The organism is Mesorhizobium sp. HAY1-8B (assembly GCF_056868045.1).
The window spans coordinates 2726315-2841657 of sequence record NZ_CP200321.1 but is presented as its reverse complement, the minus strand read 5'-3'; the positions used below and the strand labels follow the sequence as shown (position 1 = coordinate 2841657).

The following is a 115343-nucleotide window of genomic DNA, read 5'->3' as shown; positions in this document are numbered from 1 at the left end:
CCGAACGATGTGGCGGGAGCGGCGCTGTTTCTTGCCAGCGACATGGCAAGCTACGTCACCGGCATCAACCTGATGGTCGACGGCGGCTGGATGGCGGGCTGACGGATGCAGGCTGCTCGCCAGGCGACCAGTTGGGTTTTGATCATTGCCTGATGAACGGGCCCCTATAGGTCTGGCCGGCGAGCGCATAGGTTCCGGCCAGGGTCCCGTCAGGCATCATCGTCAGACTGATGTCCGCGCCATTCGGCAGGCGCCCGAGCTTCAATGCGCTCCCGACAATTCTTCCTTCACCGGCGGCCTCGCCCGGATTGTTGTCGCCCAGATTGCCCCAGGCAAAAGTGACCGTCACCTTGCCGTTTGCAGAAATCGTCTGCACGGCGACTTTGGCTTCATACGCGCCCTCCAATCGCCCAGCCCACATGCCCGAAAAAGCGGCGTACTTTGTTGGAATGCCCCTCGCAGGGGGAGTGATCGTCACGGATGGATCCATGATTGCCGAACTCGCGGAGGCCGCGGCGGAGCTCGAGACCGGCTGAGCAGGAGTGCCAGCAGGATCCGGCGCAGGTTCGAGAGCGGTGGGTTGCGGCCCTGCGGGAGCGGATTGGCATGCGACGAGAGCAAGTGCCATGAAGCCCAGCATCATGTTCCGCATCGAATTCTCCACATCGTTTCGCGGATTGTCGGCGGGTCGCAGACCCGCCGAATTGCACGTCATTCTACGCCACCGCCCTGTCCAAAGCGTATAGCGTTCTACATCAAAGACGCCGTCAACAACCGAGCTTCTGATTTCATCACCGAATTTCCACTGTTCGGAAGTCCTCTTTTTTCACGGACTATCTCCATGGACCAGCCGCCATTGGCAGGTTCGCCAGAAATTTCTGGCTTGGCTGTTCCCTCCAGTGTTGAAGAGTGAAGCTCAGCACGACCTTTGCCATAAGACCGTTACGGCTGAGCATCAGCCACGGCGTGAGGGTGGCGAAAACGTGATCTTGCAAATCCGGCAATCTCAGCTCCGGAGAATAGCTTTCCTTGACGGGAGCCAGGAAGCCACCAATGTACCGGGCGATCTCACCTGCAGGGTATTTTGCTTATGACAGCCGCGATCCATGACATTCCGTTCCGCCGCGCCGACGGCTCAACCACAAGCCTGGGCGAATATGCCGACAAGGTCTTGCTGATCGTCAACGTCGCCTCCAAATGCGGCTTCACCAAACAGTATGACGGACTGGAGGCGCTTTATCGCTCGTATCGCGACCAGGGCCTTGTGGTGCTCGGCTTTCCGGCCAATGACTTTGCCGGGCAGGAACCGGGCACAGATGCCGAAATCCAGGAATTCTGCCGGTTGACCTATGGTGTCGAATTCCCGGTGTTCGCCAAGATCGCGGTGACGGGACCGCGAAAGCATCCGCTCTATCAAGCGTTGATCGAGGCGCGGCCACAGGCTGTCTTCAAGCCGGACAGCACGCTGGTGGGCCGGCTGGCCGGAAGAGGTGCCGCGCCCGCGGCCGGCGAAGTGAGCTGGAATTTCGAGAAGTTTCTGGTCGACCGCAAGGGGGTCGTCGTCGCCCGCTTCGGTTCCGACACGGAGCCGCAGGACGAGGCGATCGTCGGCGCTGTCCGCAAGCTCCTGGCGGTTTGAGGCAAGAAGCGAAGCTCCCAACACAGATTAAATTTGCGGCAACATCCGGCTTCCGCGGAGAAGCCGCCCGCATAACCGAGGACCAAGCCATGGATCTGCAACTGAACGGCAAACGCGCCCTGATCACAGGCGGCAGCAAGGGAATTGGCCGTGCCATCGCCCGGCAATTGGCCCTGGAAGGCGTGGACCTTGTCATCGCCGCCCGCAACGCTGCCGATCTGGGCATCGCCGAGCGCGAACTGGCCGCGGAAACCGGGCGCAAGATCGTTGGGCTAGGCGTCGACACACAGGACGACAGCTCGGTCAAAGCGCTGGTGGCAGGGACGATCGCGGCGCTCGGCGGCCTCGACATCCTGGTCAACGCCGCAGCCAAGCCGGGCGGGCAGACACCACCGCCCAAGCTGGCCGAGATCACGGACGACCTGTTCTGGGATGACGTGGACGTCAAGGTGATGGGCTATCTGCGTACGGCGCGTGAGGCCGCTCCTCATATGGCTGCCGCCGGCTGGGGCCGGATCATCAACGTAAGCGGGCTCGCTGCCCGGCAGACAGGCTCGATCATCGGCTCGATCCGCAATGTTGCCGTCTCTGCCCTGACCAAGAATCTCGCCGACGAACTGGGCCCGAAGGGGATCAACGTGACGGTGGTCCATCCTGGCCTGACCCGCACGGAAAAGACCACGCCGCTGGTCGCCGCCCGCGCGGCTTCGGCAGGCGTTTCGCCTGAGGAGATCGAACGGCGACTTGCCGCCAATGTCACGATCGGCCGCCTCGTCGATATGGCCGAAGTCGCTGACGTCGTCACATTCCTCGCCTCGCCGCGAAGCGTCGCCATCAACGGCGATGCGATCGCCTGCGGCGGCGGGGTCATCGGGCCGATACATTACTAGAGCAAAATCCAGGAAAAGCGCGAAACGGTTTTCCGCCTAGACGCGCACATCGCCCAGCACCCTGATCTCCGACGAAATGGACAGGCCGCCTTCGATCTCTTCCTCGTTGGAAAACCCGTCGAAATTGGCGAGCGAGCCAAAAGAGAGGCCGGAAAGCCCTTCGACGTATTTGACGCTGCGCTGGTAGGTTTTGTAGGCGCCGAACGCCGCCTCCAGCTCACCGAGCTCCCTTTCCTGCTCAACCACGTAGGCCGTCGATGACGGGCGGCCGTCATCGGAGATGAACGACACCACTTTCCAGAAAGCTTTCGGAATGAGCGCATCTCGGTAGCGAAGATCAGTGCCGCCGAAGACGGGGCCGGTGAATACAGAACACCGCTCGGCCCAGGCCCGCGCATTCTGCAGGATGTAGTTCTCTATTCCGAGCCAGGTCTTCTGATTGACGATGTCCATCTGCGGCGCACAGTTCGTGAAGTGAAACGTGTCCGCATTGGCGACGAGGGCGTTGGCGCCCCAATTGGGATCCTCGCGCCTGACGAGGTGTCCTCTGTCGAGGCGATTGCCGGCATAGAGGTCCTCACCGAGCTGCGCTTCGGCCGGCAGGCGCCCGTCCAGCGCCCATCTGTTGTCCTCGCGCCCAATCGAAATGGAGCGGGCGCCCTCGATATTGACGGCGGTGAACATGGCCATGCGCCGCGACGCGCACATGACGACGGAAAAGTTGCAATAGTCGAGCCGGCCGCCGGCATCGCCGCCAACCGGCGTTATGTCGCGGGATCGCTGGCCGGTCGGCTTGGGCAGGTCGATCGGGAATCTGGTCAGGAAAGTCCGATCGAAACCGGTACGGCCAGCAAAGGATTGAGGCGGCGACGTGCGCGGCCGTGCCGCGCGCTCGGCCATGGCACCCTCACTGCGAATGTGCGTTTCGAGAGCTGCCCCGGCCCCCGGCCCGCGCAGCCGCCGCATATCGCGAAGCTGCGGTCGCCGGTCCATCCTTACGGTCGCAAGTTCAGTCACGGACATGAGTTTCTCCAATCGAAAAAGCCGAGGACATCACCCGGCGTTGAAAAAATTTCCAAAGGCCTTCAGGTCGAGCAGTTGCGCATCGTCGTCGACGGCATGGCGAATGCTGGCCAGATCGTGGGCGAGGTTCTGCCGCGGCGTCTGCCCGCCAAAGTGCACGCGGCCTGTGCCATAAGGATGTATCGGTTCTTCATCGCCGCACTCCTCCCCTACCCGTCGCTTTAATCTGGGAGGAACACCGTGAACTCAGCGTGAAACCAGCCTCAGGCGGAGCCCAAACCCTCAGACGAGGAGAGGCATCAGCCGCGCAAAATCGCGGCGTCCGTAAGTTGCCTGCCAACCCCGCTGTTGAGGTAACATCCAGAGCCGCTCACACCCTGGCCGCGGCTTGAAGTGCGCGAGACCGACGCAGATCGCCTTGACCACGGGGACCTCGAATGCGGGCCGCTGCAAGTCCGCGAACCATACATTGCCGCCGCTGGCGGTGTTTATCTCTTCCATCAGTGGCGACAGCATCCCTGCTTGACCTGTCTGCGTTGCCGAGCCGGGATCGGAGCCGCTCAAAAAGCCCATTGTGTCGAGATTAGCGTGCTCCAGCCAGGCCGCGACGCGACGGTCCGCGGCAGACATCGGCGCATCGCCTTTTGTTGCGACCCGCATCTCATGGGCGTCGAACGCCAACTCGGTCTGGATCATCTTCGAGGAACGCGGCCTTGGCCGCCGCCTGCAAATCGAAGGCCGCCGCAAATCCGACCGCCACGCGCCGGCCGTCCCCGTCGCACGATATCGCGGCTGCCACATGCGCGCTGTGAAAGGTTGAAATGTCGAGGAACCAGACACGCCGACCGGTTTCGATGGCGTGCTCCTTCAGGGCCGCTGCCAGGGAAGCATCGTCCAGGGTGGGAGCAAAGCGCCGACGCCGGCAGCCTCGCCACCACCATATGCCGGTTGCATCGCGCTCAACGAGCTCGAGCACGGCGCGCGACATAGCGGCGTCGATCGTGCTTCCGGCGGCGCAGCCATTGGAATCGGCGTTCAGGCTGTTGTCTCCATGGACGGCTTCGCCAAAGCCACCGAAGCAAAGAAATGTGGGGCACATCGCGGTGCGCGAGCCCGCGAAGTCGCGCACGCGGGTCAGCCGGTCCGGATTGCGCAGTTGCCGTGGCGGGGGTATCGCATCCCAGCCATCCCACATGCGGTTGAAACGGCTGCGCTGCTGTATCTGACGCCTGGAAAAACCGAGTACCGCTTCGGCCGGGATGATATCGCTGGCCTGGTCGGCCGCTACAAGCGTGCTCTCGTCCAAGGCCTGATACATCCAACTGCCGATTTCCACGGCTTCGCCAAGGCATCCCAACAAGGCCTGTGACCGGCTGTATCCCTTTCCGCTTACAGTCACCTGGCGGATACCGCCGCCCCACGGCAGACCGAGGTTCGCCGCGGCCAGAATGCCGCCCGGTATCTCGAAGAGATCGACAATCAGGCCATGATCGGCGGCGAAGCTGTACAGACGCAGGCGATCTGAAGCCTCGACATCCGTTTCCGGCCGAAGCTCCAATCCCGCGAACCGAATATCCCGCCTTGTCGTATCGGGCACCTTGTCGAGCACCGCGTTCGAAGAACCGACAGCGGAATGCGGCTGTGCGCAAAGTGCTTCCCAATGACTTTTTTCTAGCCGCATTCCTCGATCTTCGCTTAACGTTCGCCCGGTTCTGGTATTAGATGATCGAAGGGCGTTTGGGCCGATCATGTCAGTAACCATGATCCACAGGCAAAGAGAAAGGGGCTCTTCCAGGAAAAGCCTCGAGATCAAACTCGTCGGCAATTTCGAGATACGCAGCCTCGACAAGGTTTATGCTCTCGACAAACGCAAGGCCGGCGCGATCCTGGCCTATCTCATTTTGTCCGAACAGACGCGCGAAACACGCGGGCGTTTGTCCGCGCTGCTGTGGAGCGACAGCGATGAAGAACACGCACGTGCCTCACTGAGGCAATCCATCCGCGATCTGAAGCAGATCGAACTCAAGACGGGGGTGCAGTTTCTGGTCCTCGACAAGCTCTCCGTCGGGATCGACCCCAATGTCCTGCGCACGGATCTCGCCACTCTGCGCCATGCGCTCAGGGCCCGGGACTTCCCGACTGTCGACGGTATCCTGGCGCGAAGCGACAGATCACTTTGTATCGGGCTTCAGGATTGCGATCCGGTATTCGACAACTGGATTGGGATGATTTCGACCCAGTGGTCGGATGGTCTGACCCATCAACTGTCGAAATCGCTCAACGAGGCGAATTCGAGCCTGGCGGAACGCAAGGCGATCGCCGGCTGCATCTTGCGCCTCGATCCTTTCCATGAATCGGCGGTCGTCAGCATGCTGGGGGCGCTGCATCGGGAAGGCGGCTATGCGAGGGCTCGCGTTTTCTTCGAACGCTATGTCAATGACCTGAGATCGGAACTCGATCTCGCTCCGCCACGCGAAATCATCCAGCGACTGGAGCGATTCAAGGCAGCGGCCCAGGATGGGGCGGATGCGCAGCCGCAAGCCGCCCTCGACCCTGCGGCGCCGCGGCAGCTCGTCGAAAGGCCGACGATCGTGCTCGTCACGGAAAAACACAGGAGCGCCGACGCACACATTCAGTTCGCTCTGGTCAGTGAACTGTCCGCCACCCTCTCGCGGTTCAGGCATTGGACCGCGATCCACACCGAGCTTGATCGCGACACGATGCGATCGGGGTCTGTCGAAACGCTTCGTGCCGCCGTCGGGGAAACCGCCGACCTTGCCGTGATCATAACCGCGTCCGATGACGAGGACGAGCCGCATTTCGATATTTCATGCCGGACGATCGCAACGGGCGTGTTGCAGTTCTCCACCACCGCGCCTCGAGAACCGGCGGCATGGAGACCCGTGTTCAATGAAATCTGCGCGCGGGTTGCTTCACGCCTCCAGTTGGTGATTTCCACCACGCGCCTCCATCGCATAGACGAACAGTCGCCAAACTACATCTCCGCCTATGACAATTGGCTCGACGGACAGCGGCTTTCGACGTTATGGCGCAAAGACACCGACGCCGTCGCGATCGCGCGTTACGAAGAAGCCATTCGGCAGGACCCTAGCCTGGCTTGCGCCTATTCGAGCCTGGCCGTGATCCTGAATTCGCGGTGGATCGTGCTGCCAGGCTATCCAGTCGAAAGCGCCGACCTCGACCGCGCATTCGACCTCGCCAAGAAGGCGGTCGCGCTCGATCCGCTCGATCACCGCAACCAGGTCAACCTGGCCTGGAGCCACCTCCTGGCGCGGCGCTGGGAACTGGCGGAATTTCATTTCGGACTGGCGCACGACCTCAACGCCGCCAATCCGGCAACCCTTATCGCCTATTCGCTTTTCAGTGCGTTCATCGGAAACCATCAGCGAGCGGTCGAGCTGTCGCGACGGTCGTTCGAGCTCAACCCGCTGCATGAGCCGCACTACCACGGTTACCATGCGACCGTTGCATTCCTGGCGGGCGACCTGCAGGGCTGCATCGAGGCTGTCGAGAAAAGCGACGGCCTGTTTCCCGATATCCGAGGCTGGTCGGCTGCCGCCCATGCCTTCATGGGCGATGACGCGAAAGCCGCCACCGATTTCAGAATATTTCTGAAGGGTATCACGACCGCATGGCACAATGGCGAGCGCCCGACCCGGCGTAGTGCGATCGACTGGTTCAAGAACGTCTTCCCGATCCGCCTGGATGCCGATCGCGCGAGACTGAGCGAAGGCATCGACCGCGCCTCACGGCTGGCATGACGCGGCCGAAGCCGGGCGCATCCTATCTGCAGCGCGACATAACATAGTCGCCAAGCCGGCAACGGTAGCCCCGAAGCCGGTTTGCCTTCTTCTCCTCGACCGTCGAGCCTGCGTTGGGGTCGAATTTGTAGTGAGCCGGGAAAGGATAGTCCTCTCCGGGGCCGACCTCGGGCGCGATCGTCCGCACGGTCTCCTCGACGTCCCCGGTGAAAGGAAAGGCAATGTTGACGACGTTCTCTTCATCGAAATGCGCGATGATCTCGATCTCGTCCCAGGTCTTGCCGCGCGGGTTCATGAACCCTTTGAGCAGGTCTTTCTTCTCGTCCTGTGTGCCGTTCCTGAATATCTCCATGGTGGCGGGATCCTTTATGGCTTCTCGAATAAAGGCTCCCAACGCTTCGAACTGCACATTCTCGAATTTGGCCATGACCCCTCTCCATTTCTTCAGGTTGCGACGTTGCCGGTTCTTCGATAGGCCCGCCCCGGCATGTCCAGGTTAGCGTACCGCTGGAAGTATTCGTAGAGCTCGTCGTCTGAAACCAACCTGTCGTCGGCCAACCCCAACAGCCCCGCCAGATTGCCGGGTTCGGCCGATGGTTGGGACAGCGGCATCTGGATTTCGCTGTCCCCGGCATTGAACAGTGCAGCGGCGACGGTGGCCGCGACGATGAACGAGCCGGTCGGCCCCAGCCGGTTGCCGTCATCGCCGAGCACGGCGGCTTCCTGCAAGATGTAATAGGACAGAGGTGTTTCGGTCAGGAACTGCGGATGGGCCAGCAGCGTCTTCTCAAGCACGCCAGCCTGGAAGCTGTAGCGTTTCCTGCAGCTTTGCGTGGGCAGCATGGCAGCGCCGGAAAGTACAGGCACATCCGCGGAAAGCGCCGCGGCGACGGCCTCGGCAATCGTCTGGCCTGATGCGATGCCGAGATCGTAACAGCGCCAACAATCCATGAAGGCGATGGACCGAGGTGCTCCGTCGAAGTCGGCGGCGTGCTGTACCACCGCCATCTCGTAGTTGAGAAACGGACTGATACGGCGTGCCTTCAGTGCCTTTGCAGCATCGTCCGATTCGATGAAACGGCTCCAGTCAACGGCCCAATTCACGCGGACTGGAACGTCACCGTTCGGGCGCTGGCTCGAAAATGCCAGGATCTCGCGCAAGGTGCCGGCTTCCTCTTCGAATGCCTTGTTGAGGGCGTAGCGGTCGCGGACCATCGAATGCGCAAACCGCGAGGCGCCAAATGTGAATTCCATCGGCAGGTCCGCCAGCGGCCTCAATGATGCGACGCCGGGTCCGCGAAACTCCTCGCCATCGAAGAAGTGCGCCCAGACTGCCGGGGTCAGAATTCGCCTGAGATAGTCGTTCACGACGACTCGGCGATAGACACCGGTCAGGTAAAGCCGCGCCTGATCGAAGGCGTTCTGCGGCGGCAAAGCGCGGCGCGCCATTAGCAAATCGACGAGACGGTTGTGCACCTGCATCAACGAACATTGCAGCTGGGAGAGAATGAGATTGTCGTCGTTCCTGGGGTCGCCGATCAGCGGACGGTAAGGCGCCTTTCGTCCGCACACGCTCAGAAAACCGCTGGAGGCGTCGACGCGCGGGACGTCTCGCGCCCTTTCGACCACACCATCGACGGGAAGTTTGACCTGCTTGTCGCTCACCCCGGGCAGGCCGATCGGAAATCGACAAAGGGTGGTGTCGCTTTCCGATGCGGAGTCATAGAGGTGCGAGTCCACAACCGGGCCTCGTCCATAAAGGCCCGACAGATCGAGACTGCCCGAGACGGCATTCCTCAAGGTGCGCCCGGCACGATCGCTCGGCATTCCAAATATGCGGCTAAAGACGATGTCGTGAAAAGCGAATTGGCCGAAATAGGTATAAGCTGCGGGATTGTCGCTGAGGTCGGGAGAATCGATGGGACCGAGCATGCAGTTCGAGATGTCGGCGAGCGCCGCTTGGGTTCTCTCCGTCGCGGAGCCATCTTCTCCAGCCGGCATGAGGCTTATCGGCTTTTCGGCGAGATCGGGAAACAGGAGCCGGTGCCGAAGAGCGTCGCCCGCGCCCGCACCCGCGGCTTCGACGGTGGGACCTCCAGCAGGCCTCGCCCTCGCGTTGAGCGCGCGGCGATGATTTACCAGGGTTTCATATGCCACATACTCGCCGTGTCTCATCGCCACCCCTTTTCGTCAAAGACTATTCCATTCGCACGCGGTCGGCGATACCAGCCGGTCATATCTTGCGCCCGGCCAAACGGCCCAGCCCGAGGGCGGGACGGATTATGTTGGGAGGCCCAAAATCCGCCCCGCCGCCAGCCCCCCGGCCGACTTGAGATGCATAGTTGAAGCCTACCGATCACCCGGTGCAAAAAGTCCGGACATCAATAGGTGCAAGTTTGCCCATCGGGGTCGCGCCGGCAATCGTCGACGACACGGATTCCTTGCCGGGAGGCGATATGACGAGCTGGCGAAAATGGTTCCAGTCGAAGTCCACACCTGGATCCGTCCCGCGGGCCGGATCGAGCGCGGCATGCGAAACGATGGTCTTGAGGTTCGGGTACTTCGCCCAGCAATAGCGCACAATTCTCGCCGTCACTTCGACCTGCCAGCTTGAGAATGGGTCCGCGACCTGGGTTTTGACGACTTCAATGCCAAGGCTCCAGTGGTTGACGCGCTTGGCGCCGCCATTGACCCGCGGATGGCTCTTGTCGTCTCCCACATGCCAGGCCGCCCGCGATTCCGGCGCACACGCCCAGACAATGTTTCCGTGCTGGCTTTCGTTCTCATCGGGAACCAGCCAGTGGAAGCTGCCGGTGCCGGCCTGCATCACCGACATTGCCCTTGCCGAGCTGCCGCCGGCAGTCGCATGAATGACCACCGCCTTGATGCCGGGGATCGGATCGAAAATCCGCAACGACGTCGAGCCCGCCCAGTAATCTTGGACGCCGGGATATAGCACCTCTGGGATCGCAAATGGCGCCGGCCTGCCCGCGGTCGGCAGATCGAACAGGTAGGTCTTCGGATCTGGCATCGCTTGCTCCTGCAAAGCTCGCGTTTGACGATCCGGGTATCGCAACGTTGGCGTGAAACGAGCGTGAACCATGCCCTGCCGCCCCGAGGCATCCCCGGCCATCAAGAGAGTTCCGTCGATCAGGACCGCCCGATCGGTCCGATTCTCAAGAGAATCCAGCACGTTCTGGGGGATGATTGCCAGGATATCCCATACCCCAAGCGGCTGCGCCCGTGGCAAGCCTTGCTTGATCGATGTTCGCCCGAAGCTACTCGAAGGAATAGGTGAAACCTTCCTTGGAGGCGCCAACGGTGACCTTTGTCATCTTTTCGCCCGCGAGCGACCGGTTGAGCACGCCGCGGCTGAGTTCCGGCAGCAGCGTGTTGGTCAGGATGGCATCGATCATCCGTCCGCCGGATTCGATCTCGGTGCAGCGGGCCTTGACCAGATCCATGACACCGTCGCCGATCACCAGTTCCGCATCGTTGGTCGTGCGCAGCCGGCGAGCGATCTTGGCAAACTGGTGACGGGTGATGGCTTCGATCATCCCGTCCGAGAGCGGGTAATAGGGAATGGTCACCACCCGGCCGAGGAAGGCGGCGGGAAAGACCTTCAGCAGCGGGCTGCGCAAGGCGATGTCCAGATCGTCAAGTCCGGCCCGTATCGTGCCGTTCCCGGTCCGCTCCATGATGACCTCCGAGCCGACATTGGAGGTGAGCAGGATCAGCGTGTTCTTGAAATCGATCCGGCGCCCCTCGCTGTCGTCCATCATGCCCTTGTCGAAGACCTGGAAGAAGATCTCGTGCACGTCGGGATGCGCCTTCTCGACCTCGTCGAGCAGGATCACCGAATAGGGTTTTCTGCGCACCGCTTCGGTCAGGATGCCGCCCTTGCCATAGCCGACATAACCGGGCGGCGCGCCTTTGAGCGTCGAGACCGTATGCGCCTCCTGGAATTCGGACATGTTGATCGAGATCAGGTTCTGCTCGCCTCCGTAGAGCGTCTCGGCCAGTGCCAATGCGGTTTCGGTCTTGCCGACGCCAGAGGGGCCGCAGAGCAGGAACACACCGACCGGCTTTTCCGGCGCGCCGAGCCCGGCGCGGCTGGTCTGCACGCGTTTGGCGATCATCTCCATGGCGTGATCCTGGCCGACGACCCGCTCCGAAAGCGTGGTGGCGAGCTTGAGCGCCTTTTCGGTCTGGCTGGACAGCATCCGTCCGGTCGGAATACCGGTCCAGTCCTGGACCACGGCCGCCACCGCATTGCGGTCGACGGATGGCAGGATCAGCGGTGTCTCGCCCTGCGCCTCGGCCAGTTCGGCCATCAGTTCGCGCAGCCGGGCAAGATCGGCGGCAGGATCAGGTGGATCGGCAGCGGCCGGTGTTTCCACGTCGGTCTTGGCAGCCTTGGCTTTGGCCGCCTTGGTCTTCGTCGGTTCAGTCTTGGGTGGCTCAGTCGTGGGCACCTTGGTCTTTTCTGCGTCCGCCGCTGCCGTTTCGGTATCGGCCTCAGCGGGCGCCGCCGCATCAAGCGGCACGCCCTCGCCGCGCAGCCTTGCGCGCAACTCGAGGATTTCGGCAACCAGCGCCTTTTCGCGCTCCCAGCGCCCCTCGGCGGCGGCCAGCGTGGTCTCGGTTTCGGCGAGCCCGGCGTCAACCCGCGCCTGCCGGTCAGTCACCTCGATGCCGATCGCTGCCTCGCGGCCGATAATGCCGCGCTCGACCTCCAGCGCCTGGCGGCGGCGCATGATGTCTTCGACCTCCGCCGGCGTGGCGTGCTGCGATATGGCGACACGGGCGCAAGCGGTGTCGAGAAGGCTCACCGCCTTGTCAGGCAGTTGCCGTGCCGGGATGTAGCGATGCGACAGGCCGACCGCCGCCTCGATCGCCTCGTCGAGGATCTGCACCTTGTGGTGCTGCTCCAGGACGCCGGCCACGCCGCGCAACATCAGAACGGCCACCGCCTCCGACGGTTCGTCGATCTTCACCACCTGGAAACGGCGGGTCAGTGCCGGGTCCTTCTCGATGTGCTGCTTGTATTCGGCCCAGGTCGTTGCCGCGATGGTGCGAAGTTCGCCCCGCGCCAACGCCGGTTTCAGGAGATTGGCCGCATCGCCGGTTCCGGCAGCCCCCCCGGCGCCGATCAAGGTGTGGGCTTCGTCAATGAACAGGATAACCGGCGTTTCGGACGATTGAACCTCGTCGATGACGGCCTTCAGCCGTTTTTCGAATTCGCCCTTCACGCTGGCGCCCGCCTGCATCAGCCCGACGTCGAGCATGCGCACGCTGACATTCTGCAGGGTGGGCGGCACGTCGCCCTGGGCGATACGCAAGGCAAAGCCCTCGACGACGGCGGTCTTGCCGACCCCGGCCTCGCCGGTCAGGATCGGGTTGTTCTGCCGGCGCCGCATCAGGATGTCGACGATCTGCCGGATCTCCGGGTCGCGGCCGACGACCGGATCGATCTTGCCGTCGCGGGCGCGCTGCGTCAGGTCGGTGGCATATTTCGCCAGCGCCGAATCCCCGCCCGGAGTCCGCTTCGGCGCCTCCGGGGCGGAGACGGTGGTCGAAGCGCCGGCTTCGAGTGAGCCCTCCACGACATCGGCGAACCGCGCGATGACCGTGTCGGCGTCGATCTTGTCGAACTCGCCGCTGATCTTCGACAGCAGGCCTTCCAGCACCGGCGTCTTCAGGCAGGCAAGCAGAATATGTGCGCTGCGGACTTCCTCGACGCCGAACTCGAGCGTTGCCAGGTTCCAGGCTTCCTGGATGGCATGGAAGATGTGGTCGGAGAATTCCTCGATCGATGTCGCGCCATAAGGCAGCTTGTCGACGGCGCGGGTCATCTCGGCCGTGAGCCGGCTCGCATCCACACCCGCATCGGCGATGATCATTTGCACGTCCGAGCGGTCGGACAGCACAAGTTGCTCGATGAAATGGACGAGTTCGACATAGGGATTGCCGCGCAGTTTAGCGGTGTCGGCAGCTGCCTTGAAGGCGCGGACACCCACAGGATTGAGCTTGCCGACCAGTTCCTTGCGTTTGAAAGTCTGCGATGACCGGCGCTGTTCCATCGAACCTGCTCCTGCAGTCTGCCAGCCGATAAACTGCCACATAAGACGTCACTTGACAAAGCGGGTAATGGACCGATGTCCCGGTGCCCGGTTTAGCCGACTCCTTTCCATTTGTGGAAAGTCCCGCATCGCCGACTGCAAACAGCCACGGCACTGGACGCCTCTCCGCAACGCGGTTCGCATGCATCCAAGGCAACCAAGCCGTGGATTTCGGCGCTCATGAGGCGACCGCGTTTAGCTTATGTTAATTTTTGAGCGCTCGTTGAATTGTGGTAAAGTGCAACCGTGTGATAACGTTGCGTCACGTATGGCTTGAGGCTGGTCGCTGGGGGTTTGTGTGATTGATGTCGCACTCTGGCTTAGTCCGCTCGACGGTGGAAATCCGTCAGGGGAAGACTTGCGCAACGACCCGGCTTTTCACGAGCTGGAGCGTCTGACCGAACCCGAGATCAAGGTCGTCCACGACGGCAACAACAAGCCCACGTCGCAAAGCACCATTCCGGTCGACTGGTCCGGCGTGCTGGCGAAGGCGGGGGAATTGCGTGCGCATGGCCGGGACCTGCGGCTGCTGGTCATCGTCACGCGCGCGCTGGCCAATGAAGAGGGGCTGGCCGGGCTCGCGCAGGGGCTGACCCTTATTGCCCAGACCTTCGACCAGCATTGGGAAACCATGCATCCGGCACTGCGGCCCAACGCTTCGCCTCGCGATGCCGCCTTGCGCCGCATCAACGCGCTGCTCGACCTCCAGAACAGTCAGGACGGGTTGTTGGCGAACCTGCGGCAGATGATTTTCTTTGCGCCGCGCTCGATCGGGCCGATCAGCGGACGCGACCTGGAACAAAGCGCGCTCGATGACCGTGTCATGCTCCAGGAAGCCGCCTCCGGCTTGAATACGGCGGAAAAGGCGGCACTGGTCAGCGCGCACGGACAATTGTTGAACCGGGTGCGTGCCGGATGTGCGGCACAGATGGATCAGGCCGGTGCGGAGATGGTCTCGCTGGTCGCCGATGCCCAGGCTGCGATCGCAGCCCTTGACGCCGTCGAGACCGCGCTCGGCGCCCGCCTCGAGGGCGGCGGGGCTCAGGTTCCGGAATTAAAACGGTTTCTGCAGCGTTTGCTGACGACCCTCGAACGGAACGCCGCAGCGGGTGCCGCGGCCAATGGCGCGGCCAAGCCGCCCACTCCGGCAGAACCGGGAACGCCTGCTCGAAACGGTCATGGAGCCGAGACTATGGCAAGTGCGGCAAGCTACACGGAGACCAGCACGGGGCTTCCTGACCGGATCTCCTCGCGCGAGGACGTGGTCAAATGCCTCGACCTGGTCGTCGCCTTCTATGACCGCACCGAACCGTCGAGCCCGATACCGCATCTGGCGCGGCGCGTGCGCCGCATGGTGCACATGGATTTCGTTGAACTGATGGAAGATCTCGCCCCGTCTGGGTTGAAGGAATTCCGGCTCCTTGCCGGCGTTCCCGATGTCAAGAAGACGGCTCAGAAGGATGAAAGGTAACAGCACATGCCAGCCGAAAGCAAAGCGAAGGTCATCGAACGAAATCGCGCGCCGCGGGTGCAGATCGCCTACGATGTGGAAACCTACGGTAGCCCGACGACGATCGAATTGCCATTTGTCATGGCCGTGATGGCCGACCTTTCCGGCGCTTCGCAGACCAAGGAAGCGTCGAAATCGGTGCTGGACCGAGCCTTCGTGGAGACCGACGCGAACCGCTTCCCCAAATTCATGGAGGCGCTCGGGCCCCGCGTCAAAGCCCGGGTGAAGAACACGCTGCCGCAGGCCGAAGGCCAGGAGCGCGACGAGGAACTGGCGCTCGATCTCACCTTCACCAAGATGGGCGATTTCGCTCCAGACAAGATTGCCGAGCAGGTGCCGCAACTGGCCGAGATCCTGAAGATGCGTCGCCAGCTCGAGGAACTGCTTGGCTTCATGGACGGCCGCGTCGACGCCGAAAAACGCATCGCGCAGCTTCTGAACAACGAGCCGCTTCTTGGCAAGATCGCCAGCCAGGCACTGGCCGACGACGACAAGGCAGGGGAGTAGACCATGGCCGAACAGCAAAAGACCGCCGCCGTCACCGCCGAGGCCGAAGCCATAAACCTCGACGAATTCAGCGGGCTCCTCGAGAAGGACTTCAAGGTCAAGAAGGATGACAGCGAGAAGTTGCAGCAGCTCGTGCGCAATCTCGCGCTCGCAGCACAGTCGCGTTCCGACACCACGACCATCTCGTCCAATGCGATCAAGTCGATCAAGTCGCTGATCGCGGGCATCGACAAGATGCTGACGACACAGGTCAACGAGATCCTGCACGCACCGGAAGTGCGCGAGATGGAGGGCACATGGCGCGGCCTCTGGTATCTCGTCAACAACACCGAGACGGATCAGAAGCTGAAGATCCGGGTGATGAACATCTCCAAGGAACAGCTGGCCGACACGCTTGAAGATTATGAAGGCCAGATGTGGGACCAGAGCCCGATCTTCAAGAAAGTCTACACGGACGAGTACTCGATGCTGGGCGGCGAGCCGATCGGCTGTGTGATCGGCGCCTACGAATTCTCCAACCACCCGCGCGATGTCGGCCTGCTGCGCAATATTTCCGGCATCTGCGCCTCGGCGCACACGCCGTTTATCGCCGCCGCCTCGCCACGCCTGTTCCGCATGGACAGCTGGCAGGAACTGCCGAATCCGCAAGACCTGCAGCAGATCGTCTCCAACCCCGCCTATGCCTCGTGGCAGTCGCTGCGTGAGAGCGAGGACGCCCGCTATATCGGCCTGACCATGCCGCGCGTCCTGGCCAGGTTGCCCTATGGCACCGATACCGTTCCGGTGAAAGGCTTTACCTTCGAGGAAGAGGTGCAAGGCGATCACAACAAATATGTCTGGATGAACGCCGCCTTCCCGATGGGCGTGAACATCAACCGCAGCCACAAGCTTTTCGGCTGGGGCACGCAGATCCGCGGCGTCGAGAATGGTGGCACGGTGCTCAACCTGCCGGTGCACAGCTTCCCGACCGACGACGGCTCGATCGCGATGAAATGTCCGACCGAAGTCGCCATCGACGACCGGCGCGAGGCCGAACTGGCCAAGCTCGGCCTGATGCCGATCCTGCACCGGAAGAACACCGATCTCGCGGCCTTCATTGGCGCCCATTCGCTGCAGGACGACGAAACACGCGCCGGCCGGCTGGTCGACCCCGATGCCCAGTCGAACGAACGGCTGAGCGCCAACCTGCCCTATCTCTTCCCGGTCTCGCGCTTCGCGCACTACCTCAAGGCGATTGCGCGAGACAAGGTCGGCTCGTTCAAGGAACGCTCCGACATGCAGATCTGGCTGACCGAGTGGATCAACCGCTACGTGCTGGCCAACCCTGCCTTCGCCGACGACAAGGCGCGCGCCAAGCGCCCGCTGGCGGCGGCCGAAGTCCAGGTGGACAGCGTGGAGGGGCGGCCGGGCTACTACAACGCCCGCTTCTACCTGCGCCCGCATTACCAGTTGGAAGGCATCAACGCCTCGCTGCGGCTGGTGTCGGAACTGCCGTCCGTGAAGACCTGATTTGCAGCAACCAGACCTTGTTTTGTTTGAAAGCGGTGGAGAAAGACAATGCCAGTCAAGATCGATGGTTTTCTGAAGGTTCCCGATATCAAGGGCCCAAGCACCCGCGACGGCCACTCGGACGAGATCGAAATCCATGGCGTCGATTACAAGATGGTCGCACCCTATGATCCGAATTCGCTCTCACGCCGTGGCCGCGTGTCCATGGGCATGATCAAGTTCACCAAACACTACGACAAGTCCTCGCCCTACCTGGCAAAGGCACTGTTCGAGAACAAGGCGCTCGATGAAGTGGTGTTCTCCGCACGGCGGACCATCGATGGCGAGACCAAGGACTACCTGGTCGTCACGCTCACCGACGCCTCGATCATGGAATACGACATGTCGCAGGCCGAGGATGAGGAAGACCTGATCCAGGAAGAGGTCAGCTTCGCCTACAAGAAGATCAAGTTCGTCTATGACGGCAATGATGAAGCCGAAATGGATGTCTATGTCGGCAAGTGAGGTTCGGCGGCCCGGCGCGGGCAAGCAGCAGATAGCGGGCAGCTTGCGGGCAAAAAGCGAGGCCGTCCAGCCATCGCTATGGGATCGTCTTGTCAACGACCTGCCGGGCCTGACCTCGGAGATAGACGGACTGCGCCGTGTCCTGCTGGACGAGCTTGGCGCGGACCGTCTCGACGCCTTCGTTGCCGGAAGTGCGCGGACCATCGACGCCGATGCGGAACTGACGCCCGACCAGAAACGGCGTCTGCATCGCCTGGCTTTCCAGACCCAGCACCGCGCCGAGATCGAAAGCCGTGGCGTGGTGGTATCGGCCCGCGTGCTCAGGGAGGCGGTGCGGCGCGACATCGAGGCTCTGTTCAACACCGAGCGTTTCGAGGCCACGCCGCTGCTTTCCGACCTGGAGAATGAGCAAGTGGCGGACAATCCGCCGTCGCTCGCCGATTTTCCGGAGGTCCGTCGAAGCGTGGTCAATTACGGCGTGCCCTCCTTCTCGGGCCGGTCCTCCCGCGACTTCGACCGCGACGTGCTGGCGCGCGAAATCCGCTCGGTGCTCGCCACCTTCGAGCCCCGCCTCAAGGAAAGCGCGACAAAGGTTACCGTCACCCTTGGCGACAAGACCGTGGGCCTGAAGATCGAGATCGATGCTGTGCTGATCATGACGCCCACACCGGAACGCATGCGCCTGCGCACCACCATCAATCTCGACAACGGCTTGGCGCGGACCGAAATTAGGGACGCCTGAGATGGATCGGGTTTTCGTCGAGTATTACGAGGAGGAACTGACCCATATCCGCGGCCTCGCGGCGGAATTCGCCGACATGCACCCGGCGGTGGCGCGCAACCTCTCGCTCGATACGGTGCCCTGCCCGGATCCTTATGTCGAACGGCTGCTGGACGGCGTCGCCTTCCTCGCCGCGCGCACCCGGCTGAAAGTCGACGCCGAGCGCTCGCGATTTTCGCGCAGCGTGCTCGACGTCCTCTATCCAGATCTGGTCACGCCGGCGCCGGCAACGGCTATGGCCGTGCTGAAACCTGGCCAGCAGGTGCAGACCATGCCCGCCGGCCACGTCGTCAAGCGCAACACGCGGCTGGTCTCCAGCCTGCAACCCGGCTTGTCGACGCGCTGCACTTTCTCCACCGCGCAGGACATGACGCTGTGGCCGATAGCGATCACTTCGGTCAGCTATTTTCAGGATCGCAGCGCGCTGGCCGCGGCCGGCATAGGACCGATCGGCGGTACCGGCGGCGAGGCGGCGCTGCGCCTGGCGCTGACGCGGACCGGAAAAGGCAAACTCGACGAATTGGCGCTCGACCAGCTTGACCTCTATTTTGCCGGACGCACCAAGGCGCCGCTTCTGTTCGACGCGATCTTCGGCGCCTGCGTGGCTGTTGGCGCGCGACCGGAAGGCAAGACCAACCGGCTGTCGCCCTTGCCGGCACCCGAAATGGTCGGCATCAGCGACGACGAGGCCTTGATGCCGCGCACCCGCCCGACATTCGAAGGGTACCGCCTGCTGCGCGAATACTTCGTCATGCCGGAGCGCTTTCACTATGTGCGGGTCCTGGGACTGCAGACCGTGGTGCGCAAATGCGAGGCCGGCCTGGAGATCATCTTCCTGTTCCGGCGCCCGGTGCCCGAACTCGCCGACCTAACGCCGGCGGATTTCGAACTTTTCGCGACGCCGATCATCAATTTGTTCGAGCGTGAGTGCAACGTCGTCGAGCTCGATCAACGCAAGACGCGGCAGGTGCTGCACGCCGACCGCACGCGGGCGCGCGACTTCGAGATTTATCGTGTCCTGCGGGTCGAGGATGCCGACAGTGAAGGCAGCGACGCCGAGATACCGGAGCTGTTTAGCCTCGGGCAGAACCGCAGCAGTGGCTGGGTCTATTCGACGGAACGGCGCCCACGCCGGGCGACGGAAGATGAGCGCAGCGACGGCCTGACCCGCACCTCTTATACCGGGGACGATGTTTTCCTGGCGGTGTCGCGGCCGCTTGGCAGTCCCGCGAACCGCCCGTTGAAGCGGCTCGACATCTTAGCGCTTTGCACCAACCGCGATCTGCCGATCCTCGATGACAATCCGACCTTGACACTGGAGGCCGGTGACCCGGTCGAATCCGTTCGGCTGCTCGGTGCGTTGCGCCCGCCACAGCCGGCCATCGCCGCGGCACTGCCCTCCGGGGCCGATGGCGAATCCCGGGCCGACGATCTCGCCTGGCGGCTGGTGGCGCAGCTCGCACTCAATTTCTTGAGCCTCGCCAAGGAAGGCCGCGGAGTCGATCCGCTGCATGCGCTGCTTGATCTTTATGCCGACCGGGGTGACCCGGGCCTTGCCCGCAACGTGCATTCGATCGTGCGCATAGACTCGCGGCCGGTGGTCGAACGGCTGCAGATCGATGGACCGATGTGCTTCGGGCGCGGCACTGAAGTGACGCTGCATGTCGATCAGTCGGTGCTGGCGGGGCAGAGCACCTTGCTGCTTTCGGCCTTGCTGGCGCGGCTGTTTGCCCGTCATGCCGGAATAAACGGCTTCGTGCGAACTCGCACGCGGCTGCTGCAGAAGCAGGAGGATGTGCCATGGCCGATGACGCCCGGCAATCGCTACCTGATCTAGACAAGACACCTGATCTGGACAGGACACCTGATCTGGACAGGACTGGCCCGGACCGGGCCGAAGGTCTGTCCGAAGCGTTCGACTTTTTCGAATTGCTGCGCCGTCTTGAACAGCGCAGCGGTCTGTTCGGCCATTCCGGACGGCCCGACCGCGAGCCCGCAAGGCTCGGCCAGCATGTGCGGCTGGCCTTTTCCGCGCGGGACCTGGTTCAATTCCGCGAAGCCAATGACAAGATGCCGGCCCGGGTCACGGTTGCAAATCTAGGCCTGTTGGGCCCCGAGGGCCCAATGCCATTGCATCTGACGCGCTGGGTGCTCGACCGCCTGTCGCAGCGCTGGTTCGCCGGCGCCGACGCACAGCAGACCAGCGACACGACCTTCGTGGACTTCGTCAACATCCTTCAGCACCGCATGATTGCCCTCTACTACCGGGCCTGGGCGGATGCGCATCCCGCTGTCCAGGTCGAGCGCGCGGTCGGTGGCCGCGTTCGCGCCATGCTTGAAGCGATGGCAGGGATCGGGCTTCCCGGCACCCAAAATCCTGATCTCGACACCGTCAAGCTTCGCCAGGCCGCGGCGCTCGCCAACCAGGTCGACGGCCCGGAAAGGCTGACGCTGTTCCTGGCGGAAGCGTTCAAGGTACCGGTTCAAATCAAGGAGTTCATCGCCGCCTGGATAACCATCCCAACCGGGCTCCAGACCCGCCTCGCAAAAGCCTATGCGGGACTCGGCCGGGGGGCGACCATCGGTCCGCGCGTTTTCAACCGCCAAAGTAGGATCGAACTGCGTGTCGGCCCTCTCGGTCTTGAGGAATTCAAGGCATTCCTGCCGGGAGGGCCGCGCCTCAAACTGTTCAAGCAGGCCGTTCGCGACATGGTCGGGGAAACGCTCGACGTTGACCTGCGCATCGTGCTGGCGCGTGAAGCCGTGCCGCCGCCTTGTATCGGAACGGTCCAGCTCGGCCGGACCGCCTGGCTTGCGCGGCCCACCGAAAGGGGGGATGCTGACGATCTGCGGCTGCGGACAATTGTCGGATGGCGGCCGGAAATGGCGGGGGGCGCGGCATGAGCCTGCTGCTGACGCTGGAGCAAGGGCCACGCACCCAGGCGGTACGGCAGACCCGGCTGGACGAAGGCGAGCTGGTGATCGGCCGCAGCGCCGACGCAGGCTGGCAGATCAACGATCCCGACATGTTCGTTTCCCGCGCCCATTGCAGGATCACGGGCGGGCGAGACGGCTATTTCGTCACCGACACGTCGAGCAGCGGGCTGTACATAAATGACTCCGACAGCCCGCTCGGTGCCGGCCAGTCGACGCGCCTTCAAAGCGGGATGCGGCTGAGACTTGGCGACTATGTCGTCCATGTCGACCTGCAGACGCCAACCGCCCAGGCACAAGCGGCCAGCCAGCCGGTTCCCGAACGCCTGCCGCCGGCATCGCGGGCGCCGCTAAGCATCGGCAGTGACGACTTCTTTTCCGCCAAGGTCGAGGAAGAGCCGCGACGGCCACGTCCGGTCGACCTGCCCAACCCGTTCGAGCAGCCGGTTGCGGGCGCGTTCGAGCGTGCCGCCTCCAGCCAGCGCAGCTCGCCTGCTTTCGATGACCCGTTCAGCCTCGATCCGGTTTCGACGCCTGTGTCCACGGGCGTTGGCCCTCATCCCGAAACTGGCCCGCCAAGCTTCGCGGACCCGTTCAGCCTCGACCCGGTGCCTCCCCTTAACGGGTCCACCGAACCTTCCGCCGGAAAGCCATCCGACTTCAAGGACGACTTTGGCTTCGGACCAGCCGCGGCGCCCAGTTCGACAAACGGCGCCGGCTCGAACGGACAGCGCATCGTCCCACGACCGCAATCCGCCAATCCTTGGGATCTGCCTGTGCAGGCAGCAGACGCCCCGCCTCCAGCGCGCACTGGTGCTGCCGCCAAACCCGCCCGCATGCCGGCAGCGGCACAGCTGGGCGACATGGCGCTTCGCTCCGCATTCCTGCGCGGCATGGGCGTCGAGGAAGCCGATTTCCCCGGGCGTGACAGCATCGCGGAAATGGAGAAATTTGGCCGTGAATACCGGCTGATGATGGAAGGCCTGATGCAGCTTCTGCGCAAGCGGGCCGAGGAAAAGGGCAACGCCCGCGTCGCCCAGACCATGGTCGGGGCTTCCGAAGTCAATCCGCTCAAGTTCCTGCCGACGGTCGACGACGCCATCGTCACGCTTATCGCCGAGCGCAGCCCCGGCTTTCTCGCCGGCGACGCGGCCATCGCCGACGCGATTCGCGATCTCGCGCAACATCACGTGCGCGCCTGGCGCGGCGTGCAGGCCGCCTTGCGCCGGATGGTCGACCGTTTTGATCCTGCAGTGATCGAGGAAGAGCTGAAATCGAATTCGGCGATCGGCACCCTGTTTTCGGGCGGGCGCGGCGCCAGGCTGTGGGAGCTCTACCAGAAACGCCATCGTGAAATCGCCGAGAGCGCGGAGAAAAGCTTCCTTGGCGAAATCGGCGCTGATTTCCGGGACGCATATGAGGAGGAGTGAGACATGATTGACCGACGCGAATTTATCGTTGCCCTGGGCGCGACCGGCCTGCTTACGGCTTGCCAGAGCGGTCCGCCAAAACCTTCGGTGATCACCGTTAACGTGTCCGGCGGGGCCGGCATGAACCCGGGACCAGGCGGCGGCGACCGGCCGGTGACTGTCCTCGTGATGCGGCTGCGCAGCGCCGGCAAATTCAATTCCGCCGACTACTTTGCCTTGCAGGGCGATGCCGGTACGGCGCTGGCAGGCGATCTTATCGGATCCGACCAGATTGCCGTCGGGCCGGGAAAATCCGCGTCCAAAACCATCACCGTCGAGCCGGATGCCACGGCGCTGGGCTTCGTTGCGCTGATCCGCGAGCCTACAGGCAGGAACTGGCGGACGACCAAGTCGGTGTCGCCGGGATCCAAATTCACGATCAATGTCACGCTTGGCAGCGGCGGTATTTCCGCCTAGCGGCCAAGGCAAGGAGAGCTCAATGCAGAGAGCAGCGGCATGAGCGATGCAAACAGGGTGCTGTGGTCCGAAGGGCTTTTCCTGCGGACCCAGCATTTCCAGCAGCAGGATCGTTTCTTCGAGGCGACGGTGCGCGGCGCGTTGCAGGCCGGGCAGTTGCATACGTTCGGCTTTCAACAGCTGACGCTGGATCAGGCGTTGCTCGACGCCGGCCAGGTCGCCATCCTGTCGGCACGGGGCATCTTCCCGGACGGGACACCTTTCGCCATTCCCGAGATGATGGACGCGCCGCGGCCGCTGCCGGTCACCTCCGATACGGCTGCGGGACCGGTGCTGGTCGCCTTGCCGCTGGAGCCGCCCGGCGGTGTCGGCTTCGATCCGGCACACGCCGCCGCCTCGGGAGCGCGCTATCACGGGCGGATCGTCTCGGTGCGCGACGCCGTCCAGGGCGGCTCAGACCCTGAAGAAATCGAAATCGCCCGGCCACAGGCGATGCTGCTGGCACCCGGCAAGTCGGTCGGTGGTTACACGGCCTTGCCGATCGCCGACCTCAAGGGGGTTCGAGCCGATGGCGGCGTCTCGCTGGACGAGACCTTCCTGCCGCCGACACTGGTGACCGGCGCGGTGGCCTGGTATCGCCAATTGCTGCTGGAAGTCGTCACGGGCCTCGACCAGATCGCCGAGGCGCATGGCAAGATGGTGATGGGCGGACCGGGGCGCAGCGTCGAAGACCTGCTGATGCTCAACCTCGCCAATGCGGCGCGGCCGCGACTGGCCCACATGCTGGCGCAGGATGTCTTCCATCCGGCCGAGCTTTACCTGGAGCTTGCCGGCCTCGCCGGTTCGATGGCGACCTACGGATCGAGCGCGCGGCGGCTGGGCGAATTGCCGGCTTACGATCACATGGCACCCGGGCCCGCCTATATGGCGCTCGCGGATGCGCTGCGCTCGCTCATCCTCAGCCTGCGCTACATCGAGCCGAAATCGCGGGCGCTGCCGGTCATGCGGCATTCGACCAATGTCTGGAAAATCCGCATCGACAATCCGAAGCTGCTGATCGCCAGCCGCATCGTCATCCGGGTCGGTTCAGAGTTGTCGGAAGACGCGCTGCGCAAGATCTTCGTCAACCAGGCGACTGTCGGTTCGGCCGACCAATTCGAGGGCCTGTGGAAATCGCGCCTGCCCGGCATTCCGCTGAAACCGCTTCACTCCCAGCCGCGCGAGATCCCTTACGACGGCGATCGGCTATGCCTTGAACTGGACCAGAAAAGCGAGCACTGGGCGTCGCTGCTCGATGCACCCGGCTTCGTCATCGGCGTTTCGGGCGTGTTGCCAAGCGAGCCGCAGGTGGACTGCTATTCGGTGAACAGGTGAGATGATGAGCCGCGATGATCCTTTCGGACTGTCGGAGGATCGCGAACGAACCCGCATACGGCTGACCGGCGCGCCGATGCCGCGGCCGATGGCGCCGCTCTTGCCGGGCACGGCGGTCAAGAGGTCGCGCACGCATCCGAACGCGCTTGTCAACGCGTTCGCGCCCTTGCTCGAATTCGCGCCCGAGCTTGAAAGCGCGCTGGCGCCGGAGAACCCGGAAGCGCTGCGCACCCGTCTGCTCGAAGAACTGGTTCGGGCACGCGACACGGCGATGGCTACGGGATCCTCGCTGGAGCGGGCCGACCAGGCAGCCTGGGTGGTGGCGGCGTTGCTCGACGATCTCGCCCTGAACACGCCGTGGGGCGGGGCCAGCGCCTGGCCGCGGCAGCCGCTCGTGGTCATGCTGCGCGGCGATGTCGATGCCGGCACGCAGTTCTTCACGCGTCTCGACGAACTGGAACGCCATCCCAACCGCGATCGCGAATTGCTGGAGCTGCAATATGACTGCATGGCGCTCGGCTTCCGCGGCAAATATCGCGTGCCCGGCCGGTCGGGCGACCGCTCGCTCAACGCCGTTCGCGTGGCCGCGGCACGCTTCCTGCGCGACGCCGACGCCGAAGGCGCACCCCTGTCGCCAAACTGGAAGGGCGTGATCGCCTCCGACGAGCCGCAGCGCTTCATCGTTCCGATCTGGGTCATGGCGCTCGGTGCGGCGGTTGTCGCCGCGGCCGTCCATATCGGGCTGTCGATGGGGCTGAGCAGTCAGGCGGTCGAGCTTTCAGCTCTTGTTCGGGCCCTGCCGCCGCCTGAACGCGGCGATATCAGCCGGACCTCGCCCAAGGTCGACGCCCCGCCGCCGGAGAAAGTGGATTTCGCGCTCTTGCCGGAATTCCAGGCCGGCGCGCCGGCCGGCCTCAAATCCGCACTCAGCGGCACCGAGAGCGTTTCGCTGGCCAAGCTGATCATCCAGGCCTCCAACCCCGAACTGTTCCAATCGTCGCGGCCGCAACTGAGCGACGGCTTCGAGCCGCTGATCGCTTCGATCGCCAAGGTGATCCTCGCCAATCAGGAGCTGATCGGGAACATCACGGTGATCGGTCATACGGACGGCGTGCCCCTGCAAAAGACCAATCCGCTGTCGACCAACCAGCGCCTGTCGGAGGCGCGCGCCCAGACGATCGCCGACATGCTGGTCCAGAACGGCGTGCCGCAGGACCGCGTCCGCTCCGAGGGCCGCGCCGCAACGGATCCGGTGGCCAGCGACAGCACGCGCGAAGGGCGAGCCTTGAATCGCCGCGTCGAGGTGCTCGTCGAAAAGAGGCTGTGAGATGTTCATCCTGCGCTTCCTCTGGGCGGTCCTGACATCGCGCTGGCTATGGACGCTGATCGGCATCACGCTGCTTTCCCTGGTCATCTGGGTGTTCGGCCCGATCGTCAGGGTCGGTCCCTATTCGCCTTTCGATTCCGACAATGTGCGCATTGCCATGATCGCGGGTCTGATCATCCTGTGGCTGATCTGGCTGATTATCGCGCAGCGCCGCGCCATCCGCGCCAACCGCCTGTTCGTCGCCGAGATCGCCGCGCCGGTTGCGGAGAAGCCGCTCGGCCCCGGCGAAGAGAATGTCGCCGCCGTAGGCGCCAAGTTCGCCGAGGTGATGGCGGAACTGAAACGCCGCAAGCTCGGCGGGCGCAAGTTCCTGCGCGAGATGCCTTGGTATGTGATCGTCGGGCCGCCAGCCACCGGCAAGACCACGGCCCTCAGGCAGTCCGGACTGAATTTCCCGATCGACCTCACGGACGATCTGCAAGGGGTCGGCGGTACGCGCAACTGCGACTGGTTCTTTTCCGAGAATGCCGTTCTGATCGACACCGCCGGCCGCTATGTCCAACAGGAAAGCCAGCCCGATGTCGACGCGGCGGAATGGCTGGGCTTCCTCGACCTTCTGAAGAAGCATCGCGGCCGCCGCGCGCTCAACGGCGTGATCGTCGCGCTTTCGATCGACGTGCTTTCAGAGGGCGATGAAGCCATCAAGGCACACGGCCGCAAGATCCGCCGGCGGCTGGCCGAACTCAACGACCGGCTCGAAATCCGCCTTCCGGTCTATCTGATGCTGACCAAGGCCGATCTGATCAAGGGTTTCGAGGCTTTCTTCGGCGGCCTGTCCACCGCCTCGCGCGAACAGGTCTGGGGAACGACCTTCGCGCTGGATGCGCGCGTCGATGCCAAGACCATCGAGCGGGAAATTTCAATACTGGCGACGGAACTCGAGCGGCGGCTGGTGCCGCGCCTGGAGGACGAGGACAAACTCGCCGCCCGCGCCGAGATCTTCAGGTTTCCAGCCCAGCTGTCCAGCCTGTCCGAACCGATCCAGGTTCTGGTCGAGGCGATGTTCGGCGAAAGCCGCTATGAAGAGGCGGCCTGGCTGCGCGGCCTCTATCTGACATCGGCGACGCAGGAAGGGGCGCCCATCGACCGGCTGACCGCAGCGCTGTCGTCGTCCTTCGGCCTGCCGCCACGGCGGGCCCTGCCCGCGCCAAGGGTCGAGAAACGCAGCTTCTTCCTGAAGAACCTGCTCACCGAAGTCATCTTCAAAGAGGCCGGCCTCGGCACGTTCGATCCGCTGGCGCAACGCCGCCGCGCCTGGATCTGGCGCGGTGCGGCGGCCGCGTGTGCCGCGGTCGCCTTGTTGGCCGCCGGGCTGTTCACCTGGTCCTATTTCGACAACCGCAACGCGATCACGGCGCAGGCAAGTCAGTTCGAGGCACTGCAGACACCGCTGACCTCCATTGCCGCAAACCCGGCATCGGTGCAGCAGCCGGCGATCGACGGCGCGCTCGAGGCGATGGACGCGGTCGCGAACGCCAGGACCCCACCGCCGGGAGCGCCCCAGGACCTGCTGGGGCCATCGGCCTCTGCCGAACTGGTGCGGGCGCAGACCGATACTTACGACCACGCCCTGCGCAACGTGCTCGAGCCAAGGATGGTGGCGCTGCTCGAGGCGACCATGTGGCGACAGATCCGCGATCCGGATTTCATGCTCGGCGCGCTCAAGACCTATCGCATGATGACCGGCCTGTCGCAGATGGACCCCGATTTCGCGCAGAACTGGTGGGTCAACAGCCTGCCGGAATTCGCGGCCGCGGCACCCTTCCCGACCGCCGATGCCGAAGAGCATCAGCTTGCCGCCATCCGCCGCATGGCGGTCGATGAAAGCTATGTCGCGCCTGACCAGGCGCTGGTCGCCGAAGCGCTGAAAACGGTGTGCACGATCTCGTTGCCAGCGCGTGCCTACAAGCAGTTGCTGGTCGATCCGGAGGTGGCCGGGCTCAAGGAGTGGATCCCGGCCAATTTTGCCGGCCCCAATGGCGGCAAGGTGTTTGCCCGGCGTTCCGACAAGACACTTCGCGTCGGCATTGCCGGAGCCTTCACCTATGCCGGCTTCCACGACGCCATTCTCGACCGCATCGACGATGTCGCCGCCCAGGCAGCGCTCGACCGCGCGGTTTTTGCCGGTGGCTGCTCGGAAAATTCCGAGACCTCGGTCTCGGCGCTGTCCGAGGATATTCTGAAGCTCTACTATGACGACTACATCGCGCAATGGGACAGCTTCCTGCGAGACATGCGGCTCGCCCCATTGACCGATCTCAATGTCGCCAGTGAGAATCTGAAGGATCTGTCGAGTGCCGATTCAGCCCTGAAACGTCTGCTGACGGCGGTCGTGCAGGAGACGGAACTGACGCGCTCCGACGAGGCGCCCTCCGACAACAAGGCGGCGGCGAAGGGCGCCTCCAAACTGCTCGGCAAGCTGGGAAAACTCGGCAAGCTGGCGACATCAGGTGCGAAACTGCTGCCGCGCGCCGGGTCGGCCACCGAGGTGGACCTGACCGGCAATCTGGTGGCCGAACATTTCAAGCCGCTGAAGAGCACCATTGCCGAGGTCGACGGCCAGCCGCCGGCGCTCGATGCCGCAGTTGTCGCGCTGACCGCGCTGTCGAATGTGCTACAGACGGTCAGCGCCAACCCCAATCCGCAGGATGCCATCAAGAAACAGGGCGGCCTTGCCGAACTGACGGGCGCGGTCGCCAGGCAGGCGCAGATCCTGCCCGACCCGATCAACGCCTGGCTCGGCGGCATTGCCGGTGACACCAGCAATCTGACGCAGAAGGCGGTCACTTCGGAGCTCAACGCCATCTGGCGCGCCGACATACTGCCGTTCTGCCAGGCGGCGCTGAACGACCGCTATCCGTTCAGCGCCGACAGCGCCGTGGACGTCAATGTGCGCGATTTCGCCCGCCTGTTCGGACCGGCCGGGCTGATCGACGGTTTCATCAACGACCACCTGATCAACTATGTCGACACCACCAGCCAGCCGTGGAAATGGCGCGCCGATTTCGGCCTCGATCCTTCGGCGCTGGCGGCGTTCGAGCAGGCCAGGCACATCCGTGACGATCTCTTTCCCGGAGGCACCGGGCCGGTGATGAGCTTCACGCTCGAACCGAAGGACCTGTCTCCCAACGTCACGCGCGTGACGCTCAACCTCGATGGCCAGACGCTGGTCTACTTCAACAACGCGACGCGGCCGCAACCGATGACATGGCCCGGCAAGGACGGCACCGGGGTCATTTCGCTCGCCTTCCAGCCGATCGACGGTTCGCCCGAAATCATGCTCAACGAGACCGGTAGCTGGGCGTGGCTGAGGCTGCTGCGCAACGGCCGTTTCGCCGGCACGTCGCTGTCCGATGTCTACAGCCTGCGCCTGGGCACGAAGGGAATGTGGGCCGATTTCGAACTCAAGGCCGCCAGCGTCGAGAACCCCTACAATCTGCAGATGTTCAAGAAATTCTCATGTCCGCCGCAGATATGACCTTGCCCGGCTTTTACGGCAAAATGCCCGCCACCGGCGATTTCGTGACGCGCCGGTTGTCGGGCGACTTTGTTCGCGGCTGGGACCGCTGGCTGGCACAGCATCTCGTGCCGCTGTTCGGCTCGGAATTTTGGCCGAGCACAAGCGCGCTGCGTTTTCTGGCTGGCCCGGCTTCCTTCGGCGCCTCGGCGGGCATCATCGTGCAAAGCGCCGACAGGGTGGGCAGGAAGTTCCCTCTGAGCGTTGTTGCGCAGCTTGCCGAAGCGCCCATTCAACTGGCTGCCGCCGAGGCGTGGTTTTCCGGCATCGAAGCGGCGGCCATCACCGCCCAGAACGGCGAGTTGACGCCGGACGAACTGGATACCGCGCTGGCCGGACTGCCAGTGCCATCCGTCGAGCCGGGCGACGAGATCATCAGCGGCATGGTGATGTGGACGGCCCGTTCGGACATTTTCGACATCGATCCGCAATCGCCACAGGCGGTTCTGGAGCAGATCCTCGCCGCCAGTTGGGAGACCAGCTGATGGACGAGGCGCCTTGGGCGGTGGCGCTGCCACGCGCGGCCGGGTGCCGCCACCCGGGACCGGTTGAAAGAGCGCGTTGATGTGGCTGTTGTCGAACCAGACGCCATTCGCCGTAGAGCGCAACTGGACACGCGACGAACGCGGCCATGAGGTCTGGCTCGTGGCGATCAAAGGCTCATTCGAGATCGATCCTGACGGCAAACAGACGCTGCTGAAAGACCAGACCCCGGTCACCAAGGCTCCGCTTCACGGCGCGGATCCAAACGAATTGCTGGACGAGAGCGATTTCAATATCGAAAAGAGACATACCGATGTGCTGATCGAGGGGCATGTTTACGCACCGGGCGGCCAGCCGAGCCTCGAAACCATCGCTCGTGTCAAGGTTGGTGATCTGGACAAGACCGTCAGGGTCAGCGGCGACCGTATCTTCGTGCCCGGCCCGGTTTCGGTTCGCATGAGCCGTCCGCAACCCTTTGTCCAGATGCCGATCAGCTGGCGCCGAACCTATGGTGGCATCGACATGGAGGCCTCGACGCCGGACTGGGATCAGCGCAATCCACTCGGCACTGGCTTTGCGGTGAACCCGCAAAGACTGGTCGGCAAGACCGCACCGAACTTTGAATATCCCGACGCACCCTATCGCGATCATCGAAGCGGCAAGCCGGCAGCTTTCGGTCCAGTGGCCCGGCATTGGCAGCCACGGGCAAGGCACGCCGGCACCTATGGCGAGGAGTGGAAGAAAACGCGGGACCCGCTTTTGCCGCATGATTTCAGCCGCCTGTATTATCAATGCGCCCCTGAAGACCAGCAGACCAAACTGCCGCTCGTCGGCTACGAGGACGTGCGTCTCGGCAACGTCACGGCTGACGGCTTCTGGCGGTTCCTGCTGCCGCGCGTGACGTTCGTGATCACCACCGAGTTTTACGGCAGGCCGGACCGAAGGCATGACGAGGCGTCGATCCACACACTGCGCATCAAACCCGATTTGCGGCAGTTCTCGATCACCTGGATGTCAATCCTGCCGGTCCCCTATGACGAGGAGCATTTGAAAAACACGACGGTGCGGCTGAAGAGGCGGATCGGTGTGTCACCGACAATCGCGGCCACCGGAGTGTGGTCGGCGGAGGATTCGTGATGGCGGAGGGCGCGGTCATCGTGGTGGTCGGCGTTGGCGCGCGCACGCCTCTCGGCTTCGACGCCGCGTCGAGCGCGGCAGCGGTGCGAGCCGGCCTTTCGTCCATCCAGGATCACCCTTTCATGGTCGACCGGTTCGGGGAATTGATGAAGGTAACGCGCGACACCGGGATCGATGTCACGCTCAAAGGTCCGGACCGTGCCGTTGAAATCGCAGTCTCGCCGGCGCTGGATGCGCTGCGGCCCTTGCTGGCGAGCACGCCGTCGATCGAGGTTTCGCTCATACTCTCCACCGGCGAACCCCGCCCGGGTCAACCGGAAGGCTTCGCAGCTGAAGTGAACTCCAAGCTGCGCAGGCGGCTTTCACAGCACGTCATGCTGGAGGGCGGGGGCTCGACCGCGGGCGGGCATGCCGGCGGTTTGCTGGCGATTTACCACGGGTGCAAGTTGCTGCGCGAAGGCAAGGCCAAGTTGTGCCTCGCCGGAGGGGTCGACACCTATCTCGAACCCGAAACGCTTGAATGGCTCGACGAGAACGGACAGCTGCATTCGGAAGGGAACATCTACGGATTCTGCCCTGGCGAAGCGGCGGGATTCTGCCTGTTGACCACATTGGCGACGGCGCGCGCGCTTGGTTTGCAATCACTACTCGAGGTTGTCGCGACGTCGGCCGCGGGTGAAGAAAACAGGATCAAGACGGAAACCGTGGTGCTTGGCGAGGGCTTGGGAGCGGCATTCCGGAATCTGTTCGAGGATGCGCCGGCAGACCCCGTCGATCGCATCATCTGCGACATGAACGGGGAACGTTACCGCGGAAACGAATATGGCTTCGCGGTGATCCGCAATCCCGGCCGCTTCCGAGACGCCGCTGATTTCGAAACCCCGGCCGACTGCTGGGGCGATGTAGGCGCGGCATCCGGGCCGCTTTACGTCAGCCTCGTCGCCGAGGCGCAAGCGCGTAACTACCAGAAAGGCCCGCTGTCGCTGATCTGGGCGAGTTCCGAGAACGGCTCGCGCGCAGCCGCCCTGCTCGGTTCACCGGGCGTCCGGCCGAGTTCCGGTGCCGACGGCCCCCGGCCTACTGCACGGTAGGCAAGGTCAGCCATTTCGAATCGGCCGAGAAGCGGTGAAGCCACTCGTCGGCGGATTCGGGGTTGGATATGAAACCGTCGCCGACCAGCGGGCCGACGCCGTTGAGGACAAAACCGTCCATCACTTTGGCCATTTGCTGATAGGCAAGCACCTTCCTGGCTAGCCGGTTTCTATCGAGCGAGTCGGGCTCGGCCGCCAACATGAACACCGTTCCGAACCGTTGCTCGAATATGGCGATATCGGCGTCCGCACGAAGGTCCTTGATGCGGGCAGCCACGCCGGCGTCGTCCTTGAAGGGCGCGCCCAACAGGTTGAGCCAACATGGTGATTTCAGTTCGCTTCGCATCCGGAACGGAATGAGGTCGAGCATGTCGATATCGACGCCCCAGAACCGTCGGGCCTTGGCGTAGATTTCGGTGAAGGCCTCGTCCTTTTTGTCCCTCGCGAAGGCGAAGACAGGCCCGCCATGCCCTGAATAGATATCTATTCGATCCGCCAGGGTGCGCAGAAGACGCGTCAATTGCTCGACGGGAAAATCCAACGGAAAGAGAAAACGGACATACCAGGCCAACCCCAGCGATCGTCGCTTCATCGCCTCGATGTTGAGGCTGAATGTTCCCCGATCATCGTCGATCTCACAACCGTCCCAAAGCTGGGCCTCCAGGCCCCTGCCCTCGCGGATCCGCTTCCTTGCCGCTTCGAAGAACCGATAGTTCGATCGGCCGGCGCTTCGCGCCGATTGCGTCAGAACCGGATCCGCGACCGCTGACCAGAAGGGCAATTCCGCTATCTTGAACAGCTTGATGCGGCTCTTCGGGCACACAGCCTCATATACATCCAGAATCCAGTCGAAATCGTCGACCGTCAATCGTTTCGGGTAGATCACAACCTCAAGCAGGATCTTGTTGAGTGGTGCATCGTCGACCACTCTCGATCGCAAGAGCGCTGCGGGAAATCCCGGCAAGGATTTTCCTGGATCACTGTTCGTCGGCATCGCTGCGGTCCGCACCTTCGCGCTCCACTTCGATGGAGTGCCTCAATGATTTCAGGAATTCGATAAGGTATTCGTCAAAATCAGCGTATTCGCGCGTCAGCTTTCCGTCCTCATACTCCTTGAACGTCGCCTTGCCGTCCGAACCCTCCTGCGGCGGCCACATGAACAGGTAGTTGTTGGTGTCCTCGCCCAGCACAACGGCGACGGCGTCGTCGGCCGGGTTCTCGTCACCAAAGTCCTCGAACACTTCCCAGACCATCTCGAGCGTGTCCTCGAACCATTCCTCGTTGCTTCCTCTCGTCCCCAGGATCGCGGCGTCGCCGTCGAAGTCGGTCCAGCCGTCATGCATCAAGAGGAACTCGCGATAGGACGGCTCGATGGGGAACCCGCATTTCTTCTCGAAGCGTGCGATGTCCTTTTCCGTTGCCGGCTTCGACGGCGGATCGGTCATGTCCTCATCCAGAGTCAGCATGTCGAGCTCCCGCTTGGCCTCCAAAAGCTGGGCCACAAGATCCGTGCGCTCCCGATCGTTCAGCATGGCAGCTCCATCAGCAGCAGTCCCCGCGAACGCCCGTATGTCGGTTTGGACCGCTCGTTTTCAGATCGCTCATCGCACCACCGATCCATTTGTTCGGCCGGCGTGACATCCAACGAAGATTGGATCCCCGGGTAGGATGGCCGTTGTGCTGGATTTCCTGGACGTGATCCGGGCTGAACAGCCTGTATTTTGGCCGCGTGCTCTCGGCCTTCTCCTTGAGCTTCTTCTGACAGTCCGGGGAAACGTCGTGGAACCCCATGTCCTCGGGCTTTCCTTCCCCGCCCGGCCCCTTGCCCAGCCTGGCGTAGCGCTTGATCGACTTGCAGACGTTGTTGCCGGAATTTCTCGTTCCGTCGCCATCCGGCCCGTATCTCTTGCCGGCCTGCTTGACCTCGGTGAACTCCGAACTCTTTCTGCCCTTGAGCGCGGCATCGTACGCCTTGATCTTGGCGCATATCTCTTCCAGCTCGCACTCGTCGTATTTCTTGCGCGGCTTTCCGGATTTCGTTTTTCCCTTCGGCGCATCTTCGCACAGGATCACCAAAACCGTGCCTTCGGTCTTGCTCCGGGGATCCACATTGCCCCCAAGATCCACCGTATTCTTGTCGTTGTGAAACTTCTTGTCCGTGTGTCGGCAGGCGTTCTGACCGTCCATTTTCACGTCGAAAGAGTAGGTGATCCAGTCCGTCGCCTTCATGTTGACGTTGGATTTTACGCCGCCAACGGTGCCGGGTTCATCACCATTGCTTCGGCTGTAGTGGGATCCCTTGATGGCAATCATCTTGCCCTTTGCGAACACCGTCGTCGTTCCATCGGAGAGCGATGATTGTTCCGCGATATTGGGGTAGGGAAGCGGGACAGGCCCGCCGGGGCTTGGCGTCTTGCAGACATCCGGGATTGTCGCCATAGAGAGGCCGACCGTGCCCTTGTAGGTCAGGCCAAGGTTGTTGACGGAGATGTGTGACGGCATCGCCTTACAGCCCCTTTGCCCAATCCTTCACCCGGTCCGCTACTGGCAGGTAGGGTGGGTTGTCCTCGAAATACGTCGCGAAGGCGTCGCCGAGCACTTCCGGCTCGACGGAAAACAAGCTGTCCTCCAGCCGCGCCTCGGGAAACAATTCTAAAAACGCCGCCCCCGCGGGCACCGCCAGCGCCGGTGTGCGCATCTGGTGGATGAGCCAGTGCAGGAGGGTGCGGTCGCCGAGCATACCCGCGCCCCGCACGGCCAAGGGCGCGGTTTCCGGCGTCTTGAGCAATCCACCCATCCAGCCGCGCACATCCTTGTCCGGCTCGGCCTTGACCACCGCGCGCAAGGCCATCATCGCATCGGGACCACCACTGACCGCCACCTTCCGCAATTCAGGGCTGGCCAGATCCCCTGAGCCAAGTTCGGTCAGCGCCCAGGCGGCCCAGAACCGCGACTTCTCGTCGGCATTATTCAAGGCGGCTCTCAGTTCCTCCACAAGGTCCGCACGTTTCAGCTTTCCGGCGAGATGCAGGCTGGTGGCGCGAACCCGTGCATCCGGATCGCGGACCAGTCGAACCAGCATCTGCCTGGGATCGACATTGTGCCCAAGGCAGGCGGATACGCCGAGAAATCGCTTGAACGCATCCGGCGCTCCGATCCAGTCCCGCACCAAGGGGGCGATCGTTGTCGGCTCGTGCCAGGCCAGCGCACCGATCAGCCCGCGAGCGTCGTCGCTACCTTGACGGCCGAACTCGACGGCCTCGGCAACACGGCGACCATCGGTCTGCTCGATCCCCATCCATCCGTAGAGGAACAGTTCGCCCTTTTCAGGGAAGTCCTCATAAGCCCGCACGATATATGGCCAGGCGGACGGACCCGCGATGCGCAAACCATCAAGGTTGGCCTCCAGACGCCTGTCGACACCGGCGACCACATCGACATCGGGCGGGTCGCTCTCCATCAACGTGTCGCGCTGCGCCCAGAAGAACGCGGCCTGCTCGGCATGTTGCCGAACAATATCCCGCACTATTCGCCGCTCCGGCGCACCTTCCGCTTTCGGTTTGCCCTGTGCCGCCAACATCAGTTGAGATCGATCGATCCGCCCCGGATACGATTGGCGGCGCTGGCCTGGCTGGTGACATAGGTGCCGCGAATGGTGATGCGGCCGTCTTTTTCCATCAGGATCGCCGCCTCGCCGCAGCGCAACTCGATACGCTCCTTGCCCATAATTCGCACGGTCTCGCCGTCGCGAATGATCTGCGGCGAGGCCGCGTTGCGGGCCGGCTCGACTACCCGCCCGACAATCAAGGGACGACCCGGATTGCCATCCTGAAACAGCAATGCGACTTCGGCACCGATCATATCGGAGCTGAGTTCGGTCAGGCTGCGGGCCGGGATGGCTGTCTCTTCTGGATTGCCGGGGAAGACGACAAGCGGCGCACCTTCGCCGAACCCCAGGAAAATCCCGATCACGACCCCTTCGATACGCTCACGTGTTTCGACCATCGTCACATCCTCAGTTTTCACTGATCTTCGAACCCTTCATCACAATGTCGCTGGAAGCCTTGATGGTGATCTTGCCGGACCCGTTCACCGAAATATCCTTGCCCTCGATGCCAATCGACCCGTCCTTCTTCATCATGATCTTGGCCGAACCGCATTTGATCAGGATCTCGTCACCGGCGTCGATCACCAGCTTCTTGCCGACCTTGATGGAGCTGTTCTCGCCGACATTGATCGAACTGCCTTTCGCAACACCCAAGGAATGGGCGCCGCCGACGGTCGTGGAATCGTCGGCCGCGATGCTGGCGCTACGCGCCGCGCCCACGTTGAACGTCTGGGCGCTGCCGATAGTCACGCTCTGATCGGCGCCGACATTGACGCTTTGCGCGGCCGCGATGTTCCAGCTGTCGGCTGCCCCGATGTCGTGGCTTTGCGCTGACCCCACGGTGACCGACCGTGTCGCGCCGATCGTATTGGCTTGCGGGCCACCGACGGTTCGTGTTTCGGATGCCGCCACCGAATCGACCCGGGCCGCGCCGACGCTCACCGTCTGGACGATGGCGACGGTCTGCGTGTGATTGGCGCCGATCGTTTCGGTGGAGTTCGAACCGATGCTGATCGTCTCATTCGCCCCGACCGTCAGCGAGCGGTTCTTGCCCACCGTCTCGGTGTCGTTGTTGCCGATATTCGTGGTCTGGTCGACGCCGACCTTGACAGTCTTGTTGTTGCCAACGTCCTCGTCGAGGTTGTGGCCGACGGAATGCTTGGCGTCGTGGTCGATGCGGTCGGACTGGTCGTGCTGGACGAGCTTGGTACGGTCGTGCTTGATCAGAAGGTTGTGGTCCTTCTGCGCCTGGAAGTTGACCAGCTCGGAGCCGGCCTTGTCCTCGAACATCAGCTCGTTGTAGCCGCCGCCGCCTTTCGAGGAGTTGGATTTCCAGCCCGACTGCGTTGCATTGCCCGGCAAGCCATAGGGCGGCATCTGCGAGGCATTGTAGACCCTGCCGGTGATGATCGGCAGGTCAGGGTCGCCTTCGAGGAAGTCGACGATCACCTCCTGGCCGATGCGCGGTATCTGGATGAAGCCCCAGCCGCTGCCGGCCCAGGTCTGCGAGACACGCACGAAGCAGGAACTGTTTTCGTTCTTCTTGCCCAGGCGGTCCCAGTGGAACTGCACCTTCACCCGGGCATATTTGTCGGTGAATATCTCCTCGCCTGAAGGGCCGACCACCGTCGCCGTCTGCGGCCCGCGCATGATCGGCCGCGCCGTGATCCGCGGCGCGCGATAGGGCAAGGCAGTCGGCGCGACACCCAGCACAATCTTGTAATTCTCGCTGTGGGCTTCGTTCTGGGTCCTGTAGCCCGGATCGAACAACCTGTATTCGGCGCTGACAACCAGATATTCCTGGTTCTGGTCATCGCGCGGAAAGCTTTCCAGCTTGAACGTACAGCCGGAATGGAGGCCCCGCACGGTTCCAACGGCGGTGATGCGCTGATGCGCGGCCTGAAGTTCCTCGCGCCGGATGCCGGCCAAGGTGTCGCCGCGCCCCACATCGAGATGCGCCCCAGGCTGGCGATAATTCTCGCCGGAGGCTTCCTTGTGGCTGAACGGCTGGGCGGACTTCGCCATCAGATCGGCGCCAGGCTTCTTGAAATCATAGTCGGTGTGGGCATAGGCGCCGGGCCTCACCGAACTGCCCGGAATCCATTCGGTGATGTATTCGACGTCGCGCCGCGAACCCTGTCCTTCGAAATTGTACGGTATCTTCTCGTAGCCCGGCGCCGGCTTCAGCTTGCTCATCGCGTCGCACAGAACGAGCGTGTGCTTGCCCTCGTCATGCTCGAAGAAATAGAAGATGCCTTCGTGCTCGAGCAGGCGTTGCACGAAATCGAGATCGCTCTCGTCGTACTGTACGCAGTATTCACGCGACGGGTACGACCCTTGCAGCCGCTTCTCGAATTTCGCCGTCCCGTATTTCGAGAAGATCTTTTCGACGATCTCGACAGCGGTCATGTTTTGAAAGATCCGGCAATCGGTCGCATTGCCGAGGAACCAGAGCCACGGCCTGACGACCGCTTCGTAATAGGCCAGCCGGTCTTCGATGCGGGTCAGGCGAAACTCCGACACCAGGCCGCTGAACCACCGTTTCGGATCGGATTCACCTTCGACCGAAACCATTCCCCCCAGCATCTTCAGCGGATCGATGTCGGAGCTGGGGCTGACGAACCCGACCGTATAGGCAAAGCAACGGCTGATCTCGTCGCGCCCGACAAGATGCGTGAAGGTCAACAGCTCGGCGCCAACGGGTGTCTGTACAACCGTGGCACGTTCGTTCGGCATGGGTCGTGCCCCTCCTGGACGCGGCCGCCGACGCGGTGGATTTGAAGTCCCATCTGCTGAGGAACCTTTTAAGACCCACCGCACCAGGCCATGTTGAGCCTACCACATATTGTCCTGCCAACCAAAGAGGACACACAGCGTCAAAACCTTGCCCTGTCGATGCATCGGCTCGAAACACTGCTGTCCTGTTGTATGTGCAAACTGCTAGAATGTGGAGTATCGGTCAGTGTTCGACGGCGACCCTGGATGTACATCAGTTTGCAAATCAACAATGTCGACGCCTTGCCTGCGGGCATCTCGACCGGCTACGCGGCGCGGGATCGCAGCTTCGAAATCGGGCGCGATGCTTGCGACTGGACCTTGTCGGACCCCGACAAGTTCATCTCCGGCCGGCATTGCGAGGTCCGCTACGAGACAGGCGCATTCTGGCTGCACGACGTCTCGCGCAACGGAACCTACATCAACGGATCAAACCAGCGCATGACCGGCCCGCATCGGATGGCCAACGGCGACCGGATGCTGATTGGCCGCTATGTCATCTTCGTGTCGATCGACGAGGAGCGCGCAGCGACAGGTCATCCCAACCGCGGCTCGACGCAGCGAGAAATGCCGGCCGCGACAAATCGGTCGCTGGAATTCGGAGATGGACCCTTCTTCGATCCCGCGGAGCAACGGTCCGGTCAGCGGGTTAGGGCTCCGGCATTCTCGTCGCAACCCTCGCCGCTTCCCTCGACGCGAGACGAGGTGCTGCGAGAAATCGCGATCGCGGCCGGTATCTCGCCGGAATTGCTGCAATCGCGCGACCCGCATGAAGTCGCCGCCGAAATCGGCGCGGTGCTGCGGACGGTGGTCGAGGAAGTGACCTTGCTGCTGAAAGCACGCGCGGCCGCGAAAATGCTGGCCAAGAGCACACAACGAACGATGATCAGCGCGGCCGACAACAATCCCCTGAAGTTCGTCCCAGGAACCGACGACATCCTCGAGATCATGTTTGCGCGACGCCGTGCCGGCTATCTCGATGCCAGGCGCAGCATCGAGGATGCGTTCCGCGATCTCAAGACGCACGAATTCGCCACCTATGCCGCCATGCAGGCGGCGCTGTCGCGGCTGCTCGACGACTTGTCTCCCGAAGCGATCGGAAGAAAGCTTCCGCCGACATCGTTCTCGTCGAAAAAGAGCCAGGCCTGGGACGCTTTTGTCGCGACCTGGCGAACCATGGAGGAAGCACACGAGAACGGCATGCTGGACATATTCCTGGCCTATTTCAGCGAAGCCTATGCCAAGGCCGACAAGCAGAAATAGGCGCTTCAGGGGAGCGTTGCAGCCGATGAAGATACCTCTTCGGTGTGCGGCATCCGGTTCCAATCGAGAGTTTCCGGGATTACGATCGCATACGACAATTCGCCAAGCGGGTAAGCCTGATCGACCTGGGGGTCTGCGGCAGATGTCATCTTACGGCGGGATAGCAAGTTTTAGTCTGCCTTCCTCAACACAGAGTCCTGACCTGCAGGGCCTGCCTTTGCTTTACCTGACCGCGAGAAGCTTTGCGCCTGTCCGCCAAGAGCGCGGGTGCCGGGCGCCGACGGACGATCGGCGATGAGCTCGAAGGACGATCCTTTCGGCCCGGCGGGCAAGACCGTCATTCGCGCCACGCCACGGCGTGAGCGAAAGCCGGCACCGGGCCCTCCCGTCGCGGATGGCGGACAGCCCTCGCAGGTCAAGGACTCGACCGTGTTCGATCCCGGTGTCGGCCGGCATACGCCGCCCGGTTGGACATCCGGGACCGTTATTTATCAGGGGACTCCTCCCGTGGCGGCTCCGGCCCTGCCGCAGGAGACCTTGCTCAATGTCACGGACAACGTCCGATATTCCGCGGCAAACCCGATCCTTGCCGCGGCCGCACCGTTGCTGATGCTATTCGGTCAGCTCAGGCTTATCCCGGTCGAGAGACAAGCGGAGCCATTGGCGGAGCATATCACTGATGCGATCGACAAGTTCGACAGCGCACTGGAGAAAGCAGGCGTTGCCGAAGAGGATGCGCGGATTGCGAAATTTGTCCTCTGCGAAACCGCCGACGATCTCATCGGCAACCTGCCCTGGCCACGCAAGGACGCCTGGGTGCAGCACAGCATGCTGTCGCGGTTCTTCCACGTCGAGCCCAACGGCACAGGCTTTTTCGAAGCGCTGAACAAAATCCTGGCCAGCCCGGAGGCACATTACGATCTGCTCGAACTGATGCATGTGTGTCTGTCGCTGGGGTACGAAGGCCAATATCGCGGCCTGACGCGCGAGGACACCAATCTCGAACGCGTTCGGCGCGACGTCTACGAAACGCTTCGCTATTTCAGGCCCCGCGCGGACGAAGACATCTCGCCTCGCTGGCAGGGCCTGGCGGCGACGATGACGCAGTCTTCGACACGCCTGCCGCTCTGGGCCGTTGCGGCAGCGGCAGCGGCGCTGCTGACGGCGGCATTCTTCGCGTTGCGGGTCTTCATCACCAATGAAGGCGACGCCACCGCTGGTGAATTGCTGGCCCTCAACCCGTCGACGCCGATCGCCATCGAGCGCGCCAGTGTCGCGCCTTTGGCCGAGCCGGAGAAAGTCACCCCTCCGGCAGCCACGACCACGCAGATCGATCGCATCCGCTCGGCACTGGCCAAGGATATCGAAGCCGGCGGGCTGACCGTCGGCACGAAGGGCGGCTTCATCGTCGTTGAAATCAACAATCTCCTGGTGTTCCAGTCCGGCAGAGCCGACGCGAAGCCGGAGTTCCAGCCCATAGCCGCCAACATCGCAGCGGCCCTGGAACCCGAGCGCGGACCAATCAGGATCGTCGGTCATACGGACAATGTGAAGCCTCGAAAATCGAGCCCGTTCAAGTCCAACTTCGATCTTTCCGTCGCCCGGGCGAAGGCCGTCGAAACCATGATGGCGCAGAAGTTGAGCGATCCTTCGCGACTGACGGTGGACGGCAAGGGCGAGGACGAGCCGATCGCCGACAATACAATACCGGAAGGCCGCGCCAAGAACCGCCGGGTCGATGTGATGATCGCCAAGGAGGAGACATTGTGAGCAGGACCGGTTGGATGCGCCGATGACGCGTTGGCTGCTGCGGATATTCAGCATGATCGCGCTGGCCGGTTTTTCAGCGGCAGTGTGGTTCACCGGACCTTTGATCCGCTTCGCCGATAGCCGTCCTCTCGGGCCGGCCTGGCTGCGCGCGGCAATCATCGCTGTGATCGTGGCGGCCGTGGCGCTCTTCTACGGATTGCGTTTCTGGCGGATGCGCAAGGCACAAAAGGCGCTGGAGACCGCCGTTGCCCGCAACGACGACAGGGATGACGACTCACGGGTGCTCGAGGCGCGCATGAACGAAGCCATCGCCGCGCTCAAACGGTCGAGCGGCAAGCGCAATTTCCTCTATGAGATCCCCTGGTACATCATCATCGGCCCGCCCGGCGCGGGCAAGACAACGGCACTGGTCAATTCGGGTCTGAACTTTCCGCTGGCCGGTTCGGGTGATGCCCAGCCGGTCGCCGGCGTTGGCGGAACACGCGCCTGCGACTGGTGGTTCACCGACGAGGCCGTGCTGATCGACACCGCCGGACGCTACACGACGCAGGATTCCAATGCCGAGAGCGACAAGAAGAGCTGGCTCGCCTTCCTGTCGCTGCTCAAGCAATACCGCACGCGGCAGCCTATAAATGGCGTCATCCTGGCGATCAGCCTCGCCGATCTCATCGGCCTCGACGATCAGCAGCTTGATGCTCACGTCGTGGAGATACGCAGCCGGCTGCGGGAAATCCACGAGACGCTGAAGATCCAGTTTCCAGTGTATCTGCTGTTCACCAAGGCCGATCTTGTTTCCGGGTTCATGGATTACTTCGGCGCTTTCGACGAACCCCGCCGGCGCAAGGTCTGGGGCGCGACATTCCAAACCACGGATCGCAACAAGAACATGGCGGCCGAGGCCCCGGCCGAATTCGATGCGCTGGCAAGGCGCCTGGTCGAGGAGATGCCCGACCGCCTTCAGGAAGAGGTCGATCCGGTCGCACGCATATCCGTCTTTGGCTTTCCGGCGCAGTTTGGTGCGCTGAAGAGCCGAATTGCGAGTTTTATCGCCGGCTTGTTCGATCCGGCCCGCAGCCAGGTGAATGTCAGCCTGCGTGGCCTCTATTTTTCGTCAGGTACGCAAGAGGGAACGCCCATCGATCAGGTGTTGGGCGCGATCGGCCGCAGCTTCGGTGGCGATTCCCGCGCCCATCTTTCGGGAACCGGCAAAAGCTTCTTCTTGCATGATCTGCTGACGGGCGTCATTTTTGCCGAATCCGGATGGGTCTCCTACGACAAATCGGCTGTAAGGCGTGCGGCGATCGCCAGATTTGCAGGACTTTGCGCCATCGTGTTGATCGTCGCGGCGGCCCTCGGCACCCTGGCCCTGAGCTTCACGGCCAACAGGTCGCTGATCACCTCCACAACGCAGGCCATGGGCCAGTATCGCGCAACGGCGGACACGCTGCTCAAGAGTACCGAGGTCACCGACGTCGACCTCGAAAACGTCATTGGCCCGCTCGACCAGTTGCGCGACCTGCCGGCCGGGTTCGAAACCGGCGACATGCCGACACCGATCGAGGAGACCTTCGGCCTCGGCCAACGGGAGAGACTTCTTTCGGCATCCAAGACGGCTTACCGGCAAGCGCTGGAACGCCTGTTGCGGTCGCGTTTGCTGATCCAGGCTGAGCGGACGATCCAGGCCAAGATGGCCGACCCCGCCGCGCTTTACGAGCCGTTGAAGATCTATCTGATGCTCGGCGGCAAGGCGCCGAAGGTCGACGACGCGCTGATCGTTTCCTGGATGAAGCAGGATTGGGAGCAAAACCGGTATCCGGGCGAAAACAACCGCGCGGGACGCGAGCAACTCGAAAAGCACCTGCGCGCCATGCTTGCCTTGGACGACGCCTATGATCCGGTTTTCGAGCTCAACCAGCCGCTCATCGAAGCCGCCCAGCGTTCGCTCGGGCGCATGAGCCTCGCAGACCGTGCCTCCGCGTTGATCAAGTCAGCGGTGTATTCGGCGGCGCTGGACGATTTTCCCGTTTCCATGAAGGGCGGACCGGAAGCGCAGCTATTGTTCGAACGTGTCGATGGCAGCGATCTGTCAGGCCTTCGCGTGCCCGGCCTCTACACTTGGGCCGGCTTCAACCAATTCTATCTCGGACAGCTCTCGCACATTGCGCAGATGCTGGTCGACGACCAGTGGGTGCTCGGCGGTGGCGGCGAGCAAGGCGGCATCGACCAGGAGTTGCTCAAGCTCGGCCCCGAACTTCTCGATCGCTACGGGAAGGAGTTCGCAACGGCATGGAACGGCGTTCTCGACGGGTTGAAGTTCAAGGCGATGCTGAAGGACAAGCCGCACTACATTGCGCTTTCCGCCGTCGCCTCGCCAACCTCGCCGATCGAACAGCTGTTTACGGCGGTCGCCGACGAAACAGCGCTGACGCGGGAGGCCAAAGACTCAGGCACCGGGGTTGAGGCCGGCACGGCTCAAGGCCAGTCTCCAGACGCCGCAAAAATGGCCAAGGGTCTGGCTCGCATCGGCATACAAATCGCCACCGGAAAATCGCAAAGCCGTGCCGGCACGGGATCGGCAGCAGACCAGAATCCCGGGGCCAATATCGAAGCGCAGTTCAGGTCATTCCAGGCCCTGGTGAACGGCCCAGCCGGACGCCGACCGATCGATGCCTTGACCCAGAATTTCCGCGACATCTACCAGAGCCTGCAACTGGCGGCCGACGTGCCGTCGCAGACGGAACGTGTCAACGCCAATCTGCAGCTGCAGATAGCCACCCTTCGTGCCAATTCCTCGCGCCTGCCCAAGCCGCTCGCCAGAATGGTCAATGCGACCGCGGACGAATTTGAAGGCAACGCAGCCGAGACCTCGGTGGCGAATTTGAACCAGATGCTCGACCAGGCGGTCACGGCTCCTTGCGAAGCGGCGATCAACGGCCGCTATCCGTTCTCCGGTACTGGCGCCGAGGACATGGCGATGGCGGATTTCGCCAAACTGTTCGCTCCGGGTGGGCTGCTGGACCGGTTCTTCGCGCAAAACCTCGCATCGCTGATCGACATGAGCGGTCAGGACTGGAGCTGGAAGCAGGATGCGCGCTTCGGCCGCGACCTGTCGAAATCGACGCTGAAAACCTTCCAGCAGGCGGCCGAAATCCGCAGCGCGTTCTTTCCCCAGGGTGGTTCGACGCCGTCGATCAGCATAACCTTCACGCCGTTCTCACTGCATGGCGATGCCGATTCCGCGGTGCTCGATGTCGATGGCCAGACCGTCCAGAGCAACCAGGCGGGCAACGCGCCAAGCATAGTGACCTGGCCGAGCGGAGCGGCCTCGGGATCCGCCAGCCTGAGCCTGACGCCGGAGATGCCAGGCCGCGACTCCAGCATCAAGTTCGAAGGGCCGTGGGCGCTGAAGCGGCTCATGGACAAGGCGGCCATGACCGGCACCGACAGCAATGTCGAAGCGCGCTTCGTGATCGGCGGGCGCGACGTCACCTATACGATCCAGACCGGCTCCGGCCCCAACCCGTTCCTGCTTCCGGCACTTTCCGGATTCAGCTGTCCGAAGGCGTTTTGAGATGGGCTTCGAACTTTTCAACGCGGTGACACCCTGCATGAGCCGCAGGCGCCTGGACCGTAATTTCGATACTTTATCAGCCGAGCCTGTGGCAGACTGGCTTGAGCGGGCGCCCGGGAGTGCGCCGCAGAGGACGCGTCAGACGCGTTTGGTGGCAAGTTGAACGATGTCGCCCTACCCTTTGACAGCTTCGGCGTGAGCCATAAGGGCTGTGTCCGCGAGCACAATGAGGACAACTATCTGCTCGAGCCGCGAACCGGGCTTTGGGTGGTGGCTGACGGAATGGGCGGGCATGAGGCAGGAGAGGTCGCCTCGGCCAGCATTGTCGACCATCTGGCCACGATCGGCATCGCAAGCTCCGCTCCGGACCTGCGGGCGCGCTTCGAGGACAGGCTGAGCCGGGCCAATGCCGAGATCCGCAGGATATCGGAATCGCGCGGCATCACCATCGGCTCCACGGTCGCCGCCCTGTTGGCGATGGACGGACGCTTTGCCTGTCTGTGGGCGGGCGACAGCCGGATCTACCTGATCCGCAACGCCTCGATCTCGCAGATCTCGAAAGACCACACCGAAGTGCAGGAACTGTTGGACCGAGGCATGATCAGTGCAGCCGAGGCGCTCACCTGGCCACGCCGCAATGTCATCACACATGCGGTCGGCGTCAGCGATGACTTCATCATCGACTTCCAGCAAGGCGAACTGATGCCAGGGGACATTTTCGTGCTGAGCACCGATGGGCTGACAGCGCATGTCACCGACGCGGAGATCGAGGCAGCGGTGGTGTCGGCAACGCCGCAGGCGGCCTGCGAGAATCTCTTGGAAACGGTGCTGGCGCGGGGCGGAACGGACAATGTCACCATTGTGCTGGTGAAGATCGGAAACGGGCGCAATGGACAATCGCTTCGCGCTGATCTGTCGAGAGCGGAGGGCTAAGGCTGATGAGCGCCGACGACAAGACGCGGATATCGCCGCAGGTGGCCAACACCGCCGTAGGCACACAGCTCAGCGGCATCTACGAACTTGACGAGCGGATCGCATTCGGCGGCATGGGTGAGGTCTACCGTGGCCACAACATCCAGACCGGAGACCATGTCGCGATCAAGATCGTCCTGCCCGAGTTTGCCCGTGACCAGACGATCCTGTCCTTGTTCCGCAAGGAGGCCTCGATCCTCAACCATTTGTCGCATGACGCGGTCGTGCGATACCACGTCTTCACCATCGATCCCGGGATCGGCCGTCCCTACCTTGCCATGGAATTCGTCGACGGCGAGTCGCTGTTCGACATCATGCGACGCGGGCCGATGCCGACGGAAGAGGTGCGCAAGCTTTGCCATCGCCTCGCATCCGGCCTGAGCGCCGTGCATCAGGCAGGCGCGATCCATCGCGACCTTTCACCCGACAACATCATCCTGCCGGGAGGCCGCGTCGACCGCGCAAAGATCATCGATTTCGGCATCGCGCGATCGGCGACCGTGGGTGGTGAGACGCTGATCGGCGGAAAGTTCGCGGGAAAGTACAACTACGTTTCACCTGAACAACTCGGCCTTTACAGCGGCGACGTCCGTGAACAGTCCGATATCTACAGCCTTGGGCTGGTGCTGGCCGCCGCGCTGCGCGGCAAGCCGATCGACATGAGCGGATCACAGTTCGAGATCATCGAAAAGCGCCGGACCGTGCCCGACCTCTCCGACATTGACGAGGATTTTCGCGGCATTGTCGAAGCCATGCTGCAACCGGATCCGCAGGACCGGCCGGTCAGCATGGCGGATATTGCCAGGATGACGCGCGACGAAGAAGAAGGAACAACGCCGCCGACGTCGATCACCCCCCGCGACCGGCCGGGCTTGCCTCGAGCCGGGCAGACCCTTGCTCCCGATCCCAGGGCGCAGCCCCAGCCATCCAACGTCCCGGGACACAATGCGCCGGCGGCAATTGGCGCGGGCGCGCAACCCTTCGTCCCGCATGTCCGGCCCGCGCTTTTGTCCGAACCGCAGCCTCGGGCGAACCCCGGCCCGCCAAGCACGGCCACCCGCAACGCCCCTGGAAAACCCGCAAGGACCCGCACCGTTGCGATCGCCGCCCTGGCGACGCTGGCTGTCGCCTCAGGCGCGGGCCTTTACCTGAGTGGCTTCATGACGCCCGCGCCACCGACTGCCGGCAAGACGTCGCTTTCCGCGCCCCAACCGTCAAAGCCTGCCGCGGAAACGGCAACTCCGCTCCCCGCCGACAAGATCGCGAACGCCCCGGAACCGGCAAAGCCGGTTCCGCCCGCACAGCCGGAAGCAAGCGTGGCTCCGGCTGAAAAACTGCCGGAGGCAGAGGTGGCTCAAAAGCCACGGCCCGCCAAGCCCACGGAAGCCCCCTCACCGGCCGAAGCACCCCCGAAGCCACCGGCAATGGCGGCGCAACCGCAAACAGAAGCGAGCACGCCATCGGCTGAAAGCCAGGCAGATGCCAAGCCAGTGCAAGCGCCGGAGCCGGCGAAACCCACTGCCCCGCAAACAGCGGAACCCGTGAAGCCTTCGGCAACGAACGCGCAGCCAGAGGCATCGCCGGCAATCCAGCCGGATACGATGGTCAGCAACAGCCAAATGTCGGCCCCAGTATCCGAGACGACAGCTCCCACCCCGCCAGCCGAGAAGGTCGCAACGCCGCCGCCGGCCCAGCCAGAGCCCGTGCGGCCCGAGCCACAGATCAGCCAGCCGGCAGCACCCAAGGCGGCCGTGCCGGCACCCAAACCCACTGCAGGCCAGACAGATGCCGCGAACACCGAGGGCCAAAACGCCTCGTTGCCGCCAACCAAACAGCCGGACCAAGCTGTCGTCGCGTTGAACGTGCCCAAACCAGTGATCCCCCCGGCCGTCGACGACAGCGCGCAACGAGTCTCCTGGGTTCGCGACTTCAGCGGCGGCGACTGTTTTTATGCAACCATGACGTCGTCAGCCGACAAGGCCCCCGCGATCGAAGGATTTGGCACGGCGGTCCAGCCATTCGAACAGATGCTGGGCGCGTTCCAGGCAAAATTCCATGTCGAGCCGGACATCAGCGTCCGCCTCATTGACCCGAGCCAATGCGAAGTCACCAACTTTCTGCGCTTTCTGGGGCAGACCGCGGCCGACAAACCGCAGCTTGCTCTGGACCGGACATCGGTGCCGAACGGTACGCCGATCCGCGGCACGCTGGTGACGCGTGGCGGGCTCATTTCCAGTGTGCTGCTGATCGACCACAAGGGCATGGTGTTCAACCTCGACGACCGCATCGTCGTGCAATCGGACAAGGCTACCTTCAACATCCCGATCGGGCTGGGCGCCGCCGACAAAGCCACCGGGAAGGCCGTGCCTCAGATCATAATGGTGATCACAGGCCCGCAGGATATTCAGGCGGCTGCCTTCTCCACGCCAACGCCGGCCTCGGTGTTGCTGCCCAAAATTCTTGAGGAGATCGAAACCGACGGATCTCAGTTTTCAGCCACTGCCAAGTATTTCCGGCTCGGCGGATAGCATGGGCGCCCGATGGAACTCAGCCGCGCGTGTCTGCCCCCTGCCGGCCTGCCCATAGAGCAGCGTGATCCGGCTCCAACCCTGCCCGCCCTGACGGGCCGCATCAAGCTTGCGATCATGGCTGGAGCGGCACTGCTGGCCGTGCTGGCATCCACCGAAGCGCGCGCCGAATTCACGGTCTGCAACCAGACGCTCGACGTCGTCAATCTGGCGGTCGGCCAGAAGGTCGACAATGCGGACCAGACCGACGGCTGGTGGACCATCGGCGCAAATCAATGCGTGAACGTCATCCGCGAGGAACTGACGAACCGTTACATCTACATCTATGCAACGGACGTGTTTGGCCATGCGATCCTTACCGGATCTACCGAGATGTGCATCGAGCGACGACGCTTTTCGATACGCGGCATCGACGACTGTTGGCAGCGTGGCCATATCGCGGCGCAATTTCTCGAAGTCGATACGCTGGAACAGGTGCGGTGGACCTTCTTCCTGACCGGAAGCAGTCCGTGACGCACAGTATCGACACGAGCTTCAAGCAGAAGAAGCAGGCGCGCGCCGCGCTGCGCAGGCGAACGCTTTGGCGCAGGCTCATTGCCGGTTTCGCCGTCATGGTCCTGCTCTCCATCGCAGCCGGTCTCTACTTTACCGCGGACTATTGGTCGTTCGGCGACGAAGACGAGGAATTGCACGCGGTCGAAGGCGTGGACGATGTGCCGGCCGATGCATCCGTCTACGTGCCTGCCATCATCGACCTTGCGGGAGATCCGATGTGGATCACCCTGGCGCCCGATGCCGACACGGCAAGCAAGGGCCATACGGTGGCGCGCCCGGCTGAGCTCGACAGTTCCGGCGCCTCGCCGCAGATCGAGATCCTCTCCGACGTGATGCTTAGCGCCAGCGAAAAGTTCATGACGACGATCCCGTCGACGCAGGAGGACTTCGCGTTCTTCCAGGCACAGCGGCGGACCGCTCCGGCATCTCCGGCTGCCGCACCCGCTGAGCAGGCCGCTCCGCCCGCCCCGGCGGCATCGGACGACCAGCAGGGCGACCTGGATAATGACCTTCAGGCGGCACCCGATGCTAGCGGGGCCCCAGCCGGTTCGGTGCCCAAGCAGGATGCAGACGACCCGGAGGCCGGCTGGGGAGAGACCGTCAATCAGGGCGAGGCAGCGCTGCCCGCCTTCACGAAGACCCAGATCGAGAACAATACGACCGTCGCAACCGTGACCAGCGAGTACCAGCGCTTCGAGGCGACCGAAGACACGTTCGTGAAGATCCTCAACGACCGCAGCCTGGACAGCGTTGCGCTCGATGCACATTTCTCCGCCGACGATGCCAAGCTGGCGGGCGAAGCGCTGAAGGCGCTCTTCAACCGGGACGGGCTGGAACCGGGCTATGTCGTCGCCATGCGCGGATTCCGGCCAAATCGTGGGACGACCACGATGTCGCTCATGCAGGTTTCGATCTACGCCAAGAATGTCTTTGTCGGCACACTGACGCGCAATTCTGCCGGCGCCTTCGTGTCGGGTGTCGACCCTTGGGTGCGCGAGGACCTGTTCAACTATTCCGGTACCGATCAAGGCGGGCCCAAGCGACAATACCGCCTGCTCGACGCGATCTATTCGACGGCCGCGCGCAACAAGGTTCCAACCGGCGTCATCGGCGAGGCGATCATGTACCTGTCGCGAGGACAGGACCTCGACGCCTTCGCCAGCGAGGACCAGCGCCTGGTGCTGATCTACTCACAGACGCCGCGCGGCAAGGACGAGACGTCCGGGCGGGTCCTTTATGTCGGCGTCCAGGGCGGTGAGAAGACCATCGATTGTTTCGTCTTCCAGCAGAGCGACGGCCAGTTCGCCTGCGTCACGGGCAATGACGAGGTGCGCTCGCTAACTGTCGCCAACGGCATGATCACGCCGGTGAACGGGGTCATGACCTCGACCTTCGGCCCGCGCAAACACCCGATCCTCGGTGTCGTTCGCATCCACAAGGGTGTCGATTGGGCCGCCCCTGTCGGCACGCCGGTCGAGGCCGCCTTCGACGGCGAGATCAGTTTCCAGGGCGATGGCGGCGGCTATGGCAATCTGGTGAAGATCTCGCATGCGAACGGGCGCGAGACGCGCTACGCGCACATGCAAAAATTCGCCATTGCGAGCGGCGTCGGCACCAAGGTGAAGGCCGGCGACGTCATTGGCTATATCGGCACCACCGGGCTTTCGACCGGCCCGCACCTGCATTTCGAGCTCTACCAGAATGGTGAGGCGATCGATCCGCTGGGGACGGTCACCACCGCCGCCGTCTATGATGCCGGCAATTCCGGCGATGTCGCCGTTGAAACGCTGACCGAGCGGATCGTTCATGTCGAAAGCGGCGGCAGCGCCCGCGCCAAGAACCCGAATTCCTCGGCGACCGGCGCCGGCCAGTTCATAACGAAGACCTGGATCCGGATGATGAATACCTATCGTCCGGAACTGGCGCGCACGCTGTCGACCGCCGACCTCTTGGCTCTGCGGTACGACGCCACGATTTCGCGTGAGATGGTGCGCAACCTGGCGCGCGAAGGCGAGGCTTATCTTCGGGCGCGCGGCCACCAGATCACGGCCGGCCGGCTCTATCTCTGTCATTTCCTGGGAATGGAAGGCGCGCATCAGGTGCTGGCGGCGCCAGCTTCGGCGCAACTGAGCGCCGTGCTGGGGGCGGCCGTCATCCAGGCCAACCCGTTTCTTACCGGCAAGACAGCCAGCTATGTGGTGGACTGGGCCGAAAGGAAAATGGGCCAAAAGCTGAGCCGTGTGACCACCGACGCCAGCCCGCAGACAACGACAACGGAGATCCGCCAGACATCGCCGGAGTTCGAAAAATACAAGCAGGCCGTCGCCGCCCTCATCAGCTCGATTCAGAATACGCTTTGACCTACCATGGCATCAGTCACTCGGACTATTGGTGTTCCTGTTGCCAAGTGTTACCATAGCTGACCTTTTTCGGGCCGTTGTGAACCAAAATTGTGGTTAAGATCACATATGCCCAAGAGCCATGTTTCGGCACCAGCGACGCTGTCGCTGATGAAATTTAGCATACGCAGACATCAACAGTGCGCCCAAATCGGCGGAGGGCTGGTCCATGAAAGCGTTCGCAATATTTCTGAGCGGGATTTCCCTTTTTTTCCTTGCCGTTTTCAGCGCCGAGGCTGCGGTGCCTGAGGCCAAGCGCGTCGCGCTGGTGATCGGCAACAGCAAATATGTCCATGCGGTTACCTTGCCCAACCCGGCCAACGATGCCCACCTCATCGCATCGACGCTGCGCAACGCCGGCTTCGAGGTGATCGAGGGGGTCGACCAGGACAATGCCGGCATGCACAGCCTCATCAGCCGGTTCACCGAGCAATCCTACGACGCCGACCTCGCGGTGATTTTCTACGCCGGTCACGGCATGCAGGTCGACGGCAAGAATTTTCTCATTCCGGTCGACGCCGAGTTGACGTCGCCCGCCTATCTCAAGACACGCACCGTCCAGATCGACGAGTTCATGGCGGCGTTGCCCTCCGACCCGGCGGTCGGCGTCATCATCCTCGATGCCTGCCGCGACAATCCACTCGCCAGGACGCTGGCTGCCTCGCTGCCGAAGTCGCGCTCGCTGGGGTCCGGCCTGGCACCGATCGAAGCCAAATCCGAGGGCGTTGGAACAGGCGGCATCCTGATTGCATATGCCACGGATCCGGGCGCCATCGCTTTCGACGGCAACGGCGTCAACAGTCCCTACTCCACCGCACTCGCCAGACACCTGACCGAGCCCGGCGTCGAGATCCAGAGCGCTTTGACGCGCGTGCGCGGCGAAGTGAGCGAGACCACGCAAGGTCGCCAGCGGCCATGGCACAACGCGTCGCTGGGGCGCGAGGTGTTCATTGGAAAACCCGTCGCGGCAGAGGCGCCTGCTGTAAATCCAGCGGCCGATGCATCGAATGCCGGAGCGACATCGGCTCCCGCCCCTGTTGCCAGTGATCCGCCCTCTTGGGAGGTCGAGCAACGTCTTTGGGATGAAGCTTCGAAGCGCAATTCAATTCCGTTCTACGAGGCCTATCTCGACCAGTTTCCGAACGGCCGCTTCGCCACCGTGGCGCGGCTGAACATCGACGAATTGAACGACCCGAAAGCGCAAAACCGGCAGGTCGCGGCACTTGATACCGATCAGGCCAACGCCAGTTCCGGCTCTGCCGTGCGCACCTCGGTGAGCGTCCCCGACGAGGTGAAGCAAACACCGGGCACCGAGTTGACGGAAAGCGCCATTGGTCTTGATCGCGAGGGTCGCATCGACCTGCAATTGCGCATCGAAGCGCTGGGCAACGAACTTGGGCGCGTTGACGGAAACATCGGGCCCAAGACCCGGCAAGCAATCGGTATCTGGCAAGTCGAGAACGGCCTGCCGCAGACCACCTATCTGACGCGGGAGCAACTGGCGTTCCTGGTGATCCAGACAGACCCGATGATGGAAGCCGTGCGCGCCAGATACGCTGCCGATCAAGCCCGTGCGGCGGGGCTGAAAAAGCAGGTGGTGCAAAAGGCCCGCACCCAGAAACCGGCGGTTCAGAAACCCCGCAAAAAACAACAGGTCGTTCAGAAGCGGCGCTACCGCGAAACGATCGCGCGGGAGGAGGATCTGCCACCACCCCGCGACAACAACGACTTCCTGACCAAGGCTCTGATCTTCGGGACAGGAGTGGCGGTGGGCGGCGTGCTCAAGCCGTGACGGTTAGAGAAATTACCAGGAAAAGCGCTACGCACTTTTCCTGGGATTCGTTTAGCGCGCTACTGCGTCTTTATCCGCATTTCCACGCGGCGGTTGACCGGATCGTACGGGTTGGGGCTGCGTGGATTCTTTTCGCCCATGCCGATCGCGTCGATGCGGGCCGCCTCGATTCCCTTGGCCGTCAGGAAGGCAGCCACCGATTGCGCTCGTCGTTGCGACAAGCCTTCGTTGTAATGCACCGTGCCGGTGGCGTCGGTGTAGCCTTCGACGACGAAGCTGAAAGTGCTCAGCCTGCTGTCCTTGAGTGCCTTGGCGAACTCGTCGAGTTCAGCGCGCGCGGTGGTGTCGAGCGCGGCCGAATCCAATCCGAAATTGATCAGCATATCGAGGCTGGATTTTTCGGCCGGCCCGTCCTTTGCCTTGCTCTTGCTTTTGCACTCCTCCTCGGTGCCGACACAAATTCCTCGCGATTTGCCAAGATCGGCCGCGCCGGCAAAAAACTTCACGATGTCTTCTGATTTCTGAACGGGGTCGGCGGAAGCGTGGGTCGAGAAAAACACGACCGCCAACACAAAGGCTGTACTGCCCCACTGCATAGCGGTTACTCCTGTTTGAGCATCCGATTTCGACGATCGTGATGATATCAAATTCCAAGGCGATTGTCTGTCGATAAACGCTGGGGCACGATAGTGCCGACGGGTCCCGCGGCATCACAGGTTCAGGCTTGACCCGCGCCGCGCCTGAGGCTTGAGTGGCCAAGGTTTCTTGATGAAAGCGTGGCGGTCATGGCCAATGGGCTCCGATTCAAAACGGCACGGGATCTTTTCATGGCTTGTCCCGCCATTGCCAGGGACATGGGAACCCCTCCAACCGAACAGAACTCGATCACGTTTTGCCGCGACCTCCTTGCCGGGCGCGTTCCCGAGGAAGCTATTACCTTTTGTGCCTACCTGCTTCCCGAGCGGGCCGCGATCTGGTGGGCGCATGAATGCCTGAGCCACCTGACCGACCTGTTCGATGGAACCGATCAGGAACTGCTTGCGCATGTTCGCGACTGGGTGGGTGAACCGGACAATCCCCGCCATCGGGCAACCGTCGGCAAAGCCGCGGCGGCACCACCGACAACGCCGGTCGGCTGGATTGCTCTCGCCGCCGGATGGCGTGACAACGGCTCGGCCATGGCCACGACCGAGGTAGCGGCCTTGCAACCATTTCCAGCTGCCCATGCAGTCAATGCCGGGATACTGGCCGGACTGGCCCGTGTCGCCCTCACGGACCGGTTTGCCGTTCTTTCGGCATTTGTCGACATGGGCATCCAGATGGCCGAGATCGAGGCGTTGCGCCAATCGGAAGATGCCTTTTAGGGCAATTCCAGGAAAAGTGTGAAACGGTTTGCCCACAGGAATTGCGTCAAAACAAAGAGTTAGAGCCGCATCCCGATCGGATGGACGCCGTCCCCTTCCTGCCTATTTGCAGCCGCCCTGCGCCCATTTGGCAAGCGCCACCTTGAAGCGTGTGCCCAGGGGATGTTGCAGGCGCAGCACCGAGACATCGTTGGCGGCAAAATTCTTCGCCTGATCACACAGCCGGGCCTCGTTCCATTCGTGGCAGCCGTCGCAGTGCTTGCCCTCCCATACCGACTTGTCCAACCCCTCCACTGGACTGAACAGCGGCTTGCCCTTGATCAGTTCGGCGATGCTTTTGCCGTCGATCGCCGCATCGCCGAAGTCGATCGGATGATCGAAAAGGATCGGGGCATCCGACGCCAGCTTGGGGATCTTCTGACGCAGCACATCGAGCGCAAGCTGGTCATCGCCCTGGTTCGCCGCCGCGCCGGTGTTGCGCGCTTCGGAGCCGCTTTCCGCCTGAGGCGCGCTCGCCTCGCCAACGATCAATGGCGCATTGAGATCGACCTTGTGCAGGACGACCTCCGTGGTCAGCGAAACGTTGATCCAGGGGCGCTGCTTGCCGGCGGTTGCCTTGAAAACAGCGCTGGTGACCCTGTTCATGGCCTCGGTGATGGAGACGTTGGATTCGCCGATGTGCTGAAGCAACGCCGCGGTGAAGGGCGAGTGCTCACCCGACCCGTCATAGGCGAGCTGATTGGGGCTGGCGGCGAAGGCGACGAGCGTGCCGGCGCCTCCATTCTCGATCGGGATCTCGGCCAGGCCGCTGCTCGCGCCGTTGACGCCCGCGGTCTTGGCCAGCGCCTCGGCGAGAGGATTGTCACGGCAGGCGTCGAGAAACACCAGCCTGATGCTGGTCTCCCGCGACATCTGTCGTAAAACGAAATCAACCGACACAGCCTCGAAGTCGAGAGAGGTCTCGTCCTCCAGCGCGGCGTCGACCGGAAGCAGGTAGTTCTTGCCCGAAACCTGCAAGCCGTGGCCGGCGTAGAAGAAGAGTGCGATGTCGGCACCGCGCACCTGTTTTGCAAACTGGGCGATCGTCGCCTGCGTCTGCAATTTGGTCTCGTCGAAGCCGGAAACGACCTCGAAGTCGAGCTTCTTCAAGCGTTCAGCCATGGCCTGGGCGTCGCGCACCGGATTGGCGAGCGCCGCCGCGTGCTGGTACTGGGCGTTGCCGAGGACAAGCGCCACGCGGCGCTCGGCGCTGGCGCCCGTCAAAGTCAACAGCAAGGCGAGCGCCGCGAGACAGGCAGCGCGAAAGAAGCCACCGCAACGGGCGATCGGATCGGACTTCACCGCGACCTCAAAGCTTGGTGGCGGAAAACTCGATCCGCCGATTGAGCGCCTTGTTCTTGGGGGTATCGTTGGCGGCAACCGGCCGCTCCTCGCCATAACCCGCGGAACTGACCTGGTTGCGCGGGACGCCGGCGGCAACCAACGCATCCGCAACCGCCTGGGCCCGGCGCTCCGACAACAGCTTGTTCGCCTCCGGCGATCCATCTGAATCGGTATAACCGGAGACCTCGACCTTCAGGCTCGGGCATTTTCCGACGACGCCTTCAACCTCGGTCAGCAAGGGGCGGCTTTTCGCATCGAGCCGCGCACTGGCAGGCCGAAAATAGATGGCGCCGGTGCGCGAGAGCACGGCGAACCTGTTCAGGCATTCCTCGTCGCTGAAGTTCGCCTTGGCGGCATCCGTGGCAACCGGACCCACATCGGCCGAACTCGCCGCCGCAACCTGGGTGGCGGCCGGCTTGCTGCCATCGGCGGTAAATACGAAATCGAACGATACCGACGCGGTGGGCACGATGTTGGTGACGTTGGCGGCCTGCTGCAGCTTGTCGATGTTCGGCAGCAGGCCGAAATCCTCGACATGGACCGCGACCGGAGCCTCCGACGCAACCGACACCATGGTGTCGCTGATCATGGTGACGACGACGCTGGCCTCGAGGTCCTTGTCGACGCCGTGCAGATTGACGCGGAACGGCAGCGTTGCCTTCATCCTGCGCTTTGTCGCGAGGTCGGCGAATGCGGCGGGATCCACCTTCGCCGTAAGCTCGGCGGTCGGGTACTTGAATGTCTCGAAGAACAGGAAGCGCATGCGAACGTTGCGCAGATCGACGCCGGTATCGACCGAATTGAGGTCGAACGTGACCTTGGCATCACCCGCCGAGCTCAGCGTGCCGGTGATGTTCCTGATCTTGTTGGTCTCGACGATCGTGTTCTTCTTGACCGACTGGTAGGTGATCACCGAAGCGGTGGGATCGAGCGTCCAGTTCGGCGCGGCGCCCGCGGTTTGCGATCCGAACAGCAACAGCCCCGAGAAAGCGACGATCAGGCCAAGGGCCCTTATGGTGAGGTTCCCAAAACCCGTTCTCCACCGGAATGCGACGACTTCGAACATGGAACGCCCCTGCCCAGGACAACCGTACCTACTTCGCGCGAACGCAATTGAAGTATAGAGCACTTGTACCCTTTTGGCGAGCAGCCAGTCTTCCGGTCGAGGTCCGCTGCGAAATTGGCGGGCCAAATGGTGGCGAGCGGGTGTGGCTGCACCAAGTCAACCGCGGCGCGCCGGAGCGCCGGAAATCCCGTGTAGCAGCCACCTGCTACCAGCGACATGAATTTCGGCGCTACCTATTGTGAATGGCGCATCTGGCGATGGCAGTGTAGGGTTCCGCCGCACATAAGAATGACCGTACCTGCGGCACCGCCAAGCTGACGAATCTGGGAGGATTCATGGTCGAGATCATCTCCAAGCGGGACGGCCCGCGTCGTGAGGATGTTCAGGTCAAGCGGCTGATCGAGCAGAACCGTTCGACCATCGTTCGACTTGCCGACCAGATCAGTGGCGGCGGCTATTCGGCTTCCAGGAAGCCACGCCAGCAACCCAAGGCTGAAGGCCTGATCATCCACGTTGGCGGCAGCACGGCCACCGTGACCGAGGCCAAGCCGTCCATCCGCGTCACCATGAATGGCCGTGTGATCTCCAAGGACCAGAATACCGGCCGCCAGCTTCATCATATCGGCGATATCCGCAATCGGGATGGAGAGCAGATCTTCGTTCTGGGAACAAAGCAGAACGGCTTTTTCTCGCCAGTCGACGAAGCCATCGGTGAGGCGCTCACCGAGTTGGACGGGTCCCGGCTGACCGCGACTTACACCGAGGAGCAGCTTGCAGCCGACATCGGCGCGAAACTCGGCATCGACTGACGGCAGGCTGTTGGGCGTCGCTGAGCATGCCCAATCCGCGACAGCATACAGAAATGGCATACCTCAAAAGGTACTGTGATGACTGAATGAGACACGCGAGCGGCCCCGATCAGATGAAGACAAAGGCTATTCCGTCGCGTGCGTCGATGGCCACCGGACAGTTGGTTCTGGACAACATCGACTATGACGAGCGCGCCACCATGCGCGCTTGGGAAAGTTTTCTGGCTGACGCGCCGAAGTGCGCCCGCGATCCGGTCCATGTCCGCTCGCTGATCCACGATTCCTGGTACCGTAGCGCCACCGGTGGCATCAACGCTCAAGGCATCGAGGCGCCGCTCAACAGCGACCGTGACGAGATCGAATATCTGACCCGCGCCAACGCCGAGCTGCTTTCGGCGGCGCGGCGATCGTTTGCGTCCCTTGGCCCGTTGCTGGAGGGGACGGGAGCCATGCTGGTGCTCGCCGACAGCGACGGCGTGCTCATCGACGCGATCGGTGACAAGAAGACCCTGCATGACGGCCAGGACATTCATCTGGGCATCGGCGGCAAATGGAACGAGGATGCCGTTGGAACCAACGGCATCGGCACCGCGCTGTGGACTGGAGAGCCGATTTTCGTCCATGCCGCCGAACATTTCTGCGCCGGCATCAAATCCTGGACCTGCGCCGGCGCGCCGATCCGCGATCCCCTGGACGGCAAGATCATCGGCGTTGTCGACCTGTCGGGCTATTCGCCGATCTTCCGGCCGCACAACACGGCGCTGGTCGCGGCCACCGCCAGGCAGATCGAAAAGGCCTTGGCCGAACAGCAGCAGGAGCAGCGCACGCGCCTGCTCGAAGCCTTCATTTCCTCGGCACCCAGCTATCGCCGCAAAGATGGGTTGGTGATCGTCGATCATCGTGGCCGCGCGATCTTCTGCAACAACGTGCCCAATGGCGACACGACAGAGATGATGGACGGCCCGATGGAACCGGGGCGTGGCCGATGGCTGATGAACCTGCCGGCCTCCGGATCCGAGACCGATCTCGCCAACGCGTTGCCGGCGCATCTGCGATCCTGCCATGTCACACCGCTGAAGCTTGACGGCGATCTTCGTGGCGCGGCTCTGGTGTTTCCATCGGTGCCGGCCGTCTCGAGCATGACGGTGATCCGCCGAGAGGAAAACAAGCACCTGCGGACAGCCGCGGCGATGATCGTCGGCGAAAGTGAAAAATTGCTGGCTGCCGTCGATGTCGCCTCCCGGGTAGCCGGCTCGAACGGTGTCACCTCGTTGCTGATAGAAGGTGAAACGGGCGTCGGAAAAGAACTGTTTGCCCGGCTTGTCCATGCCGGCAGCCGACGCACTGAAAACGACCCTTTCATAGCCATGAACTGTGGCGCGATCACCAAGGAGCTGTTCGGCAGCGAATTGTTCGGCCACGTCGGCGGCGCGTTCACCGGAGCTTCGCGCGAGGGCAAGCCGGGCATCTTCGAACTCGCCAATGGCGGCGTGCTCAGCCTTGACGAAATCGGCGAGTTGCCGCTCGAAATCCAGCCCTTCCTGTTGCGTGTCCTGGAGGAACGTGTCGTCCACCGCATCGGCAACTCCAGGGGCCGGCCGGTGGATGTGCGGCTGGTCGCCTCGACCAACCGCGACCTCAAGCAGGAAGTGGCGTCCGGGCGCTTCCGCAGCGATCTCTATTACCGCATCGGTGCGGTCTCGATCCATGTCCCGGCGTTGCGCGAACGCGGCGACGACGTGCTGCTGCTGGTCGAGCATTTCAACCGGCAGATCGCGAAGCTGGCCGGCAACGACCCGCTGGAGTTTTCAAACGACGCCCTCGACGCGCTGCTGGCCTATCGCTGGCCAGGAAATGTGCGCGAATTGAAGAACCTGGTTGAGCGCCTGCATATACTGGCGCGCGGCGGCACGATCGACCTCCAGGACCTTCCCGGGGAAATCAGCGCGGGCAATCGCGACACCATGGCCATGCACGGCGACCATCCCGCGACCATGCTCGAAGCACCCGTATGCACCTTCGAGGATGCCGAACGCCAAGCGATCAAGAATGCGCTTGTCGCGGAGAGCGGCAATCTCAGCAAGGTTGCGCTGAGACTCGGCATTTCGCGGCCGACGCTCTATCGCAAGCTCGGCCAGTACGGCATCCGGCGCGGGTTCCTCTGACACGCAGCAAAAAAGAACCCCACGGCATTCGCGCCATGGGGTTGGGGGAATTGCGGCCGATGGATCGGACTGGCGATCGGCCTACGCCTGCATTCCGGCCGGGCGTCAGGGAACGATGACGCCACGCCCGGTGAACCGCCGGTTCTTGAAATCGTCGAGCGCGGTGTTGATGCTGGCGAGATTGTATTCGGTGTAGTGCATCTTCACCTTGCCGTCGGCGTTGAGCTCCATCAGTTCGACAAGCTCGGTGAAATTGCCGACCAGGCTGCCGCCGATGTTGATCTCCTCGATGACGAGATGCGCGGTCGGCACATTGATGTTGCCGCCATAGCCAACGACGAACAATTGCCCACCCTTGCGCACCATCTTCCAGCAGATGTTCTCGACGCCGAGTTCGCCGACGAAGTCGATGACCACATGCGCGCCGCCGCCGGTGATCTGGCTGACCTCCTCGATGACGTTTGGCCCGCCATCAAGGATGAAGTCGGCACCCAGATCCTTGGCCAGCACCCGTGCTGCCGGTTCGCGATCGACGGCGATGATGCGGCAACCCGAGATCGCGTGCAGCGATTGCAACGCGATGTGGCCGAGCCCGCCTATGCCGAGCAGCACGCAATAACTCCCCGGCCGCAGCAGCTTGGCGGCGCGTTTGGCGGCGCGGTAGGCGGTAATGCCGGCATCGGCCAGCGGTGCCACCTCGATCGGCGTGATGTTGGCGTTGAGCTTGATCAGCGAGCGTTCGCTGGTGATGAAGTATTCGGCGAAGCCGCCATTCATGCCAAGGCCAGGGAATTGGCCGTTGTCGCAATACATGTCCTCGCCATGGCGGCAGTTGAGGCAGATGCCGCATGAGCGAAAGGGATGGCAGATAACCGCATCGCCGCGCTTGACCGATTTGACGCCGCTGCCGACCTCTTCGACCCAGCCGGCATTTTCGTGACCCATGATGTAGGGCAAAAGCGTGCCCTCGGGATCCATGGTCGGCTTCCAAACACCCTCGATGATGTGCAGGTCGGTGCGACAGAGACCGGCGGCGCCCACCCGTACAATCACCTCGTCGGGTGCGGTGATTGTCGGCGCCTTGACCTCCTCGATCTTGAGCTGGACGTTCATTTTCGGGTCGTATTCGTAGAGTCTGGCAGCTTTCATCGTCGTATTCCTTCAACGTCGAGATTGTCTGGATTGCTTCAGGCGCGGCCGAGCTTTTCCGAGCCGCCGCCGCGCGCCGGACCGGCCGTCGGATCCTCATCCTCGGCGAGGTCGCCAATCAGCGTTTCGGTGGTCAGGATCAGCGTCGCCACCGACGCCGCGTTGGCGAGCGCGGTGTAGGTGACACGAACCGGATCGATGATCCCCGCCTCGAACATGTTCTGGTAGGCGCCGGTCGATGCGTTGTAGCCATAGCCGCCGTTGATGCGGGTGACCTCGACCACCACGGCTTCGGGATCGGCGCCGGCATTGGCGGCGATGCGCCAGAGCGGTCGTGTCAGGACCGAGCGCACCAGGCGCACGCCCTCGGCGACGTCGCCGTCGACCCCGGCCACCACCTTGTCGAGCAACGGCGCGATCTGTGCGAGTGCCGAGCCGCCGCCGGCGACCACGCCCTCTTCGGATGCGGCGCGCACCGCATTCAAGGAATCCTCGATCAACTGAATGGTCCGCTTCTGCTCGACCGGCGTGACGCCGCCGGCATAGAGGATCGCGGTGCCACCCGAGAGCTTGGCCAGGCGTTCGCGCAGCTTGTCCTGGTCGATGTTCGGCTGCGAGGCTTCATACTGCCGCTGAACCTGGGCACGGCGCGAGGCGATCGCCGCATGGTCGCCGCCGCCGCGAATGATCGAGGTGTAGGACGAACTGGTCTTCACCCGGTCGGCGGTTCCGAGATCCTCGGCGGTGACATCCTCGAGCCGGCCGCCGAGATCGCGCGCGATCACCTTGCCGCCGGTGATGATGGCCAGATCCTCCATCATCGCCTTGCGCCAATGGCCATATTCCGGCGGATGAACGACGAGGTATCGTCCCGGCCCCTGCTTGCCGAGCAGCGTCACCACCACTTCCGGCGACATCTCCTCGGATACGATCAGCAACGGCCGGCCATCCTCGTCGGCAATGCGGCGAACCGCATCGAGCTGTCCCGGCTCCTTGATCTTGAGGTCGGTCATCAGGATGTAGGGCCGTTCGAGAACCGCCTCCATCTTCTCCTGGTCGGTCACCATGTGATGCGAGAGATAGCCGCGTTCGAAGGACATGCCCTCGACGACGTCGAGCGTGGTTTCGGTGGTGACACTGAAATCGGTGGTGATGACGCCTTCGGCACCCACCCGCTGATGCGCCTCCGCCACCAGGGCGCCAAGCTTGGCGTTGGTCGCCGCTATGTTGGCGACCGACGCCAGGATGCCGTTGCCCTTGGCGGGCTTGGCGGAAGTCTTGAGCGCGGCCACCACCGCCGCCACGGCAAGGTCGATGCCTTTGCACAGATCGACGGACTTCACCCCGCGCTCGTTCGCTTCGACGCCGCCCTGGATCAGCGCATTGGCGAGCACGATGGCCGTCGTGGTGCCATCGCCGGCGACCTCGTTGGTCTGCATCGATACTTCGCGGACGACTTGCGCGCCCATGTTTTCGAAACGGTCGTGCAGCTCGATCTCGGAGGCGATGCTGACACCATCGCGGGTCACCATCGGCGTGCCGATCGGCCGGTCGATCATGGCGTTCATGCCTTTAGGGCCGAGCGTCGGCTCGACGGCGGCGGCGAGCCGGAAGACGCCACGGGCGAGAGCGCGGCGAGCTTCGGAATTATGAAGCATTATCTTGGGCATGGTTCCTCCTTCCGCCTTACGGGCGGGTTGTTGGTTAGGGGCCTCGTGCAAGGGAGGCCGTTGCTGTCGGCTCTGCTTCAAGCGGTTGGTGCGACTCGCACCGGCACGCGATCCATGATGAAATCGACCAACGTCGGTTCGCCGTCGACCACATCCAGTTCCTTGTATCTGGTCTGCTTGAGTCCCCGGCACAGCGCGCCGTTGAACTCCATGTTGATGCGCACACCGCGCAATTCGGCGAGGTAGGCGCTGAGTGCGGCAGGCGGTACGGGTCGCCCTTCCCAGGTCACGAAAACGGGTTCGTCCGCCCTGCGGCCGGGAAAACGCTCAAGCAGGGCCGCCCGGTATCTCGGCTTCTGTTTGGCTGCCTCGCCCGGCTCGAAACGCGCGACGTCATATGCCGGCAGGTCCATGCCGAGGATTTCGCGATCGGTGAGACCGTGCGCCTTGAGGCCGCGCAGAAGTGCCTCCTGTCGCCGCTTGAAGGCCTTCATCGCGAAGGTTTCGCGCAAGGCGCCGAGATCCTGATCCTCGGCAAGCACGGCGAAGATGTCGCCGAACGCCTTGCCCGCCTCCATGCCGCGATTGACCTCTTCGGCGAACATGTGATCGTGCAGCTTGACGCGATAGGCCGGTGACCAGGAAAGCTGGTCGAGTGCCTTGCGCACACCGTCCAGCATCAGGAACGCGAAGTTGGGCGAGCACCAGTAGGTCGGCAGCCGGAAATCTATCTCCACGCTGCCATCGCCCTTCACCTCGCCCCGCTCGACGAAACCCATCTCGGTGATGGGTTCGTCGAGTTCAGGGTCATTGACCTCACCAAGGCGCCGCCAGAGTTCCTTCTGGCGGTCGCCGGAAACGGTGGCGGTTGCCATGGCCCCTACTCCGCCGCGATGCTGAAAGGCGAGCTGGCGAGCGCCTTCTTCTTGGCTTCGATATCGATGTTGTAGAGGCGCGCCGCGTTGAGGCCGAGGATCTTCTCCTTGATCTCGTCGGTCAGCTGCACACCCCGTTCGGCGGCGATGTCCTGCGGGATCTGGTAGGCCCAGAATTTCTCGACCAGCCAGCGTGGCGTCCAGATCGCGTAATCTGAACCGAACAGGATCTTCTCCGGCCCGAGCCAGAACAGAAGCTCGGCGATGACCTCGCCGAAATAGCGCGGGCGTGCGTGGATAAAGGGCAGTGCCACCGCCAAGCCGCCATAGACGTTGGTTTCCTGCGTCGCGATCCAGCAGAAATCGTCGAGGCGCGGCAGGCCGCAATGCTCGATGATCCAGTTGAGGCCCTGGAAATCCGTCGCCGCATGATCGACGTCATGAACGTCGAACGCATCCTTCGAGAGCGGCAGGATCGTCGGGCCCTTGTGGACGTGAATGTTCCTGATGCCGAGTTTGTCGCAGAGCTCGAAGCATTTGTAGGCATCGGGATCGGTGAGCTTCCAGCCCTTGGAGGCGCCGTTCCACTCGGCCGTGTACATCTTCACGCCCTTGACGTTGTAGGTCTCCTTGAGGAAGTGGATGTATTCCAGCGCCTTCTCACCATCGCGCGGATCGAAGGCGCCGTTGACGATGAAACGTTCGGGGTAGCGCTTGGCCACCTCGGCATTGCGCTCGATCGTGTTGAAGCCGTTCTTGTAGAAGTCCTTGAGATAGGTCGACTGGACGATCGCCACATCGTCGGGACCGTCGATGAACAGGTCGCGATAGAGATCGTCGGCGCTGTACTTCTCGAACTTGCTCTTCTCCCACAGCTGCTCCTTGGGGCTCAAGCCCGTGTGGTAGGCATAGAAGCACTCGATGAACTGCTTGCCGTGGATGTTCTTCTGGTTTTCCGGGCTGCCGTCCCAGAAATGGGTGTGGCCGTCGACTATGAAGATGTCCTTGCCTTCCGGTGTTCTGTACATGTTTTCCTCCACGCGAATGGGTTGCTTTGAATGGCTGCGGGTTAGATTGTGATTGCGACCTTGAGGACGCCGTCGCGCTGGTTCGCGAACAGCTCATAAGCGTCCTCGATCTGGTCGAGTTTGAAGCGGTGCGTGACCAGGCCGCCGAGATCGACCCGGCCTGCCGAGATCACTCCCAGCATTCTGCGCATCCGCTCCTTGCCTCCGGGGCAAAGGGACGTCCGGATGGATTTGTCGCCCAGGCCCGCGGCAAATGCATCGAGCGGAATCTTGAGATCGGAGGAGTAGACGCCGAGGCTGGACAGCACGCCGCCCGGACGCAAGACACGCAGGGCGGACTCGAACGTTGCCTGAGTGCCCAATGCCTCGATCGCGACGTCGACACCGCGCCCGTCCGTCAACCTCATGATGGCGTCGACGGGGTTCTCCTTCTTGAAGTCGACGACGATATCAGCGCCCATCCGGCGTGCCATTTCCAGGCGAGCCGGCACAGTGTCGACGGCTATGATCGTCGTTGCGCCCATGAGCTTTGCGCCAGCGGTCGCGCAAAGACCGATCGGTCCCTGGGCAAATACCGCGACGGTATCGCCAATCCGGATACCCCCGGTTTCCGCGCCCGCGAAGCCGGTGGACATGATATCGGGGCACATCAGCACCTGCTCGTCGGTGACCCCGTCGTCAACGGGCGCCAGATTGGCCATCGCGTCCGGCACGCGGACATACTCGGCCTGGCAGCCGTCAATGGTATTGCCGAACTTCCAGCCGCCGATTGCCTGCCAGCCATGCTTGGTGCCGGCACCATCCTGAGAACCGCATCCGCACAGGCAGGCATGGCTCCAGCCGGAAGGGGTGATCGCGCCGGCGATGACACGCTGACCCTCCTTGAAGCCGCTGACGCTTGATCCGAGCTTCTCGATGATGCCAACGGGCTCGTGGCCAATCGTCAGACCTCTGGCGACCGGATATTCGCCTTTGAGGATATGGACATCGGTTCCGCAAATGGTCGTGGTGGTTACGCGAATAAGCGCGTCCTGAGGTCCGATATCGGGAATTGGCTTGTCCTCAAGGACAATGCGCCCTTTCTCGACAAATACCGCGGCTTTCATTTTCGAAGACATTCGTATTCCCTCTGTAGTCCGGCAATTCTCAATCACCTTGCGTGGTTCAGTGCCGGAAAAGCATCTGCTTTTCCGGCACTGGTTTTGGCGGTTATTCGATGTATTCGAACATCTCGTCCATGTTGCCGAACAGGATCACGGTGTTGTCGTCGACGCGAACCATGCGGCCGTAATGGGTGGAGGTGTTGACCTCGAAGGTCTCGGCCGACATCTCGCGGCCGAGATATTCACCGATCGCGTCCATCTTGAAGATCAGCTTGCCGTCGCCGTCGATGCGGATCAGTGCCGGCTGATAGGTGATGGTCACCCCAGGCTTCTGGCCCATGAATTCGGCAATGGCGCGTGCCTCGACCGAGTCGTTCATGGTGACGCCGCACTGATGCGAAATCGTCTGCTCGAAGGTGATGTCCTTCATCGCCTTGAAGATGTTGGAATGCGTTGCGTCGCGTGCAGATAGTGACATGACGATTTTCTCCTGTTTCAGCGCTTGAGGCCGAGTTCGCCGAGGATCTGGCCAATCCGTTCCTCGGATTTGGCACGGACATCGACGAACGCGACGGGCTTGGAATGCGGCATCGACCAGATCGGCTGCAGGCCGGTGGCTGCCTTGTCGGCGAGCGCGCCGTGCTTCTTGACCCAGCCCTGGAAGAGCTTCTTGTTCGCCGCGCCGTATTTCTCGTCGTTGGCGAGCATGTGGATCAGGTCGATCGTGTTGGCGAGGTTGCGCTCGTAGTCCGCCTCGGCCGCCGAGATCACCGCGGGCGTGATGAAGTCGTGGTTGGCGGCGGCGATCTGCATCAGGAAACCGGAGCGGAACACCTCGCCGACCAGCGGCTCGAAGACGATGTTGATGGCGAAATACTGCTCGAGATAATCCGTCGCGCCCATGATGGTCTCGACCGCTTCGCGCGTGCCCTGCCAGTTCTTGTCCTCGAGCCAGGCCTTCTTGCCGAGTTCGTCGTCCCAGCCCGGCAGGTCCATGCCGATCTCGGCAAGGTAGAGCGTGATGTCCTGGGCAAGCCGCAGCTTGTAGGACGAGTTGGTCAGCGTCGCGTTGTTGATCATCTGGGTGTAGCCGTAACGCTGCGCCTGCATCAGCGAGGTGCCGAGCCCGAATTCGGCATGTTTCCAGGCGCCGAGTTGCGTCTGCAGGATCTTGACCCAGGCCTTGTCGAAGGTCTTCGGCGCACCCGACTTGCGGGCATTGTTGATGACGCTCTGCACCATCGTCTCGATCTTCGACTGGCGCTGATAATGCGTGCGCTCCCACTCCTGGTCGGGGGCGCGGAAGGCGTGCCAGTTGGAGCTCTGGGCAGCGGTGTTCTGCTTGACATAGGCGCCCTTGCCGTCGGCGAAGGAGATGATCCAGTCCTGGATCAGGTAGCGTTCCGGATCGGGCTGAACGTCGACCGTCATGTCCTCGTAGTGTGTGGCACGCTGGCCTTTCGGCTCGAAGTACCGGTATTTCCGGCTGTCGGAGTCGGCGAAGATCGCGGCACCAGCGGCTCCGGAACCGACTGAACTCGAGGTTGCAGGCATAGTCTCTCTCCCTTGTTGCAGTTGTGGTTGGCTTGGCACGACCGCCCTCAATGGGCCGGCGTTGCGCCTGCCGATGTGGTGAACTTGTCGAAGAAGATCCGCTCGGTCTCGAAGCCGTTCATGAACAGCACCGGCTGCAGCGCATCGATCATCGGCGGCGGGCCACAGGCATGGACATCGCCCTGCCCGTCGACCGCCAGTTGCTTGAGCTTGGCATCGACACTCTGGTGCACGAAGCCACGCTCGCCTTGCCATTCGGCGTCGTCATTGGCGTGCGACAGCACGGGAATGAAGGTGACGTCGGAATGATTGCCGACCAGCTCGGCGATCCTGTCGAGATAGAACAGGTCGTTGCGGGTGCGGGCGCCGTAGAAGAAATAGACCGGACGTTTCTCGCCGCTCTTCAGGTGGTCGTTGAGGATCGACCAGATCGGCGACATGCCCGATCCGGCACCGACCAGGATCAGTGGTCCTTGCCGTTCGTCGCGGCGGAAGCAGGTTCCGTAGGGTCCGACGACGGTGACTTCGGCTCCGGCCCTGATGCCTCCGGAATCGAGTTCTCCCGAGAACTTTCCTTCGGGGTATTTTTTGATGATGAAGGAGAGTTTTTGGGTTTGGTCCGGCGTATTTGCCATGGAGAACGAGCGCGTAATCGTCTCCCCTTTTTGCGTGGTAACCGTGATGTCGACATATTGCCCCGCCCAAAACTTCATCGGCGAGCCGAGTTCGATCTCGATGCCGCGAATGTCGTGGGTCAGCTGCTCGATGCGAGCAATCCGGCCCTTGTACGTTTTAACGGCGATCGCCTTCGCCAGAATCTCCTCGTCGTAGTTGAGAAGCTCGACTTCCAGGTCGGAGTAGGCGATGCAACGGCACAACAGGACGTGCCCGCTTTCCTTCTCCATGTCGTTCAGGGCGAAGGTCGAGTATTTCAGCATGTCGACTTCGCCTTCGAGCAGCACGCTTTTGCAGGCCGAGCACTGCCCTTCCTTGCAGCCGTGCGGCAGCGCGATGCCCTGACGAAACGCGGCGTTGAGCACCGTTTCGCCATTCTCGACATCGAACTCGACACCGACTGGGCTGAGCCTGACCGTGTGGGTTTCCGACATACGGACCTCCAGTGAAAGCAAGGGGCGGGACGAACCCGCCCCCTGGCCTGATCAGTTGCAGGGATTGATGGTGAAGCCGGCCCGGTATTCGGCCAGATGCTTCTCACGGTCTGCGGGCGACATGGCACGCAGGGCGTTGAGCGGCGATCCGAGCGTGTTGCCGCGCACATCGTCAAGCGTCCACATCTCCTTGTCGTCGAAGCGCAGATGCGGTTGCGGAACCAGCGTCTTGCCGTCGGAGCGGACGAAGTTCAGGTCCTTGATGGCATCAGCCAGGTCCCAGCCGTCATAGAGCGTCTCCCACTCGCGCTTGCCGCTGAAACGGCCCATCGCGGGCGTCGGACGGCCCTCATACTCGTCGTTGAAGGCGACCATCGTGGTCCAGCGGTCGAGCTCGTGAGCGAATGTGTAGAGTTCGCCATTGATCTCGCCGACCACCATGTCCTCGCGGATCAGGCAGGGGACGAGGCAAGACCAGCAGCGGTGCGGATAGACGTAGCCGACGTCGCTGTTGAACAGCAGCACCTTCTCGCCCTTGTGGCTGAGCTTGGCGTACCATTTCCAGAAGTCGCCGAATTCGGCGTACCAGCCCGGATACTTGTGCTCGAACCACTCGAAGTCCTTGTCGGTCTGGGCCTCGATGCGCCAGAAATTGACCGGCCAGCCGACCGCGAAGAACTGCCCGACCTTGTGGACGTAGTTCTTCTTGGTGATGCGCTCCCAAGCCGCCTGGACGTCGTCGTGATGGACCTTGATGCCGTATTTCTCGAGCGGCAGCATGTAGGTGCGATAGTAGTCCTCATAGATCCAGCGGTGCCACATCTCCGCGTAGGACTCCTTGTTCTTGTCGCGGTTGGTGGTGCCGTATTCGATGAAGGTGCCGATGGCGGCATCGACGATCGCGTGGTTCTGCCAGAAGGCGTAGCGCAGGTCGCGTTCGAGCAGCAGATGGTTCTCCGGCTCCTTGAGTGCCGCCATCAGCAGCGAATGGCCATTGCCGATATGCCGGCTCTCGTCCGACTGCACCGACAGGAAGACGGTCGGCAGCGCATAGTCACCGTTGCGGGCGGCCTCCGAAGGCATGGCGACGAACAATGTGTTGGTGAAGGCGGTCTCGGCCACCACGGTCAGGTACATGCAGGCGGCGGTCATCGTGTCGCCGGTGATGAAGCCTTCGGCGAACTGGCGGCCGATGGTGGTGGCGTAGCACTTTCCGAAAGCTTCCTCGGTGATGTCGAAGCCGGCCGGATCGATGTAGTTCTCCATGTACCATTTCTTCAGATTCATCTGGATCGTCGAGTGACGGAACTCGTCGATCATCTGCATGGTGAAGCCGGTTCTGAGTTCCTCACCGGGCGCGATGCGGGCGACCATCGCCATCGAGCGGGCGGCGGAGATTTCCGGGAAGGGAATGATGGCCAGGAAGAGCTTCATCCACTCGACCCAGCGCGGTTCGACGTTGCGGAACATGTCGCCGCGCAATGCCGCGTCAAGCGCGCCATAGACGCGGTTGTCCTTCTCTTCCTGCATCGGGAAGTAGGACCGCAAAACCTGTTTCATCGGGTCGCGCGGCGTCTTGTTTATCTTGTAGTCGGTCGGAAACGTCATCGCTTCCTGCACGTAGGAAGGATTCCAGCCGAGATCGGCAATCTTCTTGGTTGCCTCGCCGACGGAGATTCCGCGTTGCGAGGTAATCTTGTTGAGCGTCAGAGACGTCATGGTCATAAGCCTCCACCAGGTTTGAGCCGCGGGTCCCTTGACCCCGGCATGAAGCGGCACAAAACGCCGCCAGTGAGAGTGCGAACGGCATGACAAGGGGTTGCGCATCGAGGCGCGACTCATGGTCCGGCCATTCAAGTGGATCGCGGCAAAGGTTCTCGAGGCGCTTGGCAGAAACCCGCGGCGCCAACCGCATATGCGATGGGCGTATCGAGGCGGAATTTGTCTCTGCTTCCTCCGTTCCTTCGTTCTTTTGGCACCGCGCCAAGCGCGATGGGCTTCTTATGAGAATGAGCAAAGCAAGCAGCGTGCCAATTCCAGAATAGCACTCATGGCCGGGGTTGAAAACAAGATCGCCACTCCTTCGGCGCACAACCCGGCATCCGAATGTAACGTTTCTTTACACCTGTAAGTTACGCCTGTAATATTTGACATATATTCGCACCTGCAACATATTTAGTTAGCAATCGCAGCAAATATCAAAATCAATATCACCTGTTTAATTCTTCGTCTTTCTCCATTATTTGAAAGCCACACCCCATAGACGGGGGCTGCGCGCTGGAGAAAGACCATGCCGAACGATGAAGACAGAAGCGGGCCGCCCGGACCAATGTCCAGCCATGCCGAGGGCGTCGCCGGCGATCTTGTCAAGCTGATGCCTCGCGACCTGGTCTTCGTCATGCGTTTCATGGGCGAGAGCCAGCACCGCCTGCAGGCCCATTTCCAGCACTTCATCAGGGCCGAGCTCACCGCCGGTGGCGTCACCGCTGAGACGCATCCGATGATCCATCTGTTCATAGAAAGCCATGCGATCCTGTTGCGGGACTTCGTGTTTTCAGGTGTTTCGCTGACGCGTCAGTTCCGTGTCGAGGAGATCGAGCGCCTGACAGGCGACACGACGTCGATGATCCGCGTCGACATCTGGGACCAGCTCAAAAGCCACATCGAAACGGCCGAAAAGCAGTTCCAGTCGCAGGCCGGCACGCTGCCCAAATTGCTCTCGGCCTTCGAAAAACCAACCGGGCCTTTGGGGAGCGAAAAATGACCAAGGGATCCCAAACGGCCAGGCGCGACGCGCTGCTTGCGCGCCGACTCGATCTTGTCGCCAGGGTCTCGGCTCTCACCGCGGAAGCGTTGCGGCTCAACCAGAAGCGCGCCGGCATCGAAATGGACGTGCTGCGCCTGGAGCTGGAAATCGGCAGAAGCGGGGCCAGCGCGCAACTGGTGCGGGATTTGCATGATGCAGAGCAGAGCGCGGCAGCAATCATGCAGGCATGCGCGGCGTGCGAGCAACGCATTGTCGCGGCCGAAGGTGATGTCGATGACGTTGATCGCCGGCTTGCCGCAACGACGAACAAGGACTGATGGGAGAGAAAGCATGAACCAGCAGACGATGCAGAACCTGACCCTGTTCGACCTCTTGGCGCGCACCTGGCAACGACCGGCGGCGATCGCGGATCTGCGCTTCAGCGCCGACGGCTCTGCTGTCGCTTTCACTTCGGTGGACGGAACCGTCGCCATTGCCGCGGTGGCGGATAACGAGCCGCCGGAAGCGCGGATCCGGGTGAGCAACGATCTCGGCCAGACGACGATCCGCCCCCGGGAAAAGCCCGCAGTGCCATTGATCGCCACGGCGGCATTCGCCGAGGGCGATGTTCCACTCACAACCCATCCGCATTCCGGCTTTCTGGTTGGCGCGGCCAGTGGCGAGGTGCTGCATCTGAGCGCCGGCGGTGAAGTCGCGAACCCTCTGATCAGGATAGACGGGCCGATCGTCGCGATCGACCACAGCGCGAGGGCTGGCACGACAGCCGTCAGCAACGGACATGATGTCTTCCTCTCGCAGAGCGGAAGCGGCGCCACGCGACTGGAACGCGATGAGACATCGCCGACAGATTCCCTTGCCTTCTCGCCAGGCGGCCGGCGCCTCGCCTTGGGCCTTGGCGAGGGGCTGTCGATCTGGGCGGTCGAAGGCGACGCGGCCTTGATACGCGATGTTTCCCTCCCGGCACGCCCGGTGTCGATCCGATGGAGCCGTGACGGCACGTGGCTGGCCTGCGGGCTGGAGACGGGAGGCCTTGGCCTGGTGAGCGCCGCCGATGGCCAAGCTGACATCGTCGAGGGATTCCCCTCGCCTGTTCGGACCGTGTGCTGGAGCTCGCCGGCAAATGCGCTGTTTGCCTCGGGCGCGTTCCGGATCGCTGGCTGGTCGATGACCGCCCCGCCGGTTGGCGGCGAAACCTCGGGTGCGTTGGAAACGGGTCGCGCCGGGCTGGTTCTGGTCGAGGTAGTGGCGGCGCACCCGGAAAAGAAGCTGATCGCGGCCGGCTACGCCAATGGCCGCATCACCGTCGCCCAGGTCGGCATGCGTGACGAGCTCCTCGTCAGACCGCTGGGCAGCGCGGTAACGGCGCTTGCCTGGTCGGGCGATGGACGACATCTGGCGATGGGCGCCGTCGACGGCACCGCCGCGATCGTCACCTTCCCCGCGCAGATGTTCAAATAGCGGACGCTGTCCGCATGACACAGGAGGATGAAATGCAAACCGAACTCACCGCAGAGGACAAAAGCAAGGACGAATTTTTCGAACGGCTTGCGGATCTGTCGGAAGAAATGGTGGCCAAGCACGGCAAGGATTTCAGCATGGGCGCGCTGGTGCTGGCCGCCCGCTGGATCGCCGAGAACCGCGTCGGCAAGCTAAAGACCAATTAGCAATTACAGGAAAGTGTGAAGCGGTTTTCCCAGAGGAATTGCGTAAAAACAAATAGTTGGAGCAGTTCGCCGTTTCCATGAAATGGCGAACTGCTCCAGCTTGGGAAAGTGAAGGTCAGGGCGGTGATGTCGACCAGTCCCGCACGATTGGACCGCTTGCCGAAGGTGCATGGCTATCGAGCGCGGTTTTTGCAGGCTTCAAGTTTCATCCCTGTTTGGGATGCGGCCCGGCGGGCCAAGCAATTGAGCGACCCAGCGCGTCGATGGCGATTGCATGCAATAGGTGAGCACTGCGATGGTGATGGGAACGCCTATGAACGCACCGAACACACCCCACAGAAAAGACCAGAAGAATACCGAGAACAAGACCACAAAAGGCGATACCGCCAACGCGTAGCCAGCCACCCGCGGCTCGATGTAGCTGCCGATCGCGAACTGGATGACATTGAGGCCGGCGAAGATCGTTATGGCGGCCTGCGGTGACCCGAATTGCGCCAGGGCATAAAGCGTGGGCAAGGACGTCGCAACGAGCGGGCCTATGAACGGAATATAGTTCAGCGTGAAGGCGATGACGCCCCATTCGGCTGCAAATCTCAGGCCGAAGACGGCTGACAGCGCCCAAACCATCGAGCCCGTTGCAAGGCTCATCAGCGTCCTGACCAGCATATAGCGGCGCAACTTCGATGCCGTCTGGACACTTCCATCGATCAGCACGCTCGCGGTGCCGGGGTCTAACGCCGCACGGGCATTGTCAGCGATCGTCTTGGTGTCAAGCAGGCCCAGCAAGACATAGACGACAACCACGATCCAGAACGATATCATCGTGTTCAGCCGCGCCGTCACGCCTTGCGCTATCCGCACGAGCCAACCCACGTTGAAATGCTCGGCCCATACCCCGGCCACAACGATACCGTGGCCCTCAAGCCAATCGGCAAGCTGGCCGTAAAGCAACTGGAAGCGGGCACTGTCGGCAATGACCGATCGACCTATGCGGCTAAATCCCCAGGTCGCGGCCGATGCAAACACGAAAAAGCCAAGGACGACGACGCAGACGACAACCGCCAGAGCGAGTAGCTTTGGAAGAAATCGCTGCAAATTCTGTTGCAAAGGCCATACGAGCGCTATCAGGAACAGAGCACAGGCGACGGGCGCCAGAACCGAGGCCGCGGTGTAGAGCGCTGTCACCACGGCGATTATCGCCAGGATGCAGATAGGTGCGACAAGCGCTCGTTCTGTCATGATATGATTTCGGACCTCGCATGCAGCGATCGCATCGCAGACACTTCTAGAACATCGCTGGAGACAGGCAGACTTTCGGAGCAACAACACAAGACAGCACTATCATACCATGACACTTGCTGCCGAAAGCCTGCAAATAGCGTTATTCGGATCAATTCCGACGGGTCGAAATCGCGGCAACATCAATTGCCGCCATGCGCGAAGGAGAACAGGGGCAGGATGCGACGATGCTCCGGCCCCAGTTCCACCGGGCGTTCAGCAACGCCTCGTGACAGGCCGTCCGTTGCGGTCACGTATCTTGTGGCCCCACCGGTCGCGAGCCCAGCATTCGCGAGGCGCCGTGGCGGCGCCGACGACGGCACCCGTGCCTCCGCCGATTGCCGCGCCCACGAGCGCCCCACGACTACCGTTGGCAAGGCCGCCTATGACCGCACCAGTGCCTGCGCCGGCCAAGGCCGTGCCTGCGGTCCGCTGTTCAGTAGCCGTGCATCCTGACGCCAGTACGGCCAACACAGCAGCAAAAGCAATCTTGCGCATTCTCTATTCTCCGAACGATTTCACATAGCTCTGAATTAGATCTATCATCTTGAATTATTTATTATTTCAACAGGAGGCACATGAGCGGGAAATCCAAAAAATGTGTCCTCCGTCTCTGATTCATCTGGCTCCAGCTCAAGCCCGAAACGATGGGATCGTGGGCACGCCAGAGGCCGCCCGATGATGACGCGCGCACTTTTGGGTTGACAGGATGCCGCCGCGGCCTCTTGGGCACCGGGAGTGTCGAGGTGGGGCCATGTTCCCACCTCGACCAGCTCAACAACGTCCGCGCCTTGTCCTTGACGGTCAATAATCGACGGCGTCGCGGATGATCGGACAGGTCATGCAGTGACCGCCGCCACGTCCACGCCCGAGTTCGGCGCCGGTGATGGTGATGACCTCGATGCCTTCCTTGCGAAGCAGCGTGTTGGTGTAGGTATTGCGGTCATAGGCGAACACCACGCCTGGCGAGGCACAGACAAGGTTGGCGCCGCTGTCCCACTGGGTGCGCTCACGCATGTAATCGTTGCCGCCGGTTTGAACGACGCGCATCTTCTTGAGACCAAGCGCATCGCGCACCGTCTCGACGAAACTGCCCTTGTCCTTGTGGAGTTCGACGCCGCCCTTCCCGTCGGGGCGATAGGAGAATGCATCGATGCCATCGACGATGTCCGGATACAGCAGGACGCAGTCACGATCGGCAAAGGTGAACACCGTGTCGAGGTGCATCGCCGCGCGCAGCTTGGGCATTGCCGCCACGATCACACGCTCGGCAGCTCCTTTCTCGAACAGGGCCGCCGCCACCTGGCTGATGGCCTGGCGCGAGGTGCGCTCGCTCATGCCGATAAGCACGTTGCCCTTGCCGATCGGCATGACGTCTCCGCCCTCGAATGTGGCAAGCCCCCAATCCTGGGTCGGGTCACCCCACCAGACATTGACCTTGCCAGCGAAGTCGGGGTGGAACTTGTATATAGAGGTGGTGAGGATGGTCTCCTCGTGGCGCGCGGGCCAGTAAAGGGCGTTCAGCGTCACGCCGCCATAGATCCAGCAGGTGGTGTCGCGGGTATAGAGCGTGTTCGGCAGCGGGGGCAGCAGATATTCGTTGACGCCGGCGGCGTCACGGATCAGCGCCAGTTGTTCGCCGCCGATGCTTTCCGGGAATTCGAAGGTCGACAGCCCGCCGATCAGCGTCTCGGCGAGCTCGCGATTGGAGAGGCCCTCGAGATAGGAACGAACCTCGTCGATCAGGTCGAGGCCGACCTGGTTCGGGACGACCTGCTGGTCGAGGATCCACTTCTTGGCTTCCGGGATGGCGACCGTCTCGGCCAGCAGATTGTGCATCTCGACCACCTCGACGCCTCTGTCGCGCATCTTGGTCATGAAGTCGAAATGATCGCGCTTGGCATTGTCCACCCAGAGCACGTCGTCGAAGAGGAGAGCGTCACAATTGCTGGGTGTCAGTCGCTGGTGGGCCCGGCCGGGGGCGCACACCATGACCTTGCGCAACTGACCAACCTCGGAATGAACGCCGAATGGAGTATTGTTTGTCATGACCTTCCTGCCTTCTGTTCAAGGTGCGATGGCGCCTGTCAGCAGCCCGTAGGCTCCGATCAGGCCAGCGATGAGCGTCACGGCGAACACGAAAAGTTCGGCGAGCGTGAACAGCTGCAATTTCTGCTCGCGCCGCGCCCAGACATAGAGGATGGTTCCGGGCACGAAGAGGACGGCGACAAGCAGCACGTATTTGAGCCCGGCGGCGACGAACATGAAGATCGTGTAGATCGCCGCGATCCAGGCGAAGATCTGGTCGCGGCCGCGCTGATCCGGCGTCTTTTCATAGCCAACGCCGCTGCGGGCGAGCAGGATGCCGTAGCCGGCCACCAGCAGGTAGGGCAGCAGCGCGGTGACGCTCGTCATGTCGAGCATGAAGTTGAACGCATCCCGGGACCAGTAGGTGGAGATCACGAAGAGCGATACGACGATGTTGGTCAGCCAGAGTGCGTTGGCGGGAACCCTGTTGCCATTCTGCGCCGCGAAGAGCTTTGGCATGTCCTGCGACTTTGCCGCCGCGAACAGCACCTCGGCGCAGATGAGGGACCAGGCCAGATAGGCGCCGAGCACCGAGACCAGAACGCCGATCGAGATGAAGACCGCACCCCAGTGACCGACGACCGCCTCGAGAACGCCGGCCATCGACGGCTGCTGGACACCGGCGATGGCTGATTGCGGCAGTGCCGCGTAGGGCAGCAGCGTGACCGCCACCATCAGGCCGGTGACGCCGACGAAGCCGAGGATCGTCGCCGTTCCGACGTCGGAACGCACCTTGGCAAAGCGGGAATAGACGCTGGCGCCCTCGATGCCAAGGAAGACGAAGACCGTGATCAGCATCGTGTCGCGCACCTGGGCGATCAGCGACTTCGGCGGCATGTCCAGCCCGCCGAAGAAATTCTCGCGGAACTGCCCGAAATGGAAGAAGAAGATCAGGAGCAGGATGAAGACCAGGATCGGCACGATCTTGGCGATCGTCACGATAGTGTTGATGAAGGTCGCCTGCTCGACGCCGCGAAGGATCATGAAGTGGAAAGCCCAGATGCCGATCAGCGACACGATGATCGCGATGGCGCTGCTGCCGTCCCCAAAAATGCCGGGAAAGAACCGCCCCAGCGTCGAGCCGATGAGCACCCAATAGAAGACGTTGCCCAGGCAACTGCCAAGCCAGTAGCCGAAGGCGGACAGGAAGCCCATGTAGTTGCCGAAGCCGGCCTTGGCATAGGCGAAGACGCCTGAGTCGATGTCTGGCCTCTTCTCGGCCAACGCCTGGAACACCCGCGCCAGCATGTACATGCCGGTTCCCGCAATTGCCCAGGCGATGATCGCGCCGAACGGACCTGTCGCGGTCGCGAACCGGCCAGGCAGATTGAAAATGCCCGCGCCGACCATCGATCCCACAACCATGCTGGTCAGCGCAAACAGCGAAAGCTTCTGATTTTCGTTTGAAGCCATGAACCTCTCTCCTGGCTGCGCGAACCAGAGTTCGCGATCAGACGCCTCGCCGACACGTCTCGATCCAGCAAGGTTATGTACGATCAGAAGCAGTAAATCCGGACATCGGCAACCGGTTACGCGAGGCGCGGCAAAGGTTTGGGACGTCATGTATACTGGCGGGATTTTATGCCAATCACATGGGCGTCAGACTCGGGCTAGGTTGCAGGGGCGACAAAGAGACCTCCTGAACGGTCCATCGGCCAAAGGAATTGTTGATCCATTCGATGAACTCAGCCGTTCAGCAGAAATTCTCGATATGGACCCTGACGGCCATGGTCGTCGGTTCGATGGTCGGCGCTGGTATCTTCTCGTTGCCACAGGCCTTCGGCCGCGAAACCGGCCCGTTCGGGGCCCTGATCGCCTGGGCCATTGCCGGCGTCGGCATGCTGATGCTGGCGTTCGTCTTCCAGACCTTGTCGCTTCGCAAGCCAGATCTCGACGCGGGCGTATACGCCTATGCCAAGGCTGGCTTTGGCAACTATCTCGGCTTCCTTTCGGCCCTCGGTTACTGGTCTGCCGCCGTTCTCGGCAACGTCTCTTATTTCGTGCTGATAAAGTCGACGCTCGGGCTTTTCTTTCCCGTGTTTGGCGACGGCAATACCGTCACGGCGATCGTCATTTCCTCGATGCTTCTGTGGATCGTGCATTCGCTGGTCCTGCGCGGCGTCAAGGAAGCGGCGGCGATCAATACCGTCGTTACTTACGCCAAGATCATTCCGATCTTTCTCTTTATCGTTTTCGTCATCTACGGCTTCAAGGCCGATATCTTCACAGCCAATTTCTGGGGCGGGGATGAAGTCAGCGTCGGCAACATCGCGAGCCAGGTTCGTGGGACGATGCTGGTGACCGTATTCGTCTTTGTCGGAATCGAAGGCGCGAGCGTCTATTCGCGTTACGCACGCAATCGCGGGGATGTCGGGGTCGCGACGCTCCTTGGTTTCCTCGGCGTGCTGTGCCTGCTTGTGCTGGTGACCATCCTGTCCTACGGGATCATGCTTCGTCCCGAGCTGACAGCGCTGCGCAATCCATCCATGGCCGGCGTATTGGAGGCGGTGGTCGGACCATGGGGCGCCAAGTTCGTCAGCTTCGGCCTGCTGATCTCCGTTGCCGGCGCCTATCTGTCCTGGGTGCTGCTGGCCGCCGAAATCCTGTTCACCGCATCACATCACCAGAGCATGCCGCGTTTTCTTGCGCACAAGAACAAGCATGGTGTGCCGTCGCGGGCGCTCTGGCTGACCAATACGGTCGTGCAGGTCTTTCTGATCCTGACGCTCTTTGCTCAACAGGCTTTCAGGCTCGCGCTCGAGCTCACCAGTTCCATGATCCTCATCCCTTACCTTCTCGTCGCCGCCTACGGGTTCAAGCTCGCATGGAGTGGTGAGAGCTACGAAAACGACCCCACGGCGCGGCGTGTCGATTTTGCAAGGGCAGCAATAGCATTGGTGTATACGGCCGGTCTCATCTACGCCGCCAACGCCAAGCACCTGCTGCTCTCGGCCGTCATCTACGGACCGGGTACGATCCTCTTTGTCATGGCTCGGAAGGAGCGCGGGCAGAGGATATTTACTCCCGTTGAGATGGGGATGTTCGTCGTCGCCGCACTTGGCGCGGTCGCCGCAATCTACGGCATCCTTGCCGGCCTCATCGCGGTCTAGGGCCCAAAGCTGTTTCGCAGCAGAAGACCGCTCAATGTGTGCGCCCTGCTGTCGGCGTGACCGATGTGCTGCAAGGTCGCGGCCTGGGCGCCTCGCCAGCCTTCCGCGCGTGCCTCCTTTGGCGTGATGCCGAATTCCTTCCTGAACATCCGGCTGTATGCCGATGGATCCGTGAAGCCCCAATCCCCGGCAACGGTGGAGATCGGTCGCCCATCCAGACTGTCAGCAAGTATATCGCGTGTCTTGATGAGACGTTTGTGGCGAATATAATTCGAAACACCTCCAGCGGTTTCAAATATCCGGTAGAGGCGGGAGCGGGACACGCCGAGGTCGCGGCAAAGCCTGTCGGGTGTCAAGTTCCGATCGCTCAGGTTCTTTGCAATGATCTTGGCGGCGCGCTCGACGATCACGGCGTCGATCACACGCTGTGCCTCGATGATGCGCTCATGCGACGGCAACAGGCACGCGGCCAGCAGATTGGTGGTCGCAGTGGCAATGTGCGGTATGTCCACCGCTTTCAGATCGGGAAGCGAGCGGTGCAGCAGCAGCACATAGTCCGCCAGGAAACGTTTCGACTCCTCGCGAATTTCAATCCTGGATGATTGGATGAAAGGCAGCTCTCGGGGCAAGAAAAGCGCAAGGAGGGCATCATGCTCCATCATGCATTCGTAGGGCTCTGCAAAAGATTGCAGGGTCGTTTTCACGACCTGCCAATTTCCAGGATGCCTGCCCTTGGATAAGGGCAGGCTCAAATACCAATTGTCTACCGAAGGGTTTTTCAAATGCCGCCAGCGCCAGCGACAGCGGTAGGCATTACCGGGCAATTCGAGGAACATGACACCCAACGTTCCCAAATCCCACACCGTTTCATGTGCTGGAAACGAATGGCTCTGTTCTTGCAGAAGTTCGGCGTCGGCAACACCTTGATGCCAGCTTCGAAACAGGTCGAATTGCTCGGCGGGTGGTGCTGTGAAGGTGTCCATGTCGACGACGCATTGCAGGGGCTCGTCATCTGCTTTTCCGGATCGCCCGGCGGCATTATCCTTGGCATCCATGACAACTCTCCGTCTTATCGGTGCAACACGGATCACGTCTTCTTCATGATAACCTAGCCGCCTCAAGCAGACCAGTTGCCGAGAACTAATGTAGCGCGTGCCAGTTTCGCAGCATCGAAATCACATTAACCAATCGTTAAACTGTTATCCGGTCTTTCTGATTGATCTGCCGGCTAATCCGCGGACCGATCCTGATCGCGTACATCGAAGCCGCGGAGGCGGTTGTATCGTACCCGGCGCTTTCACATGAGTTGCGGGCGGCTGTCCTTCAGTATGCAAAGCATCCCAATCATAGACCACCAGTCCATTTTTCTTGCCTGAGGCTGTACTCCCTGAAACGTCCGGTAGACTAATGCCCGATCACCATGCGCTCAACGGGGATCGGCAGAGATGATCTGCCGTCCTTGTAGGCGTCACCGCGAGATCCGCAGCATGATCCTGATCGGCAAGGGGCACAGCCATGGCGAATGAAACCAGCGAGGGCCTCGGCCGTCGGGACTTCATGATCGCATCCGTCGCCACGATCGGCGCTGCCGCTGCGCTCATGGCCGGACCGGCGCAGGCACAGACGGGCTCGGCACCTGCGACCGCGTCCCCCGCCGGCACGTCGGGAACCGTCTACACCGGCGATGTCATCGACGGAAAGAAGGTCATCAGTTCGCTTGACATCTCGGATCTGGAACCGGGCAAGCACAGCTTTTATTTCCAGGGCGTCCAAATGCCGACGGGCCAGCACTGGTACGTTTCGGTGATGGTCGCCAAGGGAGCAGCGCCGGGCAAACGTCTGGGGCTGATGAGCGGCGTGCATGGCGATGAAATGAGCCCTATCCACACCGTGCAATCCGTCATGCGTGAGCTCGATCCGGCCGCGATGTCGGGATCCGTGGTGGCGGTATTCGACATTTCGCGCCCCGCAATGGAAGGCATGGAACGGAGATGGCCGAATTCAGGGCGCGGGATCGACCTGATCGACATCAACCGGCTGTTCCCTGGCAATGAAGGCGCACCCGACGCGCCGTCGCGCCACGCCGGCCTCATATTCAACCGGCTTCTGCGGCCAAACCTCGACTACGGTATCGATTTCCATACAGCAGCCACGGGCATGGACGCGACGGCCTTCCACCTTGCTCGCATGGATTTCCCCGAAGTGCGGGCGATGGCGGAGCTCTATCCGGTCGACCAGATTTTCGACAACCTGGGTGAGCATGGTCTTCTCGCCAATGCTCTCATCGATGCCGGCATCCCGGCCTTCACGCCCGAAATCGGCAAGCCGCGGGTCTTCGATCACGATAAGATCGCCCTGTTCGTCGAAGGGACGATGAACGTCATCAAGCATCACGGGATAATTTCAGGCCCTATCGGCAGAACCAGCAAGGATACGAACGTTTTCGTCGCGGACGGCATGTTTCCCGTGATCGCGACGCATGGCGGTTTCGTCGAATTGTTGGTCGAACTCAATGAAACCGTTCGGCCCGGACAGAAAGTTGCCGTCCAGAGGAACACCTTCGGTGAAATCGTCGCGGAATATTCCGTGTCTCTCGGCGGCGAAGTCGGCGCCAGGCGGACCGATGCAACAGCCGAGCCGGGAACTCCGATCGTATTCCTCATCTTCGACAGCGCCAATCCTGTCGGCGGAGATGTGCTGGTCGAGTGACGGGACCTGAAACAACAAGAACAGCGACACGAAGCGCCGCCCGGCAGGTGCCAGTGTCGCTCAACCGAAAGCAAAAGACATGCTGCGGCTAGGCTCGAAGTACGGCCACCTTGTTCACAGTTCCGGTTGTGGCTGTTTCAACCCCGACCTTCAAAAGGTTTCCCGTCGCCTGGAAGCCTTCTCGCGGCGCAGTTTTCTTTCCGGTCTTGGGGCCACAACCATTGCCGGCGTGCTGGCCAAGCCTGTGTTCGCGCAGACGGCCGAGCCTCCCTCCAAGATCCTGTTTCGCAAGGTTCGGCTTTTCGACGGCAAATCGGGCACGGTGAAGGATGGCGCTCAAATCCTGGTGGAGAACAACAGGATTTCCAGCATTGACATGACGAATGCGCCGGCGCCGAGCGACGCAAGGGTGGTCGACTGCCGCAATGGCGTGCTTATGCCGGGTCTGATCGATGCCCACTGGCATACGATTTTCGCGGCGGTTCCGCTGAACATTCTGCTGAATGGCGATCCTGGCATCATCTTCGCCGCATCCACCGCCGAGGCAGATCGCACCCTGATGCGCGGGTTCACCACCGTTCGCGATTTGGGAGGCCCCTCCTTCTCGTTCAAGCAAGCCATAGATGCCGGAATGATTCCCGGTCCGCGCATTTTCCCGGCCGGCGCGATGATCACGACTTCCGGAGGGCATGGCGACCTTCGGTTGCCGAGCGAGATTCCGCGTGACGGCGGCAAGCTCAGCAAAGGGGAATTGCTGGGCGGATCGGCCATCGTCGACGGTATCGATGACCTGAAGATGCGCATACGCGAACAGCTTCTCCAGGGCGCATCGCAGATCAAGCTGGTGGGCGGTGGCGGCGTGTCGTCGCCGCGGAGTCCTCTGGACATGGTCACCTTCAGTGAAGATGAGCTTCGGGCCGGCGTCGAGGTCGCGCAGGATTGGAATACCTACGTCACCGTACACGCCTACACCCCCCGCGCCGTGCAGCGTGCGCTGGCCGCTGGCGTGACGTGCGTCGAACACGGCCATTTGATGGATGAGGAAACGGCAGGGATGATCGCGGAGAAGGGCGTGTGGCTCAGCATGCAGCCCTTCCTGACGATGGAAGATGCCGCATCGGCAAGCGGCCCAGGCGTCGAGCGCGCTAAGCAACTCTTCGCCGGAACGCCAAGGGTGTACGATTTTGTCCGCAAGTACGGCATCAAGACAGGGTGGGGTTCCGACGTGCTGTTCTCGCCCGAACTGGGGCCACGCCAGAATGTCATGCTCACGCATCTGGCCAATTGGTACAAGAATGCCGAAGTCCTGCAGATAGCGACTTCGGTCAATGCCGAGTTGCTTGGGCTCTCCAATCTCCGCAATCCATACCCTGGCAAGATCGGCGTCATCGAGGAGGGTGCGTTTGCGGACCTGCTCGTGGTCGACGGCAACCCAGTCGACGACATCGGGCTGCTTGAAGACCCGCAGAAGAACTTCACGGTGATCGTGAAGGACGGTCGACTGCACAAGAACATCCTGTGAGCAGCGGCGGAACTGGACATGCTGCACTCACCCCGCGGCGCTCAGTCAATCCATCCTGACTTCATGGCCTTGGCGAACCAGCGATCGCCGAGGGCCTCGTCCTCGGCTGGCTGTGACGCCAGGCATCGGCGCCGCTAATGATGGCCGATTTGATAGCAGCGCATTCGATCATGCTGAAGCTGGCGCTATCGCTGCTGCTTGGACTCATGATCGGCGTGGAGCGCCAATACAAGCAGCGCCATACCGGGCTCGTGACCCATGCCCTGGTTGCGCTGGGCGCCGCGTCCTATGCTTCCTTGCCCGGCGCGCTTGGACTGGAACTGGATCTGCGCATGGGATCTCAGGTGGTGACGGGCATCGGCTTTCTGGGTGCCGGCCTGATCATGAGGGATGGCACCAGCATAAAAGGGCTGAGCACGGCCGCTACGGTCTGGAGCACTGGAGCCGTGGGGGTGTTTGTCGGCTACGGCTTCTTGCTGCTCGCGGCGGAAACAACCTTGTTCGTGATCTTGTCGAATATTTTTCTTCCCCGGCTTGCTCTTCATGTGGCGGGATACTCTGCGCTGCCCGCGGATAGCGAGAGAATTTATCTTATAAAAATACAATGCGATCTGCAAAAATCGGATGTCGTGAAGTCTTCAGTCATTCAGGCGGTAGCAATGAAAAATCTTAGACTTATGTCCATGGATAGCGACACCAATGAAGATAAAAGTCTTTCGGAAATACACATCTCCGTTGCCCCTGAAAAGGGAGAAGAAAAATCTATTGACGCCTTGATCGGGTTCTTGGCCATGAAGGAAATTGTTCATTTCGTCGGGCGCGAGACCGATATCTAGAAGGTGCTCGGAGCGGCAAGATGACAGGAAATCCAGACCAATCTCCCTCGACGGCATCCGAAAGAGCCGAAATCGAGCAAGGCAAATGGCGCAGGTTTCTGCTGTTTGGATTCCTCTTGCTGGCGGGCGGAGTATTTTCCGTCGCGGTTCCGGCCGTTTCCAATTTCGCTTCCAGTGTCGTATTCGCCGTCGCCCTGATCGGGGTTGGCGTCGTCAAGGTTATACAGTCCCTTTGGATCAAAAGCTGGACCGGCTTCGTATGGCAGGAGCTAACCGGCTTCTTCGAACTCATTGGCGGCATCATGATTTACTTCAATCCTGTAAAGGCTTCTGCCGCGATATCGCTTTTCATAGCCTTTGTATTATTCGTCCACGGAATTCTTCAAATAATAGTAGCAATCGAGATCAGGAAGGCGAGCCGATGGTATTGGTTCGTTATTTCCGGCGCCGTTGCCGTACTGGCAAGTCTATCCATAATTCTGAAGTGGCCGATGGTCCGAGAGATGCCAACTGGGCTTGTGGCCGGCTTCTCCCTGATGATTGCCGGACTGGCGTATCTCGTCATTGCGCTGAGCGTGCGCAAGACGAAGATTTTGTCTTGAGAACAGGATGCGAGGATCCGCTATGGGAAGCACCTTCGATTTTCGACCCGCGGTCGTGGCGGCCGTATTCCTGGTCGGAGTGGCCGGCTTCACGGGTACGGCGCATGCGCAGACCGTGCAACCGGCGGCGGCAATGCCGGTGGTGGTGGAAAAAGTTTTGTCCGGCCCAGCAAGACCGCCGCTGACGTATAATGCGCAGGTCGAGGCGATCGAGGCGGTCGACATACAAGCACGCGTCTCCGGCCTGCTGAAGGCGCTCAAATTCTCGGAAGGCCAGGGCGTGAAGGAAGGCGACCTGCTTTTCGAAATCGAGCCGGATCAACTGTCGGCGGCACTGATGTCCGCGCAGGCGCAGGTGGCCAGGACGGAAGCCACGCGCAACGCCGCACAACAAAGCCTGTCACGCGCCAGGGACCTGTTCAACCGCAGGACCATTCCGCAGGCCACGTTGGATGACGCGCAGGCTGCATTCGACGTCGCCGCAGCGGACGTCCAAAGCGCCAATGCAGCCCTCAACACGGCCGAACTCAATCTTTCCTACGCCCAGATCAAGTCGCCCATTGACGGGACCATCGGCCGCTCCATGGTGACGCCCGGAAATCTCGTGGGGCCCGGCTCCGGACCGTTGGCGCGCATCGTGCAACTCGATCCTGTCCGCGTCGCATTCTCGATCGCCGACAGCACCCTGGTCGACATCAGGCAGAAACTCGCCGGCGGGCAGAGCATCGATCGGAGCCAATTCCATCTGAGCCTGTCGCTCGCCAACGGCACGCAATACGCTTCGCCGGGGCTGCTGCAGTTCATCGACAATGAGGTCGACCTGCAGACCGGGACCGTGGCCGTCCGCGCGCTGTTTCCCAACCCCGGCCACATATTGACGCCTGGCCAGTTCGTCCGGCTCACTGTGGTCGACGAAGCAGCCAAGGAATTGCCGCTGGTGCCGATGGCGTCCGTTCTTCAGGACCGCCAGGGCAAGTTCGTCTTCGTGCTCAACAACAATACCGTGACCAGGCAGGCGATCACGACCGGCGCGCGCATCGACAATCGGTGGGCGGTGACGAGCGGATTGAAGGGCGGCGAAACAATCGTCATCGAGGGGTTGCAACGTATCTCCGATGGTCAGCAGGTCACACCACGCGAAGCGGAGCGCGCGCAATGATCTCCGATCTCTTCATCCACCGCACAAGGCTCGCGATAGTCATCTCGATCCTCATTTCGATCGCCGGTGCGATCGCGGTGTTTTCCCTGCCGATACAGCAATATCCGCAGATTACGCCTCCGACGGTCACCGTTTCGGCTTCCTACCCGGGAGCAAGCGCGGAAGTGATCGCCGACGTGGTCGGCGGCCCCCTCGAGACGGCCATCAACGGCGTGGATCACATGATGTACATGTCGTCCACCAGCTCCAACGCCGGCCAGTACACGCTGTCGGTGACCTTCGAAGTTGGAACCGATCCAGAGACGGCGCAGATCAATGTGCAGAACCGCGCCCAGCTGGCGATTTCGCGCCTGCCGGCGGCGGTCGCCCAGCAAGGGGTGTCCGTGCGTGCCCGCTCGCCGGATTTCGTTCTGGGCATCGCTTTCTATTCTCCGGACGACAGCCTCGATGCTCTGGCGATCACGAATTTCATCACCACTACGGTCGCTGACGCGATATCGCGCGTGCCGGGCGTGGGTGAAGCTTCCGTTGCCGGGGCCTCGGAATACTCGATGCGGGTGTGGCTCAATCCGCAGCGCATGGACGCGCTCGGGTTGACGCCCGATGACGTTTCCGCCGCCATCCAACGACAGAACATCCAGGCCACGCTCGGGCAGGCCGGCGCGCCGCCGCAGGCACAAGGCTCGGAACTGCAATACACGCTGGTCGCGCAGGGGCGACTGAGGAGCGCCGAGGACTTCGGCGACATCGTCGTGCGCACGGGCCCCTCGGGGGCCAAGGTCTACCTGCGCGACATAGCCCGGCTCGAACTTGGGGCGCTAAGCTACGCTTCGAGCGCCAGCTTCGCCGGGCACGCGTCGGCGATGATGCAGGTCAATCAGTCTCCCGGTGCCAACGCCACCCAGACCGCAACGGCGGTCCGCGCCGAACTGGAGCGCCTTTCGTCGCGCTTCCCCAAAGGCATGCAGTATCACATCGTCTACGATGCGACCCGCTTCGTGAATGCCAGCATTTCGCTGACGACCAGAACCCTGCTTGAAGCATTCCTGATCGTGCTCGCGGTCACCTATGTGTTCCTGCAGGATTGGCGCGCCACATTCATCTCGGCACTTGCCATCCCCGTTTCCATGCTGGGCGCCGTGGCGGTACTGTTTGCCGCCGGCTATTCGCTGAACATGATTTCCCTTCTGGCATTGGTGCTGGCGATCGGCCTGGTGGTGGACGACGCCATCCTCGTCGTCGAAAACGTCAAGCATGTGCTGGAAGATACGCCCGACATCGGGGTCGCCGACGCCGCGCGCAAGGCGATGCATCAGATCACCGGGCCGATCATTTCCACGACCCTGGTGCTGCTTGCCGTGGTGACGCCGACGGCGTTTCTCGGCGGCATAGGCGGCCAGCTCTACCGGCAGTTCGCTGTGACCTTGTCTTCGGCCCTGGTGATTTCCTCTTTCGTCGGCTTGACCCTGAGTCCCGCGCTGGCCGCACTGCTTCTGCGGCGCGATGTGGGCTATTTCAAACGTGGCCCGCTGGCCTGGTTCACGGCATTCATGAACAAGACGCGCGACGGCTATGGACGGCTCGTCGGGTTTCTGGTGGAGCGTTGGTACGTGCCGTTGGCGGGATTGCTTGCCTGTTTTGTCGCCGCCTATCTGATCTTCACCACGTTACCGTCGACTTTCCTGCCCGATGAGGACCAAGGGGCGCTGTTCGTCGACATCCAGTTGCCGAATGCCGCTTCGCTCGATCGAACGAAAGCCATCGTGGAGGATGTGCGCAAGATTCTCGCCGACACCGGCGGCGTGCAAGACGTCATAACGGTTGCGGGGTTCAGCATCCTTCAGTCGACGAGTTCGCCAAGCGGCGCAATGGCGGTAGCGGCGCTGAAGCCGTGGGATGAGCGCACGTCCAAGGAGCTGCAGCTTGCCGGTATCCTGCAGGCGCTGCGGATGAAGTTTTCCCAAATACCGGGCGCGAACGTCGCCGTCTTCGCTCCGCCGGCGATTGCCGGCATCGGCTCGGTGGGTGGCCTGGACTTCCGCCTGCAGGCGTTAGAAGGACAGCCGCCGCAAGAGATCGCCCAGGTCGTCGGCGCGCTGCTCGGCGCCTTCAATCACCTGCCGGAGCTCGGCGGCGCCGCCACCACCTTCAGCGCGAATGTCCCGCAGGTCTATGTCGACGTCGACAGGACGCGCGCCGAGGCGCTTGGGGTAAGCGTGTCGGACGTCTATTCCACCATCGGCGCGGCCTTCGGATCGCGCTATGTGAATGATTTCACGCTCAATGGCCGCGTGTTCCAGGTCAATCTGCAGGCGGATGCCGATTTCCGCGCCCATGCGGAGGACATTTTCAAGCTGCACGTGCGCAGCCGGAACGGCACCATGGTGCCATTGAATAATCTGGCGTCGTTGACGACCATCCTGTCGCCGTTCGCCATTCAGCGTTACAATCTGTCGGTTGCCGCGCCGATAAACGCCATTACAGCGCCTGGGAGCAGCAGCGGCGCCGCCATGGATGCCATGGAGAAGACGACCGCCCAGCTGTTGCCGAACGGCTATGGCTTCGAGTGGTCGGGACTGTCGTTCCAGGAGCGCCGCGGCAGTGGCCAGGAGGGGCTGGTCTTCGCGCTGGCGTTCCTGTTTGCCTATCTCTTCCTTGTCGCTCAATATGAGAGCTGGTCGCTTCCGTTGGTCGTCATTCTTTCGCTCGGAGCCGCTCTCTTTGGCGCCGTGGCGGCGTTGAGGGCCTTCGGATTGCAGAACAGCCTCTACGTGCAGATCGCTGTCGTGCTGCTGATCGGGCTGGCGGCGAAAAATGCCATCCTGATCGTCGAATTCGCCAAGGAGCGGCGCGCTGAAGGGCTAAGCATAACGCAGGCCGCGCGGACCGGGGCCGAGCAGCGCTTCAGGGCCGTCATGATGACAGCGGTCTCCTTCATTCTCGGAATCATTCCCCTTGTCGTATCGACAGGCGCTGGCGCAGGGGCGCGGAGGGCGGTTGGCGTTACAATCTTTGGAGGCATGATCGCAGCCACGACGATCGGCTTGTTGATCGTTCCCGGGATCTACTTTCTTGTCCAGGCAGCGACCGAACGCCTGTCACTGAGGGCGTCACGAGATCATGCTCAACAAAATTCGATCAACCCACGCCAGTGAATGTGTCGGCCGACGATCTGCTGGAAGAACCAGCGCTAACGGTATGACGTGATCTACTTCACAACGGTTCAGGCTGTGGCCGCACAGGCCTGCCTAAATGTGCAAAAACCACGCGCTGGGTTTCTTCGATCCGCTCCAGGCACAACAAGCGGACGTCCCGACCGTCAATTCGTAGCAGCCCTCCGTGCCCGAGTCTCTTTGCTGCAAGCATGGACAAATAGTCCAGATCCTTGGCCTGGCGTCCCTAAAGCACCAAGGCGCCTTGCCAGCTTGTTGACATCGCAGCGGCCTGTGAACTGATGGTTCTCACAATACTTTCGTGGCGAGAACGAACATGTTCAGAAATTCCCTGGCGGCTCTGGCAGTCGCGATCAGCCTTACGGTGCCGACCGCGGTTCCCTCATTCGCGGAGGTGGCGGCGTTCAACATGCCGGTCGGCTCCAGCCTCAACAACGGCAGAGCGATCACGTGCGGCCAAGGTCAGAGGCTGCTCCAGAATCGTGGCTTCCGAGATGTCCGCCGCGTGAACTGCCGCGGGCCATTTTTCAAGTATCATACACGCCGTGCCGGCGGCCGATTTGAAGTGACGCTTAATTCCCGAACGGCTCGCGTCGTGGATATACGCCGTGTCCGTTGGTGAGTGGCGTCGCATTCAAGGCAGTCGGGAAGCCATCGACAATGACGAACCCGTCGACCGTTGAACAGCCAGCGCGATCCGCTTCCGCCAATTCGGCCATAGGAGTGGTGTTTATCCTTGCGGGTTTCTTCGTCCTGGCCGACGTGACCCTTGCCACCACCATAAGTACCCTTCTTCTTGGCGTCATCGTCATATGCGCGGGGTTTGTTGAGATCGCCATGGCGGTATGGGCCGGAGGATGGCGCGGCTTTCTGTGGCAAACATTTCTGGGCATCCTGTATGTCATTTTCGGTTGTGTGCTGATCGGCATACCCGCTCTTGGATCCGCGATCCTCACCTGGATTTTGGGGGTCGCGCTTTTGATTTCAGGGATTGGAAGAATATTGTTGGGAAACCGCTACTTGCGTAGCGGCAGGCGGCTGATGTTTGTTTCCGGCTTGTTCGGCCTGGCCGCGGGCCTCCTGATACTGCTTGGATGGCCCTCAACCGGAATTTGGGTGATAGGGGCGCTTTTGGGTATCGACCTCGTAGCCCACGGACTCGGGTGGCTGGCGGCTGGGGGCCGGCCCGCGGTCTCGGCATAGAGCGTGGTCTGATTTGGCACTCTTGCTGCCATGTGGTTTTTGCGATGGGGCGCCACGGCACGGCTGCTTGCGCGGTCTCTCCTGACGCGATAATGCGGCGTTGACTGTGAATTGATTTCGACGTTCCGAACTGTATCTTGAGATACTAGAGTGATCTCCGCCGAACACCTCCTCTATTCGACAAAGTAAAACTGGCAAAACAGGCATGGTAGCATTCGTTGCAACGCGGCTATCTGCCGACCTCCTGATGAGGTTCTTGCGCTCGCTTTCCGCCGGAGGCGTTGTCCTAGGTACCCTGTTCTTCGTGGCCTCGCTAACGCCCACGCTCGTTCCCCGAACTTATGTGACACAGGGCATTCTCTCCGGCGCCTGTTTTGCAGCCGGATATGGGATCGGGGTCGCCTGGCGGTGGCTCTGGCGATATATGCAACTGCCGGAACCCAATGGTCGCGTCCAGAGATGGCTCAAGATCGCGTCGGCGCTGGTGTGCACCGTCATCGCCTTGTCATTCCTGTGGCGAACGACCGAGTGGCAGAACTCGATCCGCGGGCTGATGGGGCTCGAACCCGTGACCAGCGCCCACCCGTTCGAAGTCTGCGTGATCGCGGTCATCACCTTTGTCGCACTCATTGTGTTGGCTCGCCTCTTCAAGGCTGTCTTGCGCTTCACGTCGAACGCCGTCGGCCGCTTCGTGCCGCCGCGGATTTCGCAGGTGATCGGCTTCACCGTGAGCGTCCTATTGTTCTGGACGATCGCGAACGGCCTTCTCATCCGCACGGCGCTGCATGTTCTCGACTCGTCCTTTGCGGCGTTCGACGCGCTCATCGAACCCGACCGGGTGCGCCCAACCTCCCCGCTCAAGACAGGCAGCGCGGCCTCATTGGTCGCTTGGGAGATACTTGGACGGGCGGGCCGCGAATTCGTCGCGACCGGACCCAGCGCGGCCGAGATCCAGGCCTTTACCCAGGAGCCTGCGCTCGAGCCGATCAGGGTCTATGTCGGGCTTGGGGCAAGCGACACTGTCGAACAGCGCGCGAAGCTGGCCCTCGACGAGCTGATACGCGTTGGCGGTTTTGACCGCTCGGTGCTGATTGCCATCACGCCGACAGGGACCGGCTGGGTCGATCCCTCGGCGATGGATGCGGTTGAATACCTGCACAATGGCGACGTGGCGAGCGTCGCCTTGCAATACTCCTATCTATCGAGCCCGCTGTCGCTACTCGTACAGCCGGGCTATGGCGCGGAGGCGTCGAGGGCGCTGTTCGCTGCTGTCTACGGTTATTGGACGACCCTGCCGAAGGACCACCGGCCGAAACTATACCTGCACGGACTAAGTCTTGGGGCGATGAATTCCGAACGTTCGGCTGAACTCTTCGAGATACTCGGCGATCCGATCCAAGGTGCCTTGTGGAGCGGTCCACCTTTCGAAAGCAGGATTTGGAGGCGAGCCACCGATGCGCGAACCCCCGGGTCGCCCGCCTGGCTGCCGCGGTTCGGAGACGGCTCGGTTGTCCGCTTCATGAACCAGCATGGCGGGACGGTCGCGCCAGGTACACGATGGGGGCCCATGCGCATCGTGTACCTGCAGTATGCAAGCGATGCGATTACCTTCTTCGACTATCGGGATCTTTACCGGCGCCCCGACTGGATGAGCGCACCGCGCGGTCCCGATGTGTCACCGCAATTGCGGTGGTATCCGGTGGTGACGATGCTGCAACTGGCACTCGATATGGGCATGGCAACCTCGACGCCGATGGGTTACGGGCATGTCTACGCGCCCGAGCACTATGTCGATGCCTGGCTTGCCGTGACTGATCCCAAGGGTTGGACGCCCGAGCGGATAGAACAGTTGAAACGACACCTCGAGCAGCGCAGTGGAAGATAGCCGCACCCGGTGCAACGGAGCGCCCCGCAACCGCGTCCAAAACGCTCATCAGACATACCTTGCGAAAAGCCGCCCAACGGGGAAATCGCCGAGCCCGATGTAAAAATGGGACTGACGGCACAGTGCCTGGATTTACGGCTCAATCCTTCGGCGTCTCGGCTGTGTAAGAAACCTCGACTGCGTAGAGTCTCACCCTAGGGGGTTCATATGTCCGACTTGATTGTCATCGTATATCCGACCGAGGCCAAAGCTGAAGAAGTGCGCCAGCTCCTTCTGACATTGCAGAAGGAATACATCATCAAGCTGGGTGACGCGGTTATCGCGACCAAAACCGAAGCAGGCACGATCAAGCTCAACCAGTTGATGAATACCACTGCCACGGGCGCGATCTCCGGCAGCTTCTGGGGAATGCTCGTCGGTCTCCTCTTCCTGAATCCACTGGTCGGCCTTGCCCTCGGCGCTGCATCCGGGGCCCTTGGCGGTGCCCTGACCGATGTTGGCATCAACGACGCGTTCATGCGCGATCTGTCGACCAGCATCCAGCCCGGCAACGCCGCGCTTTTCGTCCTCGTCCAGGAAATGACGGCAGACAAGGTGCTCAAGGAAATCCAGGGTTTCGGTGGGGTGGTGCTCAAGACATCCCTGGACGAAACCAAGGAGCAAGTCCTGCGCGACGCACTTCTGCGTGCGTCGGCGGCGGCCGGACAGGAATCCGGCTCAAACACCTGATGGCCCGCAGCGTCGGAATTTTTCCAGGGTGCGGCCTCCGGCTTCCTTGCGTGTCGGGCCGCATCGATTGGACATGTCCGGTCCTGAAATAGCGATCCTGCTTCTATTCGAGGCGGTTTGCGGAGCCGCCGGCGCCATGGCCGTGGCCCGGCTTTGGCGCGGGATCGGCTTTAAATGGAAATCCATCGCTGCCATCGGCGCGTTTGGGGGCTTGATTCTGACACTCCTTGCCACGCTGTTTCCAGGCCTGGCGCGCTTCGTCGGCTATATGGGAAGTGCTTTTGACGCCCTGTCACGTGGCTCCGGCGGGTTCACACTCGAAATGTTGATCGGTGTGGGTGTTGCCGGACTTTTGGGCGGCATCATTGCAATCTGCATTGCTCGGCTTGCCCGGGGCCCAAATCGTTCGCCTCGATAAAGCCGCGATACAGGAACTCGACGCTGATCGACGGTATTGGCCTCGTCGTATCGGCCCAATGGCATCGTCGGGCAATAGGCGAACCAGCCTGCGATTGCCCAATGGGACGCTTCTCCAACTGGCCGCGTGCCGAGTTGAGGTACGATCGCTACGGAGCGGTCCAGCGATTGGCAGGATCGCTGAACCACCCTAACCATTTGCTCTTGCGCAACCCCGAACGAAAAATCGCCGCTCAAGGCGTCCCGTTATTTCGACGGGCGATCTTCAGAATCAAGAGAATGACGCCGATAATCAGAATAAGGCATCCGCCCAATAGGGTTGAGGTCGAACCATAGCGGTAACCAGATGCAAGAATGAGAAATCCCACAACTAGAAAACCGATAGCGGTCAATTTGTTGACCAGCAGAGACCCTGAATTTGCAGCCATAGTCACCTCCATAGAAACAAAGAAAGAAATTCAACACTCGTCATCCGCATTCCCGATCAGATCCTTTGAGCTTATCTCGACACATTGCCACCATTCGAAGCCGGCCGAGATTGTCCAGTGCTCAGTCCCTCCAGAATTCTGACCGGCAGGTGGATCGCCAGGGCGGCATTTTCGAATACGGCCTGTCCCGCCTCCGAAACCTTGGCGTTGGCAGTTGCGTCTTCGTCGGTTATCAGCTGGCGCAGGAGACGGTTGGAGCCCAGCAGTTTGATCAGCGTGCCCGAACTCGCGAACCCGCTGTGTCCGCCACCATCGACGTCGGAGATGTCGATCACCTGAACATTTTTCTTCTGGAGAAGCGGAATATTGAAGCCGCTGCCGATCCTGTGGCCGCCGCCCGTCAGGCGCCTAGAGATATTCAATGCCCGGTCGCGACGCGAAACGATGATGGTAAACGGCTGCGGAAGCATGGGAATATCATTGACCTGGCTGCTGAAGACATCCGGATCGATGTCCGGGGCGGCCAGCATGACGCCACGGATTCTCGGGAAAACACGGCTCTCGCCTCTCAATGCCAAGGTCCGCAGCGCCTCCATCACGACATAGGCGCCCATTGAATGGCCAACGATGACGATCCCGCTCGCATTGGACCGCGCCGCGATTTCGATCGTTTCGGCAAGGCCGTTCCTGGCCAGCAGAGCGCTGTCCCGATCGAACAGGTAACCGCTGAAGGATGCGGCGGACGCCCACGAAAAATGCAGCGGCACGGAGGAGATATTGTAGTCGTGAACGATCTGGGCGTTGCGAAACAAGCCCTCCGCAAAGTTGTTGTTATAGCCGTGAACAAAGATGAATACTTCCCGCTGTGATGGCGGGCGCTCTGCCAGTCGCGCGTTCAACAGGGACAGGAATGACTTTCTACCGGCAATGGGGGTGAGATTGCGTGCCGAGAAATGGCGGGCCGGATCAGGGACATCAGAAGAAGTCTCGACCGAACCGGGTCTATGGGCCGCCGGCACGAGAACGTTCACCTTCGAAAAATTCAACGCCAAGGAGCGATCACGAGAGTAAGGCGGTTCGGCTGTAGCGGACGCTGCACGCGTAGTCGCTACAAGGAAGGGGATCGTCGACAGGTACCGCGCATCGGACTGAGTAGGAGAGGCAAGGCCAGTGGCGGCCCTTGGACCGGCGCAACCCTGCAGAAGCGCCGCCAACAAGATGACCGGAACGAGCCGTATCGCGGTTTTCTTCATGCGGTTGACGGCACCGACCATGTGGCTGTCCCGTGACCCGTTTCAATTTGCGCGTGCGGCGATGACAGACTGGAAACACATAATAGCCGTGCCACTAGTGAAGGATGGAGCACTGAGTTCTTGATGAAGTCGTCATTGCCTATACCTTTCGCTGCGTAACCACCCAGGCCGCCCGGTGTTAGGGCTCTCCGCGCGAAGAGAGTCTATTTCCCCAGGCTTACGAGCGTCTGGCCGTCCTTGCCGAGAAGCCGCAATTGCCCTGTCGATGCGACCTCGAAGCGACGAACCGCTTCGAGGGCGGCCAGAAGATTGCGCTCCTGGTCCATGAGCGGTTGATCGCACATCATCATGGATGCGCCCGTCTCTGAAATCGTCAAACCTTCCCCGCTCACGGTGAATTTGCCAAGAAATCGGTTGCACGAGCCATTCCCGTGAATGCTTCCGTCCTGATCGAAGGCAAGGTTGGGCTGGGATCCCGCGACAAGGGCCGATCCGGCTATCATTTCGACAGGCCAATCCCCGCGGAGCAGGTCTGCCGGTTCGCCGGCGCACCCTGCCAACTTGCGGTCATCCACCGTCACGGTCGCGGTTTTCGGATATGGCATTCCCGTCATCGTGTCGGCGCATACCGCTTCCGCAATCGTCAGCGTGAAGTGTCGGCCATCAACAGTCGCGGTGTATACATCGGTACCGTCCTTTGTTGTGGGCTGTGGCGCCGGTTCAATCGTGAAGGTCTCTCCCTCCAGGGCACGAAAGGAAATCACCTTGTCGGACACCACGACTTGCCAACCGGGTTCGTTGCCGCGCGCCGTCAAGGTGGCAGCCTCGGCACAGTCTGCGGCTGCAAGACAGAAGGCCAAAAATGGCGCGGCGATCCTGAAGGGGGAGCACGATTTTCCGGACAGAATTGCTACCTCCCATGATCGCCAGCCGACCATATTTTTCTGAGCGCGGGTCAGTGCCAACCGAATGACGGTCAAATCACCAGCGGTTGTTCAAACCGAATGTCCCATGTCCGATTGAGAGTCCACGCTACCGACTGGAGAACAAAGCCCGGAACTGAAAAAATGGACGGGATGCCTAGAGTTGGGATGGCCAGCGCACTCGCCGGATTTCCAGTGGGAAGAGCCTACCTCCGACATCTGCCCGCTCCCGGCGTCACCGGAGGCAGAAACGACGACTGTCTGTGCGATGGTCTTCCCGGAGCCAACAACCTCAACGATCGGAAACATGACTTTGCGTCCTCTCTGTGAGCCACGAGAGGTCCAGTTGTTGCTTGATGAACCTCATTCCGAAGCGCAAGAAATAAACGCCGGATCCACGTTTGGGATTCACGGCATATTCCAGAAAAACACAGTGCTGGCTTAGAGTACTTCAATCCGATCTCATCCGCGGCGGCAGGTTGACGATCCAATTTATTGTTGGTTTTCCTTTGCGGGAAATCAGCCTGTCGCGCAATGAACTGCCCAGATCATGGCAGCTCTCATGCGTGACAGGAGTTTTGTCATGGACGCAAGAGTAAGCGCAGCCGGCATTCCCAGCGATCCCTACGCTGCCGAGCCTCTGAGATGCGCCATCGAGCAGAGCACCTCGTCGGTGCCTCCAGCCGAACAGTTCGATTTCTTCCGGACCTGGTACGCCGGGGTTGCCGAGATGCAGCTTCTTCGTGCCGAACAGCCCCTGTTCCCGGCCCATCATCAGGTGTGGCAATTGGGGGATCTGGCACTGGGCACCATCGAAGTTCCCGGTTCCGGTTACGACGTCCGATGGGAGCATCGCAAGCGGCCGCTGCTGGACCATTGGGTCCTGTCCGCGCCGGTTGCACGATCCCGTGGCGGGAAGATGCCCCCTGGAAAGCCCCGCCTGCGGTGCCTGGCCCTGCCCGATGTCGCGGTGATCCACGATGACCTGACCGTCACGCTCTTCCTGCCGCGCACATGGCCGGCGACCCGCTCGTCAAAAATCGAAGCGAGCGACGCGACGTTGGCCTTCCTGGCCCACTACGCCATCCTTCTCTACCGCTCTCTCCCCAATCTGAAGGAAGGAGACCTGCCGCACATCGTCACGGCGACCGCCAATCTCTTCGCGGCGGCACTGACGCCCTCAAAGGATCATCTCGCGGCCGCGCAGGGACCGGCAGACGCCGTCACCATCGCGCGCATCGCCAAAACCATCGTGGAAAGGCTGACCGACCCCGATCTGACGCCCGCCAAGCTGTGCCGCGCGGCCGGCATCTCACGCTCGCGCCTCTATCGGATTTTCGAGCCGGCGGGCGGAGTGGCCAATTATGTGCGCCGCAAGCGGCTGCTCAAGACACGCGATGCCCTGGCCAACAGTTCGGACAGGCGGACGATCTCCAGCATTGCCGAGGCATGGGGCTTCACCGATCCCTCCACCTACAGCCGGATGTTCAAATTGGAGTTCGGCGTGTCTCCCAAGGAGGCGCGCGAGCTCGGATGGCAAGGCATCAAGCACTCCACATGGCTGAGCATCGATCAGCCGATCGACGGTGTCGGCACCCTGGGCACCCTTCTCATCAACAATTCCCTGGGGCTGTCACTTTCTTCCAAGCGATGAGTTGTCTCATGCAGGCACGCATTATCAGCGGAAGCGCCAGGATCGGCACCACGGAGCCTCTGAGGTGCGCCGTCGACATCGACACCTCTTCGGCGCCGCCCGCTGAACAGTTCGACCTCTATCGAAGCTGGCACGCCAACATTGCCGACATCGAATTGCTCCGGGACAAGTTCGGTTCGTTCGCCGCGCGCGAGCGGGTGTGGCAGCTGGGCGGCCTCGTCCTGGCCTGCATCGAATATCCCGGAACCGGCTATCATCGCCGCTGGAGCAGCAAGAAGAATCCGATCTTCGATCATTGGCTTCTCTGCGTGCCGCAAACAATCCCTTCAGACGGCGGGCAGCCCCGGACTGGACCGTTGCGCTGGCAGTGCCTGGCGACACCGCATCAGGGTCAGGGCGAGGATGATGGCGTGATTTGCCTGTTCCTTCCGCGAGACTTCGCGTTCTCGCAGCCCTTCACGCTGGACATACGCCAGGAGATGGCGGCGTTCGTCGCCGATTACATCCTGCTGCTTTATCATTCCCTTCCAAACCGCACGGAGAACGACGTTCCCTATATCGCGGCGGCGACCACCAGCCTGCTCGCCGCCTGCATCTCCCCATCCCGGGATCACTTTTTCGAGGCCCAGGAACCGATCGATGCCGTCATCATGGCCCGCGCCAACAAGCTCATTGCCGCCAGGCTTGCCGATCGGGACCTGACGCCGGAAAGGCTCTGCCAGGAACTCAGCATCTCACGCTCGCGCCTCTATCGGATTTTCGAACCGGCTGGAGGCGTCTCGCACTACATCCGGCGTCAAAGGCTGCTGAGGACAAGGGACGTCCTGGGCGACAGCACGGACGGACGCCCCATCTCCAGCATCGCCGAGGAATGGGGCTTTGTAGACCCTTCCACATACAGCCGAACATTCAGGAGAGAGTTTGGCATCTCACCCAAGGAGGCACGCGAGGCCGGCTGGCTGGGCATCAAGCATCCGCCCCTGGCCGAGCGACCCAACGACGACAGACCTTCCCTGAACAGCCTTCTGGCCAGCAACTATCTGCTTGGCCGCCAACTGTAGAACACGTAGTTATTGAATTCGGCTGACGTGACCGGATCGAGGATAGGAGATTCATTTGGCAAATTCTTTAGACAGACGGTCCGTGATTGTTGGAGGCATATCATTTCTGGCGTTGTTTGGTCGCGCGGAGGCCTCCCAGAAGAATTGGTATATCGGAAGGATTCCAGACAAGCCGTTTGATGTTCCTCTCGTCGACAAGGGAAATATTCCCCAGCAGTTCCGTCGGCAAATGGTACCTTATTTGGGCAAGGAACCTTCCGGAACAATCCTTATCAACAAGCAAGAGCGCTTCCTGTATTACGTCGAAGATGCCGGCAGGGCGATCCGCTTTGGGATTGCAGTCGGTCGGGACGGACAGAGATGGAGCGGAGAGGCGATAGTCGGACGAAGAGCCAAATGGCCAACCTGGACTCCCACCGCCAACATGCGACGCCGTAATCCGAGCTTGCCGCAGCGCGTTCCCGGAGGCCCAAACAATCCTCTCGGAGCACGGGCGCTGTATCTGTATCGCAATGGTCAGGACACGCTTTACCGCATCCATGGGACCAATGAGCCGTGGAGTATCGGCAAAGCCGCATCGTCCGGTTGCATCCGGATGTTGGACGAGCACATTTTTGAACTTTACGGGACAGTCCGCAACGGCGCTCGCGTTATCGTTCTCTAGCAGGCTGTTGAAAAACTATTTTGTTGACGGAACGTATCAGAGCCGGGCCGAGCACAATTCGGTTTCAAAACTGGTATCTCTGGTCCTTTTCCACGGCCTGTTAGCGCTTATCCGAATGGCGACTTGGAATTCCGAAGACCACGCCCACGTCGCCGCCACGCCTCGGCCGGTGTTCGTGGTTCGATTGCATTTGGCCGCGGCAAAAAGATCCCTTGGCACAAAGCCGGAGATTAAACCGTTGCAACAGAACAGAGCCGCTGACGGCGCCAGCCGGCGATGCAACACGCGACCGAACGGGGCGGTCTTGGCATTTCAATTTTCCCTACAGGGAGATGAGATGCTCAACCGCCGGCGCATTCGGACGGCACAGCTCGGCCAACGCCCCACGACAGGCGTCCCTGTATGATGGTGATCGTCCATCGGCCGTTCGAATAGGTCGTTCCTTCCGGCCCCATGGAGGGCAGGTCAACCTCGGCCGCGTCGTTGACGGACACCGAAGCGCGATCACCGAGGAGACGCACTGCCAGACGCGTGCCGTCCTGGCATGTGTAGTTGCTGACGGGATAGGGATTGCCCGCGCCGATCGACGCGCCAGACGCGGAATGCTCGAAGCTTGCAATCATCAGGGCGCTCATTGCCGCGATCGACAGGTTTCTCAGCACGATAGTCCTCCCAAACTGGCGTATCAGCGCAATCGGCCAATATGGCGGAGACATTCCGTAGGATGTCACCCGTGCGGACATGTGTGAACTGATCGGCAAGGCCCGTTCATTCATGCATCTTCTCGGAAATGCTCCTTGAGCAGGCGGGGCGCTTCCGGCCGACTCACCCCAACGGCGTTGCTGGCCTTTGCCTGGGTCGGTTCTTGCTCCGGCACCAGCTTGCACTCAGCCTTTGCAACAAATCCAATCGGGCTCGCCGGAACCAGCGAGCCCGCAGGACGCTCAGAACGGCGAGATGCACTGCCTGCGCGGGCCATTGTTAGGCTGCCAGCTATTGTCCGAGACCCGATAGGAGCGATAACGCTGCGAGCACCAATTCACATGGTTGTTCCACGCGTTGTGATTGTGCTGGCGAGCGGCCGAGACCGCCATCCCGCCGAGCAGCATTCCGCCAATCACGCCCGCCGCGACAGCGCCACTATTGTTCCTCGAATGACGGTGGTGGTGACGGGAGGGCCGATGATGAGGAGGCCTGTGATGCGGTGGCCGTACTCCGTGTCCCGGTCTATGGCGGGGGGGCCTCCTTAGATCGACGTTCGTAACCGTATCGGAAACAGACGGCCTCAACGCTCCGATGGGCATTGCCCATGTGGGTGCCGCCATGCTTGCGATGAGCGCGGCGATGATGATGCGCTTCATATGCCTCTCCGTTAGCTGCGTCGGCCGCCGTACAACCTGCCGCCGCGGATGGAGTCAAATCGAAGCAACCTTACGCCAGCACTTCGTCTTATTGGAATATGCCGTGAATCCCAAACGTGGATAGGGCGTTTATTTTTTGTACTGCCTCCGCTAACCGCGTCCGCTGACCGCACTTCCTCGATGCCCGCGACAGGCCCCCGCCCTCTCTCGTCGAGACGAAAATCACCCGCTGGACAGCGCCCCCATGCCACGAAAAGTCACAGTCTAGAGCCGCTTCCTGGCGACCTCGGGAAATGACGACAAAGGCGAGTCTGATGCTTTGCGCGCCGCCTTCAAATGCGCCGCCATACAATCAACGTATAGATAACTTTGGGCGAAATTTGACCTGAAATCGCTGTCGCAAAATCCTCGACTCAATGTGGCGTAAACACCGAATAAATCTGATGGTATATTGTATTTTTTTGGTTTCGATATTGATTTTTTTAACATCTAAGAATCATCTATTTCGATGTACCTGAAATACATATGGATAAAAAATCCAAGTTACAATTTTGCAATATTTCCTAAAATAAGCCGATAGCATCTTTATATACATACGCTCTTAGTTTTGTAAAAATGACAAAACTTTCATGCAATGGAAATGGCGCCGTAATGTGTGCCCTTCTAGTCCTCCTGCCCAGGACGCTCATCTGGAGCGCATTCTTACAAGAGGATCCCAACTCATGACTATCGCCCACAATTCATATTCCAGCACGCGTCGGCGCCTGACAGCGGCCGTGGCGTCACTGGCAGTCGTCAGCGCTGTCGGCGCCACCGCGGTTTTCTCCGGAACGGTTCCCGTTCTGGCGGGTGCCGTGCATGTCGATGCGCCACAGTCGACGGGCTTTGCCGATATCGTCGAACGCGTCTCACCCGCGGTCGTCAGCGTCAAAGTCAAGTCGACGATCCAGCCTGCGGCCGATGAAGGCTCCGACGACCAGGATGGCTTCGACAACCTCCCCGCCAACCCGCAACAACACGACTTCAAGCATGGCAATGGCAAGCCGCGCCCGGTCGCGCAAGGCTCGGGCTTCTTCATCTCAGAGGACGGCTACCTCGTCACCAACAATCACGTCGTCTCGGAAGGCTCGTCCTTCACGGTTGTCACCAGCGACGGCAAGGAGCTCGACGCCAAGCTGGTCGGCACCGATCCGCGCACCGACCTTGCGGTGCTGAAGGTCGACGGCGGCGACAAGTTCACCTATGTCGACTTCGCCGACGATTCCAAGGTTCGCATCGGTGACTGGGTGGTGGCCGTCGGCAATCCGTTTGGCCTTGGCGGCACCGTCACTTCCGGTATTGTCTCGGCTCGCGGCCGAGACATCGGCGCTGGCCCCTATGACGATTTCATCCAGATCGACGCTCCGGTCAACCACGGCAATTCGGGCGGCCCGACCTTTAACCTCAACGGTGAGGTGATCGGCGTCAACACAGCCATCTTCTCACCATCGGGTGGCAGTGTCGGCATCGGCTTCGACATTCCGGCGTCAACCGCCAAGCAAGTCGTCGAGGACCTTATGAAGGACGGTTCCATCAAGCGCGGCTGGCTCGGCGTTGAAATCCAGCCGGTCACCGCCGAGATCGCCGACTCGCTCGGCTTGAAATCGGACAAGGGCACGCTGGTGTCGAACGCCCAGGATGCTGGTCCCGGCAGGAAGGCTGGCATCGTCGCCGGTGACGTTATCATGCAGGTCAACGGCAAGAACGTGGACTCGCCGAAGGAACTCGCCCGCACGATCGGCGCCTATGCGCCGGGCAAATCGGTCGACGTCACCGTCTGGCGCGACGGCAAGAGCCAGACGATCAAGGTCGATCTGGGTACGCTGCCGTCCGGCGACAAGCAGGGCTCAAGCGATGACGGCAAACAGGCCGCGCCCGCCAGGACCGACGCATTGGCCGATCTCGGGCTGACCGTAACCAAGTCCGAAAACGGCAAGGGCCTGGTGGTCACCGATGTCGATCCCGACAGCGATGCCGCCGACCACGGCATCCAGCCGGGCGACGTCATCACCACCATCAACTCGGCCAAGGTGAGCACCGCCGGCGACATCACCAAGGCCATGTCGGATGCCGCCAAGGCAGGACGCAAGGCCGTGCTTATGCAGATCACCCGTGACGACGCCAACCGCTTCGTCGCTGTACCGGTCAGCAAGGGCTGAGAGCGTCCCCCGGGACCACGCATGGCTTTCGGGGCCGCTTCAGAACGCTGAGGCATCGCTGGCGTACTCTGGGTGCGCGGCGCTTTCAGCAAACGAGCTTCCTCGCAGCGAAGTCTGCCGCCAAGCCGCTGCGGGGAACAAGGAGCCGAACACATCCGTCAGTCGTGGTGTTCGCTCCTGGCGGCAGCGGGCTCCCCTACGCCCGCTGCCGTTTCGGCGCCGATGTCGGCCCATCCGTCCGTAACGTCTCTCCAACGCGTGGCGCACCTCGGCCGAGGTCACGTGGAGCTTCAAAAGTGGGCCTCGTATCGCGAATGATCTAGCTGGCCACGACGCGCGCCCCGGCCCGGACCATTGCAACGCTGCCATCCAATCAATCCGGCTGATTGCGCCTGCCATCAGTCAGCTGATTGGCGTTATATATCGTAACCTTGATTTGACCTGACCCGCGACGGACAGCTGATGATTTTGTCTGCCATCATGGGGAATCGCGTCCGGTATCTCCCAGTTCGGACGACACTTTGTGGAGGCCATGGATGTTGGAGGCACCGAACTGGTACGCGCGTAAATACAACTCGGTCGTGGCCCGCACCCGCGAGTCCGATCCCGATGCCGAATTCCACATCCAGCAGATCGGCGCACAGCGCCATGCATCGCGCCTGGCGACCATCGACTATGGCGACGCCTTCGTCCTCGACTTGCAGGACAAAGGTGGCATCGCGATGTCGGGGGCGATCAATGACAATGCACTGACGGCGGTGTTCCTTTGGGGCGAAGGCACCACCTTCAACGGGCAACGGAGTGAAGTACCGCGATTGCGGGTCATCGGCCCGGGAACGGAATTCAAGCTGGAGATGCCCGGCAACTATCGCCTCATGCGGATCGGCCTGCGTGGGTCCGCGCTCGATTCCTTGCGTACGACATCCGCTTCCCACCTGGATCAGCGGAACTGGTTGACGCCTGGGGTTCACGAGCAGCGTTTCGCCCCGGCAATGGAGCTGGAGCTTCAACGGAAGCTGCTGCGGACCGTCGGATACGCGGAGGCTGCCGCGCGGCGTAACCACGACCTTAGTGCCGGCCTGGCGGTTGCGGCGAGCGAGGCGGGCGCCGCGCTGGCGCAGGTGCTCTCCCGCACGGAAGGCCCGCCCGCCCGCGGCCTCGGTTCCGGCGATCGACGCGATATCGTTGATGCCACTCTCGCCATCCTCGAGACGAAACCGCACGGCCCGGTTTCGGTCAGCGTTGTCTGCGGGATACTGGGCGTCGGCGAGCGAACGTTGGAGCGTGCGTTTCAGGAACAGCTGGGAGTCAATCCCCGCGCCTATGAGCGGGAGCGGCGGTTGCGAGCGGCGCACGGCCTCATCCTGACGCAGGGCGATCGCCTCTCGATCACCGACATCGCCATGAGCTTCAGCTTCTGGCACTTGGGCCGCTTCGCGGGGGCCTATTCGGAGCTCTTCGGATGCTCGCCCAGCGAGACGCGGCGGCGCATTTGGGGGCACGCGCCGCAAGATTGATGGATGTCGTCGATCACGGCTTCAACGCTTGCCGACAGCCACTCCGTCGTGTCGGAAAGTGGATAGAGATTGGCTCGCCCTCAGGGGATTCTGGTGATGCGGCGTCGTTGCCGCCGGAGCGCCGCTAATCCGCGGATGCCGGGAGCCAGAGTTGGCCGAAACGCAGGAGAGCGGAATGGTGTCCGATCAGCCCTTATAGGCGCAGCCGTCTTGCCGCCCCGCCCACGTGCCTGGGGCGCGCCGGCATCATCCTGACCATAGAACGCGCGGCTCCCGAGGTTGGACATCGGCGGGAGCCGAAACAACCCCGACAGACGGCTGGGAGCGCGAGAGGCGGTGGTCGCTCGCCACGGACCTCCCTTGGCGATGGCGTGACAGGAGTTTTGTCATGGACGCAAGAGTAAGCGCAGCCGGCATTCCCAGCGATCCCTACGCTGCCGAGCCTCTGAGATGCGCCATCGAGCAGAGCACCTCGTCGGTGCCTCCAGCCGAACAGTTCGATTTCTTCCGGACCTGGTACGCCGGGGTTGCCGAGATGCAGCTTCTTCGTGCCGAACAGCCCCTGTTCCCGGCCCATCATCAGGTGTGGCAATTGGGGGATCTGGCACTGGGCACCATCGAAGTTCCCGGTTCCGGTTACGACGTCCGATGGGAGCATCGCAAGCGGCCGCTGCTGGACCATTGGGTCCTGTCCGCGCCGGTTGCACGATCCCGTGGCGGGAAGATGCCCCCTGGAAAGCCCCGCCTGCGGTGCCTGGCCCTGCCCGATGTCGCGGTGATCCACGATGACCTGACCGTCACGCTCTTCCTGCCGCGCACATGGCCGGCGACCCGCTCGTCAAAAATCGAAGCGAGCGACGCGACGTTGGCCTTCCTGGCCCACTACGCCATCCTTCTCTACCGCTCTCTCCCCAATCTGAAGGAAGGAGACCTGCCGCACATCGTCACGGCGACCGCCAATCTCTTCGCGGCGGCACTGACGCCCTCAAAGGATCATCTCGCGGCCGCGCAGGGACCGGCAGACGCCGTCACCATCGCGCGCATCGCCAAAACCATCGTGGAAAGGCTGACCGACCCCGATCTGACGCCCGCCAAGCTGTGCCGCGCGGCCGGCATCTCACGCTCGCGCCTCTATCGGATTTTCGAGCCGGCGGGCGGAGTGGCCAATTATGTGCGCCGCAAGCGGCTGCTCAAGACACGCGATGCCCTGGCCAACAGTTCGGACAGGCGGACGATCTCCAGCATTGCCGAGGCATGGGGCTTCACCGATCCCTCCACCTACAGCCGGATGTTCAAATTGGAGTTCGGCGTGTCTCCCAAGGAGGCGCGCGAGCTCGGATGGCAAGGCATCAAGCACTCCACATGGCTGAGCATCGATCAGCCGATCGACGGTGTCGGCACCCTGGGCACCCTTCTCATCAACAATTCCCTGGGGCTGTCACTTTCTTCCAAGCGATGAGTTGTCTCATGCAGGCACGCATTATCAGCGGAAGCGCCAGGATCGGCACCACGGAGCCTCTGAGGTGCGCCGTCGACATCGACACCTCTTCGGCGCCGCCCGCTGAACAGTTCGACCTCTATCGAAGCTGGCACGCCAACATTGCCGACATCGAATTGCTCCGGGACAAGTTCGGTTCGTTCGCCGCGCGCGAGCGGGTGTGGCAGCTGGGCGGCCTCGTCCTGGCCTGCATCGAATATCCCGGAACCGGCTATCATCGCCGCTGGAGCAGCAAGAAGAATCCGATCTTCGATCATTGGCTTCTCTGCGTGCCGCAAACAATCCCTTCAGACGGCGGGCAGCCCCGGACTGGACCGTTGCGCTGGCAGTGCCTGGCGACACCGCATCAGGGTCAGGGCGAGGATGATGGCGTGATTTGCCTGTTCCTTCCGCGAGACTTCGCGTTCTCGCAGCCCTTCACGCTGGACATACGCCAGGAGATGGCGGCGTTCGTCGCCGATTACATCCTGCTGCTTTATCATTCCCTTCCAAACCGCACGGAGAACGACGTTCCCTATATCGCGGCGGCGACCACCAGCCTGCTCGCCGCCTGCATCTCCCCATCCCGGGATCACTTTTTCGAGGCCCAGGAACCGATCGATGCCGTCATCATGGCCCGCGCCAACAAGCTCATTGCCGCCAGGCTTGCCGATCGGGACCTGACGCCGGAAAGGCTCTGCCAGGAACTCAGCATCTCACGCTCGCGCCTCTATCGAATTTTCGAACCGGCTGGAGGCGTCTCGCACTACATCCGGCGTCAAAGGCTGCTGAGGACAAGGGACGTCCTGGGCGACAGCACGGACGGACGCCCCATCTCCAGCATCGCCGAGGAATGGGGCTTTGTAGACCCTTCCACATACAGCCGAACATTCAGGAGAGAGTTTGGCATCTCACCCAAGGAGGCACGCGAGGCCGGCTGGCTGGGCATCAAGCATCCGCCCCTGGCCGAGCGACCCAGCGACGACAGACCTTCCCTAAACAGCCTTCTGGCCAGCAACCTTCCACTCGGCCGCCAAATGTAGGCACGCGTGAGCGAACGCGTTGCGGCGATCAATGGGCAATTGCCGCGTCCTAGAATGTGCCATTCCGGGCTGATTTGAAGTGTAGCCAGTAATTCTGCGGTCTGTCCAATTTATCCCAACCCTATGCGTGGAGTCCATTTTTGTCGGATCGATGGCTAATCGCCGTAAATCTCGAATTCCATGGCTTTCGACTTTTCGCTATGAGAAATATGCTTCGTCGGAACCTTGCCCAGGGAGCTACCGAATGAAAAGACGCACATTTCTGACTGGGAGCGCGGCTGCCGTTGCCGGACTATCCGTAGATCCTGTCTTTTCACATGCGGCCACCGCCGACCGCCAGCCCCTCACCGTCACGGACCTTGAAAACTCCGCCGCCCAGCTTCGAAGCCGTTTTTCTCGGGACTTCGATCCCGCTTATATCGAAAACGCAATCCTTCCCTTCTTCCTGGTCAGCGTCTATCAGGGGGAGCGTGCGATGCTGCCCATGATCGATGAGGCGCTGAGCAAGGAGAATGCCCTTCCCACATATCTGTGGGGCCTGATCAGCGAGAGTTGGCGGCCCGCTCCGGAGAAAGGCGTAACCGTCTTCCTTCAGGGCTTGGACAAGCGCGGCCCAGACAATCGCCGCAAGCGCATCTACATGAGCGCCGTCACACCGGATCTCTATCAGGAGATGTACAGCGCCAAGGTGACCGCCTTCTTTGAAGGCCTGCTGTCGAAGGGCAATGCCGGCAAGCCGTTGATGCGCCTGTACCTCGATACGTTCTGGGACATGTACTGGGACCTGCACCTCGGGGTCAGCGGCGATGCAATACCCGCGAAGGTGCGACAGATCGGCATGAGCTTCAACACGGTTCTCGCCTATCTCGATCCAACCCAACGCATCGTCTACGAAAACTACATGGTCGTCCGGGACAATCTCGATTTCCTGAAGTCCTGGATTGGCGAGCGGCTTGCCGATCTCGAGACGGGAAAGACGCCCCACCCACAAAAGACATTTGCCTGGTACTGGCTCAAGAACGGCGAAGGTGACGACAATTTCGCTCACAAGGACGTGGTCTTTGAGTGCTTTCACAACTTTGTGGCGTTCAGCCAGTGGGGCAACTCGCTCTACAACATGATGCTGAGGCTCGGCACGGCGACCGGCGACCCGGACACACGGGCGTCGTTTGCAAAGACGATGAAGGGCAGTTTCGATAGCGCCGGCGAATCCTCGTTCAGCCCACTCGATCGTTTCGTCATGGAGCTTTTCCGCATCATCTCGCCGAACAGCGGCAGCATCTCGTCGTTGCAGGAAACTTCTCCGCCTGCGTTCGAGCGGTCCGGCTACATCATCAGCCCTCACACCTCGACCAGCCTCGACCCGGTTCACTGGAAGAATCCGGAGGAGTTCGATCCGTCACGATACGAGCGTGTCCCGACGAGCGCACAGGTCGACGAAAAGCATGTCGAGCGAATCGGGATGGCCCGGTGTCCCTTCGAGAAAACCAGCTTCGACGTGAAGGACGGCCGGAAGGCATCAATGCACAACAGCGCGTTCGGAACCGTTTTTGGTGTCGCCGATGGCAACCCCCTGCCGGTGTGCGACCATACCGGTTTCGCGCCTTTTGGTTTCGGCTACCGGCGCTGCCCCGGCGAGCAACTAACCATCAATGCGTTCGAGGATTTCCTTCGTACGGTTTGGAAAAACAAGATCGACTTTGTAAAACTCAACCTGGCCCAGGCAGAGGTGTTGCCCATCGGTCCGATGACGGTAATCCGGGATGATCTGGGATTCGCAGGATCCGCCTGACGACGCGAGTGCGGCGGTCGCCGGCTGGGTGTGGGATCAAATCGCGCGTGCCCTGGAAAAGCATTGCGGAGGGCACGATCAGGCTCTTCTGAACTCTCTGGGTTTGGGGTGTCCCGCATTCCAAGCACAGATGCCTGTTCGATGATTTGTCCTCGAATGAGCGCCAGGCATTCCTGAACAGCGTGTTGGGAGGCAGGAGCCTCGAGGAACGAGGTCACACGGCTCTGGCTGCGTAATCCATGGCCGCCTTCCGCCTCGCGGAAAGCCGGGAGTAATGTGATCGAAAGCAGGTGTCCATTCCCAGCGCATGCGCCTGCTGGAGAGCTTTGCGCAACTCGCAATGGCGCTGCGGGTCATCGAAGACTCGAAGAAGCACCACGATTGGGAAGAGTTCTCGCGCGAGAAGCTCCTGCAGGGCGTGCAGCTGCAACGCTATTATCCGCTGCATGACGATGCCCGCGCAGAGTACGAGGCGTGGCGCAGCGCAAAGCGCCAACACAACCAGCCAGCGTATGGATCACCAGCGCGGCTTGACCAGAGCTTTGTGCACTTGGAGCGGTGCAACTTCAAACCAGGGTGGTGAACCGCTCCAAGTACTTTCTGCCTGGACTATCTTTAGTTATGCCGGATTTCCGTGCCGAGCACTTTCAGGCATTCCCGGATGAAGGCTGCCAAGGCCGTCCAGCCTTTGGCCGAAACCATCGTCCCGTCGACATAAGCCTCCGTCGGAGACAGGTCGATGTAGGTGCCGCCGGCGAGTGTGACTTCCGGCTCGCAAGCCCCCAATGCGCCAACCTTCTTGCCGCGCACGACGCCATCGACTGCAATGAGAATCTGAACGCCATGGCAGATCGTGAAGATAGGCTTTTGGGCTTCATGGAAATGACGCACGATCGCCTGAACGCGCTTGTCGGTGCGGATATACTCAGGGCCACGACCGCCGGCGCAATAGACCGCGTGGTATTGGTCGAGCTGCTTCTCAGCGTCGGAAAACGTCTTGTTGATCAGCGCGTAGTGGCCGAGCTTTTCGGTATAGGTCTGGTCGCCCTCGAAATCGTGCAGCGAGGTCTTGATCACGTCTCCGGCGTTCTTGTCCGGGCACACGACGTGGACCGTGTGACCCACGGCTTCCATCGCCTGCTGATAGACGAAGATTTCGTATTCTTCGGTGAACTCACCGGTCAGCATCAGTATTTTTTTGCCTGGCATGGCTCTTCCTCTCGGTTTTGGCTCGGCAAGGCGCAGATCGCGCCTTGCCTTTCTGGGAATCGGATCGGATCAGAATGGCGAGTCGGGGAAATAGTATTCCTTGGCATTGGCCTGGGTGATCAGCGGCGCATCGAGCTTGACGGTGCCGCGGACAGGTGCCTGGCCGATTAGATTGGCAACGGTCATGTAGATCGCTGTCTTGATCATCGACGGCGGATATGGGGTCTCGACCGGTGTCATCGCGTCGCCATCGATCACCTTCTTGACGATGTCCTTCATGCCATTGCCACCGAGGGCCAGCTTGATATCGGTCCGGCCCGATTGCTTCACGGCCTCGAGCACGCCAAGCAGCATGTCGTCGTCATTGGCCCAGACCGCATCGATATGCGGATACTTGGCTAGGTAGTCCTGCATCAGCTTGAAGGCCTCGTCGCTGTTCCAATGCGCGTACTGGATGTCCAGCACCTTCAGTCCGGTGCCCTTGATCGTGTCCTCAAAGCCCTTGATGCGCTCATCATCGATGACCGTCGGAATGCCGCGCAGCACCACGAGATCGCCCTTGCCACCCAGCTTGTCGATCATGAACTTCGCGGTATTGGAGCCCACCGCGATGTTGTCGCCGGCGAGATACAGGTCCTGGATCGAGGAATCGGTCAGGCCCCGGTCGACGACGGTGATGAAGGTTCCCGCGTCCTTGATGGCCTTGACGGGCTGGGTCAGTTCTTCCGAACTGTATGGCAGGATGACCAAGGCATCCAGTTTGCGGCTGGCGGACAGATCCTCGAGCGCGCTGACCTGCTCGGCGGCCGATGGCGAGGTCTTGACGACTACTTCCACGCCCGGGAAAGCCGCGTTGATTTCCTTGGCGGCCTGCTGGGCATGATAGACGACGCCCGCGGTCCAGCCATGGTCGGCCGCCGGTATCGACACCGCGACGACCTTCTTGTCCTGTGCCATGGCGTGTCCGGCCAGCAGCAGCGAGCCAAGGGCGGCCGCCGCGATCCATTTTCTACTCAACATTCTCTTCTCCCATTGGACCTACAAAAACTTGGCTCCCGCGTGGTCCCGACACGGGGCTATTTCGAATTGGAAAACCGCTGGATGAGCATGGCGATGATGATGATGACGCCCTGAACGGCGGCCACGAGGTACTCGGAAACGAAGTCCGACAGCACCATCAGGTTGGCGATCAGTTCCAGGATGACCGCACCGGCGACTGTTCCCCACACATGGCCCTTGCCGCCGCGCAATGCGGTGCCGCCGATCACCACGGCGGTGATCACCTGCAACTCCCAGAGCTGCCCGGTGGTCGGCGTGGCGGCCCCCAGGCGCGGCACGTAGCAGATCGCGGCGATCGCCACGCACGCGCCCTGGACGATGTAGGCGATGGTGCGGGTCTTAATGACCGAGATGCCAGAATAGCGCGCGACATCCTCATTGGCGCCTACAGCCGCGCATTTGCGTCCGTATTTCATCTTGTAGAGGATGAAGGACGCGACGGCCGCGACCGCCATGGATATCAGGATCGGGATCGGAATACCCGCGACCGTACCGAAATAGACAGGTCGGTAGGCGTCGCGCAGCGAGCGGTCTATCGGGATCGTGCCGCCGTCGGTCAGATAGGTGATCAGCGCCCGGAAAATTCCCATAGTGCCAAGCGTCGCGATGAACGGCTCGATCCGGCCGACCGTGACGATCAGCCCGTTGGCGAGCCCACACAGCAACCCGACCAGGATCGCAACGACCATTCCGGCGGGAATGGCCCAGAGGCCGGCATGCGGCGCCATCGCGTTCATGAACATGATCGTGATGCCGGTGACGAAAGCGGCCATCGAGCCGACGGAAAGATCAAGCCCTCCCGACGAGATGACGAACGTCGCACCAACCGCGATGATCGCGATGAAGGCGCTGCGGGTGATCACGTTGGCAAGGTTGGTGGCCGAGAGGAAGTCCGGATTGATGAGAAAGCCCGCCACGAGCAGGGCAGCCAATGCCAGGAAAGGTCCGACGTCGGTCCAGGTGAGATTCAAATCGCTGATCCGGCGCGTCGTCGGGGATCCGGTCATGACAGCCATTCTGTTCCTCCCTTGGCCTTTGGCCCCGGCTTCGGGCCACTGGTTGCCAGCAGCGCCACATTGCTTTCAGTCATTTCGGCGCCGCTGACTTCCCCTGTGACATGCCCTTCACGCATCACCAGGATGCGGTCGCAGATGCCGATCAGCTCCTGCATCTCCGAGGAGATGACGATGCAGGCCTTCCCCTTGGCGACCAGACCGTGGATGAAGGCGTAGATCTGCGCCTTGTTGGCTATATCGATGCCGCGCGTCGGCTCATCGATGATGACCACCGACGGGTTGGTCAAAAGGATCTTGGCCAGAAGCAGTTTCTGCTGGTTGCCGCCCGAGAGTTGAGCCGCCTTTGCGGCCGGGCTTTTCACCCTGATGTCATAGGTCTCGACGGCCTTTTCCAAGGCTTCCGTTTCGCGTCGGCGGCCTATCGAAAGGCCGGGATGGAAGACGCCGAGCGCAGAGAGTGTCAGATTGGGTGCCAGGCGCTCCTGCAGCAGCAATCCCTTGCCCTTGCGGTCCTCGGTCAGGTAGCCGATGCCGGCGTCGATCGCGGCGCGCTGCGACTGGAAGTGGACCGGCTTGCCCTCGAGCTCGACCGTGGCGGTTGCCGGGCGCAGGCCGACGATACCCTCGAACAGCTCGGTGCGGCCGGCGCCGACCATCCCGGCAAAGCCGAGTATCTCGCCCTTGTGGACCGTGAACGACACATCCTCGGCATAGCCGGGAACGGTGGCGTTCCTGACGCTCAGCATCGGGATATCGGATGATGCCCCGGTCTTTTCGGGGTAGAGCGCAGCCAGCTCACGGCCGACCATGAGGCGCGCCATGTCCATCTGGTTCAGCGTCTTGCCGGGATAGGTGCCAACCATCTTGCCGTCGCGCAGCACGGTCACCTTATCGGCGAGCCTTTGCACCTCGTCCAACCGGTGGCTGATATAGAGCACTGCGGTGCCATGGGCCTTCAACTGCAGGACGATTTCCAGCAGCCGTTCGACCTCACCGCCGGTCAGCACGGCGGTCGGTTCGTCGAAGATCACCACCTTGTAGTCGTCGAGCAACGCGCGCGCGATCTGCACCATCTGCCGGTCGGCCAGCGAGATGTCGCGCACCAACGCGGTCGGCGATACGAAACAGCCGATCTGCGCCAGCTTCTCGGCCGCCAACCGCCGCATGGTACGGTCATCCACGACCGGGCCGCGCGAAAGCTCACGCCCGAGAAACAGATTGTCCGCCACCGTCAGCGCCTCGGCGAGCAGGATCTCCTGATGCACCAGCGCGATGCCGGCATCCTGCGCCTGGCTGGGCTTGGTGAATTCCACCGGGTGGCCGTTCATCGACAAGGTGCCGCTGCTTGGCTCGACATAGCCGGAAAGCAGCCTCATCAATGTCGATTTGCCGGCACCGTTTTCGCCGATTATGGCGTGGATCTCACTGGGCAGGACGTCGAGCGTGACGTCCGCGAGCACCGTCACCGGGCCGTATTGTTTCGACAGGTGCCCGGCGCGCAGCACCGGTTCGACGGCGCCCGGCATGTCGCCAGAGGGCAGCGTGCTTCCTCCCTCCCCTGCGATATTGGCGGCAATGGACATCGGTTCCAGCCTCAATCGAATGCCGGAAGCAAGCGATCGCGGGAATGCTCGATATGGACGCGCATGGCCTCTTGGGCGGCGTCCGGGTCGGCCCGACCGAATGCGGCGAGAATCGCCTCGTGTTCGTCGAGCGCTTCCTCGGTCACGCGGGAATGGTACATCAGGCGGAAGATATGGAAATGGGTGTGCTGGTGGCTCAACGTCTCCCGAATGAGTTCGTTTTCGGAAAACTCCATGATCTTGTCGTGGAAGATCGCGTCCTGCCGGGCGAAATTCGAATAGCGCAGGCGATCGTCCTTGCCTTCGCGCCGTGACATCACGCCGGCCGCTTCCAGCAAAGTGTTGAGCTTCGCTTCGTCCATGGCAGCGGCGGCTTTCGCCGCGGCATGCGGCTCAAGCAGAAGACGCATCTCGTACAATTCGTCGAAACGGCGGCGGGTAATCTGGGGCGCTGCGCGGTAACCAATGAGATGCGTCTTGAGCACCAGGCCTTCGCCTTCGAGGCGGCCGAGCGCCTCCCGGATCGGTGTGTGCGAGACGTTGAATTCCTTGACCAGGCTATCGACAGTGATGCGTGAACCCGGCGCGATCTTCAGCGCCATAAGCTGAGCGAAGATAGCTTCGTAGACATCTTCGACCAGGCTGTTGGAGCGCTGGATACGCCCCGCTGCGCCAATCGTTTCGGTCGTGTCGGTTGAGTTCGCGGTCTGCATCTTTTTGCCTCTTGACAGTGAGGACTGCTAACACGATGCTCCGACCGATGCAATCCTATATCCTATACGATTTTAAAGCGGATATGTTTTTAAACTGCCACCTTGATGTCGCCGCGGCGCGTCCAACAGCCTTCGCCGACAGGTGGCGGACATGTCGCGATAGCCTTTCCCAGTTCCCAGTTGAGCCGCCGTCAAAGGACAAAAGATCATCATGAGCCTCTTCGCCGCCCTCCGGCTTCCGCGTGAAATCCTTTTCGGCAAAGGCCAGCGTCATGCGCTGCCGACAGTCGCCAGCAGGTTCGGGCGGCGCGCGCTGGTCTGCACCGACGAGCGCTTCGCCGGCACCGCGGTGTTCGCGGAGGTCGTCAAATCGCTCCAGGACGCCTCAATAGAGGTGCTGGTGCATGACCGCGTCCTTCCCGACGTGCCGCGTGAAACAGTCAGCATCTGCGTCGACGAGGCGACAGGGTTCCGGCCCGAGATGGTGATCGGCATCGGCGGCGGCAGCTGCCTCGACTTTGCCAAATGCACCACCTTGCTGCTCAGCCATGGCGGCAAACTCCAGGACTACTATGGGGAGTTCAAGGTGCCCGGCCCCACGCTGCCGCTCATCGCCGTACCCACCACAGCGGGCACTGGCTCCGAAGTGACGCCGGTCGCGGTGATC

At 61.8% G+C, this 115343-nt stretch carries 97 protein-coding genes and 1 pseudogene (2 of these 98 running past the window's edge); 56 read left to right on the top strand and 42 right to left on the bottom strand.

What is annotated here, in order from left to right:
* Positions 1–102, top strand: partial view of an SDR family NAD(P)-dependent oxidoreductase gene (locus AC1VON_RS13350; protein ID WP_483123240.1) — the 3' portion only. The gene continues 672 nt to the left of window position 1, outside the view; 102 of the gene's 774 nt are visible here — the last part of the coding sequence; its start codon lies beyond the left edge, outside the window; its stop codon occupies positions 100–102.
* A gap of 40 nt (positions 103–142) precedes the next feature.
* Here the strand turns inward: AC1VON_RS13350 and AC1VON_RS13345 are convergent, their stop codons facing one another.
* Positions 143–652 (bottom strand): hypothetical protein, encoded by a 510-nt coding sequence (locus AC1VON_RS13345; protein ID WP_483123238.1) that lies wholly within the window; start codon positions 650–652, stop codon positions 143–145.
* A 438-nt stretch (positions 653–1090) separates the two neighbouring features.
* Here AC1VON_RS13345 and AC1VON_RS13340 point away from each other — a divergent pair, with 438 nt between their 5' ends.
* Positions 1091–1639 carry a glutathione peroxidase gene (locus AC1VON_RS13340; RefSeq protein ID WP_483123236.1) on the top strand — a complete coding sequence of 183 codons (549 nt, stop codon included), beginning with the start codon at positions 1091–1093 and terminating at the stop codon, positions 1637–1639.
* Between the two features lie 89 nt (positions 1640–1728).
* On the top strand, positions 1729–2529 hold the full coding sequence (locus AC1VON_RS13335; protein ID WP_483123233.1) for an SDR family NAD(P)-dependent oxidoreductase: 801 nt from the start codon (positions 1729–1731) through the stop codon (positions 2527–2529).
* A 36-nt stretch (positions 2530–2565) separates the two neighbouring features.
* On the opposite strand, the gene AC1VON_RS13330 is transcribed toward AC1VON_RS13335, so the two are convergent.
* Positions 2566–3552: a DNA/RNA non-specific endonuclease gene (locus tag AC1VON_RS13330; RefSeq protein ID WP_483123230.1), complete on the bottom strand. Its 987-nt coding sequence runs from the start codon at positions 3550–3552 to the stop codon at positions 2566–2568.
* Between the two features lie 75 nt (positions 3553–3627).
* Between AC1VON_RS13330 and AC1VON_RS13325 the strand changes: the two genes are divergently transcribed.
* Positions 3628–3777, top strand: a complete 150-nt coding sequence (locus tag AC1VON_RS13325; RefSeq protein WP_483123226.1) for a hypothetical protein — start codon at positions 3628–3630, stop codon at positions 3775–3777.
* Positions 3778–3834: 57 nt separating this feature from the next.
* Here AC1VON_RS13325 and AC1VON_RS13320 read toward each other — a convergent pair whose 3' ends face one another.
* From AC1VON_RS13320 to AC1VON_RS13310, 3 genes are all read right to left on the bottom strand, one after another.
* On the bottom strand, positions 3835–4248 hold the full coding sequence (locus tag AC1VON_RS13320) for a hypothetical protein (protein ID WP_483123222.1): 414 nt from the start codon (positions 4246–4248) through the stop codon (positions 3835–3837).
* Positions 4214–5161 carry a YcaO-like family protein gene (locus AC1VON_RS13315; RefSeq protein WP_483123220.1) on the bottom strand — a complete coding sequence of 316 codons (948 nt, stop codon included), beginning with the start codon at positions 5159–5161 and terminating at the stop codon, positions 4214–4216. The genes AC1VON_RS13320 and AC1VON_RS13315 overlap by 35 nt, the downstream gene beginning before the upstream one ends.
* A gap of 142 nt (positions 5162–5303) precedes the next feature.
* Complete coding sequence (locus tag AC1VON_RS13310) at positions 5304–5525, bottom strand: hypothetical protein (RefSeq protein WP_483123217.1); 222 nt, start codon at positions 5523–5525, stop codon at positions 5304–5306.
* Positions 5526–5921: 396 nt separating this feature from the next.
* On the opposite strand from AC1VON_RS13310, the gene AC1VON_RS13305 reads away from it, so the two are divergent.
* Positions 5922–7334 (top strand): tetratricopeptide repeat protein, encoded by a 1413-nt coding sequence (locus tag AC1VON_RS13305; protein WP_483123214.1) that lies wholly within the window; start codon positions 5922–5924, stop codon positions 7332–7334.
* A 22-nt stretch (positions 7335–7356) separates the two neighbouring features.
* Here AC1VON_RS13305 and AC1VON_RS13300 read toward each other — a convergent pair whose 3' ends face one another.
* The 4 genes from AC1VON_RS13300 to tssH all read right to left on the bottom strand — a co-directional run bounded on the left by AC1VON_RS13300 (position 7357) and on the right by tssH (position 13417).
* Positions 7357–7761: a hypothetical protein gene (locus AC1VON_RS13300; protein WP_172351717.1), complete on the bottom strand. Its 405-nt coding sequence runs from the start codon at positions 7759–7761 to the stop codon at positions 7357–7359.
* A 17-nt stretch (positions 7762–7778) separates the two neighbouring features.
* Entirely contained in the window at positions 7779–9509 is a 1731-nt protein-coding gene (locus tag AC1VON_RS13295; RefSeq protein ID WP_483123210.1) for a peroxidase family protein, read from the bottom strand.
* 181 nt (positions 9510–9690) lie between these two features.
* Positions 9691–10584, bottom strand: coding sequence for an N-acetylmuramoyl-L-alanine amidase (locus AC1VON_RS13290; RefSeq protein ID WP_483123206.1), 894 nt, complete (start codon positions 10582–10584; stop codon positions 9691–9693).
* Positions 10585–10612: 28 nt separating this feature from the next.
* On the bottom strand, positions 10613–13417 hold the full coding sequence (tssH, locus tag AC1VON_RS13285) for a type VI secretion system ATPase TssH (RefSeq protein WP_483123203.1): 2805 nt from the start codon (positions 13415–13417) through the stop codon (positions 10613–10615).
* A 337-nt stretch (positions 13418–13754) separates the two neighbouring features.
* On the opposite strand from tssH, the gene tssA reads away from it, so the two are divergent.
* The 15 genes from tssA to AC1VON_RS13210 all read left to right on the top strand — a co-directional run bounded on the left by tssA (position 13755) and on the right by AC1VON_RS13210 (position 32076).
* On the top strand, positions 13755–14927 hold the full coding sequence (gene tssA, locus AC1VON_RS13280; RefSeq protein ID WP_483123200.1) for a type VI secretion system protein TssA: 1173 nt from the start codon (positions 13755–13757) through the stop codon (positions 14925–14927).
* 6 nt (positions 14928–14933) lie between these two features.
* Positions 14934–15473 (top strand): type VI secretion system contractile sheath small subunit, encoded by a 540-nt coding sequence (gene tssB / locus AC1VON_RS13275; protein WP_172351721.1) that lies wholly within the window; start codon positions 14934–14936, stop codon positions 15471–15473.
* A 3-nt stretch (positions 15474–15476) separates the two neighbouring features.
* Positions 15477–16982 carry a type VI secretion system contractile sheath large subunit gene (gene tssC, locus AC1VON_RS13270; protein WP_172351722.1) on the top strand — a complete coding sequence of 502 codons (1506 nt, stop codon included), beginning with the start codon at positions 15477–15479 and terminating at the stop codon, positions 16980–16982.
* 48 nt (positions 16983–17030) lie between these two features.
* Positions 17031–17486, top strand: a complete 456-nt coding sequence (locus AC1VON_RS13265; protein ID WP_172351723.1) for an Hcp family type VI secretion system effector — start codon at positions 17031–17033, stop codon at positions 17484–17486.
* Positions 17473–18228, top strand: a complete 756-nt coding sequence (gene tssE / locus AC1VON_RS13260; RefSeq protein ID WP_483126327.1) for a type VI secretion system baseplate subunit TssE — start codon at positions 17473–17475, stop codon at positions 18226–18228. The genes AC1VON_RS13265 and tssE overlap by 14 nt, the downstream gene beginning before the upstream one ends.
* 1 nt (position 18229) lies before the next feature.
* Positions 18230–20104, top strand: coding sequence for a type VI secretion system baseplate subunit TssF (gene tssF, locus AC1VON_RS13255; protein ID WP_483123191.1), 1875 nt, complete (start codon positions 18230–18232; stop codon positions 20102–20104).
* On the top strand, positions 20068–21171 hold the full coding sequence (gene tssG, locus AC1VON_RS13250; RefSeq protein ID WP_483123189.1) for a type VI secretion system baseplate subunit TssG: 1104 nt from the start codon (positions 20068–20070) through the stop codon (positions 21169–21171). Before tssF ends, tssG begins: the two co-directional genes overlap by 37 nt.
* Positions 21168–22631 carry a type VI secretion system-associated FHA domain protein TagH gene (gene tagH, locus AC1VON_RS13245; RefSeq protein WP_483123186.1) on the top strand — a complete coding sequence of 488 codons (1464 nt, stop codon included), beginning with the start codon at positions 21168–21170 and terminating at the stop codon, positions 22629–22631. The genes tssG and tagH (AC1VON_RS13245) overlap by 4 nt, the downstream gene beginning before the upstream one ends.
* Before the next feature lie 3 nt (positions 22632–22634).
* Positions 22635–23087, top strand: a complete 453-nt coding sequence (gene tssJ, locus AC1VON_RS13240) for a type VI secretion system lipoprotein TssJ (protein ID WP_483123182.1) — start codon at positions 22635–22637, stop codon at positions 23085–23087.
* 39 nt (positions 23088–23126) lie between these two features.
* The gene (tssK, locus tag AC1VON_RS13235; protein ID WP_483123179.1) at positions 23127–24461 is read left to right on the top strand and encodes a type VI secretion system baseplate subunit TssK; all 1335 of its coding nucleotides are present in this window, start codon (positions 23127–23129) and stop codon (positions 24459–24461) included.
* Between the two features lie 4 nt (positions 24462–24465).
* On the top strand, positions 24466–25788 hold the full coding sequence (icmH, locus tag AC1VON_RS13230; protein ID WP_172351729.1) for a type IVB secretion system protein IcmH/DotU: 1323 nt from the start codon (positions 24466–24468) through the stop codon (positions 25786–25788).
* Position 25789: 1 nt separating this feature from the next.
* The gene (gene tssM, locus AC1VON_RS13225) at positions 25790–29326 is read left to right on the top strand and encodes a type VI secretion system membrane subunit TssM (protein ID WP_483123173.1); all 3537 of its coding nucleotides are present in this window, start codon (positions 25790–25792) and stop codon (positions 29324–29326) included.
* On the top strand, positions 29308–29850 hold the full coding sequence (gene tagF, locus AC1VON_RS13220) for a type VI secretion system-associated protein TagF (RefSeq protein WP_483123170.1): 543 nt from the start codon (positions 29308–29310) through the stop codon (positions 29848–29850). The genes tssM (AC1VON_RS13225) and tagF overlap by 19 nt, the downstream gene beginning before the upstream one ends.
* A 79-nt stretch (positions 29851–29929) precedes the next feature.
* Complete coding sequence (locus AC1VON_RS13215) at positions 29930–30985, top strand: DUF2169 family type VI secretion system accessory protein (protein WP_172351731.1); 1056 nt, start codon at positions 29930–29932, stop codon at positions 30983–30985.
* Complete coding sequence (locus tag AC1VON_RS13210; RefSeq protein WP_483123165.1) at positions 30985–32076, top strand: beta-ketoacyl synthase N-terminal-like domain-containing protein; 1092 nt, start codon at positions 30985–30987, stop codon at positions 32074–32076. The genes AC1VON_RS13215 and AC1VON_RS13210 overlap by 1 nt, the downstream gene beginning before the upstream one ends.
* Here the strand turns inward: AC1VON_RS13210 and AC1VON_RS13205 are convergent.
* The 6 genes from AC1VON_RS13205 to AC1VON_RS13180 form a co-directional block, all read right to left on the bottom strand.
* On the bottom strand, positions 32063–33040 hold the full coding sequence (locus AC1VON_RS13205; protein WP_483123161.1) for a type VI immunity family protein: 978 nt from the start codon (positions 33038–33040) through the stop codon (positions 32063–32065). The genes AC1VON_RS13210 and AC1VON_RS13205 overlap by 14 nt on opposite strands.
* 13 nt (positions 33041–33053) lie before the next feature.
* The gene (locus AC1VON_RS13200) at positions 33054–33608 is read right to left on the bottom strand and encodes an SMI1/KNR4 family protein (protein ID WP_483123158.1); all 555 of its coding nucleotides are present in this window, start codon (positions 33606–33608) and stop codon (positions 33054–33056) included.
* A 10-nt stretch (positions 33609–33618) separates the two neighbouring features.
* Positions 33619–34515, bottom strand: coding sequence for a DUF4150 domain-containing protein (locus AC1VON_RS13195; protein ID WP_245303325.1), 897 nt, complete (start codon positions 34513–34515; stop codon positions 33619–33621).
* A 67-nt stretch (positions 34516–34582) separates the two neighbouring features.
* Positions 34583–35656 (bottom strand): HEAT repeat domain-containing protein, encoded by a 1074-nt coding sequence (locus AC1VON_RS13190; RefSeq protein ID WP_172351736.1) that lies wholly within the window; start codon positions 35654–35656, stop codon positions 34583–34585.
* Positions 35656–36081, bottom strand: coding sequence for a DUF6484 domain-containing protein (locus AC1VON_RS13185; RefSeq protein WP_483123153.1), 426 nt, complete (start codon positions 36079–36081; stop codon positions 35656–35658). Before AC1VON_RS13185 ends, AC1VON_RS13190 begins: the two co-directional genes overlap by 1 nt.
* Positions 36082–36091: 10 nt before the next feature.
* Positions 36092–38419, bottom strand: a complete 2328-nt coding sequence (locus AC1VON_RS13180) for a type VI secretion system Vgr family protein (protein ID WP_483123149.1) — start codon at positions 38417–38419, stop codon at positions 36092–36094.
* Between the two features lie 246 nt (positions 38420–38665).
* On the opposite strand from AC1VON_RS13180, the gene tagH (AC1VON_RS13175) reads away from it, so the two are divergent.
* The 8 genes from tagH (AC1VON_RS13175) (at position 38666) to AC1VON_RS13140 (ending at position 53308) form a co-directional block, all read left to right on the top strand.
* The gene (gene tagH / locus AC1VON_RS13175) at positions 38666–39721 is read left to right on the top strand and encodes a type VI secretion system-associated FHA domain protein TagH (RefSeq protein ID WP_483123146.1); all 1056 of its coding nucleotides are present in this window, start codon (positions 38666–38668) and stop codon (positions 39719–39721) included.
* Between the two features lie 294 nt (positions 39722–40015).
* Positions 40016–41491, top strand: a complete 1476-nt coding sequence (gene tssL, locus AC1VON_RS13170) for a type VI secretion system protein TssL, long form (protein ID WP_483123144.1) — start codon at positions 40016–40018, stop codon at positions 41489–41491.
* A 22-nt stretch (positions 41492–41513) separates the two neighbouring features.
* Complete coding sequence (tssM, locus tag AC1VON_RS13165) at positions 41514–45062, top strand: type VI secretion system membrane subunit TssM (protein WP_483123141.1); 3549 nt, start codon at positions 41514–41516, stop codon at positions 45060–45062.
* A 159-nt stretch (positions 45063–45221) separates the two neighbouring features.
* Entirely contained in the window at positions 45222–45995 is a 774-nt protein-coding gene (locus AC1VON_RS13160; protein WP_172351742.1) for a PP2C family protein-serine/threonine phosphatase, read from the top strand.
* 5 nt (positions 45996–46000) lie between these two features.
* Positions 46001–48562: a serine/threonine-protein kinase gene (locus tag AC1VON_RS13155; protein WP_483123138.1), complete on the top strand. Its 2562-nt coding sequence runs from the start codon at positions 46001–46003 to the stop codon at positions 48560–48562.
* Positions 48563–48574: 12 nt separating this feature from the next.
* The gene (locus tag AC1VON_RS13150; RefSeq protein ID WP_483123134.1) at positions 48575–49075 is read left to right on the top strand and encodes a DUF1036 domain-containing protein; all 501 of its coding nucleotides are present in this window, start codon (positions 48575–48577) and stop codon (positions 49073–49075) included.
* Positions 49072–51477 (top strand): M23 family metallopeptidase, encoded by a 2406-nt coding sequence (locus tag AC1VON_RS13145; RefSeq protein WP_483123132.1) that lies wholly within the window; start codon positions 49072–49074, stop codon positions 51475–51477. The genes AC1VON_RS13150 and AC1VON_RS13145 overlap by 4 nt, the downstream gene beginning before the upstream one ends.
* Before the next feature lie 208 nt (positions 51478–51685).
* Positions 51686–53308 carry a caspase family protein gene (locus AC1VON_RS13140; RefSeq protein ID WP_483123129.1) on the top strand — a complete coding sequence of 541 codons (1623 nt, stop codon included), beginning with the start codon at positions 51686–51688 and terminating at the stop codon, positions 53306–53308.
* A 59-nt stretch (positions 53309–53367) separates the two neighbouring features.
* Here AC1VON_RS13140 and AC1VON_RS13135 read toward each other — a convergent pair whose 3' ends face one another.
* Complete coding sequence (locus tag AC1VON_RS13135) at positions 53368–53904, bottom strand: OmpA family protein (RefSeq protein ID WP_172351746.1); 537 nt, start codon at positions 53902–53904, stop codon at positions 53368–53370.
* 189 nt (positions 53905–54093) lie between these two features.
* On the opposite strand from AC1VON_RS13135, the gene AC1VON_RS13130 reads away from it, so the two are divergent.
* Entirely contained in the window at positions 54094–54672 is a 579-nt protein-coding gene (locus AC1VON_RS13130) for a DUF6931 family protein (protein WP_483123123.1), read from the top strand.
* A gap of 102 nt (positions 54673–54774) precedes the next feature.
* Here AC1VON_RS13130 and AC1VON_RS13125 read toward each other — a convergent pair whose 3' ends face one another.
* Together AC1VON_RS13125 and AC1VON_RS13120 are read right to left on the bottom strand one after the other, a co-directional pair.
* Positions 54775–56013, bottom strand: a complete 1239-nt coding sequence (locus tag AC1VON_RS13125) for a caspase family protein (RefSeq protein ID WP_483123120.1) — start codon at positions 56011–56013, stop codon at positions 54775–54777.
* Between the two features lie 7 nt (positions 56014–56020).
* Positions 56021–57121: an OmpA family protein gene (locus AC1VON_RS13120; RefSeq protein WP_483123117.1), complete on the bottom strand. Its 1101-nt coding sequence runs from the start codon at positions 57119–57121 to the stop codon at positions 56021–56023.
* Between the two features lie 335 nt (positions 57122–57456).
* Here AC1VON_RS13120 and AC1VON_RS13115 point away from each other — a divergent pair, with 335 nt between their 5' ends.
* Positions 57457–57930, top strand: a complete 474-nt coding sequence (locus AC1VON_RS13115) for a hypothetical protein (RefSeq protein ID WP_483123114.1) — start codon at positions 57457–57459, stop codon at positions 57928–57930.
* An 86-nt stretch (positions 57931–58016) separates the two neighbouring features.
* A complete protein-coding gene (locus tag AC1VON_RS13110; protein ID WP_483123110.1) occupies positions 58017–60095 on the top strand; it encodes a sigma-54-dependent Fis family transcriptional regulator in 2079 nt (692 codons plus the stop codon).
* Positions 60096–60200: 105 nt separating this feature from the next.
* Here the strand turns inward: AC1VON_RS13110 and AC1VON_RS13105 are convergent, their stop codons facing one another.
* From AC1VON_RS13105 to AC1VON_RS13065, 9 genes are all read right to left on the bottom strand, one after another.
* Positions 60201–61244, bottom strand: a complete 1044-nt coding sequence (locus tag AC1VON_RS13105) for an NAD(P)-dependent alcohol dehydrogenase (protein WP_172351749.1) — start codon at positions 61242–61244, stop codon at positions 60201–60203.
* Positions 61245–61282: 38 nt separating this feature from the next.
* Positions 61283–62914 carry a molecular chaperone GroEL gene (groEL, locus tag AC1VON_RS13100; RefSeq protein WP_172351750.1) on the bottom strand — a complete coding sequence of 544 codons (1632 nt, stop codon included), beginning with the start codon at positions 62912–62914 and terminating at the stop codon, positions 61283–61285.
* Between the two features lie 77 nt (positions 62915–62991).
* On the bottom strand, positions 62992–63789 hold the full coding sequence (locus tag AC1VON_RS13095; RefSeq protein WP_056565031.1) for an iron-sulfur cluster assembly protein: 798 nt from the start codon (positions 63787–63789) through the stop codon (positions 62992–62994).
* 5 nt (positions 63790–63794) lie between these two features.
* Complete coding sequence (locus AC1VON_RS13090; protein WP_172351752.1) at positions 63795–64817, bottom strand: amidohydrolase family protein; 1023 nt, start codon at positions 64815–64817, stop codon at positions 63795–63797.
* Between the two features lie 41 nt (positions 64818–64858).
* A complete protein-coding gene (locus AC1VON_RS13085) occupies positions 64859–65935 on the bottom strand; it encodes an NAD(P)-dependent alcohol dehydrogenase (protein ID WP_483126326.1) in 1077 nt (358 codons plus the stop codon).
* A gap of 91 nt (positions 65936–66026) precedes the next feature.
* Complete coding sequence (locus AC1VON_RS13080; protein WP_056565037.1) at positions 66027–66398, bottom strand: MmoB/DmpM family protein; 372 nt, start codon at positions 66396–66398, stop codon at positions 66027–66029.
* 17 nt (positions 66399–66415) lie between these two features.
* Entirely contained in the window at positions 66416–67474 is a 1059-nt protein-coding gene (locus AC1VON_RS13075) for an aromatic/alkene monooxygenase hydroxylase subunit beta (protein ID WP_140610910.1), read from the bottom strand.
* Between the two features lie 47 nt (positions 67475–67521).
* Entirely contained in the window at positions 67522–68583 is a 1062-nt protein-coding gene (locus AC1VON_RS13070) for an NADH:ubiquinone reductase (Na(+)-transporting) subunit F (protein WP_140775159.1), read from the bottom strand.
* Between the two features lie 51 nt (positions 68584–68634).
* Positions 68635–70308, bottom strand: coding sequence for an aromatic/alkene/methane monooxygenase hydroxylase/oxygenase subunit alpha (locus tag AC1VON_RS13065; protein WP_196772366.1), 1674 nt, complete (start codon positions 70306–70308; stop codon positions 68635–68637).
* 565 nt (positions 70309–70873) lie between these two features.
* On the opposite strand from AC1VON_RS13065, the gene AC1VON_RS13060 reads away from it, so the two are divergent.
* The 4 genes from AC1VON_RS13060 to AC1VON_RS13045 are packed head-to-tail and all read left to right on the top strand — an operon-like array spanning position 70874 to position 73014.
* Positions 70874–71347 (top strand): hypothetical protein, encoded by a 474-nt coding sequence (locus AC1VON_RS13060; protein WP_483123094.1) that lies wholly within the window; start codon positions 70874–70876, stop codon positions 71345–71347.
* Complete coding sequence (locus AC1VON_RS13055) at positions 71344–71667, top strand: hypothetical protein (RefSeq protein WP_483123091.1); 324 nt, start codon at positions 71344–71346, stop codon at positions 71665–71667. Before AC1VON_RS13060 ends, AC1VON_RS13055 begins: the two co-directional genes overlap by 4 nt.
* Before the next feature lie 13 nt (positions 71668–71680).
* Positions 71681–72808 (top strand): WD40 repeat domain-containing protein, encoded by a 1128-nt coding sequence (locus tag AC1VON_RS13050; protein ID WP_483123088.1) that lies wholly within the window; start codon positions 71681–71683, stop codon positions 72806–72808.
* A gap of 32 nt (positions 72809–72840) precedes the next feature.
* On the top strand, positions 72841–73014 hold the full coding sequence (locus AC1VON_RS13045) for a hypothetical protein (RefSeq protein ID WP_172351756.1): 174 nt from the start codon (positions 72841–72843) through the stop codon (positions 73012–73014).
* 198 nt (positions 73015–73212) lie between these two features.
* On the opposite strand, the gene AC1VON_RS13040 is transcribed toward AC1VON_RS13045, so the two are convergent.
* From AC1VON_RS13040 to AC1VON_RS13025, 4 genes are all read right to left on the bottom strand, one after another.
* Entirely contained in the window at positions 73213–74253 is a 1041-nt protein-coding gene (locus AC1VON_RS13040) for an AI-2E family transporter (protein ID WP_172351757.1), read from the bottom strand.
* A gap of 255 nt (positions 74254–74508) precedes the next feature.
* Positions 74509–74790: a YMGG-like glycine zipper-containing protein gene (locus AC1VON_RS13035; RefSeq protein WP_172351758.1), complete on the bottom strand. Its 282-nt coding sequence runs from the start codon at positions 74788–74790 to the stop codon at positions 74509–74511.
* Between the two features lie 306 nt (positions 74791–75096).
* Entirely contained in the window at positions 75097–76341 is a 1245-nt protein-coding gene (arcA, locus tag AC1VON_RS13030; RefSeq protein ID WP_483123079.1) for an arginine deiminase, read from the bottom strand.
* Positions 76342–76359: 18 nt separating this feature from the next.
* Positions 76360–77793 (bottom strand): basic amino acid/polyamine antiporter, encoded by a 1434-nt coding sequence (locus AC1VON_RS13025; protein WP_172351760.1) that lies wholly within the window; start codon positions 77791–77793, stop codon positions 76360–76362.
* Positions 77794–78059: 266 nt separating this feature from the next.
* Here AC1VON_RS13025 and AC1VON_RS13020 point away from each other — a divergent pair, with 266 nt between their 5' ends.
* Positions 78060–79490, top strand: a complete 1431-nt coding sequence (locus AC1VON_RS13020) for a basic amino acid/polyamine antiporter (protein ID WP_483123072.1) — start codon at positions 78060–78062, stop codon at positions 79488–79490.
* Here the strand turns inward: AC1VON_RS13020 and AC1VON_RS13015 are convergent.
* Positions 79487–80545 carry a helix-turn-helix domain-containing protein gene (locus tag AC1VON_RS13015; RefSeq protein ID WP_483123066.1) on the bottom strand — a complete coding sequence of 353 codons (1059 nt, stop codon included), beginning with the start codon at positions 80543–80545 and terminating at the stop codon, positions 79487–79489. The genes AC1VON_RS13020 and AC1VON_RS13015 overlap by 4 nt on opposite strands.
* Positions 80546–81005: 460 nt before the next feature.
* Between AC1VON_RS13015 and AC1VON_RS13010 the strand changes: the two genes are divergently transcribed.
* From AC1VON_RS13010 to AC1VON_RS12965, 10 genes are all read left to right on the top strand, one after another.
* Entirely contained in the window at positions 81006–82199 is a 1194-nt protein-coding gene (locus tag AC1VON_RS13010; RefSeq protein ID WP_483123061.1) for a M14 family metallopeptidase, read from the top strand.
* A gap of 79 nt (positions 82200–82278) precedes the next feature.
* On the top strand, positions 82279–83721 hold the full coding sequence (locus tag AC1VON_RS13005) for a metal-dependent hydrolase family protein (RefSeq protein ID WP_483123056.1): 1443 nt from the start codon (positions 82279–82281) through the stop codon (positions 83719–83721).
* A 140-nt stretch (positions 83722–83861) separates the two neighbouring features.
* Positions 83862–84557, top strand: a complete 696-nt coding sequence (locus AC1VON_RS13000; protein ID WP_172351765.1) for an MgtC/SapB family protein — start codon at positions 83862–83864, stop codon at positions 84555–84557.
* Positions 84558–84577: 20 nt separating this feature from the next.
* Entirely contained in the window at positions 84578–85159 is a 582-nt protein-coding gene (locus tag AC1VON_RS12995) for an HdeD family acid-resistance protein (RefSeq protein WP_483123049.1), read from the top strand.
* A gap of 22 nt (positions 85160–85181) precedes the next feature.
* On the top strand, positions 85182–86318 hold the full coding sequence (locus tag AC1VON_RS12990; protein WP_483123046.1) for an efflux RND transporter periplasmic adaptor subunit: 1137 nt from the start codon (positions 85182–85184) through the stop codon (positions 86316–86318).
* On the top strand, positions 86315–89473 hold the full coding sequence (locus AC1VON_RS12985; RefSeq protein ID WP_483123043.1) for an efflux RND transporter permease subunit: 3159 nt from the start codon (positions 86315–86317) through the stop codon (positions 89471–89473). The genes AC1VON_RS12990 and AC1VON_RS12985 overlap by 4 nt, the downstream gene beginning before the upstream one ends.
* Positions 89474–90151: 678 nt before the next feature.
* Positions 90152–90694 carry an HdeD family acid-resistance protein gene (locus AC1VON_RS12980; protein WP_172351769.1) on the top strand — a complete coding sequence of 181 codons (543 nt, stop codon included), beginning with the start codon at positions 90152–90154 and terminating at the stop codon, positions 90692–90694.
* Between the two features lie 205 nt (positions 90695–90899).
* Complete coding sequence (locus tag AC1VON_RS12975) at positions 90900–92579, top strand: alpha/beta hydrolase (protein WP_483123036.1); 1680 nt, start codon at positions 90900–90902, stop codon at positions 92577–92579.
* Between the two features lie 207 nt (positions 92580–92786).
* Positions 92787–93308, top strand: coding sequence for a DUF1269 domain-containing protein (locus AC1VON_RS12970; RefSeq protein WP_483123033.1), 522 nt, complete (start codon positions 92787–92789; stop codon positions 93306–93308).
* 73 nt (positions 93309–93381) lie between these two features.
* Positions 93382–93726: a hypothetical protein gene (locus AC1VON_RS12965; protein WP_172351772.1), complete on the top strand. Its 345-nt coding sequence runs from the start codon at positions 93382–93384 to the stop codon at positions 93724–93726.
* Between the two features lie 232 nt (positions 93727–93958).
* Here the strand turns inward: AC1VON_RS12965 and AC1VON_RS12960 are convergent, their stop codons facing one another.
* The 3 genes from AC1VON_RS12960 to AC1VON_RS12950 all read right to left on the bottom strand — a co-directional run bounded on the left by AC1VON_RS12960 (position 93959) and on the right by AC1VON_RS12950 (position 96386).
* Complete coding sequence (locus AC1VON_RS12960) at positions 93959–94153, bottom strand: hypothetical protein (protein ID WP_172351773.1); 195 nt, start codon at positions 94151–94153, stop codon at positions 93959–93961.
* Between the two features lie 71 nt (positions 94154–94224).
* Positions 94225–95427, bottom strand: coding sequence for an alpha/beta hydrolase (locus AC1VON_RS12955; protein ID WP_483123023.1), 1203 nt, complete (start codon positions 95425–95427; stop codon positions 94225–94227).
* Positions 95428–95609: 182 nt separating this feature from the next.
* On the bottom strand, positions 95610–96386 hold the full coding sequence (locus AC1VON_RS12950) for an META domain-containing protein (RefSeq protein WP_483123021.1): 777 nt from the start codon (positions 96384–96386) through the stop codon (positions 95610–95612).
* 673 nt (positions 96387–97059) lie between these two features.
* Between AC1VON_RS12950 and AC1VON_RS12945 the strand changes: the two genes are divergently transcribed.
* From AC1VON_RS12945 to AC1VON_RS12935, 3 genes are read left to right on the top strand one after another with little or no spacing between them, the layout of a single operon-like run.
* On the top strand, positions 97060–97983 hold the full coding sequence (locus AC1VON_RS12945) for a helix-turn-helix domain-containing protein (protein WP_483123005.1): 924 nt from the start codon (positions 97060–97062) through the stop codon (positions 97981–97983).
* A gap of 8 nt (positions 97984–97991) precedes the next feature.
* Positions 97992–99044, top strand: a complete 1053-nt coding sequence (locus tag AC1VON_RS12940; protein WP_483123019.1) for a helix-turn-helix domain-containing protein — start codon at positions 97992–97994, stop codon at positions 99042–99044.
* A gap of 55 nt (positions 99045–99099) precedes the next feature.
* Complete coding sequence (locus AC1VON_RS12935; RefSeq protein ID WP_483123017.1) at positions 99100–99708, top strand: L,D-transpeptidase; 609 nt, start codon at positions 99100–99102, stop codon at positions 99706–99708.
* 341 nt (positions 99709–100049) lie between these two features.
* On the opposite strand, the gene AC1VON_RS12930 is transcribed toward AC1VON_RS12935, so the two are convergent.
* A complete protein-coding gene (locus tag AC1VON_RS12930) occupies positions 100050–100370 on the bottom strand; it encodes a hypothetical protein (RefSeq protein ID WP_483123016.1) in 321 nt (106 codons plus the stop codon).
* A gap of 282 nt (positions 100371–100652) precedes the next feature.
* Positions 100653–100802, bottom strand: coding sequence for a BA14K family protein (locus AC1VON_RS12925; protein ID WP_348643232.1), 150 nt, complete (start codon positions 100800–100802; stop codon positions 100653–100655).
* A 989-nt stretch (positions 100803–101791) separates the two neighbouring features.
* Between AC1VON_RS12925 and AC1VON_RS12920 the strand changes: the two genes are divergently transcribed.
* The 6 genes and pseudogenes from AC1VON_RS12920 to AC1VON_RS12895 form a co-directional block, all read left to right on the top strand.
* Complete coding sequence (locus AC1VON_RS12920; RefSeq protein ID WP_483123012.1) at positions 101792–103267, top strand: Do family serine endopeptidase; 1476 nt, start codon at positions 101792–101794, stop codon at positions 103265–103267.
* Between the two features lie 536 nt (positions 103268–103803).
* Positions 103804–104784, top strand: coding sequence for a helix-turn-helix domain-containing protein (locus AC1VON_RS12915; RefSeq protein WP_483123009.1), 981 nt, complete (start codon positions 103804–103806; stop codon positions 104782–104784).
* A 535-nt stretch (positions 104785–105319) separates the two neighbouring features.
* Positions 105320–106243: a helix-turn-helix domain-containing protein gene (locus tag AC1VON_RS12910; protein ID WP_483123005.1), complete on the top strand. Its 924-nt coding sequence runs from the start codon at positions 105320–105322 to the stop codon at positions 106241–106243.
* An 8-nt stretch (positions 106244–106251) separates the two neighbouring features.
* A complete protein-coding gene (locus AC1VON_RS12905; RefSeq protein WP_483123002.1) occupies positions 106252–107304 on the top strand; it encodes a helix-turn-helix domain-containing protein in 1053 nt (350 codons plus the stop codon).
* A gap of 244 nt (positions 107305–107548) precedes the next feature.
* On the top strand, positions 107549–109096 hold the full coding sequence (locus AC1VON_RS12900; RefSeq protein WP_483122999.1) for a cytochrome P450 family protein: 1548 nt from the start codon (positions 107549–107551) through the stop codon (positions 109094–109096).
* 334 nt (positions 109097–109430) lie between these two features.
* A pseudogene (locus tag AC1VON_RS12895) lies at positions 109431–109598 on the top strand (ribonuclease activity regulator RraA); the annotation flags it as partial.
* Positions 109599–109711: 113 nt separating this feature from the next.
* On the opposite strand, the gene AC1VON_RS12890 reads toward AC1VON_RS12895, so the two are convergent.
* The 5 genes from AC1VON_RS12890 to AC1VON_RS12870 form a co-directional block, all read right to left on the bottom strand.
* Positions 109712–110305, bottom strand: a complete 594-nt coding sequence (locus tag AC1VON_RS12890) for a DJ-1/PfpI family protein (protein WP_056565099.1) — start codon at positions 110303–110305, stop codon at positions 109712–109714.
* 69 nt (positions 110306–110374) lie between these two features.
* Positions 110375–111325, bottom strand: a complete 951-nt coding sequence (locus tag AC1VON_RS12885; RefSeq protein WP_172351789.1) for a substrate-binding domain-containing protein — start codon at positions 111323–111325, stop codon at positions 110375–110377.
* 56 nt (positions 111326–111381) lie between these two features.
* Positions 111382–112380, bottom strand: a complete 999-nt coding sequence (locus tag AC1VON_RS12880; protein WP_483122990.1) for an ABC transporter permease — start codon at positions 112378–112380, stop codon at positions 111382–111384.
* On the bottom strand, positions 112368–113963 hold the full coding sequence (locus tag AC1VON_RS12875; RefSeq protein ID WP_483122988.1) for a sugar ABC transporter ATP-binding protein: 1596 nt from the start codon (positions 113961–113963) through the stop codon (positions 112368–112370). Before AC1VON_RS12875 ends, AC1VON_RS12880 begins: the two co-directional genes overlap by 13 nt.
* Positions 113964–113974: 11 nt before the next feature.
* Positions 113975–114676 (bottom strand): GntR family transcriptional regulator, encoded by a 702-nt coding sequence (locus AC1VON_RS12870; RefSeq protein WP_172351792.1) that lies wholly within the window; start codon positions 114674–114676, stop codon positions 113975–113977.
* Positions 114677–114887: 211 nt separating this feature from the next.
* Here AC1VON_RS12870 and AC1VON_RS12865 point away from each other — a divergent pair, with 211 nt between their 5' ends.
* Positions 114888–115343, top strand: the beginning of a protein-coding gene (locus tag AC1VON_RS12865) for an iron-containing alcohol dehydrogenase (protein ID WP_172351793.1). The gene runs 771 nt beyond the window's last position; only the first 456 of its 1227 coding nucleotides appear in the window; it begins with the start codon at positions 114888–114890; its stop codon lies off the right edge, out of view.

Bases quoted from the DNA above. Each gene is read 5' to 3' on its own strand.
- AC1VON_RS13345 (WP_483123238.1), bottom strand. From the start codon at position 652: ATGCGGAACATGATGCTGGGCTTCATGGCACTTGCTCTCGTCGCATGC.
- AC1VON_RS13340 (WP_483123236.1), top strand. From the start codon at position 1,091: ATGACAGCCGCGATCCATGACATTCCGTTCCGCCGCGCCGACGGCTCA.
- AC1VON_RS13335 (WP_483123233.1), top strand. From the start codon at position 1,729: ATGGATCTGCAACTGAACGGCAAACGCGCCCTGATCACAGGCGGCAGC.
- AC1VON_RS13330 (WP_483123230.1), bottom strand. From the start codon at position 3,552: ATGTCCGTGACTGAACTTGCGACCGTAAGGATGGACCGGCGACCGCAG.
- AC1VON_RS13320 (WP_483123222.1), bottom strand. From the start codon at position 4,248: ATGATCCAGACCGAGTTGGCGTTCGACGCCCATGAGATGCGGGTCGCA.
- AC1VON_RS13305 (WP_483123214.1), top strand. From the start codon at position 5,922: ATGCTGGGGGCGCTGCATCGGGAAGGCGGCTATGCGAGGGCTCGCGTT.
- AC1VON_RS13300 (WP_172351717.1), bottom strand. From the start codon at position 7,761: ATGGCCAAATTCGAGAATGTGCAGTTCGAAGCGTTGGGAGCCTTTATT.
- AC1VON_RS13295 (WP_483123210.1), bottom strand. From the start codon at position 9,509: ATGAGACACGGCGAGTATGTGGCATATGAAACCCTGGTAAATCATCGC.
- tssH (WP_483123203.1), bottom strand. From the start codon at position 13,417: ATGGAACAGCGCCGGTCATCGCAGACTTTCAAACGCAAGGAACTGGTC.
- tssB (WP_172351721.1), top strand. From the start codon at position 14,934: ATGCCAGCCGAAAGCAAAGCGAAGGTCATCGAACGAAATCGCGCGCCG.
- tssC (WP_172351722.1), top strand. From the start codon at position 15,477: ATGGCCGAACAGCAAAAGACCGCCGCCGTCACCGCCGAGGCCGAAGCC.
- AC1VON_RS13265 (WP_172351723.1), top strand. From the start codon at position 17,031: ATGCCAGTCAAGATCGATGGTTTTCTGAAGGTTCCCGATATCAAGGGC.
- tssE (WP_483126327.1), top strand. From the start codon at position 17,473: ATGTCGGCAAGTGAGGTTCGGCGGCCCGGCGCGGGCAAGCAGCAGATA.
- tssF (WP_483123191.1), top strand. From the start codon at position 18,230: ATGGATCGGGTTTTCGTCGAGTATTACGAGGAGGAACTGACCCATATC.
- tssG (WP_483123189.1), top strand. From the start codon at position 20,068: ATGGCCGATGACGCCCGGCAATCGCTACCTGATCTAGACAAGACACCT.
- tagH (WP_483123186.1), top strand. From the start codon at position 21,168: ATGAGCCTGCTGCTGACGCTGGAGCAAGGGCCACGCACCCAGGCGGTA.
- tssJ (WP_483123182.1), top strand. From the start codon at position 22,635: ATGATTGACCGACGCGAATTTATCGTTGCCCTGGGCGCGACCGGCCTG.
- tssK (WP_483123179.1), top strand. From the start codon at position 23,127: ATGAGCGATGCAAACAGGGTGCTGTGGTCCGAAGGGCTTTTCCTGCGG.
- icmH (WP_172351729.1), top strand. From the start codon at position 24,466: ATGAGCCGCGATGATCCTTTCGGACTGTCGGAGGATCGCGAACGAACC.
- tssM (WP_483123173.1), top strand. From the start codon at position 25,790: ATGTTCATCCTGCGCTTCCTCTGGGCGGTCCTGACATCGCGCTGGCTA.
- tagF (WP_483123170.1), top strand. From the start codon at position 29,308: ATGTCCGCCGCAGATATGACCTTGCCCGGCTTTTACGGCAAAATGCCC.
- AC1VON_RS13215 (WP_172351731.1), top strand. From the start codon at position 29,930: ATGTGGCTGTTGTCGAACCAGACGCCATTCGCCGTAGAGCGCAACTGG.
- AC1VON_RS13210 (WP_483123165.1), top strand. From the start codon at position 30,985: ATGGCGGAGGGCGCGGTCATCGTGGTGGTCGGCGTTGGCGCGCGCACG.
- AC1VON_RS13200 (WP_483123158.1), bottom strand. From the start codon at position 33,608: ATGCTGAACGATCGGGAGCGCACGGATCTTGTGGCCCAGCTTTTGGAG.
- AC1VON_RS13195 (WP_245303325.1), bottom strand. From the start codon at position 34,515: ATGGCGACAATCCCGGATGTCTGCAAGACGCCAAGCCCCGGCGGGCCT.
- AC1VON_RS13190 (WP_172351736.1), bottom strand. From the start codon at position 35,656: ATGTTGGCGGCACAGGGCAAACCGAAAGCGGAAGGTGCGCCGGAGCGG.
- AC1VON_RS13185 (WP_483123153.1), bottom strand. From the start codon at position 36,081: ATGGTCGAAACACGTGAGCGTATCGAAGGGGTCGTGATCGGGATTTTC.
- AC1VON_RS13180 (WP_483123149.1), bottom strand. From the start codon at position 38,419: ATGCCGAACGAACGTGCCACGGTTGTACAGACACCCGTTGGCGCCGAG.
- tagH (WP_483123146.1), top strand. From the start codon at position 38,666: ATGTACATCAGTTTGCAAATCAACAATGTCGACGCCTTGCCTGCGGGC.
- tssL (WP_483123144.1), top strand. From the start codon at position 40,016: ATGAGCTCGAAGGACGATCCTTTCGGCCCGGCGGGCAAGACCGTCATT.
- tssM (WP_483123141.1), top strand. From the start codon at position 41,514: ATGACGCGTTGGCTGCTGCGGATATTCAGCATGATCGCGCTGGCCGGT.
- AC1VON_RS13155 (WP_483123138.1), top strand. From the start codon at position 46,001: ATGAGCGCCGACGACAAGACGCGGATATCGCCGCAGGTGGCCAACACC.
- AC1VON_RS13150 (WP_483123134.1), top strand. From the start codon at position 48,575: ATGGAACTCAGCCGCGCGTGTCTGCCCCCTGCCGGCCTGCCCATAGAG.
- AC1VON_RS13140 (WP_483123129.1), top strand. From the start codon at position 51,686: ATGAAAGCGTTCGCAATATTTCTGAGCGGGATTTCCCTTTTTTTCCTT.
- AC1VON_RS13135 (WP_172351746.1), bottom strand. From the start codon at position 53,904: ATGCAGTGGGGCAGTACAGCCTTTGTGTTGGCGGTCGTGTTTTTCTCG.
- AC1VON_RS13130 (WP_483123123.1), top strand. From the start codon at position 54,094: ATGGCCAATGGGCTCCGATTCAAAACGGCACGGGATCTTTTCATGGCT.
- AC1VON_RS13120 (WP_483123117.1), bottom strand. From the start codon at position 57,121: ATGTTCGAAGTCGTCGCATTCCGGTGGAGAACGGGTTTTGGGAACCTC.
- AC1VON_RS13115 (WP_483123114.1), top strand. From the start codon at position 57,457: ATGGTCGAGATCATCTCCAAGCGGGACGGCCCGCGTCGTGAGGATGTT.
- AC1VON_RS13110 (WP_483123110.1), top strand. From the start codon at position 58,017: ATGAGACACGCGAGCGGCCCCGATCAGATGAAGACAAAGGCTATTCCG.
- AC1VON_RS13105 (WP_172351749.1), bottom strand. From the start codon at position 61,244: ATGAAAGCTGCCAGACTCTACGAATACGACCCGAAAATGAACGTCCAG.
- groEL (WP_172351750.1), bottom strand. From the start codon at position 62,914: ATGCCCAAGATAATGCTTCATAATTCCGAAGCTCGCCGCGCTCTCGCC.
- AC1VON_RS13095 (WP_056565031.1), bottom strand. From the start codon at position 63,789: ATGGCAACCGCCACCGTTTCCGGCGACCGCCAGAAGGAACTCTGGCGG.
- AC1VON_RS13090 (WP_172351752.1), bottom strand. From the start codon at position 64,817: ATGTACAGAACACCGGAAGGCAAGGACATCTTCATAGTCGACGGCCAC.
- AC1VON_RS13085 (WP_483126326.1), bottom strand. From the start codon at position 65,935: ATGTCTTCGAAAATGAAAGCCGCGGTATTTGTCGAGAAAGGGCGCATT.
- AC1VON_RS13080 (WP_056565037.1), bottom strand. From the start codon at position 66,398: ATGTCACTATCTGCACGCGACGCAACGCATTCCAACATCTTCAAGGCG.
- AC1VON_RS13075 (WP_140610910.1), bottom strand. From the start codon at position 67,474: ATGCCTGCAACCTCGAGTTCAGTCGGTTCCGGAGCCGCTGGTGCCGCG.
- AC1VON_RS13070 (WP_140775159.1), bottom strand. From the start codon at position 68,583: ATGTCGGAAACCCACACGGTCAGGCTCAGCCCAGTCGGTGTCGAGTTC.
- AC1VON_RS13065 (WP_196772366.1), bottom strand. From the start codon at position 70,308: ATGACCATGACGTCTCTGACGCTCAACAAGATTACCTCGCAACGCGGA.
- AC1VON_RS13060 (WP_483123094.1), top strand. From the start codon at position 70,874: ATGCCGAACGATGAAGACAGAAGCGGGCCGCCCGGACCAATGTCCAGC.
- AC1VON_RS13055 (WP_483123091.1), top strand. From the start codon at position 71,344: ATGACCAAGGGATCCCAAACGGCCAGGCGCGACGCGCTGCTTGCGCGC.
- AC1VON_RS13050 (WP_483123088.1), top strand. From the start codon at position 71,681: ATGAACCAGCAGACGATGCAGAACCTGACCCTGTTCGACCTCTTGGCG.
- AC1VON_RS13045 (WP_172351756.1), top strand. From the start codon at position 72,841: ATGCAAACCGAACTCACCGCAGAGGACAAAAGCAAGGACGAATTTTTC.
- AC1VON_RS13040 (WP_172351757.1), bottom strand. From the start codon at position 74,253: ATGACAGAACGAGCGCTTGTCGCACCTATCTGCATCCTGGCGATAATC.
- AC1VON_RS13035 (WP_172351758.1), bottom strand. From the start codon at position 74,790: ATGCGCAAGATTGCTTTTGCTGCTGTGTTGGCCGTACTGGCGTCAGGA.
- arcA (WP_483123079.1), bottom strand. From the start codon at position 76,341: ATGACAAACAATACTCCATTCGGCGTTCATTCCGAGGTTGGTCAGTTG.
- AC1VON_RS13025 (WP_172351760.1), bottom strand. From the start codon at position 77,793: ATGGCTTCAAACGAAAATCAGAAGCTTTCGCTGTTTGCGCTGACCAGC.
- AC1VON_RS13020 (WP_483123072.1), top strand. From the start codon at position 78,060: ATGAACTCAGCCGTTCAGCAGAAATTCTCGATATGGACCCTGACGGCC.
- AC1VON_RS13015 (WP_483123066.1), bottom strand. From the start codon at position 80,545: ATGGATGCCAAGGATAATGCCGCCGGGCGATCCGGAAAAGCAGATGAC.
- AC1VON_RS13010 (WP_483123061.1), top strand. From the start codon at position 81,006: ATGGCGAATGAAACCAGCGAGGGCCTCGGCCGTCGGGACTTCATGATC.
- AC1VON_RS13005 (WP_483123056.1), top strand. From the start codon at position 82,279: ATGCTGCGGCTAGGCTCGAAGTACGGCCACCTTGTTCACAGTTCCGGT.
- AC1VON_RS13000 (WP_172351765.1), top strand. From the start codon at position 83,862: ATGGCCGATTTGATAGCAGCGCATTCGATCATGCTGAAGCTGGCGCTA.
- AC1VON_RS12995 (WP_483123049.1), top strand. From the start codon at position 84,578: ATGACAGGAAATCCAGACCAATCTCCCTCGACGGCATCCGAAAGAGCC.
- AC1VON_RS12990 (WP_483123046.1), top strand. From the start codon at position 85,182: ATGGGAAGCACCTTCGATTTTCGACCCGCGGTCGTGGCGGCCGTATTC.
- AC1VON_RS12985 (WP_483123043.1), top strand. From the start codon at position 86,315: ATGATCTCCGATCTCTTCATCCACCGCACAAGGCTCGCGATAGTCATC.
- AC1VON_RS12980 (WP_172351769.1), top strand. From the start codon at position 90,152: ATGACGAACCCGTCGACCGTTGAACAGCCAGCGCGATCCGCTTCCGCC.
- AC1VON_RS12975 (WP_483123036.1), top strand. From the start codon at position 90,900: ATGGTAGCATTCGTTGCAACGCGGCTATCTGCCGACCTCCTGATGAGG.
- AC1VON_RS12970 (WP_483123033.1), top strand. From the start codon at position 92,787: ATGTCCGACTTGATTGTCATCGTATATCCGACCGAGGCCAAAGCTGAA.
- AC1VON_RS12965 (WP_172351772.1), top strand. From the start codon at position 93,382: ATGTCCGGTCCTGAAATAGCGATCCTGCTTCTATTCGAGGCGGTTTGC.
- AC1VON_RS12960 (WP_172351773.1), bottom strand. From the start codon at position 94,153: ATGGCTGCAAATTCAGGGTCTCTGCTGGTCAACAAATTGACCGCTATC.
- AC1VON_RS12955 (WP_483123023.1), bottom strand. From the start codon at position 95,427: ATGGTCGGTGCCGTCAACCGCATGAAGAAAACCGCGATACGGCTCGTT.
- AC1VON_RS12945 (WP_483123005.1), top strand. From the start codon at position 97,060: ATGCAGCTTCTTCGTGCCGAACAGCCCCTGTTCCCGGCCCATCATCAG.
- AC1VON_RS12940 (WP_483123019.1), top strand. From the start codon at position 97,992: ATGCAGGCACGCATTATCAGCGGAAGCGCCAGGATCGGCACCACGGAG.
- AC1VON_RS12925 (WP_348643232.1), bottom strand. From the start codon at position 100,802: ATGGCGGTCTCGGCCGCTCGCCAGCACAATCACAACGCGTGGAACAAC.
- AC1VON_RS12920 (WP_483123012.1), top strand. From the start codon at position 101,792: ATGACTATCGCCCACAATTCATATTCCAGCACGCGTCGGCGCCTGACA.
- AC1VON_RS12915 (WP_483123009.1), top strand. From the start codon at position 103,804: ATGTTGGAGGCACCGAACTGGTACGCGCGTAAATACAACTCGGTCGTG.
- AC1VON_RS12910 (WP_483123005.1), top strand. From the start codon at position 105,320: ATGCAGCTTCTTCGTGCCGAACAGCCCCTGTTCCCGGCCCATCATCAG.
- AC1VON_RS12905 (WP_483123002.1), top strand. From the start codon at position 106,252: ATGCAGGCACGCATTATCAGCGGAAGCGCCAGGATCGGCACCACGGAG.
- AC1VON_RS12900 (WP_483122999.1), top strand. From the start codon at position 107,549: ATGAAAAGACGCACATTTCTGACTGGGAGCGCGGCTGCCGTTGCCGGA.
- AC1VON_RS12890 (WP_056565099.1), bottom strand. From the start codon at position 110,305: ATGCCAGGCAAAAAAATACTGATGCTGACCGGTGAGTTCACCGAAGAA.
- AC1VON_RS12885 (WP_172351789.1), bottom strand. From the start codon at position 111,325: ATGTTGAGTAGAAAATGGATCGCGGCGGCCGCCCTTGGCTCGCTGCTG.
- AC1VON_RS12880 (WP_483122990.1), bottom strand. From the start codon at position 112,380: ATGGCTGTCATGACCGGATCCCCGACGACGCGCCGGATCAGCGATTTG.
- AC1VON_RS12875 (WP_483122988.1), bottom strand. From the start codon at position 113,963: ATGTCCATTGCCGCCAATATCGCAGGGGAGGGAGGAAGCACGCTGCCC.
- AC1VON_RS12870 (WP_172351792.1), bottom strand. From the start codon at position 114,676: ATGCAGACCGCGAACTCAACCGACACGACCGAAACGATTGGCGCAGCG.